The sequence below is a fragment of the Novosphingobium anseongense genome (assembly GCF_037482895.1).
GTDB classification, from domain to species: domain Bacteria; phylum Pseudomonadota; class Alphaproteobacteria; order Sphingomonadales; family Sphingomonadaceae; genus Novosphingobium; species Novosphingobium anseongense.
Genome location: NZ_JBBHJZ010000001.1, coordinates 898,638 through 1,011,404 on the forward strand (window position 1 = coordinate 898,638; position 112,767 = coordinate 1,011,404).

Consider the following 112,767-nt stretch of genomic DNA (forward strand, 5'->3'; position numbering starts at 1 on the left):
GCGTCCACATTCTCGAAAAGGCCTGATCATGAGCGGACTGGCGGAAGGCTGGATCGACCTCTCGGGCCGGATCGCGCTCGTCACCGGCGGCGCTTCGGGCATCGGCCGGGCTTCGGCGCGCGCGCTGGCCGCGGCGGGTGCGACGGTGCTGGTGCTCGACTTCAATGAGGCAGGCGCAGCCGAGACTGCCGACCTGATCCGCGGCGACGGCGGCGCGGCTATGGCCCGCGCGCTCGACGTGATCGACGAAACCGCCTGGACTGCGCTCGGCGACTGGATCGCCGAGACCTGGGACAGGATCGACGTGTTGGTGAACAGCGCCGGTGTCGCGCGCTTCGACCGGGTCGAGGAGGGCATGAGCAAGACCTATCGCGAGGCTTTCGCGGTCAACGTCGACGGCTCGCTGTTCGGCATGGCCATGGCGCTGCGCTTCATGCGGCCCGCCGGCAAGGGCGCGATTGTCAACATCTCGTCGACCGCATCGCTCAAGGGCAATCCGGCGATGGCCTCCTACGGCGCGAGCAAGGCGGCAATCGCGCACTTCACGCGCAGCGCCGCGCTCGAATGCATGCGCGCGGGCGGCGACATCCGCGTCAACGCCGTGCTGCCGGGCTTCACCGACACGGCGATGGCCCAGGCCGTCTACGACCAGTTCGACGACAAGCTGGGCGGCCGCGACAAGACGCTGGCCGTCTTCGCCGCCGGCCGTCCTGCACAACCCGAGGAGATCGCCAACATGGTGCTGTTCCTCGCTTCCGACCGGGCCGGCTTCGTCTCGGGCTCCATCATCTCCGTAGACCGCGCTCAAGGTGCATAACCCGCGCGTAAGAGGACCTTTCGTGACCGCCACAGATCCCCTGCTGCAGCCATTCCAGACCCGCGGCCTGACCTTCAAGAACCGCATCGTCCACGCGCCGACAACGATGAACATGTCCGACGACCGGGGCTACGTTACCCGCCAGGCCGTAGGCGCCTATGAGGCCCTGGCGGCGGGCGGCTACGGCGCGGTCTGCGTCGGCGCGACCTGCGTGCGTTGGGACGGGCTGATCAACGAGCGCATGCTCGGCTTCTACGACGACACCTACATCATCGGTCAGCGCGAGCTGGTCGAGGTGATCCACCACAACAACGCGCTCGCGGGCATCCAGCTGTTCTACGGCGGCCTGATCCCCGGCGTCGGCGCGACCTTCCCGCTCGAGCCGGGCAAGGGCTGGATCCCCGGCACGGTCGCCTGGGGGCCGACGGGCAAGTACCCGATCGGCAACCAGCAGCCCGGCGTCGTCCCGACCGAGGTCTATCGTGACCTGGTCGAGGACTATGCCCAGGCCGCGCGGCGCTCGAAGGAGGCGGGTTACGACTACGTCTCGTTCCACTTCTGCCACGGCTCGCTGCCGCACGTAACCCTGTCGCTGCTCGAGAACACCGGCCGCAACGACGAATATGCCGACCGCTTCCTGTTCTGCGAGCAGATCATCCAGCGCACGCAGGAGCTCTGCGGCAAGGACTTCCCGCTGATCCCGCGGCTGGTCTGCGACGAGAACTTCGTCGGCGGTTACGATCTCGACTACTTCCTCGACGAATATGCGCCGCGCCTCCACGCGCTGGGCATCGACGCGCTCGACTGTACCTTCGGCTCGATGCTGCCCGCCAAGAGCCGCGACCCCGAGGTCAATTCGGGCGAGATCATCGGCGGTGGCTTCTACGTGCCCAACCTCGTGGCGCTGCCCTATATCCAGCGCACGCGCGAGGGCCTCAAGGCGCGCGGCATCGACATGCCGCTGATGGGCTCTTGCAACGTCAACACGCCCGACCAGATGCGCGAGATGGTCGCCGAGGACGCCGCCGACTTCTACGCCTCGTGCCGCCAGTCGCTCGACGATCCTGACTTCCCGCGCAAGATCGCCGAAGGCCGCGAGGACGAGATCCGCAAGTCGACCCGTACCGGCGCCTCGCTGCTCCAGGGCAACATCTTCGGCAAAGGCGTCGCCGGTTCGGCGCAAAACGCCGCCTTCGGCCGCGACCGCGAGTACCGCCTGGTGCCGACCAACCGGCCCAAGCGGGTATTGATCGCCGGCGGCGGCTCGGGCGGGCTCGAATATGCGCTGACCGCGCACGAGATCGGCCACAAGGTCACCGTCTACGAGAAGTCCGACCGGCTCGGCGGTGTGATGAACTGGGCCGGCAATTACCGCACGCTGCGCAACGTCGAGCAGATCGCCTACCAGCCCGACTGGCACCGCACGATGATCGCCAAGCGCGGCGTCGACGTGCGGCTCGGCGAAAAACTGACGGTCGAGCGCGTGCTTGCCGAGAAACCCGACGTGGTCGTCGTCGCGACAGGCGCCAGGGCGGCGCTGCCCGAGGTCTCGGGCCTCGGCTCGGCGCTCGACAGCGGTTTCGCGCGTACGATCGATCGCGTGCTGAGCGAAGGCATCGACACCCTGCAAGACGGGCCGATCGTGGTCTGGGGCGGGGCCGAGGGCATCGAGCTCGCGCTCGACCTCGCGCGCTCTGGGCGGCAGGTTCGTTTGCTCGATCCGCGCGCCAAGTTCGCGCCCGCCGCCTATATCGGTTCGCGCGCGCGCTACGTCATGCTCTGGGCCGCGCAGGCGGGCCTTGCGCCCGAGACCGAGGTCGAACTGGCCGAAGTCGGTGACGGCTCGGTCGCGGTTCGCCACGGCGACGGCCGCAGCGAGACGATCGCGGCCGCGCACCTGATCGTCGCGCCGGGACGCGTGGCGTACGATCCGCTGTCGCGCGCACTGCTCGGTTCGGGGATCGAAGTTCAGGTGGTCGGCGATGCGCGGACCCCGCGTTCCTACGGCAATGCGATACACGAAAGCGCATATCTCGCCCGGCGGATATGATCGACTGAGGGAATGCAATGCAATCGGTGAAAAGATGCGGAAAGAGGGCTTGTCTCGCGGACGAAAATTGACCATTTGCGCGCCCTCGCGTTGCATTATTCCGTGCGCGAGCCCGTTTTTCCGCCGTTAGCGAGGTAGAATGTTGGACAAGGTCGCCCCGACTTCGAAGAAGGCTTCTGCCGTTTCCGCGCGCGCCAAGGCGCCGCCCAAGCGCAAGCGTAACCGCGCGGGACGCCCGACCGCCGACGAACTCGAGCGGCGCAAGCTCAAGGTCATGGAAGTCGCGACCGACATGTTCGTCAACCGCGGCTATGCGGCGACGACGCTGCTCGACATCGCCAAGGTGGCCGGTGTCGCCACGCGCACGCTCTACCAGCACTTCGGTGACAAGGAGGCCATCTTCCAGGAGGTGATCTTCGCGCGCGACACGGCCAAGATCGACAAGCCCGAGTTCGAGACGGGCGATGATCTCGTCTCGGCGCTGCGCAAGGCGGCGCAGTATTCGTCGCAGGTCGCGCTGCGCGAGCGCTCGATCGAGCTGATGCGCCTGATGATCGCCGAGTCCGCGCGCTTCCCCGAGCTGATGAGCTCGGTCGCCACCGCGATCTTCTCGCGCTTCACGCGCAACGTCGCGCAGCTGTTCCGCCAGCTCGCCGAGAATGGCCTGATCCCCGAGGGCGATCACGACCAGTCGGCCGAGCTGTTCATCGACCTGATGCTCGGCCAGCGCACGGTCATGATCTACTTCGGTTGGGCCAATGCCACGCCGACCGAGGCCGATATCGAGGCCAAGATCGAACTGTTCATCAAGGGCCGCTTCGGCGGCGCCGAGGGCAAGAAGCCCGCCAAGGACGCGGACAAGAAGGCGGCCAAGAAGAAGGCGTGACCGTCTTGATCGTGACCACGATATAACCGGTCGGGGGCGTTTGAACTGCCCTCGACCGGCCATCCCGGCTAGAACGCGTCGAAAGACCAAGCATCGAACCGGGACGAGGAATGACCACGCTGGAATCGCGCATTGCCGACTATCTCGGGCACCGCATGCCCGAGGCAAGCGATGTCCGCATCGACGATCTCGCACGCATTCACGGCGGCTCCAGCCAGGAAACCTTCCGCTTTCGCGCTCGCTGGCAGGCCGGCGGCCGTGCCGAGGACCGCCGTCTGATCCTTCGCCGCGCGCCCGCGGCCGGACTGGTCAACGCCGAGCGCGATATCGAATTCAATGTCTATTCGGCGCTCGCCGGGCGTGGCGTGCCGGTCCCGACCGCCCACTGGCTCGAGCTCGGGTCCGAATGGCTCGATCGACCGTTCTTCGTCATGGACATGATGCCCGGCAAGCCCGGCCATTTCTTCCATTCGAGCGATCCCTACGAGGGCCAGGGCGAGACCGTTGGCCGCAATTTCTGGCGGCATCTCGGCACCTTGGCCGCTCAGGACCATCGCGCGCTCGGGCTGACCGACCTGCGCAATGGCGAGGCCGACGGCGCCTACTGGCAGCGCGAGCTCGATCATTGGGAAGCGACGCTCGACGCCGGCGAGGCCGCGGTCGAACCGATCGTGCGCGGTGTTATCCGCTGGCTACGGCGGAATCCGCCACCCGCGGCCGCCAAGCCCGCCATCGTCCACGGCGACTACCGCTGCGGCAACTTCCTGTTCGTGCCCGACGGCTCGATCAGCGCGGTGCTCGACTGGGAGATGTGCCACGTCGGCGATCCGCTTGAGGACGTCGCCTGGGCGCTCAATCCGATGTGGTCGGTCGAGAAGCACCTGCCACTCGACGAGGGATTCGCGCTCTGGGAGGAGGAGAGCGGCCTGACGCTCGACCGCGCGGCGCTCGACTGGTGGCGGCTCTTCGCCACGGTCAAGGCCTGCGGGCTCTGGACCACGGCTGAGGCAAGCTTCCAGGACGGCACGAGCCGCGAGATGATCGTCGCGCTGACCGCGCTGCGCGCCAACCATTTCCACCGCAAGGAAATGCTCGAACGGATGGAACGCCTGGGAGTCATGGGATGAAGCTCACCGGTGAGATCGTGCTCGAAGGCGTGATCGATGCATTGCGCGATCAGGTCGCGCCACAGTTGACCGACGCTTTCGCCGCCGATGCCGCGCGCATGGCGCAGTCGCTGATCGCGATCGTTGGTCGCGCCGGCGACGATGCCGCGGCGATCCGTGTCGCCGAGAATGCGCGAATCCGTGAGCTGCTGGGGCAGGGTGGGCTAAGCGAGGCCGCGGCCTCGCAGGATCCGGGGCTGAAGATCAGCGAATTGGATGCCGAGAACGGCCGCCTGCGGGCGCTGCTGGTCGAGCTTCACGCCAGGGTCGAGGCCGAGGACGGAGCCGAAGCGCGCGCGCTCGACCAGGCGATCTGGCGCGCCCTACGCGACTTCGAAATGGCGCGCGCGCCGCGGGGCTAGGACGTTTCGGGCGGAAGCTGAAAAGACATGGTTTTTCGGGCGAAGTTGATACAGTTGACACGGTCCAGAGGATTTCAGCTTGCGGCAAACGTGTCACTTTGTACCGCAGATAGGCGCGCAGGATGGTGCAGCCATCCGTAAAACACCGCGATGCCGACAATGGGACAGAGCCAGCGCAGACTGCGCTTAAAGCGTTGTTGTAGGAAAGCACCCGCAGGCCCGCAGGCTGTCCCAAGCACCGCGGAGCGAACGATCGTTCGGTCGCTCTGAAGGCCCCTTTGAACCTCGAAAACTCCCCTGCTCCGGGATCGTGCTGGTCTCGGGCTTCGTCAGCGGCCTGATCGGAATTCCCTGACGAAAGCGCGAAGCTCATCGACGAAGGCCGTCGGCTGCTCGAAGGCGGCAAAATGTCCGCCCTTGGGCATCTCGGTCCAGCGCACGATGTTGGTGTAGATCTGGTTCGCCCAGGCGCGCGGGGTAGGACGGATCTCTGCCGGAAAGAAGGCATAACCGGTGGGCACATTCACCTTGGCGAGCTGACTAGGCGCCCGCCCGGGACCGTTGCCTTCGTAATAGAGGCGCATCGCCGAGTTGATCGTTCCCGTCACCCAGTAGAGCATGATGTTCTCGAGGAGCTGGTCCTTGGAGAACGAGGTTTCGACATTGCCCCCGCAATCGCTCCAGGTCTTGAACTTCTCCACCACCCAGGCGGCCAGACCCACCGGCGAGTCCGTCAGGCCATAGGCCAGCGATTGCGGCTTGGTGGACTGAATGATGCGGTAGCCGTGCTCGTGGAGATCGTAGTTCTCCTTCCAGGCGACCGCGGCCTTCTCTTTCTCGGTCAGACCTTCAAGCGGGTTGGCGGGATCCGCGGGGAAGCCGACGATGAAATTGAGGTGCAAGGCGATCAGCCGTTCGGGCTGCATCGCCGCCATTGCGGTCGAGATTCCCGAGCCCCAATCGCCGCCCTGGGCGATATAACGGTCATAGCCGAGGCGCTCCATCAGCCGCAGGTTGACCTTCGCGGCCCTGGCGATGTTGAAGCCGCGCTGACGGGTCGGGCCGGAGAAGCCGTAGCCCGGAATGGACGGTGCGACCACATGGAAGGCGTCGCGCCGATTGCCGCCGTACGCCACCGGATCGGTCAAGGGCCCCAGGATGTCGAGGAACTCGGCGACGGACCCCGGATAGCCATGTGTGATGATGAGCGGCACCGCGTCGGGCTCGGGAGAGCGAATGTGGTAGAAGTGGACTTGCTCCCCGTCGATCTCGGTCATGAACTGCGGGAAGGCGTTGAACCGCGCTTCTGCCGCGCGCCAATCGAAGTCGTGTCGCCAGTGATCGCAGAGCGCGCGGAGGAAGCTGAGTTCGGTTCCATAGTCCCAGTCGGCATCGGGAAGCTGGTCGGGCCAACGGGTGCGATCGAGGCGGTCATGAAGGTCGGCGATGACCTCGTCCGGCACGTCGCAGCGGAACGGTTGGACAGCTTCCTCGGCCAAGGCTCTTCTCCATTTTATTCTATATATAGAAAATATATCTTCAAATACGAAACCTACGATAGCTGCTGCGGGCCTGGGGTCAATCCCATGACGACGGCCGCGATGGGATGTCTGGCTAGCCAAATGAGGCACGCTTCCAAGCCACTAACCCGACATTGCAGCCAGCTGAAAAGGCAGACATCCGTCACCCCCGCTTTCGAGGATGACAAGCGACGGAGCCGCGCCAGGGACCTTCGACAAGCTCAGGTCGATCGGGTTTGGGGCAATAGGCGAGGCCTTAAATCGGCTGGCCACGACCAAATTCCGGCAGCCCGGTTTCCGCGACGCCCCCGCCGGCCTTACCCCCGCGCTGGCAGCTTCAACAGCTTGGCCGCATTGTCGTAGAGAAACTTCCCCCAGACCTCGTCCTTGAACGGCACCGCGTCCATCTCGGCGAAGATGCGCGAGAGTTCGAGCCCCATCGGGAAGTAGCCGCCGTAGAGCACCTTATCGGCGCCACGCGAGTTGGCGAACTTGATGATCGCCTCGGGCCAGTATTTCGGCGCGAAAGCGCTGGTCGAGTAATAGAGGTTCGGCCATTTCAGCAAAAGCTTTACCGCCAGGTCCTCCTCGGGCTCGGCACCGTGGCGCATGACGACCTTGAGCTCGGGCAGGTCGTAGGCGACTTCGTCGAGGTGGCCGACCCATTGCGGCATCATCGGCACGCGCGGGCCGGGCACGCCGACGTTGATGAAGATCGGCAGGTCCAGCTCGATGCACTTGGCGTAGATCGGATAGGCCTTCTTGTCGTTGATCGGCACCGGCGGGTTCTGGCCCGAGGGGAAGAACGAGACGCCGCGCAGCAGGCCGGCGTCGTATTCGCGCTGGATCAGGCGGACCGCGTCCATGCCCTTGTTGGGATCGACCGGGCGGATCGCGACGAAGCGGTCGGCGTGGCGGCGCAGCGCTTCCTCGGCACGATCGTCGGACATGTGGATGACTCCGACGCGGACGTTGTGCTCGTCCATCTGCGCGAGGGTCTCGGCGATCGAGGCGAGGCGGTCATCACCCTGGCCGATCTCGTCGGGAATGACCTTGAACATGTATTCGGCGGGGTGGGTCTTCCATTCCGTGCGCAGCGATGCGACGTCCATCTGGTGCGTGTCGCGGAAGCCGATCAGCGTGTCGATCACGGGAATATCGCGGGGACGTGGCACAGTTCGGGCTTCCTCTGGTATCTTCGGGGTCGTAGTTTCTCGAGCGGTATTGCAACAGGCGTGGAGTATTGTAAAGCCGAGGTGCCGCCGGGAGAATGGACGCGTGAATTTCGACTATACCGACGATCAGAAAGCTTTGAAGGACGAAGCGCGCCGCTTCCTGTCTGCCGTCTCGCCGCTGAGCGTGGTGCGCGCGGCGCTGGAGAACCCCCATGCGGGTTACGATCACGCGCTGTGGCAGCGGATCGGCGAGCAGGGCTGGTGCGGCGCGGCTATTCCCGAGGAATTCGGCGGCATCGGCATGGGCTATGTCGAGCTCTGTGCGCTGGCCGAGGAACTGGGCCGCGCGGTGGCGCCGGTGCCTTTCGCCTCGACCGTCTACCTCTTCGCCGAGGCCCTGCTGCTCGGAGGTTCGGGCACGCAGAAGGCAGAACTGCTGCCGCAGGTCGCCAGAGGCGCGCTGATCGGCACCCTCGCGGTGTCCGAAGGGCCGGGCGTGCTCGTGCCCGAGCGGATCGCCACGCGCTTTGCCAATGGCGTGCTGACCGGGACCAAGCTGCCTGTTACCGACGGTCTCGCGGCCGATCGCGCCGTGGTCCTCGCCACGTCGGACGACGGCCCGGGCCTTTACCTCGTCGACCTGACCGGCGCCGGCGTCGAACGCCGCCTGGTCTCGACGATCGACCCCACGCGCGGTGCGGCCGAGATCGTATTCCGCGAGGCGCCGGCAGAGCCGCTTACCGGTGGTCTCGATCTGCTGGCACAGGTCCAGGATCGCGCTGCCGTGCTCCTCGCCTTCGAGCAGCTCGGCGGGGCCGACCGCTGCCTCGAGATGGCGCGCGACTATGCGCTCGAACGCTATGCCTTCGGCCGGCCGATCGGCTCGTACCAGGCGATCAAGCATAAGCTGGCCGACGTCTTCGTGCGCAACGAGGTCGCGCGGGCCAATGCCTATTACGGCGCCTGGGCGCTCTCGACCGATGCGCCCGAACTGCCGCTGGCCGCGGCCGCGGCGCGCGTTGCAGGCTCGGCCGCCTATCTGTTGGCCGCGCGCGAGAACATCCAGACCCATGGCGGCATCGGCTTCACCTGGGAGGCCGACTGCCACTTCTTCTACCGCCGCGCGCGACACCTCGGGTTGATCCTCGGCGCACCGCGCGACTGGAAGCGCCGTGTCGCCGACCGGCTCGAACACAAGCTGGCCCTGGAGTCCGCGGCATGAACTTCGACGACACCCCTGAAGAGGCGGCTTACCGTGCCACGGTCCGCACCTGGATCGCCGCCAATGCGCCCGACCTGAGCCGGCTCTCGCCCGAGGAACGCCGCAACTGGCACCCCGCGCACAAGGAAGTCGCGCGCCAGTGGCAGGCGACCAAGGCCCAGGCCGGCTATGCCTGCCTGTCCTGGCCCAAGGAACAGGGCGGCGCGGGCGGCAGCGCGATCGAGGAGGCGATCTTCAACCAGGAAGAGAACCGCGCCGGCCTGCAGTTCACCTATTTCATGACCGGGCTGCACATGCTGCTGCCCGCGCTGATGGAGCACAACAAGGACGAGGCCTCGCGCGCGCGCATTCCCCCGGCGGTGCGCGGCGAGGAGATCTGGTGCCAGCTGTTCTCCGAACCGGCGAGCGGATCGGATTCAGCCGGCGTGCGCTGTGCCGCCGTCCGCGACGGCGACGAATGGGTGATCAACGGCCAGAAGGTGTGGAACAGCGGCGCGCAGATCGCCGACTACGGCATGCTCGTCGCGCGCACCGATCCCGACGTGCCCAAGCACAAAGGCCTCACCGTGTTCTGGCTCGACATGAAGACGCCGGGCGTCGAGGTCCGGCCGATCCGCATGATGTCGGGCGACAACGAGCTCAACGAGGTCTTCCTCACCGACGTGCGCCTGCCCGACAGCCAGCGGGTCGGCGAGCTCGGCGGCGGGTGGAAGGTCATCATCTCGACCCTGATGAACGAGCGCGCCGCGCTGGGCTCGGGCACGGGCCTCAACTGGCGCGACGTGATGAAGCTCGCGGGGCAGGTCGCCTCGTGGGACGGCACGGCGCTGGAGGACCCGGCCTTCCGCGAATGGCTGGCCGATGTCTACGTCGATGCCGAGGCGATCCGCTTGCTGTCCTTCCGCACGTTGACCTCGCTGTCGAAGGGCACGGCGCCGGGCCCTGAGGGCTCGGCCGGCAAGCTGCTCTGGTCGAACCTCGCGCAGACCCTGACCGACAAGGCGCTCGACATTCTCGACCACGCCGGGCTGATGGACGACCCCGACGAGGCGCTGCTGAACGGCGCGTTCCAGCATCGTTTCCTCTGGGCACCGGGCCTGCGCCTGGGCGGCGGCACCGACGAGATCATGAAGAACATCATCGCCGAACGCGTGCTCGGCCTGCCGGGCGACGTGCGCGTCGACAAGAACGTACCGTTCCGCGAGATTCCCAACGGGCGGTGACCCGAGCCTCGGCATCGTCGCCACGTTTTGACCTCGCGGGATGCTCAGGATAGAATGACATTTGCCCGATTCATTATGAGTCGGAGCCACGGAGTTGATGATGGACGCAGCCACCTCTCCCCTCGATCGCGGTTTCCACAAGCTGCCGATCCCGTTCGGCTGGTTCGCCGTGGCGACCTCGGGCGAGATCGCGCCGGGCGAGATCAGGACGCTGCGCTATTTCGGCACTGAATTCGTCCTGTGGCGCGGGCATGACGGCAAAGCCAACGTCGTCGATCCGTTCTGTCCGCACCTCGGCGCCCATCTGGGCGTCGCCAGCGAAGTGGTCGGCAACGATTTGCGCTGCGGCTTCCACCACTGGTCGTTCGACGGCAAGGGGCGCGTCACCGACATTCCCTATACCGACACGATCCCGCCCCAGGCGAAGCGCGGCTGCCTGCCGACCTGGCCGGTCAGCGAGAGCGACGGGGTGATCTACGTCTGGTATCACCCCAAGAAGGTGGCGCCCAAGTGGGACGTCGTGCGCCTGCCCGAATGCCCCGACGGCGACTGGGTGCTTCATTCGACCTACGACTGGGTGATCGACATCCACGTCCAGGAAATCACCGAGAACGGCCAGGACCACGCGCACTTCAACGCGGTCCATGGGGTGCCTTTCGCGCCCAAGGGCGAATTCAAGATCGAGGGCTGGACGCGGCGCAACACCGTCGTCGCCGAGATGAACACGCCGCGCGGGCCGATGACCGGCAAGATCGACACGACCGCGGTCGGCCCCGGCCAGTCGATGGTCGAGTACATCGACGTCTGCCACGTCGTCCAGGCGCAGCAGGTCACCCCGATCGACGCCGAGCACACGCACCTGCGCTGGCAGATGTTCACCCCGCCGAACATTTCCGAGGGCAAGGCCCGCGTCACCGCCGCGCGCATCCGCGATCTCGTCAAGCAGGTGACCCAGGACATTCCGATCTGGAACGCCAAGCGCTTCCAGGAACAGCCGATGCTGGTCAAGGGCGACGGTCCGCTGCTCGCCTATCGCCGCCAGTACGCGCGGTTCTACCAGTTCGACGATCCCGCGCCCGAGAGCGTGGCGGCCTGACGGCATGACCAAGGCCATGCCGAGCGATATCCGCGAGACTGCTTCGCCGCGCGGCAAGGACACGCGTTTCGTCATTATCGGCTCGGGCATTTCCGGCGTACTCATGGCGATCAAGCTGCTCGAGCGCGGCTACCGCGACATCGTGATCCTCGAGAAAGCCGGGAGGATGGGCGGGACCTGGCGCGACAACGTCTATCCAGGCGTAGCCTGCGACGTCGCCGCGCATCTCTATTCCTATTCGTTCGCGCGCAATCCGTGGTGGAATTCGCGCTACGCCAAAGGCGCGGACATCTGGGCCTACTATCACGGCGTCGCGCGGCACTACGGCGTGCTGCCGCTGATCCGCTACTACGCCGAAGTGCTGTCGGCCGAGTTTGGCGAGGGGCTGTGGCAAGTGACCACGCGCGACGGCGATGTCTTCACCGCCGACGTGGTGATCGCGGCGGCGGGCCGGCTCCACCGGCCGGTCATGCCGGAGATCGAGGGGCTCGATAGCTTTGCCGGCGCGCTGTTCCACACCGCGCGCTGGGACCAGACGATCGAGCTTGCCGACAAGCGCGTGGGCGTGATCGGCACGGGATCGAGCGCGACGCAGATCGTCACCGCGCTAGCTGGCAAGGTCGAGCGGCTCTCGCTGTTCCAGCGCACCGCGCAGTGGGTGTTCCCGGTCAAGGACACTCCCAATTCGTGGTGGACCAAGCTGCGCTTCTGGCTCTCGAAGCGGCGCTGGGACGACTACTATCGCCAGCTCCGCGGCGAGACCGAAGCGCGCGGCAAGGCGGCGACGAGCACGGTCGAGGGCCGCGCGGCGCGCGACCAAGTCTGCCACGACGCGCTCGCCGGAATCCGCGACCCCGAACTGCGCGCCAAGCTCACCCCGGACTACGATGTGGGTTGCAAGCGGCTCGTCTTCTCCGACGGGTACTACGAGGCAGTCCAGCACCCTAGCGTCGACGTCGTGGTCGATCCGATCGCACGCGTGGTGCGCGAGGGCGTGGTAACCGAGAGCGGCAAGCTGCACGAGCTCGACGTGCTGGCGCTCGCCACGGGCTTCGACGCCCACGCCTATATCCGGCCGATGCAGGTCACGGGCGAGGGCGGGGTGACGCTCGACGAGGTCTGGCGCGACCTGCCGCTGTCCTATCGTTCGATCGCGATCCCGCACATGCCCAATTTCCTGATGATCAACGGGCCCTATTCGCCCGGCGGCACCTCGTCGGTGGTGGGCATCGCCGAAGCGCAGGTCGACTATATCCTCCAGTTGATCGACCGTATCGTCGAACAGCAGGTCCAGATCGTCCCGCGCGAAGAGCCGGCGCGCGCCTGGCTCGACGGCATCCGCGCCAAGGCGCGGGACTCGGTCTGGGGCAATGGCGGCTGTCAGTCGTGGTATCTCGACAAGACGGGCACGCCGACGCTCGACACTTCGACGCTGTCCGAACTGCAGGAGCAGCTTGCCGAGGTGCAGTGGGATCACTTCGTCGAACGACCGAGGTAAGATGGCACGAGTTCAGACGAACGGCATCGCGATCGAATACGAGATCTCGGGCCCCGCCGATGGCCCAGTCCTCCTCATGATCCACGGCGTCGGCGCACAGCTGATCCGCTGGCCACCGGCGCTGATCGAGCGGTTCGAGCAAGCCGGTTTCCGCACCTTGCGCTTCGACAATCGCGACATCGGCCTGTCGAGCCACATGGACCACCTGGGCCTGCCCGACATCGCCGCCGCAGTCGCCGCGCGGCAGGCGGGCGAGGAGCCGGTGCTCCCGTATACGCTCTCCGACATGGCGGCCGACACCATCGGCCTGCTCGATGCGCATGGAATCGGACAAGTGCATGTCCTCGGGGTCTCGCTCGGCGGCATGGTCGCGCAGGTCCTGGCCATCGAGTACGCCGCGCGCGTGCGCTCGCTGGCGCTGTTTACGACCCAGAGCGGCAATATCGACCTGCCGCCCTCGCAGCCCGAGGCGCTGGCGATCCTCTCGCAACCCGCGCCCGATCCCGCGCACGATCGCGAGACCTTCCTCGCGCACCAGGTAAAGCTCAACCGCGCGCTCGGCAGTCCGCTCTATCGCGCGCCCGAGGAAGACCTGCGCCGCTTCGCCGGCCTTGCCGCCGACCGTGCCTACAACCCCGCGGGCGCGGCCCGCCAGCTTGCCGCCGCGCGCGGCGCGGCCGATCGGCGTCCTGCCTTGCGCACGCTTTCGGTGCCGACGCTCGTGGTCCACGGCGCCGACGATCCGCTGATCCGGCGCGAAGCCGGGCACGATCTAGCCCGGAGCATTCCCGGCGCCTGGCTGCTCGAGGCAAGCGGCATGGGCCACGACCTGCCGGGCGAACTGCTCGACCTCTTCGCTGCCAACGTGCTCGCGAACTGCGCTCGCGCCGCCTGAGCGCCCCACTCTAAACCAGAAAACGTCATCCCCGCGAAGGCGGGCACCCATCTCATGCGATCTTCACAGATGACGGAGACAGTAGGCGAGGCCTTCCCTCCGCCCCGCAAAAAACAACGCCCGGACCTTTCGGCCCGGGCGCGCTTCCTTCTGCGGAGGGAAGCTCAGAAATTGGCGATGAAATCCACGCCCCAGGTGCGTGCCTGCTGGTAGCTAGCGTTCGATTCGAAGTCGCCGAACTGCAGGAAATACTGCGCAGAACGGTTGTTCGTCAGGTTGCGCCCCCATAGGCCGATCTCACCCTTTGCAGGGCCCAGGTTGAAGTCGCGCAGAGCAACGCGCCCGTTGAGGATCCAGCGCGCTTCGGTGAATTCATAAGGCGCGAAAGCCGGAGTCACGGTCGCCACGTCGGTGAACGGGATCGTCCGGTACTTGCCCTGGTAGGTGGCATCGAGGCGGAAGAACATCGTCGCTTCATCGAACAGCGGCTGCGTGACGTACTGGCCGTTGAGCGAGGCGATCCAAGGCGCCACGCCGGTCAGCTTGTAGGGCCGCCCCTGCGCCACCAGCGGGCTCGGGTTCTTGAGGTTGGCATCGGTGTAGCCGACGGAACCGCCGAAGGTCAGGCCATCGGTCGGCGCCGCGTTGACTTCGAGTTCGAAGCCCTTGGCATTGACCTCGCCGTTGCTGATCACGACCACGCCCAGCGCCGCCTGGTTGACGCCGTTGAAGGTCACCACCGAGCCGCTCTGCGCCGACTGCACGTTCTTGTACTTGGCGTGCCACAGCGCGAGGTTCACGCGCAGGCGACGGTCGAGCCATTCGGACTTGAGGCCGACTTCCTCCGACAGCACGGTTTCGGGTTCGAACGAGATCGCGCCGACCGCGCCGCCCGACAGGAAGGCCGACGAGACCTTGGCATAGGCCAGGATGTCGTCGTTCGGCTTGTAGTTCAGGCCCACCGAGAAGGTCGGCTTGGTCTTCTCGAAGTTGAACGGGAAGGAGGTGAGGGCGCCCGTGCCGGTGCCGCTGACGATCTGGCCGGTGCCCGTGCGGCTGCCGGTGAACACGCCGCCGCGGATCAGATCGCCGCGCTTCTTGTCGCGCGTGATGCGACCGCCAGCGACGATCTCGAACTGATCGGACAGGTGGAATTCACCCTGGATATAGGCCGCGAGCGACGTCGCGATCGACGTGCCGTCCTGGACATTGCCCAGCGGCAGCAGCTGCGGCGTGATCGCGAAGGCGAAGTTCGGGGCCATGCCGGGCAGGCCGCTGTTCAGTTCCTTCGAGTGATACCAGAGCGCGCCAACCGTCAGGTCCACGAAGTCCGAACGATAGTTGAGCTGGGCTTCGTTGCTCCACTGGTGACCCTTGCCGTAGGAATTGCCCTCGTAACCGGCGAAGTAGGGGCGTCCGGCCACGGCGGGCCCGAGCTGCCCGGCGATGTTGGCGATGGTCGCCTGGACCAGCGCGGCATTGGCCGGATTGGCGACATTGACGCCCGCGCCCGACAACGCGCTGATGCCCGCGAAGGTCGCATAGGGCACGACCGATCCGGCCGTGAACTCGAGCCCGCTGAGGCCCGCGATCGTCGAGGGGCCCCAGACTTCCGACTTGCGGTAGGCGGTGATGTTCTTGAACGAGAGATCGTCCGAAAGCTGCAGGTTGATCGTCAGGTTGTGTCCCGACGACTTCTGGAAACCGACCTGGGTCCAGGCGTTGTTGGTCGCGTCGGGGCGCTTGTTGCCGGGGTTGAGCACGACCGGGCCGAAGCGTCCGCCACCTGCAGGCTGGGCCGCCAGGATCTGCGCGAGCATGTTGCCGGTGAACGAGGCCCCGTTGATCGCGACGGGCGCGCGCGCTTCGGGATAGACGTCGCCGCTGGTCGAATCGAACTTGTAGGTGGCCGAGAAGGTATCGCTCGGCTCGAACTTCACCGCCGCGAAGAAGTTCTCGAAATTGCGGCCGCCGAGCCATTCGGGCGAGCGCTTGAGCTGCTGATTGGTGAAGGGGCTGGTGAAGTCGAAGGCCGTGCCCGCGCCGAGGTTGCGCACGTCGCCGCGGCGCTCGTCGTGGACATAGGTGAAGAAGGCCGAGAACGGACCGATCTGCGGCGTGTCGATCGTCGTGCGCACGCGCAGCTGGCTGTAGTTGCCGACGGTCACATCCTGGCGCCAGGCCAGTTCGCCCTTGGGATCGCGCGTCACGACGCTGATCGCGCCGGCCGTGGCGTTGCGGCCGAACAGCGTGCCCTGCGGGCCGCGCAGCACTTCGATGCGCTGGGTATCGGGCAGGTCGAACACCGAACCGCGCGTGCCGCCGATATAGACGCCGTCGAGATAGACCGAGATCTGGCGATCCTGGCTAGGCGCCGAGGCACTGGCAAAGACACCGCGCATGGCGAAGGAGGGCGAACCGAGCGCGCCGGCGTTCTGGCGCGAGAGCAGACCGGGGGCAAGGCCGGTGAGGTCGTTGACCGAAACCACACGGTTGGCCTGGATCGTGTCGGCACTGAGCGCGGTGAGGGCGATCGGCACGTCCTGCGCGACCTGCTCGCGCTTCTGCGCGGTGACCACGATGTCCTCGAGCCCGGTCGTTTCGCTCTGCGCCCAGGCCTGCGCCGGGATGGCGGCGATCGCGACCAGAGTGGTGGAAAGCAGCAATCGGCTGCGCGTCATCTTCTGGCTCTTCATCTCGTTCTCTCCCTGTCTTCCGGCCATCGGCGCGGCACCGGCAGGCGACCTGGAGCCGCACGCCGAAATCCCGTGGAACCGACGAGCGGAAGCATTCGCCGAACCGCCAGGCTCAACGTCGATCCGCACTCGGATTATTGAAATACACCAATGTCAAAACGCTTTTTATGCATCGCCGAAACTGAGTCAATTGCAATGCGCCGTCCATGATGCATTTTTATATTTTCCCGTTGATTTCCGTGTATAGCCCTATGGAAGAGCGCTGCAGGGCGTGAGGATGAACAGACGGGAGACGGCGGGTGAGCGCCAGACTGAAGGGCCGCAAAATCCTGGTGACCGGGGCGGCAAGCGGCATGGGGCGCGAGATCGCTCGGCTCTTCGCCGCCGAGGGCGCGGCTTTGGCGCTGCTCGATCGCGATGCTGCGGGGGCCGCCGCGGTCGCAGCCGAACTCGACGCCGCCGCCCATGGCTGCGACGTGTCCGATCGCGCCGAGGTGGGCCTTGTCGTCACGGCGGCGGGCGAAGCGCTGGGCGGCATCGACGGTATAATCAACGCTGCGGGCATTCTCGACATCGTGCCCTTCGCCGATCTCGCGCCCGAAAGCTGGGACCGCATGCTCGCGGTGAACCTCACCGGCCCGTTCAACGTCGTGAAGGCGGCGCTGCCCTTCCTTCAGGCGGCCGAGCGCGCGACGATCGTCAACATCGCCTCGGTCTCGGCACTGATGCCGATGGCGGGAACCACGGGCTATTCGGCGAGCAAGGCCAGACTCGCGATGTTCACCAAGGCGATCGCCTTCGACCTCGGGCCGAACATCCGCGCGAATTCGATCTGTCCGGGCGTGATCAAGACCGAGATGACGCGCTACCTCTGGGAAAATGCCGAACACACCGCCCGAGCCGCAGATCGCGTCGCGCTCAAGCGCCTGGGCGAGCCCGGTGACGTCGCGCGCGCGGCGCTGTTCTTCTCGACCGAGGATTCGGGCTTCACCACGGGAACGGAACTGCCGGTGGACGGCGGGTTTTCCTGGCGGTGAGAAGCATCCTCCCCTTGCCGGGGAGGATTATTGGGCAGCGGCCTCGATCTCCTTCGCCCGCGCTCGCAGCACGTCCTTCTTGACCTTGCCCGAGGGCACGCGCGGCAGTTCGTCGACCAGCACGACGTGTTCGGGGAACTTCTGCCGGGCGAGGCCGGCACCGTCGAGGAACCGCTTGATCTCGGCAAGATCGATCACCTGACCCGCGCGAGCGATGATGAAGGCGCAGCCTTTCTCGCCGGTGGTCGCGCTCGGCATCGCGACGATCGCCACCTCGGCCACGGCGGGGTGCTCGGACAGCAAGTCCTCGACCTCCTTGGGGCTGATATTCTCGCCGGAGCGGATGATGATGTCCTTCTTGCGCCCGGTGATGACGATGTAGCGCTCCTCAACGATCCGGCCGAGGTCGCCCATACGGAAGAAGCCGTCGTCGAGGAAGGCGCCCTCGTTGTCCGAAGGGTGCAGATAGCCGACGAAAAGCCCGGGCCCGCGCGCCAGGATCTCGCCTTCCTCACCGTCGGGCAGAGGCGCATCGGTGACGGCGTCGACGATGCGCATCTCGACCGGCTCGACGATCTCGCCGTCGGTCTCGGCGCCAAGCCGGGCCTGGGCACGGTCGCGGATGCCGAGCGTGGCGGTCAACATCTCGGTCGAGCCGTAGCAACGGAAGAACAGGCAATCGGGAAAGGCGCTGCTCGCGCGGCGGATCAGTTCGGGCGAGACCGTCGTGCCGCCACAGAAGAACAGCCGCAGCGACGCCAGCGCCTGGGGCTTGTCCTGCGCCACGTCGAGCATCTGCTGAAGGAACGGCGTCGCGCCGCCGGTGACGGTGCAGCCGTTGCGGGCGATGCAGTCGATTCCGTCCTCGGCCGCCCAGACGTCGATCAGCACCGAAGCGTTGCCGAACAGCCAGGGCATGTCGAAAGCCCAGAGCGCACCGGTGATGTGGGTGACGGGTGAGGGCATGAACACGACGTCGGCGGGGCCGATGCCCCAGGCCTCGCCCATGGCGCGCGCGCGGTGGCCATAGGAATAATGCGTGTGCAGCACGCCCTTGGGCCGGCCCGTGGTGCCCGAGGTGTACATGACGATGAGCACCGAGGCCGGATCGACCGCGGGCAGGGCCGCGGGATCGAGCGGATCGGCGGCCAGCGCCTGCTCCCAGGTCAGCGCCCCGTCTTCACGCACGACCACGACGTCGCGCAGCGCCGGCAGCGAGGCGCGGAGCGCCTCGACCGCGGCCCGGTGATCGTACTTGCGGAAGGTGCCAGGCACGAAGATCAGCTTCGCACCGCAATCGGCGAGGATATAGGCGAGCTCGCTCTCGCGGTAGATCGGCGGGATCGGGTTGATAATCAGGCCGCAGATCCGCGCGGCGAGCGCGATCGCCGCGGTCTCGGCCCAGTTGGGGAGCTGGAACGAGACGACGTCGCCAGGCTCGAGCCCGCGATCGCGGAAGAAGCCGGCAAGGCGCAGCGCCTGGTCCCAAGCCTCGGCGCGGGTGACCCGCCGCTCGCCCTCGATCAGCAGGACGTGCTCGGGATCCTCGGCCACGGCGGCGCGCGCCACATCGGCGAGCGTTTCGTCCCGCCAATGCCCGGCCTCGCGCCAGGCCTGAGCGGCCGCTTCCGACCAGCGCATCTGGATGCCGCTCGCGTCGGTCCGCAAGGTCCAGGTCATGCTTCGCCTCGTCCTCTCTCGGCGAGGGCGATCGTGCGCCTTTCTGCCGACGCCATGTCGATCGCATCGAGCAGCCGCGTCAAGCGCACCGCGACGTCGAAGTCGGGAACCGTGCGCGTGCCGCGGCGGATGTCCTCCGCGAAGTCCGCGTGAAGCTGGCCGACGTTGATCGCTGCGCCGTCGAGGCCTGCCAGCGCGGAACTGGGCTGAGGCTCGGCGACCGCCGAAGTCGTTACGGTCAGCGCGCCGCACTGGTAGCCGCCGGGATGCTGGCCGCGGATCTCGAGCGTCCCCTCGCTGCCGCGCAGCTCGAACCGCAGCGGAAGGTTCTCGCCCGCGGTAATCTCGACGCTGGAAACGCAGCCGTTAGCGTGGCGGCCGTGGATCAGCATGTGATCGGCGCAGGTCCGCACGACCTCTTCGCCGGTGCCTGCTATCGTGACCCGGTCACGCAGGATCGAATTGCGCGCCGAGACTTCGGCATAGGCGCCGACCACGGCCTCGACCATGGCCAGCGTGTGCCCGCCAGCGATCGTCGCCAGGGTCGCGCCGTTGCTGCGATCCTGGAGATAGGCGTAGTGTGGCGGCGCCACGGCGCCCCAGCCTGCCGTCGAAGACACCACGCGCAGGCTCAGCGGCCGGCCGATCGCGCCTTCGCGCACCAGCCTGGCGGCGTGGCGCACGGCGAGGGCATTGGCGCCCTGAAGCCCGATCGCGACATGAGCGCCGGCCTGGCGTGCGGCTTCGGCGAGTTCCTCGGCCTCGGCCAGATCACGCGCAAGCGGCCATTCGCAGTAGACGTGCTTGCCGGCCTCGAGCGCGGCCAGGACGATCGCGCGGTGCTCGGGCACCTTGACCGTCACAGCGACGACGTCGACCTCGAGATCGCGGGCCATCGCGCAGGAATCGGCATAGGCCCGGTCGGCGCCGAAGGTTTCGGCCGCGACATCGGCGATTGCCTGCGTGCGCGCCGAAACCGCGGCGATCGCGATGTCGGGCACGGCCTCGAGCGCCGGGAAATGCGCGTCGCGCGCCCAACCGCGCTCGGCGTTGGCTCCGGCGAATCCGAATTTCAGCATCAGCGCGCCTTCGGCAGGCCGAGCACGCGATCGGCGGTGATCTCGCGCTGGATTTCGTTGGTTCCGCCCGAAATCGAGAAGACCCAGGACCACAGGTAGTCGTAGGTCCACGGATAGGCGGCGCGATCGCCGTCGAACTCGAGGAAGGACCAGCCCAGGATCTCGCCGACGACTTCGCTCAAGGCCTTGTGCGTCGTCGTGACCATCAGCTTCATCATCGAGCCCTTGGGGCCGGGCTCGCCGGTGCGGTCGGTCTCGGCAATATCGGCCAGGGTCATCGCGCGGATGGCAATGCAGTCGGCCTTGATCGCGGCGAGGCGCTGGGCCACGCCGTCGTCCTCGATCGCCAGGCGGCCATCCTCGATGCGGGTCTTGCCGGCCAGATCGATCGCGCGATTGACGCGCTCGTAGAGTTCGAGCTGGTCACCGATGAAGCCCAGGCCGCGCTCGAACGAGAGCGTCGCCAGCGCGGTCGACCAGCCTTTGCCGACTTCGCCGACGACGTTGCTCAGCGGGATGCGAACCTCGTCGTAGAACACCATGGAGACGTGATCGTCCTGCAGCATGGTACGGATCGGCTTGATGTCGATGCCTGGCGTCTTCATGTCGCAGATCACCCAGGTGAGCCCCTTGTGGCGCTCGCTCGCGGGATCGGTGCGGATCAACAGTTCCTGATAGTCGCCATATTGCGCGTCGGTGGTCCACATCTTGGCGCCATCGACGACGATGTGGTCCCCCTCGATGCGCCCGCGGGTCTTGATCGAGGCGAGGTCCGAGCCGGCATTGGGCTCTGAGAAGCCCTGGCACCACAACGCCTCGCCCGAAAGGATACGCGGCAGGTGGAACGCCTTCTGCTCGGGCGTACCGCGCGCGATCAGCGTCGGCCCGGCGTGCATCAGCGCGACGTAGGTCGTGTTGATGTGGTGCGGCGCGTGGGCACGCGCGAGTTCTTCGTACCAGATCACCTGACGCAGGCCCGACAGGCCGAGGCCGCCGTATTCCTGCGGCCAGGCGACGCCGGCCCAGCCATGGTCGTGGAGCTTGCGCTGCCAGTCGCGATCGAACTGCGCGCCGGCCGTCCCATGTGCCGGACGAGGCGCCTGGGGCACGTTGGCCTTCAGCCATTCGCGAGCGCGGATGCGGAAGTCGCGGTCGGCTTCGGTGTAGTGGAGGTCCATGTCAGTCCTCCAGCCCGGCGTGGAGCACGCGGCCGAGCAGCGCACGCTTCGCGCCAAACAGCCGCGACAGCAGCAGCGCGTGCTTGAGCAGAAGGTGTGCGTCGTGCTCGTCGGTGACTCCGATGCCACCGTGAAGCTGGATCGTCGTGTCGGTCGCGGCGAGTGCCGCGCAATTGGCGAGGTGCTTGGCCACGTCGAGATGGGTGGCAGCGTCGGCGCGAGCTTCCTTGGTCGCCGCCGCGGCATACCAGAGTTGCGCGCGCGCCGCCTCGATCCGCACGGCGAGATCGGCGCAGGGATGGCGCACGGCCTGCCACGAACCGATCTTGCGACCGAAGGTCTCGCGGATCTTGGCATAGTCGACGATCAGATCGAGCGCCGCTTCGGCCACGCCGAGCAGCATGGCCGCAGTCCCTAGCTGGCCGAGCTGCCAGACATGATCGCCGGCGAGGCGCTCGACGGAATCGGGCAGGGTGCTCACCACGCCGAGCGAATTGGCCGGATCGAGCGCGGGGCGCGCCGTGGTAGTGACCCCCGCCAGCGGATAGAGCACCGCCTCGTCGCGCGTCACCTGCAGCGCCAGGGCACTGTCGGCTGCGCCGATAAGCCGCCAGGCCGCACCGTCGGCGACCAGCAGCGCCACACCCTGCTTACCCGAAACGATATCGGCATCCCCGGTGAGGTTGGCGGCAAGACACTGTGCGAGCAGGTCCACCGGCGCGCACTGGCGCCCCGCCTCGCGGAAGAACAGCGCGTGCTCGACCGCCGAAAGGCCGCTGCCGCCGCCGCTCTCGGGCACGGCCAGCGCGAACCAGCCCATTTCACCGAAACGGGCGCGTGCGTTGGCCGCGAGATCGGCCGAGCCCGGCGTATGCAAGCGCGCGATCGGCAGAGCCTGGGCGACGAAGGCGGCAGCCGCCTCGGCGATCTCGACCTCGTGTCCGTCAGGCGCGAGATACATTTGAAATCCCCCCGCGTCCCGAGCCCCAATTCATCATCGTAAAAATGATCCACATGCCATGCATTAATCCCGAAACCCCTCCTAAGGCGGCGGGAATAAATTGCAACAGTCGAAGGTTATTTTATCCCGATCGCATCGGCAGGACGATGAAGGCCCGAAGCGATCAGCCGGCGAAGGACACTTCGGGAAGACCGCGTTCGCCGGGCTCGAGTGCGAAGACCGAACCATTGTCGACGCTGGGCGGGGTCACGGGCGGCATCGCGATTTGAGTGCTGGTGACATAGAGCGTCGTCAGATCGGGCCCACCGAATGCCAGCTTGGTCGGGTTCGAGAAGGGCAGCCGCACGATCCGGTCGAGCGTGCCGTCGGGCCGATAGCGCCGCAGGGCGCCCGCCGCGACGTTGGCGAACCAGTAGCCGCCTTCGGCGTCGACCGTCGCACCGTCGGCGAAGCCCTCGTTTTCACCGAGCGTGACGAAAGGGCGGCGATTGGCGAGTTCGCCGGTTGCGGGATCGAGATCGAAGGCCTCGACCAGGCGAGTCGGCGAGGTCACCGCGTACATCGTCCGGCCGTCGGGGGCGAAGGCGAGGCCATTGGCGACGTGAATGCCCGCCACGACAGGGGTCAGCCGATCGCCATCGAGGCGACACCAGGCAGCGTCGGCCGAACTCTTGCCGGAAATGTAGCGCGTATCGTAGCCGCCGATCCAGAAACGCCCCTGACGATCGCAGGCGCAATCGTGGAGATGGACATGCTCGGGGAAGGGCGAGGGCGCGCGCAGCGACAGATCACCGCTCTCGGGATCGAAATCGTAGAGACCGTCGGCGAGGGCGACCAGCAGCCCACCGCTCGCCTTGAACACGAAACCGCCGACTCGCCGCGGCATCGGCCAGATGCGATGCGCGCCCGATCCCGGATGCCAGCGGTGCAGCTCGGGCTCGTGCTCGCAATTCACCCACCACAGCGTCTGCTCGGCCACGGACCAGAGCGGCGTCTCGCCGAGGTGGTTGTTCGCGTCGAAAGCCACGCGGATCTCGGTCATCGTACGGTCTCCAGAAGCGGGGCCAGATAGGCAGCGGCGCGGGCCAGTCCGGCCTCGATACCCTCGGCGGCCAAGCGTGGGCCGATCACCTCGAGGTCGTACCATCCCGAAAAGCCGGTGTGGGCGATGGCCGGGATCACCCGGTCGAGCGGCACGGCACCGTCGCCAGGCACTGCGCGGCAGGGCAGGCCTCGGTCGCCGTAGATGTAGTCGCTGACCTGGACGAGCGCGATGTCGGCGCCGGCCTCGGCGATCGCTACCTCGAGATCGGCGTCGGCCCAGCAGGCGAAGAGGTCGATCATCACCGCGATTCCCGCGCGCCGGGCCAGGGCGACGGTGTCGGCGAGGCGATGGACGATCGAGACGTCGGCATAGAGGTGCGAGGTCGGCTCGATGCCGAGCCGCATGCCCGCCGCGCGGGCGGCCTCGGCACAGGGCGTCACGGCTTCGACGAAGCGCTCGGCCGCATCGGGCCAGGACAGTTCGCCGCGACCGCCGGTCGTCATGATCACGCTGTCCGCGCCAGTCTGCGCGGCGACATCCAGCGTGCGCAGCAAGCGCTCGCGGGCGGCTTCGGTCTCGGCGGAGGTAGCAAAGCCGAACGCGCGGTGGGTCAGCGTCGCGACCGCGAGTCCGGCATCCCGGATCACCCTTGCGCTTTCGTCCGTTCCGAAAGCCAGCACCTGGTCGAGTTCGGGACTGATCCCCCGCGCGCCGATCCGCGCCACCTGGTCGACCTGCGCGCCGAGCGATGCCGGTGGCAGGCATAGGGTGTTGATCGAGATCGCCCGATGCAAGGCGGCTCAGCCGGCGAGCGGGGTCGACTGGAAGGCCACGAGGCGCCAGTCGCCATCCTTGGCCCAGACCGTCGTCACACGATTGTTCAGGCGCTTGTCGACACCCTCGACGCGCACGTCGGTGGTCATCCGGCCGGTGAGCAGCGCGGCTTCGGGCGCGAGCATATTCACGCGTTCCTCGTCCCAGGCGATGCCGACATAGACAATCCTCCCCGCCGCCATCTTGGCGAGATAGGCCTCGCGATCGTCGACTGCGCCGGTGGCATGGGCGAAGTTCAGCCGCGGATCGAGCAGATCGGCCAAAGCCGCATTGTCATTTGCCAGCATAGCCTCGCAGCGGCGCCTTTCGGCCGCCAGCACCGCCATGGTCGGGTCTTGGTTCAAGCTCGGCTCCTCCGCCCGGACATCGGGCGATCGCATCGAATCGTCGGCCCAGGAAGTATCGGGATTATCAGATTGCATAAAGCCTATTCCATTTATTCAGCGCGACGGGCAAAGGCGGGGCGAGGGAGAGATCGGCATGAGCGATCAGGGTTCGGTGATCGATCGCATGTTCGCTGCTTTGGCGGCGGGCGAAGTCGAGGCCGCGCTCGCCTGCCTGTCCGACGAGGCCAAGGTCTGGCACGGCTTCGACCGGCTGGCGCACGACAAGGAGGCGATGCGCGCGCAATACCGGGGGCTGGTCGATAGCTTCCCCGAGCGCGATTTCGTCGACGCGCGCCGCCAGGCCACGCCTACGGGCTTCGTCCAGCAGCATGTGATGACCGCGACCACATCGTCGGGCCAGCGCAAGGCCTGGCCGGTCTGCATCGTCGTCCGCATCGAGAACGGGCTGATCACGCGGCTCGACGAATACATCGATCGTGCCGGCGCTTTCGAGCCGCCGGCGAACGGCGCGTTTGTGACGCCGGGGCTCGACGACTGACCGGCTGACTTCAGGCCCGCGGCCTGCGGGCACCGATTGGGAAAGGAATGCAATGACGCGGTTCGAAGGCAAGGTTGCGATCGTCACCGGCGGGGCTCGCGGCATCGGCGCGGCGATCGTCGCGCGACTCGTTGCGGAAGGCGCGAACGTGCTGGTCGCCGACCTCGATCCGCCCGCCCAGCAGAGCGAGCGGATCGTCTACCGCCGCACCGACGCGACGCAGGCCGCCGAAGTCGAAGCAGCCGTCGCCGCGACTATCGAGCGATGGGGCCGGCTCGACGTGCTCGTCAACAACGCCGGCATCGGCGCACTCGCCGAAACACCCGACATGAGCGAGGATGCCTGGGACAAGGTCTTCGCGATCAACACCAAGGCGGTGTTCCTGTTCTGCAAGGCAGCAATCCCCGCAATGCGGGAAACCGGCGGCGGTGCGATCGTCAATATCGCCTCGATTTCGGGCCTCGTCGGCGACTATGCGATGGGCGCCTACAACGCGTCGAAGGGCGCGGTGGTGAACTACACCCGATCGCTGGCGCTCGATTGCGGGCGCGACGGCATCCGCGTCAACGCGCTGTGCCCGGGCCTGATCGAAACCGAGATGGCCGCTGCGGCGATCGCCGATCCGATCGACCGTGCCTTCTGGTTAGATCGCATCGCGCTTAGTCGCGCGGGCCGGCCCGACGAGATGGCGGCAGTGGCCGCATTCCTCGCTTCGGACGACGCGTCCTACATGACCGGCGCGATCGTCGCGGCCGACGGCGGCATGACCGCACACACCGGCCAGCCCAACGCGCCCGATCGAATCCGGCAGCGGAAACTGCGCTGATGCGCCGCTGGCTCAAGCGGCCCGAAGGCGCGAACTGGGGGCTGTTCGGCGAAGACGACCAGATCGGCCGGATGAACCTGGTCACCCCCGCGCGCCGCCTCGCCGCGGTCGCGAGCGTGACCGAGGGCTTGGCCTTTCCGCTGAGCCTGCCGCTCGACCACCCTAAAAAGCAGGTCTTTGCCGGACGCAATCCGCCGGTGCTCTCGCCGACGATCAGCGCCGACGGCCGGACGATGTACGACTGGATGCCCGCGGGCGGGCCGATCGACGTGGTAAACGACGACCAAGTGCTGCTCGGACTGCAATATTCGACGCAGTGGGACGGGCTCAGCCATTACGGCACCTGCTTCGATGCCGACGACGACGGCGTGGCCGAGCACGTGTTCTACAACGGCTATCGCATCGACCGCGATTTCGTCCTGCCGGGCGAAGGGCGGGCCCCCGCGGCGCTGGCGCTCGGCATCGAGAAGTTGGCCGAGACCGGAGTCCAGGGGCGCGGCGTGCTCGTCGACCTGCGGCGCTCGGACGAGAAGGTCGGCTACGACGCACTGATGCGCGCGATGGCGGAGCAGGGCGCCGAGGTGGGCGAGGGGGACCTCCTCTGCCTCTACACCGGATACGCGGATATCCTGCTGCGTGATGGCGCGGACGTTTCCGATGCCGAACTCGCAGCCTGTCCAGGGCTTGACGGCAAGGACAGCGCCTTGCTCGACTGGATCGACCGATCCGGGATCGCGGCAATCTGCGCGGACAATTCGATGGTCGAGAAGATCGACGGAGTGAACCGCTGCGCGGGCACGGCGATGATGCCGCTGCACGAGCATTGCCTCGTGCGGCTCGGCATCCATCTCGGCGAATTTTGGTGGTTCGGTGCGCTCGCACCGGCGTTGGCAGAGCGCGGCCGCAGCCACTTCCTGCTGACCGCTCCGCCGCTCAACCTACCCGGCGCCGTCGGCTCTCCGGTCACGCCTATCGCCACAATATGACCCGAAAAAAGAAATCGAATTAATTTTTTCATTGACGACTCGCGCTCACTTGCGAATTAATGCAACACGCGTGAGGAGATACATATGACCGTCGCCCTCGATTCCAATAAGACCAAGATCGCGCGACGCGTGATCGAGGTGTTCGAATTCTTCGCCTCCGAGAATCGGCGGGCGACGGTGATGGACATCGTCCGTCGCTACGACCGGCCGCAGTCGAGCACGTCCGAACTGCTGGGCGCGCTGGTCGAGATGGGACTGCTCTACAAGGACCCGGCCTCGCGCTCCTATGCGCCGACGCCGCGGCTCGCCGCCTTCGGCTTCGCGGCGCAGCCCGAGCCGATCGCGAGTGGCCGGCTGTTCGACTACATGGACCGCCTCGCGCAGACCTCGCGCGCGGGCGTGGGCCTGTTCGGCATGGTCGGCACCCACGTCCAGGTGTTCCGCTGGGTACAGGGCGCGGACCTGCCGAGCGGCGGGGTCGACTGCGGCGCCAGCGTGCCGCTTTCGGCCAGCCCCGTGGGCCTGCTGCTGCTGTCTTCACTCGGGCTCGAACAGGCAAGCCGCATGCTGTGGCGGCTCAATGCCGAAGCCGCGCAGGCCGATCGCTTCAACCTGGCGGACTTCAACGAGATCGTCGCGCGCTGCGGCGAGTTCGGCCACGTCACCGGCGATTCGGGCTTCACCAAGGACAGCCGCATCACGGCCATGCTGCTGCCCGAAACGCTGGGCGAACGTCGCCTCGCGCTCGGCGTGGTCTATCCGACCTCGGCCGCGGTCAATCCCGACGCGCTGCTCGCCACGCTCGAGCACGGCGTGAGCAATTGCCTCGGGACCGATTGTGACATGGAAGCGCCGTTCGTGCGCTCCATGGTGAACTGAGCCTGCGATGGCCACTGCCGCACAGCGTCCGATCAGCCACAACCAGATCGGCCAGAAGCTCGGCCGTAAGGGACAGGAGACGCGCGAGCGGATCATCTCGGCAATGCTCCATCTGCTTGCCGATCCCGATGGGCCGCCGGTCACCGTCAGCGGCGTCGCCAAGGAAGCGCAGGTTCGGCCGCCCAACGTCTACCTCTACTTTCCCGACATGGCCGAACTGCTGCTCGCCGCGCTCGCGCGCGTGATGGACACGGCCGAGGAAGCCTATCTCGCACGGCTGCGCCAGCGCTGGCCCGACGCGGAACTGCACGCCTCCTGCCTGACATTCCTGCGCGCGCACTATGCCTTCTGGCAGAAGCATGCGCGGCTGCTGCACATGCGCAACGCCATGGCCGACGACGGTGACCTGCGCGTGCTGCGCTATCGCAACGATGTGACCAAGCCGCTGATCGACCTGCTCGCCACGCAGTTCTGCTCGGGCGGCGAACTGGCAGAGACCAACGTGGCCTGTGTCCTGCTCACCGGGCTCGAGCGCATGGCCACGGTGGTGACCAATCCGCAGTTCCGGATCATCACGGGCGGCGCGGCCGAGGCCGACCAGCGCGCTTATGTCCGCGGCCTGGTCGAGGCCGAGGCCGAAGTCCTCGCGGCAGTGATCGCCAGCAGACGCGCCGCGGCGCGATAGGGAGAATTCACGTGTACATCGGCACCCATGCCCGGACCCAGCCTGACAAGCTGGCGGTCCTGCGCCCCGCGACAGGCGAGAGCCTGACCTACAAGGCGCTCGACGACCGTTCGAACCAGCTTGCGCAGCTGCTGTACGCGCAGGGCCTGCGCCGCGGCGACCATATCGCGCTCTATCTCGAGAACCACCTGGCCTTCTTCGAGGTGATCTGGGCGGGCATGCGCTCGGGGCTCTACATCACGCCGATCAACCGCTTCCTGCCCGCGGCCGAGGCCGCCTATATCGTCGACGACTGCGATGCGCGCGTGTTGATCGCTTCGGCCGCGCTCGACCAGTCCGAAGAGCTCGGCCGGCTCGCCGCGCGATGCGAGGTCAAGCTGTCGGTCGGCGGCGCGCTGCCGGGCTTCGACGATTACGAAACCGCGATCGCGCAGCATCCGGCCGAACCCTTGGCCGAAGAGCCGCTGGGCACCTTCATGCTCTATTCGTCGGGCACCACCGGCAAGCCCAAGGGCATCAAGCGGCCGCTCGCCGATCTTTCGGCCAGGGACGGCAATCCGGGCATGAAGGCGACTGTCGGCATGTTCGGTATCGACGGCGACAGCGTCTACCTCTCGCCTGCGCCGCTCTATCACTCGGCGCCCGCGGGCTACGTCACCGGCGTCACCCAGGCCGGCGGCACCGTCGTGATGATGGACAAGTTCGACGCCGAGGCAGCGCTCGACCTGATCGATCGTCACAAGGTCACGCACTCGCTGTGGGTGCCGACGATGTTCGTGCGCATGCTCAAGCTCGATCCCGAGATTCGCGCGCGTTACGACCTGTCGAGCCAGCGCAGCGCGATCCACGCCGCGGCGCCGTGTCCGGTCGAGGTCAAGCGCCAGATGATCGCCTGGTGGGGACCGATCATCGAGGAGTTCTATTCCTCGACCGAAATGGCGGGCTTCGCCAAGATCGGCAGCCGGGACTGGCTCGACCATCCGGGCTCGGTCGGCCGGTCGCAGGGCAAGCCCTTCCACATCTGCGACGAAGAAGGCCGCGAACTGCAGCCGGGCGAGCCGGGGATCATCTATGGCGAGGCGCAGACCGGCACACGCTTTTCCTACCACAAGGACGATGGCAAGACCGTCGGTGCCTCGCATCCCGAACACGCCGAGTGGGCGACCGTCGGCGACGTCGGCTACCTCGACGAAGAGGGCTACCTCTACCTGACCGACCGCAAGGCCTTCATGATCATCTCGGGCGGGGTCAACATCTACCCGCAGCAGATCGAAGATGCGCTGGCGCTGCACCCCAAGATCGCCGACGTCGCGGTGATCGGCGTGCCCAACGAGGAACTCGGCGAAGAGGTCAAGGCCGTAGTGGAGCCGGCCGCAGGCATCTTGCCGTCGGCCGAGCTCGCCGAAGAGATCCGCGATTTCGTCCGCGAAAGACTCGGCCGCCAGCTCACGCCGCGGACGGTCGACTTCACCGAGGCGCTGCCGCGGCTGCCCACGGGCAAGCTCTACAAGAAAGCGCTGCGCGACCAGTATTGGACGTGATCAGCCCTTGCGGAATATGATCACCCCATCTCCTCAACCGTCACCCTGAACTTGTTTCAGGGTCCATTCCTCCGCCGTAACCGACGCTCCGATCAGCAGCACGACCGCGCCACCGATCGTCTTCGCAGACACGCGCTTCCGGCTCGATGGCCCCTGAAACAAGTTCAGGCTGACTGGGTTGGTTGGAAAAGGGTGACGAGATCGCTTGTGGAGCGGGCCCGTGTTCACCCCGCCCGCAAGGGACCGAAGTCAGCCCCCCAGCAGCGGCCAGAGCACCATCGCCAGCCCGACGACGCTGACGAGGAACACCAGCGAACGCACCACGGGCACGCCCACCGCATAGAGCGGCAGATAGGCCACGCGCGCGCCCAGCCAGATCCAACCGCCAAGCGCGGTCGTGTCACCGGTCCGTCCAGCGACAACCACGCCGAGCAGGGCCGCGATCGCGATCGGGAAGGTCTCCTGGTAGTTCGCCTGGGCGCGGACGAGCCGGCCGACGATCGGGTCCATCGGCGGCAGCGCCTCGTCACGCGCGCCGGTGTTCCATTTGGTGCCGTACTGGCGCGTCTTGACGTGCCCCGCGGCGAAGATGTGGACGAAGAGCAGCACCGCGCCCCAGGCCAGGATCAGAATCTCGGTATGCATTGTGCCCCCTCCGTTGCTCAAACCAGCGTCACCCCGGGATAGTCGCCGATGATGATGCTCTCCATGTCGCCATAGCCGCTGTTGGCACCTTCGCGAATACGGACAGGCCGGTCGCGGATCTGCCAGCGGTAGTTCTCGGCGGTCTTCTCGGGCGCGTTGACGTCTTCCACGCATTCGCCGTCGAGGAAATCCTCGCCCTTGAAGCTGCCGTGGATCTGGTCCTTCCACGGGCCGTACATGCCCGGCAGCAGGCGGAAGCCCATCTCGGGGTCGAGCGCCTCGATCTCGAACACGCGCTCCTCGACCGACTTTCCCTTGCCCGCGAGCACGGCGGTGATCCGCCCGTGCATCGCCGCCTTGTCGCCCTGACGATAGGCGATCTCGGGATAGAGATGGAGGATCGGGATCTGCGTGCCGTCGCTCTCGTTGATGTAGCCGCTGAAGAATTCGGGCGGACCTTCGCCGCCGAAGTCGCGGAAGTAGTAGGCGAGGTCGTAGGAGGTGCCGTCGGGCCGATCGATCTGCGAGACCAGCCAGTTGAAGTGGTAGGCCTGCCCCGCCTTGCTGCCGCCGGTCGCGCCGACATTGCCGGGCACGAGGTCGCTCGGATCCTTGCCGACGTGTTCGCGGACACCCCACGAATGATCGCGGAAGCCGAACCAGTCCTCGGGCTCCACGGACTGTCGCTCGCCCTCTATCTCGATCCATCCCGTAATCGTGCCGGCCTGGTGATAGCGGATGACGTCGGAGGCAGCGCGACCCGCGGCGAAGACCGTGTCGCGCTTTTCGAAGAAGGCCGGCATCGTCGATGTGAAGACCAGGTCGAAGGCGATCGGCTGTGCTGCGTTGGGCGCGAGCGAGATGCGCACCGCCTTGAACGGCTCGATCACCTCGTAGGACAGCGGCCCGACCGCGGTTTCCTCTAGCCGCGGCCGCAGCACCCGGCTCGCGCGCACGGTCCGCTGTTGCGTGCCCTTCTGGATTCCGGCGAAACCGTCGAGCACGTTGCGGTTGGTGTACTTGCCCAGGCCGAAGCTCGCGGCGAGCGAGCCATCCTTGCGCGCCAGCATGAACCAGACCTTCTCGGTCCAGGCGCGGTCGGCCGTTCCTACCGTGGCGTGAGTGTTGACGATCTGGTGATTCAGGAATTCGTCCGCAGGCGTCAGCGGCGCGATGGTCGGGATCATGGGAATTCCTCTTAGAAGTCGCCGCCGTCGAGCATCGTCGTCATGACGCCGAGATAGTAATCGAGATTCTTCGCGAAGTAGGCGAGCTTGGGGTCCTGGCTGCGGCCGGTCAGCCACATCGCGGTGCCTTCGGCGATGATCGCGGTGATCTTTCCGATCTGCGCAATCTCGTGCCAGAACACGCCTTCGGCCGAGCGGCCCGAGGCTTCTTCCCACCAGGCGATGACCTGCGCGCGATCGGGCATGCCGGGCTGTTTCTGCGGCGTCGTCGCGCCGTGATAATCGCTGGCGAAACCGTAGAGCATGTAGCCGAGATCGGCGAGCGGCTCGCCGTTCAGCGCCATTTCCCAGTCAAGCACGGCGCTGACCTGACCGGCCTGCCACATCAGGTTCGACAGCTTGGTATCGCCGTGAACCACGGCCGGCACGCCGCTGCGCGGGGCGGGGCGGGCCAGCAGGCGATCGTACTGCGCGACGAGGGCGGGGCTATTCGCCGACGCGGCAAAGGCACGCCACATGCGCGCGTCGTCTTCCGGCGAAACCGGCGCACCGAGCACGTCGAGCGGCCGCAATTTCGCCAGCGAGCCGAAGGCCGAGACCCAGCGCTGCGCGACATCGCGACGGAAGGCTTCGCTGCCATCGACGAACCAGGGCTGGAGATCGAGGTCGTGGATCGATTCTCCCGCGACGCGCTCCATCACGAAGAACGGCACGCCGAGCGCATCCATATCCTCGCTCGCCAGGACGATCCGCGGGACGGGGGGCGCGCCGGGGGCATGGCCGAGTTCGCTGTAGATCGCCGCCTGGGCGATGACGTCGTGACCGTCGAGCATAGCCCCGGCCGAAGGCGGCAACCGCAAGATCAGGTCGGCGCCTTCGATCAGGTAGGTCTCGTTGGAAAAGCCGGTGGTCAGTGGCTTCACACCGGTTATCGTCGCACCCTCGGGCAGCATCGCTTGCAGTACGCGGGTCGTCTGGTCGAGGTCGGCGATCATGGTCATTTCTATGCGGGCGATCAGAAGGGCTGTCCACACGCAATGAATTGCACTTGCCATGATTCATTTTATACCGTGGCAACGATACGACAATCGAAGGACGGGATTCGATGGACTGGCTTAACGACGACCAGCGCGCCCTGCGCGACATGGCGGAGACCTTTGCGCGCAAGGAGGTCGAGCCCGTGGCCAACCGCATCGACATGGAGGAACGGACGCCTGACGAACTCGTCGCCAAGGCGGCCGAACTCGGTCTCTACGGACTCTATACCAGCGAGGCTTACGGCGGCGTGGGCGCAGACCTGGTCTCGGTCTGCCTGGTCAGCGAGGAGATCGCCAAGGCCAGCCCGGCCTTCGCCGGCATGCTGACCGTGCAGATGGTGCTCTGTCCGAAGACGGTCGAGATCCTCGGCACCGAAGAGCAGAAGCAGCGCATCCTGCCACGCGCGGTCACGGGCGAACGGCTGATGGCCTATTCGCAGAGCGAGCCGGGCGGGGCGGCGAACGTCGCCGCGCACCTGACGCGGGCCGTGCCCGACGCCGACGGCACGGGCTGGCGGCTCGACGGCGCCAAGCTGTTCTGCACCCAGGGCTCAGCCCAGACCTATCTCGTCATGTGCAAGACCCGCGACCGCGACGGCAACGAAGGCTACGGCTGCGTGATCGTCGAGGCCGAAGACGCGGGCTTCCAGGTCGCCCCCTACGAGCACAAGCTCGGCTGGCGCGGCACCAACACCGGCCCGATCTCGTTCGACAACGTCCATCTCGCCTCCGACGATATCCTCGGCGACCTGCTCAGCGGCGGCTTCTCGCACCGCGCCGCGAACACCGCCAACCTGCTCGCGCATTGCGCAGTCTCGGTCGGCTGCGCGCAGGGGCTGTTCGACAAGACACTCGACTATGTGAAGCAGCGCCGGCTCTATGGCCGCGACATGTCCGAACTGCAGCCCGTCGCCTATTGGCTGGCCGAGAGCCACGCCAAGATCGCCGCCTGCCGCGCACTGCTTTACGATACGGTCCGCGCCTTCGAGGCAGGGGCCATGGCGCCGGCCCAGTCGAACGTCTGCAAGACCTTCATCTGCGAGACCGCTTTCGACGTCTGCGTGAAGCTGCTCCAGCTCTGGGGCGGCAGCGGCATTATGGATTCGACCGGGGTCAACCGCTACATGCGCGACGCCCGCGCCCAATGCGTCGCCGAGGGTGCGAGCGAGATCCACTATGCGATCATCGCCAACCAGTTGCTGCACGGGCAGCCGACCCTGGTGCCGAGCAATATCGTCAAGAAGGCCTGAGTCAGCCTATCCGTTGGTAGGCCTATCTTTCGGCAGGGATGCGAGTCATCCTCCGGCGCGACGATCCGTCCGGAGGACCTCGCGTGACCACGCCCAAACAGCCTGACAAGCAGCCCGGCCCACTTACTCCCGCCGCCGAACAGGCCGAACGCGAACGCAAGCAACATCTGGACGAGGCGCTCGACGAAGCGCTCGAAGAAAGCTTCCCCGCAAGCGATCCACCTGCGGTCCACTGACCGTCTTTGCCATCGATTTCAGAGGAAGGTGGTGGACGCACTTGGGCTCGAACCAAGGACCCGCTGATTAAGAGTCAGCTGCTCTACCAACTGAGCTATGCGTCCACACTGCCGTTTCCGACACTCGATCGATCAGGCCGATTGCTCGGGCCCGATCGCTCGGGAGCGCTCCTAATAGCGATTGTTCGGCGGCTGGGAAGGGGGTGTTTCGATTATTTTTCAAATATTTGAAATATATAGGAAATATTGAATTTCTTCGTCGAATTTCGGCCGAATCGGTCGATCGTGTTCGGAATCATGCCCTCACGAGAGCCCCGCAGGTCGCACGCGCCAGCGATCGATCGCCATCAGCGTGCCGATGCAGATCATGTTGGTCATCATCGACGAACCGCCATGACTCATGAAGGGCAGCGGAATTCCGACGACGGGCGCCAGGCCCATGACCATCATCGTGTTGATCATCGCGTAGAAGAATATCGTTGCGACCATGCCGGCGGCGAGGAGCTGCGAAAAGCGATCGGGCGCGCGGCGCGCAATGCCGATCCCCCAGCGCAGCACCAGCGCGAAGACCAGCAGCACGAAGAGGCCGCCGACCAGCCCCCATTCCTCGGCCATCGTCGCGAAGACGAAGTCGGTGTGCGATTCGGGCAGGTATTCGAGATGGCTCTGCGAACCGTTGCCGAAGCCTTTGCCGAAGATGCCGCCCGAACCGATCGCGATCTTCGACTGGGTGATGTGATAGCCCGAACCGAGCGGGTCGCTCTCGGGGTCCATGAAGATCAGCACGCGCTTGCGCTGATAGTCGTGCAGCCCGAAGAAATAGGCCAGCGGCGCGATGATCATGCCGGCGAGGCCGCCCGCCACGAACCAGCGCAGCGGCAGCCCCGCGAGGAACATCACGACGACACCGCCGAAGCAGATCGCCAGCGCCGTACCGAGATCGGGCTGGATGATGACGAAGGCCGCCGGCACGGCGATCAGACCGCCGGCGGGTACGAGCCCGCGCCAGCTTGCCGTCATCGGCGCGGGCAAGGCATCGAAGAACCGCGCGAGCACCAGCACGATCGCCGGTTTCATCAGTTCGGACGGCTGCAGGGTCATGAAGCCGAGATTGAGCCATCGCTGACTGCCGCCGCCGATCGCGCCGAGCATTTCCACCAGGATCAGCAGAATCAGGACCGCGAAGTAGATCGGATAGGAACCGAGCTTGAACAGCTCGCGCGAGAAGCGCGACATGACCACGGCCATGCCGAGGAACACCGCAAAGCGGATGACATGCGTCACCGCCCAAGGCTGGAGGTGTCCGCCCGCGGCGGAATAGAGCACGGCCGATCCGAACAGGACCAGCGCGGTGAGCGGCAGGATCATCTGCCACGGCTGCCGCGCGACCTGAACGGGGACGATCGACCGGCTCATTGCGGCAGCACGATCGTGGGCGCCGGTGCCGGGGAGGGGCGTGCGGCAGGAGCAGGGGTCGGAGCCTCGATCACGGGTTCGGGTGGCGGCGTCTGAGCGTCACGCACCTCGGGCTGCGATCGCGGCGCCACGGGCTCGTCCGCCGCCGCTGCCGCGCTTTCCTGCGCCTGGGGCGATACCACCGGCGCGCGCGCGCCGTACTGCGCCGAGTAGGACGCATATTTGGCGGCCATGCGCTCCTGCGGCGTACCACCCCAGCCCTTTTCCATCTCGAGCAGCACGTCCATCGCCTTACCGGGATCGAACAGATAGGTCATGACGTCGCGCGCCACCGGATAGGCCGCGCCCGAACCGCCGCCGTGTTGGATCACCACGGCGCAGGCATAACGCGGCTTGTCGAAAGGCGCGAAGCAGATGAAGTGGCCGTGATCGCGGTGCTTCCACAGGCCGCCCTTGCCGCTCGATATGTTGAGGCCGACGACCTGCGCCGTGCCGGTCTTGCCCGCCAGCAGGACGTTTTCGATCGGCAGCCGCGCGCGACCGGCGGTGCCCGGACCGTTGACCACGTCGCTCATCGCCTGGTGGATGTAGTCGAGGTGTTCCTGCGGAATGCCCAGCGACTTGGGCTGCGGCGGGTTCTTGTCGTAGAGCAGCCTCGGCATCAGCTCCATGCCGCTCGCGAGCCGCGCGGCCATGACTGCCTGCTGCAGTGGGTTCACGAGCATGTAGCCCTGACCGATCGTCGCGTTGACCGTATCGAAGACGGCCCATTCCTTGCCGTACTTCTTCATCTTCCAGGCGGGATCGGGAACCGTGCCATAGGACTGGCCGACCACGGGCAGCTCGAACTGCTGGCCCAGGCCCAGGCGCTTGGCCATGGCCGCGATCTTCTCCATGCCGATCTGCTGGGCGAAATGATAGAAGTAGACGTCGCAGGACTGATAGATGCCCTTGGCCATGTTGACCGTGCCGTGACCGCGGCGGTTCCAGCAGTGGAACACGCGGTTGCCGACACGCAGACCGCCACCGCAGCCGACCGAGGCATCGGGCGAGAGGCCCGCCTCGAGGAAGGCGAGCGCCACCATCGGCTTGACCGTCGAGCCCGGCGGAAACAGGCCGCGCAGCACCTTGTTGCGCAACGGCACGTGATCGTCGTCGGACAGCATCTTCCATTCGATGCGGCCGATGCCGTCGGCAAAGCTGTTGGGATCGAAGCTGGGCATCGATACCATCGTCAGCAGATCGCCGGTCAGGCAGTCCATAACCACCACGGCCCCCGATTCGAGACCCAGGCGCCGCGCCGCATAGTCCTGGAGCGGGCCGTTGATCGTCAGATGCAAAGGCTTGCCGGGAACGTCCTCGCGCGTGTCGAGATCGCGGACGACGCGGCCCGAGGCGGTCACCTCGACACGCCGCGCGCCGGGCGTGCCGCGCAGCAGTTCCTCGAACTGCTTCTCCATGCCGTCCTTGCCGACCTTGTAGCCGGGCGTGACGAGCAGCGGATTGCGATCCTTCTCGTATTCCTCGGCCGAGGCCGGGCCGACATAGCCGATCAGGTGACCGACCGAAGGACCCGTCGGATAATAGCGCGAGAAGCCGCGCTGCGGCACCACGCCGGGCAGGTCGGGCAGACGGACGGAAACCGCCGCGAAGCGCTCCCAGTCGAGCCCCGACTTGACCTCGACCGGCTGGAAGCCGTGCGCCTTGTCGAGCTTGTCCTTGAGGTCCTGAACTTCGATCGCGGTGAGCTGGAGCAGCTGACCGAGCTGGTTCACCGTCTTGTCGGCGTCGATCAGCCGCTCGGGAATGACGTCCACGCGGAAATCCGCGCGGTTCGAGGCGAGCGGCGCGCCGTTGCGATCGAGCACCCAACCGCGCCGCGGGGGGATCAGGGTCAGGTTGACGCGGTTGCTCTCGGCCTCGAGCTGATACTTCTCGTTCTGTGCGACCGACAGGTAGGCGAGACGGCTAGCCAGCAGCACGCCGAGCCCGCCCTGGATCGCGCCGAGCACGACGACGCGGCGCTCGAAGCTTTGTCGCAGCAGGGCAGGGCTGGTGGTCGGCATCCGCCAGATCGCCTTCCAGTTCATCGGCTCATGTCCATGAAGGGTATGAGCCGGAACTTGTCGAAGGCGGCCACCACCCGGCCGACGAAGGGATAGACGAGCACCGCGAGGATTACCTGCGGCGCGAGCACGCCGACATGGGCGCCGCCGCCGGCGGCATTGGCCGCGCCGAGTGCCGCGACGATGTAGACCAGGATCAGCGCCGTCGCGAGCGCCCATTCGAGCGCAAAATTGCGCCAGGGGAAGCGCAGCTCGATGACTTCGAGCACGATCATCGCCAGCGACCACAGCAGGATCGCACTGCCCAGCGGCTGGCCGCTGTAGAGATCGTCGAAGAAGCCCAGCGGAAACCCGGCCCAGACCGGCAGAAGCCCAGGGCGAAGCTGGCGCCAGGCGAGCAGCGTCAGGAAGCCGAAGGGAGGCACATAGGGCGCCGAGGCGACGAACAGCCAGGCGGGCAGTACCGAGGCGAACATGATCGACAGCCAGGGTACGCTGCGAGCAACGAAGGGCGAGGGCGCCCGGTTGATGCGCCGGCGAAAGCGGCTCTGTACGGCGTTGACCAGGCGCGACGGCATCAGCGCGGGCCGGGGGCTGCCGGGGGCGGCGCGGCCGGTCCCGAGGCGACGGGCGTCGGCTCGGGCTGGGGCGCCCAGACGCGGTCGACGGTGACGAACTCGGTTGCCGCCGGATCGGCGAGCACGCGGGCGATGGCGCCGTCGCGCGTGATGCTCGTCACCGCGGCAAGCGCGATGCCGGGCCGATAGAGCCCGCCCGAACCCGAGGTGACGAATACGTCGCCGGGCTTGAGCGGATTGATCCCGAGGTTGATCAGGCGCAGTTGAAGCCGGCCATCGCCGAGCCCCTGGGCGAAAGCGGCGACACCGTCCTGCGCGCGGCGTACCGGCACGACGCTTTCGGTATCGGTGACCAGGAGCACGCGCGCGGTCGAACTGCCGACCTCGAGCACGCGCCCGACCAGGCCGAGCGGCGAACGCACCGGCATGCCGATCATGACGCCGCGACCCGAACCCGCGCCGAGCGTGGCAAAGCGGCGCGTCGAACCACCCGTCGCGGCGACGAGTTGGGTCGTCACCACGGGAGCCGGGTCCTGCTGGACCAGGCCGAGCAGCCCCTTGAGCCGCGCGTTCTCTTCGGCGATCGCCTGCGCCTCGACCAGGCGGATCTTCGCTTCGGCCAGTTCGCGTTCGAGCTTGGCGTTGCGCACGCCCGCAACGGCATAGCCGCGCACGACGTCGAAGAAGCTCTGGCTCGCGGCGCGGCTCTCGGCCACGACCTTGCCGCCGGGTTCTGCGGCATCGGCCGCGACACCGCGCAGGCCGGCGAAACTGCCGGAATCGAAAATCGAGACGATCAGGAATCCGCCGCCGACGAGCGCACCGACGATCCCGGCGATGTAGCCGAAGAACGTGCCGTACTGCGCCCTGCGCGAATATCCGGAGCGCCGGTTAGGTGGCGGCGCCATGGAGCCTTCTCCTCCTGGCGATTACGCGGTCATCAGGACGCCGCGATAGACCGGGTCTTCCATCGCGCGGCCGGTGCCGAGCGCGACGCAGGACAGCGGGTCCTCGGCGATCGAGACGGGCAGGCCGGTCTCTTCGCGCAGGTACTCGTCGAGGCCCTGGATCAGCGCGCCGCCGCCGGTCAGGACGATGCCCTGGTCGACGATGTCGGCTGCAAGTTCGGGCGCGGTGTTTTCCAGAGCGATGCGCACGCCCTCGATGATCGCGCCGATCGGCTCGGACAGGGCTTCGGCGATGTTCGCCTGGGTGATCGTGATTTCCTTGGGCACGCCGTTGACGAGGTCGCGGCCCTTGATGTGGATCGTCTCGCCCACGCCGTCGGCGGGGACCATGGCGATCGCATAGTCCTTCTTGATCCGCTCGGCGGTCGATTCGCCGATCAGCAGGTTGTGGTGGCGGCGGACATAGGAGACGATTGCCTCGTCCATCTTGTCGCCGCCGACGCGGACCGAGGTCGTGTAGGCGAGGCCGCGCAGCGAGAGCACTGCGACTTCGGTGGTGCCGCCGCCGATGTCGACGACCATCGAGCCGACGGGCTCGGTCACGGGCATGTCGGCGCCGATCGCCGCGGCCATCGGCTCGAGGATCAGGTAGACCTGGCTGGCGCCGGCGTTCGAGGCGGCGTCGCGAATCGCGCGGCGCTCGACCGAGGTCGACCCTGAGGGCACGCAGATCACGATCTCGGGATAGCGGAACAGGCTCTTCTTGCCGTGCACCTTGCGGATGAAATGCTTGATCATCTCTTCGGCGATTTCGATGTCGGCGATGACGCCGTCGCGCAGCGGGCGGATCGCTTCGATGTTGTCGGGGGTCTTGCCCATCATCATCTTGGCGTCGTCGCCGACGGCCTTGACCTTCTTGATGCCGTTGATCGTCTCGATCGCAACGACCGAAGGCTCGTCGAGCACGATGCCGCGATCCTGGACGTAGACCAGGGTATTCGCCGTCCCCAAGTCGATGGCCATGTTCTGCGAACCGAACTTGAAGAATCGCGACATCAACGAAGCCATCGAAAAATCCGTAACTTGCCGGGCACTTAACCGCGTGGCTCGCGGCGGCGTGCAGGCCGGCTGGTGAGCGTGGAAGGCGGCTTCCTAGCGCAGCATTTGGCGAAAGGCCAAAATTTTGTGGCGCAATCCGGGGATAGCTTTCGCGCCCCAGTCTCGAATTTCCGGCACTTCGTCGCTATGCAGTGGAAGTGCCCGAAAGCTCACCAAGAATCCCCCCGGTCATCCGGCGCCTGCCCGAGGAACTCGTCAACCGAATCGCCGCGGGCGAGGTGGTCGAGCGTCCGGCCTCGGCACTCAAGGAACTGGTCGAAAACGCGATAGATGCGGGGTCGAGCAACATCACCGTGCGGCTCGCCGCCGGCGGGCTCGACCTGATCGAGGTGACCGACGACGGCTGTGGCATGGGCCCGGCCGAGATCGCGCTCGCGCTCGAACGCCATGCCACCTCGAAGCTACCCGACGAGCACATCGAACTGGTCGGCACGCTCGGCTTTCGCGGTGAGGCCTTGCCCTCGATCGCCAGCGTCGCGCGTCTCTCGATCGAGTCGCGGCCGCGCGGGCAGGAGGGCTGGAAGCGCGTGGTCGATCACGGCCAGGTCGCCGACGACGGCCCCGCCGCGTTGCCACCGGGCACCCGCATCCGGGTCGAGGACCTGTTCGGCAAGGTTCCTGTGCGACGCAAGTTCCTGCGCACCCCGCGCGCCGAATATGCGGCCTGCCTCGACGTGGTGCGGCGACTCGCTATGGCACGGCCCGAACTCGGCTTCACGCTCGAGCACGACGGCCGCCGCGTGCTCCAGGTTCAGCCCGAAGAGGCACTGGCCGCGCGCGTCTCCCGCCTCGTCGCGCGCGAGCTTGCCGACGATGGCGTGGTCATCGATGCAGAACGCGGGTCCGCACGGCTCACGGGGGTGGCGGGCCTACCCACCTACAATCGCGGCGTCGCCGATCACCAGTACCTGTTTGTCAACGGCCGCCCCGTGAAGGACCGGCTGCTGATCGGCGCGGTGCGCGGCGCCTATGCCGACATGCTCGCGCGCGACCGTCACGCCGTGCTCGCGCTGTTCCTCGAGCTTTCGCCCGAAGAGGTCGACGTCAACGTCCATCCGGCCAAGACCGAGGTGCGCTTCCGCGATCCGGCCTTCGTTCGCGGCTTCATCGTCGGTGCGCTGCGCCACGCGCTCGACAGTTCGGGCCAGCGTTCGGCGCAGAGCCCGGCCGCCGGCGCCATGGCCAACTGGCAGGTAGAGCCCGTCACCGCGTCCGCGCCCTATACGCCTCCGGCGCCGACACCGCTGGGCAGCCTGTTCACCAGTTTCGACCGCCCGGCGCCGCGCCTCAGCGAGTCGGGACAGAGCTGGCGCGGCTACGAACAGGCGCTGATGGCACCACCGGCGGCGCGCGCCGAGGTGGCCGAGGAGATCGGAGAGGAAGCGGTTCAATTCCCGCTCGGCGTCGCACGCGGGCAGGTGGCAGGCACTTACATCGTCGCCGAGGCCGAGGACGGACTGGTCATCGTCGACCAGCACGCTGCGCACGAACGGCTCGTGCTCGAGCGCCTGCGCGCGGCGGGTGCCCAGGGCGCGGTCGCTGCGAGCCAGGCGCTGCTGCTGCCCGAAGTCGTCGATCTCGAGGAACCCGCCTGCGACCGGCTCGAGGAAAAGGCGGAAGAACTTGCGGGGCTGGGCCTCGCGATCGAGCGCTTCGGCCCGGCGGCCATGCTCGTGCGCGCGGTGCCGACCGCGCTGGGCAAGAGCGACGTCCAGGCGCTGGTGCGCGACATCGCCGACGACCTCGCGCAGAACGGCGATGCCCTGTTGCTTGGTGAGCGGCTCGAACACGTGCTTGCGACCATGGCCTGTCATGGCTCGGTCCGGGCCGGACGCGTGCTGGCGGTGGCGGAAATGAATGCGCTGCTGCGGGAGATGGAGCGCACGCCGCGCTCGGGCCAGTGCAACCACGGCCGTCCGACTTGGGTGAAGCTGGCCCACGGCGACATCGAGAAGCTGTTCGGCCGCAAGTAACCGCGCGGGAACCACGCCTCGGCGTCGCGCATTGTCCACTCGTGAACAAAACCCGGCTCGCTTTATCGATCATCATGCCGTGCGCGCTGCTGAGCGCCTGCGGTGGCCAGACCCCCGCCGAGAAGGCCGCAGCCGATGCGCGTGCGGTTGCCGAGGTCGAAGCGGCGCAAAAGCGCAAGCCGCCGATCCAACCGCTCGAACTGGGTGTGATCGATCCGACCGTGCGGCGTGTTTTCAACCTTTCGGACAACGGCTGCGGCTTTTTCACCGATCCCAACCCCGGGGCTTTCCCACTTGCCGTCATCGGCAGTGACAAGGCCGTATTCCAGCTCAACGGCGAACCGGCGATTCTCGCTTCGGACAGCGGCAGCCCGCTCATCGCCGCAGGAATCCGCGCGAAATACGTCGGCCGGCAGCAATCGGCGCAGATCGCGCGGGGCCCCGATCGCCTGACCATCCGGGACAGCTTCGAGCGAATCGTCTATCAGGCGACCGGAATCCTGCGCTGCACCGAACCCGCGCGATAGGCTTCGGCCCAGGCGATCACGTCCCGCCGCGCCCAGGCCAGCATGTAGAAGCAGGGGCGATACTTGCCCAGCCTGTGCAGTGCAGTACGCTGGGGCGCGAAGCGCAGCGCATCGCTGGTCGTACGGTCATCCTCACCGACCCGGATCAGGAAGGCGCCGCCGTTTTCAGGGATGGTGCCGATGAACGACAGCTCGGGGCTAATCTCGAGGACCCGCGGATCGTGCCACCATGACCCACTGCTGATGCCGTGGATCTCTGGATTGGCCTCGAGCAGATCCGCTACGCGCAGATAGAGATCGGCATAGCCTTTGGCGGTGAAATTCTGGATCTGCCGGCGGTCGAAATGGAGCCCCCACACCGCCTTCGTCCCACCGAGCCGCCAGGCCATACGCGCCATGGTCACCGCCTGCCGCAAGTGGTCCGCACCCTGGCGGCCCTTGAACACGAGACGGCGCGGAATGCCGCCCAGCGGATCGAGCACCTCGACCCCACAGGGCAGCAGGCGGCCGCGGCAGACCGCAAAGTCCTTGGCGAATTGATCGTTGCCGTGGCGGAAGAAGCCTTTGCGGGGCTTCGCCACGTCGGCCACCACGCGCGCTAGATAGACGTCTAGCAGGGCCAGGGCTTCGGGCGTCAGATGCATCGGCGCCGACGGACCACGGGCGATCACGCCCATGATCAGGTGAAGCAGGACAAGGCGGTGATAGGCCTCCACCGCCTCGGCGCCGCCCGCGGCCTCGATCGCCCTGCAGGTCGCCCGGGCTGCGGGCGGAATCGCATGATACTGCGAGCCGGCAGGAAGCTCCGCGAATGAGGCCAGATAGGCTTCGATCGGATGCTCGCCGAGCGAGAGAGGCGCGCAGGCTGCCAGGCCGGACTCGATCTCGCGCGCGAGCGCGGCGATCGCGTCCGGCGGCGGCAGAGCCCGCCGCGACGAGCCTGCGCCATCAGGGCGCGCTGCCAGAGGGGCAAGGTCGGCTATGGTCTCATCCCGCTTCAAGGCTCGCAACGCGCTCTATCCGCGGGATTATCGCCCCCCTTTTGCTCCCGTATGGTTGGAATATATCTTAGTGTTGCGCCTCAACGCCCCAGGATGAAGCGCGCGAACACCGTATAGCCCCAGGGGGTGTCGCCATAGGCGGCGTCGAGCGCCGCGGGTTTCGCATAGAGCGCGGCCGAGCCGCCGAGCGCGAGTTCGAACGGCCCAAGCGGCAGGCGCCGCGCATAGCCGAGCTGAAACTTGCTGACGCGGAAGACCTGATCGTGCAGCGGATCGGCGTGATCGGGGAAGAACTCGTCGTTGGCGACGTTCTCGAAGCGGCCGAACAGCGTGTTGCGATCGTCGATGTCCCAGTTGGCTTCGGCCTGCCAGGCGCTCAGCGAACCACCGGGCACGCGATCCTTGTTGCTGAAGGCCAGCATCGCCGCGAAACCCTTGCCATCATTGTAATGCGCCGAGGCCGTTACGCGATGCTCGTCCTCGCCCGGGTGCAGTTCCTCGGGCTGCTCAATCTGCCCGTAGCTCGCCTGCAAGGTCCAGGCAGGCGAGGGGCTCAGGGTCGCGCGGACGGACCAGGAGTCGAGCTTGGGAGTCTCGATCCCCCAGCGGTGCTCGTCGGGTTCGGCGCCCCGGAAGGCCGAGGCTTCGAGCTGGAACAGCGGCGAGGAATAGCCCGCGGTGACGACGCCATAGGTGATGTGCGTAGAATCGAACCAGTGATGCGTGATCGGCGGTTCGGGATTGTAGCGTGCGGAACCGCGCATCATGAAAGCGCTGGGGCCGAGCGCCGGCTCGCCGACGGGGCCGCCGTAAAGGAACAGCTTGTCGTCGCCGCCCAGATCGAAATCGACGCGCGCGGCCAGTTCCATGAACAGGTCATGCGGATGCTGGCGATCGATCAGCGGAGCGCCGCGCGCAGTCTCGCCCGTGGCGAACAGGTTGGGATAGCCGCGCGCGTCCATCGCCGGCTCGAGGCTGAGCATCGACTTGAGCAGGACGCGGCCGAAACTCGTCTCACGCTCGCCAGTGACCATCAGCATCGAAGTGACGTAGGCCTTGTCGTCGCCGCGTGGGCCCGAGTGGTCGGTATATTGGCCCGAGACGAAGCCGTGCGCCATGACCATCCAGTCGCCCGTGGGCAGGTGCAGGCCGCGCATCGACTCGTTGGCGGGCAGCAGCGCCGTGCCCGAACCCGTGCTGGCGCCGGCAGGGACCGCCTCGGCGATCTCTTCCCCTGCTTCGGCTGGCATCTCGTGCCCCATGGCGGCATGATCCATCGCGCCGTGATCGTGGTCCTGGGCCTCGGCGGATGCAGCGAAGCCCATCGCCAGCGCGCAGGCGGTGAGCCGCAGAGCGGTTTTCATCACATTCTCCATCATGTCAAAGGTACTTGCCGAGCATCCAGGCGGCCATGGCCACCATGCCCAGGTTCTCGCTGAGCGAGACGAAACCCAGCGGTACGCGGCTCGATCCGCCGACGCACGCGCATTTGATGTCGCGCTTCTGGACATAGACCGCGCGAAAAACCGACACCGCACCCACCGTGCCGATGAACAGGGCGATCGGGATCGAAACGACATCGAGCCAATGCGCCGCCATCAGCGCCCCTGCAGTCCATTCGAGGAAGGGATAAAGCCAGGCATAGGGCAGCCAGCGCTTCGCCAGCAGATCGTAGCCGAGGAACATCGTCGCGAAGCTGTCGACGTCCTGCAGCTTGAGCATGGCGAGGATCATCATCGCGAAGGCGCCGAACCATTCGCCGGCTCGGACGGTCAGCGGCGTGCCGAATGCTGCCGTGGAGGCGGCGAGAGCGAGACCGGCGGCCGTGGCGAAGACTGCGATCACCGGCACGTAGCTGGTCGCATGCGGATCGCGGACCGCGAGCCCGAGATGGCGGCGCAGATCGTCGTGACCGCCGATCCGCTGTCCGTCGATGAAGACCTGCGGCGTCGTCTTGACGCCATGCTCGGCCTTGAAGACCTCGGTCGCCTCGCGCGTGGTCAGCCAGCGGTCCTCGACGGCGAAACCGCTACGGCGCAGCAGATGCAAGGCCCTGATCCCCCAGGGGCAGACATGCTTGTCCATGACCATGCGATGGAGCGTGGCGGTGGGCGGGGCGGCTTGGCGTTCCATGACGAATCGGCCTATAGCTTCCGTACCACGGTACGGAGTCAAGCGAGTGGCGCTCACGATCTCGGAATTGGCGCGCAGCGCCCGGGTGGGAGTGGAGACCGTCCGCTTCTATCAGCGCAAGGGCCTGCTGTTCGATCCGCGGCCGGGCTCGGTTCCCACGTCCTCGGGCCGCAAGCACTACGGCGACGACGAGATGCGCCGGCTTCGCTTCATCCGCGGCGCCCAGCGCGCCGGCTTCGCGCTCGAGGAAATCCGCGAACTGCTGGAACTCGATCGCAGCAACGACCGGGCGCGGGCGCGCGAAATGGCGAGGCTGCGGATCGTCGAACTCGATGCCCGCATAGCCGAACTCGAAGCCGCGCGGCGCTCGCTCGAAAGCCTGGCGCGCGAATGCGCGAAATCCGATGAAGGGCCATGCCCGATCATCGAGGCCTTCGAGCGCTGAAACATCGCAACCGAAATGGAGCTGTCCGGAACCCGCGAGTGATCGACGGGTTATCCGATTGCTTGCCGAAGTCCTGACTTGCACCCCGTACCCCGCCCCCGCTCAAGAGGCAGGTCTTCGGCAAGCTCCCCAGATCAGCCGCTCAACTCAGACGTTGAACTTGAAGTGCAGGCAGTCGCCGTCCTGGACGACGTATTCCTTGCCTTCCTGACGCAACTTGCCGGCATCCTTGGCGCCAGCCTCGCCGTTCAGCGCGACATAGTCGTCATAGGCGATGGTCTCGGCGCGGATGAAGCCGCGCTGCATGTCCGAGTGGATCTCGCCCGCGGCCTCGGGCGCCTTGGCGCCGCGATGGACGGTCCAGGCGCGCGCTTCCTTGGGGCCGACGGTGAAGAAAGTGATCAGGTGGAGCAGGTCGTAGCCCGAGCGGATGATGCGGGCGAGGCCGGTTTCGGCCAGACCCATTTCCTCGAGGAAGACCATGCGCTCCTCGGGATCCATGCCGACGAGCTCGGCCTCGATCGCCGCCGAGACGATCACGGCATTGGCGCCTTCGGCCTTGGCCTTCTCGAACACCTTGGCCGAGAAGGCGTTGCCTTCGGCGGCGCTCTCTTCTTCGACATTGCAGACGTAGAGCACGGGCTTGGCCGTGAGCAGCTGCGCCTGGGCGAAGACGCGCGCCTCGTCCTCGTCCTTGGGCTGGGTCAAGCGCGCGGGCTTGCCCTCGCGTAGCAGTTCGAGCGCCTGGCCGAGCACCGAGGCCATGACCTTGGCTTCCTTGTCGCCCTGCGTCGCCTTCTTCTGCGCTGCGGGAACGCGCTTCTCGAGGCTTTCGAGGTCCGACAGCATCAGTTCGGTCTCGACCGTCTCTGCGTCGGAAATCGGGTCGACCTTGTTGTCGACGTGCTGGATGTCGTCGTTCTCGAAGCAGCGCAGCACATGGATGACCGCATCCACCTCGCGGATGTTGCCGAGGAACTGGTTGCCCAGGCCTTCACCCTTCGAGGCGCCACGCACGAGGCCGGCAATGTCGACGAAGCCGAGCTGGGTCGGGATGATCTTGGCCGAGCCGGCGATCTCCGCCAGCTTGTCGAGCCGCGGATCGGGAACGCCGACCTGGCCGACGTTGGGCTCGATCGTGCAGAAGGGATAGTTCGCCGCCTGTGCTGCCTGCGTCTCGGTCAGCGCGTTGAACAGCGTGGACTTGCCGACATTGGGCAGGCCGACGATCCCGCAACGAAAACCCATGGTATGCTCCGAATTGCCTTGAAGCGCGGGCCCATAGCCGGGGCGGCGCGGTTTGGCCAGTTCTCCGGAGCACGATCGGACCTGCCACACGCAGAAAGGCCGTCGCCAGACATTCCGGCGACGGCCTTCAACGCAGCGGGTGACGGCCCGCGCGCTTGATCAGTCCTGGCGCTTGCGGCGACGACGCGCGACGACGAGACCGACCACGCCCGCGCCCATCAGGCCGAGCATGCCCGGCTCGGGGACCGAATGGCTGCCGCCCGACGAAGATGTGGTGCCAACCGAAGACGAGTGACCGCCCGAGGTCGAGGAACCCGGCTTCCAGCCACTCCAGCCTCCTGCCATCGCGGGGCTGGCAATGGCGAAACTGGCGACGAGTGCGCTCAGCATTAAGATCTTCTTCATCCTGGCCTCCACTGGTTGATTTACCTCTTACCTGGCAAATCCCGTACCAATGGCGGTTTCGCGGGTATTGTAATGGTTAACGCTCTGGCCGCGCTAACCAAACTGTCAACGATTCCGACATTTCGCGCGCCGCGATCAGTCGAGTACCGCCTTGCCCCATGCGGCATAGGGGCTCTTCTCCAGCAACCCGCGCTGGGTCTCGACCGAGACGCGGTTGATCTCGAGCTGCGGCTTGTTGCCGGGATGGACCGGGCGTCGCAGCGGCCGCGTTCCGGCGGGCAGCGCGGCGATCTCGGCGATGGCCTTGGGCACCTCTATCGGATCGGGCAGGCCGGGCGGCAGCACCGCCGGCGCCGCGCCACCACCGGGCATTCGGCTCATCTGCGCGACCAGTTCGGGATAGCCGGCCTTGTGCTTCTCGTCCGCCCGCGCTGCGAGCGCCGCCGTGTAGCGCGCACGGTTGCGGCCGATGCCCGTGGGGAAACCACCGGGCTCGATGATCACGACCTCGATCCCGTGCGGCGCGAGCTCGTAGGCGATCTGCTCGCTCATCGCCTCGACCGCGAACTTGGTCGACGAATAGAGCCCGCCCGCAGGCATGATGATCCGGCCCTGCTGCGAGGAAACGTTGAAGATCAGCCCGGCCTTGCGGCGCCGCATGCCCGGCAGAACCGCGCGCATCGTGCGCTGGAGGCCGAAGACGTTGGTGTCGAAGGTGAGCCTGGTCGCCTCGAGGTCCTGCACCTCGACCGGCCCGGCGATGTTGATGCCGGCATTGTTGACCAACACGTCGAGCGGACCGCCGTTGCGCTTCTCTGCCTCGGCGATTGCGGCGTTCACCGAATCCTCCGACAGGACGTCGAGCGGCAGGACATGGAGATCGAGCTTCTCGTCGCGCGCGATCTTGAGCAGCGCTTCGCCCTCGGGCCGCGGCAGGTTGCGCATCGTCGCGAAGACCCGTGCGCCGAGCCGAGCGTAATGCAAAGCACCGACATTGCCGAAGCCCGACGAGGTGCCGGTGACGAGGAAGCTCCTGCCTGCGAGCGGCTTGGCCGCTTGGGCAGCGCCGGGAACCGCGGCCGTTGCGGCGAGGGCGCCGCTTGCCGCGAGAAGGGAGCGACGGGTGATCTCGGGCATGGCCTGAACCTCCTGCTATGACGCGCGGAAGATATACCGATGCCGAGGATAGTCGAGGCAGGCGACTGTAACGAAGTGTGGGATTCAGTCCTGCAGCCGCAGCGCGATGTCGTTTATGAAGCGCGTGTCTTCGCCCTTGGCGAGCCATTCGCTCTCGGCCGAGATCGCGCCGAGCATGTCGGCGAGATCGTCCATCTCGCTCTTGGCATAGTTGCCGAGGACGTGACCGGTGACGCGGTCCTTGTGACCGGGGTGGCCTATGCCGATGCGCACGCGGCGGAAGTCGGCGCCCAGATGCTGGTCGATCGAGCGCAGGCCGTTGTGCCCGGCCGTGCCGCCGCCCTGCTTGATCTTGACCTTGAACGGCGCGAGGTCGAGCTCATCGTGGAACACGGTCAGAGCATCGGTGCCGAGCTTGTAGAAGCGCAGCGCCTCGCCGACCGCACGGCCGCTCTCGTTCATGAAGGTGGCGGGTTTGAGCAGGAGGATCTTGCTGCCGCCGATGCGGCCTTCCTGCAGCCAGCCCAGGAACTTCTTCTGGACCGGACCGAAATCGTGGACTTCGGCGATCGTGTCGAGCGCCATGAAGCCGATGTTGTGCCGGTTCATCGCATATTGCGGACCGGGATTGCCGAGGCCGACCCAGAGCTGCATCGGACCTCCTGAACGCCGCCGTCCCGACACATGCCGGGACGGCGCGCGGCCATATTACTCGCTCGCGGCGGTCTCGTTGTCGCCTTCTTCGCTCTTCAGCGCAGAGGGGGCAACGATCGTCGCGATCGTGAGATCGGCCTCGTGGCTGCCGTCGACGGCACCCGCGGGCAGCTTGATGCTGCCGATGTGGATCGAATCGCCCACGTCCAGGCCGGTGACGTCGACCTGGATGTCATCAGGGATCTTGTCGGCTTCGACCACCAGGTCGAGGCTGTGGTGCACGATGTTGAGCACGCCGCCCTTCTTGAGGCTGGGCGACTTCTCTTCGTTGATGAAGACGACGGGCACGTTGACGTGGACCTTGGCGTTCTTCGAAACGCGCAGGAAGTCCGCGTGCAGCGGGCGATCGCTGACGGGGTGGAAAGCGACGTCCTTGGGCAGCGTCCGCACCTTCTTGCCGCCGACTTCGATCTCGACGATCGAGTTGAAGAAGTGACCGGTGCCGAGCTGACGGCGCAGTTCCTTCTCCTCGACGTGGATCGAGAGGGGCTCTTCATTGTTGCCATAGACAACGGCGGGGACACGGCCAGAACGACGCAGTTCACGGGAGGCTCCCTTGCCAGCCCGTTCGCGCGTCTCTGCCGGCAGGTTAAGCGTATCGCTCATGGTACTTGCCTTTCGAAAACACTGGATTGCACATACTTCGCCGTCACGCCTCCAGGGATGACCATGACGGGAAGCCGGCGCGGTTAGCGGCAAAGCCACGGAAATGCAAGGTCGGAGCGGCTATTGCACGCGCGTGACCTTGTAGCCCCGCGCCGCCAGCAGCGCCGGCAGGCCTTCAGGCCCCGCCATATGTGCGGCTCCGACCGCAACGAAGGGGGTTTCGCGCTTGCCGAGCATCGTGGCGAGCCGCCCGCTCCAGGTCTCGTTGCGCGCGGTGAACAGCGCTGCGCGCAGTTCGGGATCGGCGAGTAGACCCTTACCGGTCTCGCGCTCGATCAGCGCCATGTCGCCCTGACGCCAGGCCTTGGCGAGGTCGGCGCTCTCGTAGTCGATCGCGCCTTCATCACGCAGCACCGCATTCAGGAGATCGCGCTGTTCGGCCTCGGGCAGCGCGTCGAACAGGCCGAGCTGCGCGGCGGCGCCTTCGAGTTCGACCACCGGGCGGCCTTCGGCAGCGGCGAGAACCGCGCGGTCGATGCCGTTGCCGGCATCGTCGCGCCCCTGACTGGCCCGCGCGAGCGACAGCGCCACGGCCCAGGTCTCGACCCCCGCGAAACTCGCCTCGCGCGCGCCAACCTTGCTCATCAGCGCCGCGAGACGCGAGCGCAGCACCGGATCGATCCGCGCCGAAACCGGCGGCAAGCCAGGGCTCTTGGACATGGCGGCGAAGGTCTTTTGCAAGGCAGCCTGATCGGCAAGGCCGGCGACCTCGACGACGATCCGGTCGCTCGCGCGCAAGGCCGCGTCGACCTTCCCCGAGCGCCAGAGCGCGGGGCGGTCGAGAGAGTGGATCGTGCCGAACAGATAGCCGCGTTCGCCCCGCGCGCCGTCCACGCGCCACAGCGCCGGATTGGCCGGCTCGGGTTCGGGCGCACAGGCCGCGAGCAGCGTCGCCAAGGCCAGCGCGAACAGGCGCGGCGCGGCCGTCACTGCACGCGCGTCGTCTTGAACCCCTGCGCCGCAAGCTGCTCCTGCAGGCTGCCCGGGCCGGCGAGGTGCCCGGCGCCGACCGCGACGAAGACCGTGCCCGGTTGGTCGAGCCGCTGCTTGACCCATTGCGCCCAGGCCTTGTTGCGGTTGACCAGCAGCATCTCGATCAGCGCCGGATCGTCCTCCTCGTCGTTCATCAGGTGCGCCAGCGTATCGGCATCGCCGCGGCGCCAGGCTGCGACCATCTGGCCGAGCTGCTCGGCCACGGTCGGCAACTGCTCGACGACGTCGGCGAAATAGCGCTTCTGCGCTTCCATCGGCAGCGAATCGAACAGGCCGATCTGGAAGGCGGGGGTCTCGAGCCCCGAGTGCTTGCGCCCTAGCTCCTTGGCCCGCGCATCGAGCACCTGCTCGACGCCGAACTTGGGATCATAGCCTGTGCGCATCAGCGGCAGGGTCGAAAGCGCCACGGCCGCGTACCAGGGCTCGTAGCCGTCGAAGGCCTGGAGCGGCAGACCGAGGCCACCGAGCTGCTTCTCGTAGGCTGCCTTCTGCGCTGGTGTCAGCATGCCGCGCAGCGACTGGCCTTGCGGCAGCACTGCATGTTTGAGCACCAGCTGCTGCATCTCGGTGGGATCGGCATCGGTGATCTCGGTAACCAGCTCCTGCGAGCCGTCGAAGGCCTCGCGTATCGGGCCGTGGAACCAGTCGACGCCCTCGGGCAGCGCGTGGATCGTGCCGAACAGCCAGATCGTCGTGTCCTCGTCGGACAGTTTCCACAGCGCCGGAGCGATCACCTCGGCCGTCACCGTGGCCGCCGGAGGTGGCGCCTGGGGGACAGGGGCGGGGCTGGTCCGCGCCGAAGCGGTGATCGAAAGGCTCGATATCAGCGCGAGGACAAGACAGGCGATACGGCGGAAGAGCTGCTGCATGGCCCGTCTATAGGCAGGGCTTGGTCTCCAGTCGATGAACGGGCACCAGAAAACCAACGCCTGTTGACCCCAAACCGGCCCTGCGCCAAAGGCCCGAGCCATGTCAGAGAGCCCGAAACCGCTTTCCTTCCAGGAGATGATCCTGCGCCTCCACTCGTTCTGGAGCGCGCAAGGCTGCCTGATCCTTCAGCCTTACGACATGCGCATGGGCGCGGGGACCTTCCACCCCGCGACGACCCTGCGCGCGCTCGGCCCCGAACCGTGGAAGGCCGCCTACGTCCAGCCTTCGCGCCGGCCGACCGACGGCCGCTATGGCGAGAACCCGAACCGGCTGCAGCACTATTACCAGTACCAGGTGATCCTCAAGCCGAACCCCGAGAACCTGCAGGAGCTCTACCTGCAGAGCCTCGCGGCGATCGGCGTCGATCCGCTGGCGCACGACATCCGCTTCGTCGAGGACGACTGGGAAAGCCCGACCCTGGGCGCCTGGGGCCTCGGCTGGGAGGTCTGGTGCGACGGCATGGAGGTGACCCAGTTCACCTATTTCCAGCAGGTCGGCGGCTTCGACTGCAAGCCCGTCGCGGGCGAGCTGACCTACGGTCTCGAGCGCCTGGCTATGTACATCCAGGGCGTCGACAACGTCTACGACCTGGCCTTCAACGATCACGGCGTCAGCTACGGCGACGTGTTCCTCAAGAACGAGCAGGAACTTTCGAAGTACAACTTCGAAGTCGCTGATACCGAACAGCTTTTCAAGGGCTTCCAGCACGCCGAGGCCGAGGCCAGGCGCTGCCTCGAAGCCGAAATCCCGCTGGCCGCCTACGACCAGGCGATCGAGGCCAGCCACCTGTTCAACCTGCTCCAGGCGCGCGGCGTGATCTCGGTCCAGGAGCGCGCCAGCTATATCGGCCGCGTCCGCGACCTCGCCAAGGGCGCCTGCGAAGGCTGGATCCGCAAGAACGAAGCCCGCTGGGCACAGGAATTCCCGGGGTGGACGGTATGAGCGATTTCCTCCTCGAACTGCGTTCGGAAGAAATTCCCGCGCGCATGCAGGCTGGCGCGCGCGCCAGCCTCGAGAAGCTGTTCCGCGAGCAGCTCGCCGCCGCCGGGCTCAAGCCCGGTGCGATCACGGTCTGGTCGACCCCGCGCCGGCTCGCGCTGATCGCGCGCGACCTGCCGCTCGCGACCGAAGCCGTCAGCGAAGAGCTCAAGGGGCCCAAGACCTCGGCGCCGCCGCAGGCGCTCGAAGGCTTCCTGCGCAAGACCGGCCTGACCCAGGACCAGCTCACCGAGCGTGACGGCATCTATTTCGCCGTCACCGAGAAGCCCGGCCGCGCGACCCGCGACGTGCTGGCCGAGGCGATCCCGGCGATCGTCCGCGCCTTCCCCTGGCCCAAGTCGCAGCGCTGGGGCGCCCAGTCGATCAGCACCGAGAGCCTGCGCTGGGTGCGCCCGCTTTCGGGCATCGTCGCGATCCTCGGCGAAGACCTGGTCGAGACCGCGGTCGGCGACATCCAGTCGGGCTATGCCACCAAGGGTCACCGCTTCCACCACCCCGGCGAGATCACGATCGGCGGCGCGCACGACTATGCCGACAAGCTGCGCGCCTGCCACGTCCTCGTCGATCACGCGGAGCGCCAGGACATCGTGCGGTCGAAGGCCGCCGAGGCGGCGAGCGCCGCGGGCCTGACCCTCGTGGCCGACGAAGGCCTGGTGATCGAGAACGCCGGCCTGACCGAATGGCCGGTGCCACTGCTCGGCCGCTTCGACGAGACCTTTCTTGAGGTTCCACCCGAGGTCATTCAGCTAACCGCCCGTACCAACCAGAAATATTTCGTCTGCGAGGCGGGCGGCAAGCTCGCCAACGCCTTCGTTTGCACGGCCAATATCGAGGCCAGCGACGGCGGCACCGCGATCGTCGACGGCAACCGCAAGGTCCTCGCCGCACGCCTCTCCGACGCGCGCTTCTTCTGGCAGCAGGACCGCAAGATCGCGCTGGCCGACCAGGCGAGGAAGCTCGAGCGGATCACCTTCCACGAGAAGCTGGGCACGGTCGCCGACAAGGTCGAGCGTGTCGCCAAGCTCGCGCGCTGGCTGGTCGAGGAGGGCGTGGTCAAAGGCGCCGACGCCGACCAGGCCGAACAGGCCGCGCGTCTGGCCAAGGCCGATCTCGTCACCGAAATGGTGGGAGAGTTCCCCGAACTTCAAGGCCTTATGGGTGGTTATTACGCCCGTGCCGAAGGCCTGTCCGACGCCGTCGCCGATGCGATCCGCGATCACTACAAGCCGGTCGGGCAGAGTGATGATGCTCCGACGGCACCAGTCACGGTCGCGGTCAGCCTCGCCGACAAGCTCGACACGTTGCAGAGCTTCTTCGCGATCGACGAAAAGCCGACCGGCTCAAAAGATCCCTTCGCGCTGCGCAGAGCCGCGCTCGGCATCATCCGTTTGATCACCGAGAACGGTTTGCGGATGAGCGCAGGCGAGGGCGATCTCCTCGACTTCTTCGCTGACCGCCTCAAGGTCCAGCAGAAGGAAGCGGGCGTCCGCCACGACCTGATCGACGCGGTCTTCGCGCCCAGAAACGGAGATGGCGGCGGCGAGGACGATCTCGTCCGGCTGCTCGCGCGCGTTCACGCGCTCCAGGCCTTCGTCGGCACCGAGGACGGCACCAACCTGCTCGCCGGCTACAAGCGCGCCGCCAACATCCTCAAGAAGGAGGACTGGCACGGCAGCGAGGGCGAGATCGCGCGCACCGGCGAGGAAGATCCGCTGGCCCAGGTCGACGATCCCGATCTCGCGCCGGTGATCGCCGCCAAGATGGCGGACCGCCACGCGCAGGACCTGTCCTATACCCCCGAACCGGCCGAAAAGGCGCTGACCGACGCGCTCGACGCGGCCGGTCCGCAGGCCGCCGCTGCGGTGGAAGCCGAGGCGTTTGCGACGGCCATGGCCGCGCTCGCGACTTTGCGCGCGCCGATCGACGCGTTCTTTGATAGCGTGACGGTCAACGACGCCGACGAGATCAAGCGTCGGTCGCGGCTCGACCTGCTCGCACGGTTCCGCCAGGCGGTGCACGGCGTGGCCGATTTCTCGAAGATCGAGGGGTGACGGCCAGAACGTCACCCTATCGCAGTTGAGAGATTACCGGGAGATTTTCAGCCTTTAGAGGCTGCCCCTCAGGATGGGGTGTCACACGGCACCTGCGTCCCCCAAGCGCCAATCGGCCCAAGTGCCAGTGAGGAAAGCGACGATGAGCAAGCAGGTCTACACCTTCGGTGGCGGTGCCAACCACGACGATCCGCGAACCCGCGACAAGACGATCGTCGGCGGCAAGGGCGCCAACCTCGCCGAGATGGCCGGGATCGGCCTGCCGGTGCCTCCGGGCTTCACCATCACCACCGAGGAATGCGTCGCCTATCTCGCAAGCGGAGCCGACTTCTCGGCCGAACTGCGCGGTGAAGTCGCCACGGCGCTGACGCACATCGAGGCTGCGGTCGGCAAGCGCTTCGGCAACGCCGCCGATCCGCTGCTCGTCTCGGTCCGCTCGGGCGCGCGCGTGTCGATGCCGGGCATGATGGACACCGTGCTCAACCTCGGGCTCAACGACGCCACGGTCGAGGGCCTGGCCAAGACCTCGGGCGACGATCGCTTCGCCTGGGATTCGTACCGCCGCTTCATCCAGATGTATTCGGACGTGGTGCTCGGCATCGCCCATCATCTGTTCGAGGACGCGCTCGAAACCGTCAAGGAAGACAACGGCTTCTACACCGATGTTGAGATGGAAGCCGATCACTGGCGCGCGCTCGTCGCCGAATACAAGGACATCGTCGCCAAGGAACTGGGCCGGCCGTTCCCGCAGGACGTGAACGAGCAGCTCTGGGGGGCGATCCAGGCCGTGTTCGATTCGTGGGATTCGGACCGCGCCAAGGTCTATCGCCGCCTCAACGACATTCCCGGCGACTGGGGCACCGCGGTCAACGTCCAGGCCATGGTCTTCGGCAACATGGGCGACACCTCGGCGACGGGCGTCGCCTTCACGCGCGATCCGGCGACGGGCGAGCGCGCCTATTACGGCGAATGGCTGGTCAACGCCCAGGGCGAGGACGTCGTCGCCGGCATCCGCACGCCGCAGTACCTGACCAGGGACGCGCGCGAGAAGGCCAATGCCAAGCCGCTGTCGATGGAAGAGGCGATGCCCGAGGCCTATGGCGAGCTGGCGCGCGTGTTCGACCTGCTCGAGCTCCACTACAAGGACATGCAGGACATCGAGTTCACCGTCGAGCGCGGCAAGCTGTGGATGCTGCAGACGCGTTCGGGCAAGCGCACAGCCAAGGCCGCGCTGCGCATGGCGGTCGAGATGGTCGGCGAGGGCCTGATCGACGAGGCCACCGCGGTGCGCCGGATCGATCCGATGGCGCTCGACCAGCTGCTCCACCCGACGCTCGACCCGCAGGCACCGCGCGACGTGCTGGGCAAAGGCCTGCCGGCCTCGCCGGGCGCGGCTTCGGGCGCGATCGTGCTCGACGCCGACACCGCCGAACACCGCGCCGAGCTCGGTGAGGCGGTGATCCTCGTCCGCGTCGAGACCAGCCCCGAGGACATCCACGGCATGCATGCCGCCAAGGGCGTGCTGACCGCGCGCGGCGGCATGACCAGCCACGCCGCTGTCGTGGCGCGCGGCATGGGCCGTCCCTGTGTCTCGGGCGCCTCGTCGATCTCGATCGACATGGCGAGCCGCACGCTCAAGATCGGCCAGCGCAGCCTCAAGGAGGGCGACGTTATCACGCTCGACGGCGCCACCGGCGACATCATGGCCGGGCAGGTACCGACGATCGAGCCCGAACTCGTCGGCGATTTCGGCACCCTGATGGCCTGGGCCGACCAGCACCGCCGCATGAAGGTGCGCGCCAATGCCGAGACGCCGAACGACTGCCGCATGGCGCGCCAGTTCGGCGCCGAGGGCGTCGGCCTCTGCCGCACCGAGCACATGTTCTTCGACGCGGGCCGCATCTCGGCCGTGCGCCAGATGATCCTCGCCGAGGACGAGGCCGGCCGCCGCGCCGCGCTCGACAAGCTGCTGCCCGAGCAGCGCGCCGATTTCCGCGCGATCTTCGAGGTGATGGCCGGGCTGCCCGTGACCATCCGCCTGCTCGACCCGCCGCTGCACGAGTTCCTGCCGCACGGCGACGCCGAATTCGCCGAGCTGTCCGAGACGATCGGCATCGGCGTCGAGACGCTCAAGCGCCGCGCGGGCGAGCTCCATGAGTTCAACCCGATGCTCGGCCACCGCGGCTGCCGCCTCGGCATCACCTTCCCCGAGATCTACGAGATGCAGGCCCGCGCGATCTTCGAGGCCGCCTGTGACGTCGCCGCGGCGTCTGGCGAGGCCGTGGTGCCCGAGGTCATGATCCCGCTGGTCGCGACCAAGCGCGAGCTCGAGATCCTGCGCGCGCTGGTCGATCGCACCGCCGCCAAGGTGTTCGAAGAGAAGGGCGCCACGCTCGAATACCTCGTCGGCACGATGATCGAACTGCCGCGCGCCGCGCTGATGGCCGGCGAGATCGCCGAGGAGGCGCGGTTCTTCTCGTTCGGGACCAATGACTTGACACAGACTACTCTGGGCGTTTCTCGCGACGATGCGGCGCGCTTCCTGAGCCCCTACGTCGAGCAGGGTATCTATCCGCGTGATCCTTTCGTCAGCCTCGACATCGAGGGCGTCGGCCAGCTCGTCAGCCTCGCCGCCGAACGCGGCCGCGCGACGCGCCCCGACATCAAGCTCGGCATCTGCGGCGAACATGGCGGCGATCCCGCCTCGATCGCCTTCTGCGAAGCCCAGAAGCTCGACTATGTCAGCGCCTCGCCCTACCGCGTGCCGATCGCCCGCCTGGCGGCGGCGCAGGCAGCCCTGGGCTAACGCTTCCAGCCACTTAGCGTCAGAATCTCGAAGCGCTCCGTAGTGCGACCGTCTTCGCCGGCCTCGGCGAAGACGGTCCGCGCCCGGGCCAGCGCGGCCTTGCCCAGCGGCGGACCGGCGCGGTCGAGCAGGTTCGACAGCCCCTGCGCGCGCAGGTCGTCGACCAGGCGTTCGAGCGACGAGAACCGCACGTCGAGCGAGCGGCTGTCGATCACCGGATCGGCGAAGCCCGTGCGCTGAAGCAATTGGCCGCCCGCGCGCACGTCGACCTGCGGATGGATCCGCGGGGCGGGGCGGTCGCCATCGGCCGCGAGCATCGCGCCGCGCAGCACGGGGAGGCTGCCTGCGGCCAGGAAACTCGCGATCATCAGCCCGCCGGGTGCCAGCGCGCCGCGCAAGTGGATCAGCGCGCCGGGCAGGTCGTTGACCGTGTCGAGCGTGCCGAGGCTGGCGATCAGGTCGTAGCCGCCCGCCGGAAACGGCTGCTCCTCGTCGAAACCGTGCGCGGGCTCGACCTCGACCGTGCCGGGACCGAGCCCGACGCCAAGCATGCCGGTGAAATCGCCGATCACCAGTGGCTTGCGCGGCTCGACCCGCAGGAACGACAGGCGATCGAGCACGTCGTCGACCATATCGGCCATAAGGTAGCGCGGCGCGTCGGGTTGCCCCTGGAGCGCGAGCATGCGGCGGCGCGCGGCGAGGCGGCGGGCGGGGGCGAAGATCCGGGGCGGGGAGGCCATGAGGCCCCCCATGGCGCGGTGACGCCGGCTTGGCTAGTCTATGACGCCATGCAGTTCGCCCCGTCTCTCGGCCAGATCCTGGCCCCGGTGATCGATCTGGTCTTCCCGCCGCGCTGCCCGCTCTGCGGCGAAGGAATCGGCGCACAGACCGGCCTCTGCGCCGCCTGCTGGGGCGAACTGGTGATACCGGGCGAGCCCGCCTGCAGCCTCTGCCAGCGCCCTCTCGGCGAGGCCGTCGCCGCCGGCGCGGTCTGCGCGCCGTGCCTCGCGCAGCCGCCCCGCCACGACGGCGTCGCTGCGGGCACGCTCTACAACGCGGCCTCGCGGCGACTCGTCCTCGCCTTCAAGCACGGCCAGCGCATCGCGCTCGCGCCGATGATGGCGCGGCTGATGACGGCCAAGCTCGCCACGGTCGAGCCCGACTGGCTGGTCGTGCCCGTGCCGCTGCACCGTTGGCGGCTGTGGCGACGCGGCTTCAACCAGGCCGCGCTGCTCGCCGGCGAGATCGCCAAGGCCCGTGGCGCAAGGCTGGCCGTGGACATGCTCGAACGGCGCAAGGCGACGCCCACGCTCGGCGGCCTCGGCGCCAAGGCCCGCGGCCGCGCGCTCGCCGGGGCGATCGCGGTCAACCCCAAGCGCAGAGCGGCGCTAACCGGCCGGAAAATCGTGCTCGTCGACGACGTACTCACCAGCGGCGCGACGAGCGAAGCCTGCGTCTCGGCGCTCAAGCGCGCCGGCGCCGAACGCGTGGTGATCGCCTGCTTTGCGCGAGTGATGGACGAGGCGCTGCCTGCGGGCTGAGCACACAAACGAAAACGCCCGGAGCCGAAGCTCCGGGCGTCCTCGTGACGAAACTAGTGGACGCTGCTTTCGCAGTTCGACCGCCACCCCCTATGGCTGTCTCGACCGATCCCTCATTCGGCTCGCCCATGCTTGCGCGGGCGTTAGCCTATCCCCGAACCATGGCGCTTCTTGTTCCGCACCGCGTATTCCGGTTTGCAGCCCTTGCGGCCTGCCTGAGCTTTTTCCTCGGAACCGCTCGGAAATGAAAGCCCTTCGACCTTGGTTGATGGATTTTGGTCTCCATCTGTGGTTATCGTGCAACAAGTTTGCGCGAGCGCTGCTTTGGCCTAGGATCATCACCAATATGACAACCGTTTCCGCCATCGACAGAGAGAAGGGCACTGCCTTCCTGCCGCGCTTCGATGCCCAGGGCCTGCTGATCGCGATCGCGGTCGATTCGATCACGCGCGAGATCCTGATGGTCGCCTATATGGACGAAGAGGCGCTGGCCAAGACCCGCGAAACCGGGCTCGCGCACTTCCACTCGCGCTCGCGCGGCAAGCTCTGGCTCAAGGGCGAGACGTCGGGGCACTTCCTGCGCGTGCAGGAAACCCGTGTCGACTGCGACCAGGATGCGCTGGTGATGCTGGTCAAGCCCGAGGGCCCGGCCTGCCACACCGGCGCCACGAGCTGTTTCTATCGCAAACTCGAAGGCGAAGAACTCGCCCCGATCGCAGGCTGAGGAGAGGCCCAGAATGTCGAGCTACAAGGCGCCGACGCGCGACACCCGGTTCATCATCAACGACGTGCTCAAGCTCGAAGGCTATGGCCATCTTCCCGGTTTCGCCAATGCCTCGCCCGACATCGTCGACGCGGTGATCGAGGAAGCGGGCAGGTTCGCCGCCGAAGTGATCGCGCCGCTCAACGCCAGCGGCGACGCCGAAGGTTGCACGCGTGCCGCCGATGGATCGGTGACGACGCCGCAGGGCTTCAAGGCCGCTCATGCCGCGTTCCGCGAGGCGGGCTGGGGCACGCTCTCGGCACCCGAAGAGTTCGGCGGGCAGGGCATGCCCCACGTGCTGGGCTTCGTGATCGAGGAATACATGTCGGCCGCCAACCAGGCCTTCGCGATGTATCCGGGGCTGACCAACGGCGCGGTCTCGGCGCTGCTGGCCAAGGGCTCGCCCGAGCTTCAGGCGAAGTACCTGCCCAGGATGGTGTCGAACGAATGGCTCGGCACGATGAACCTGACCGAACCGCAGTGCGGTACCGACCTGGGCCTGATTCGCACCAAGGCCGAGCCGCAGGCCGATGGCAGCTTCGCCGTCACCGGCACCAAGATCTTCATCTCGGCGGGCGAGCACGACCTGACCGACAACATCATCCACCTCGTGCTCGCGCGGCTGCCCGATGCGCCCGCGGGGACCAAGGGCATCTCGCTGTTCGTCGTGCCCAAGTTCCTCGTCGGTGACGACGGGTCGCTCGGCGCGCGCAACGCGGTGTCGTGCGGCGCGATCGAGCACAAGATGGGTATCCACGGCAACGCGACTTGCGTGATGAACTACGACGGGGCGACGGGCTGGCTCGTCGGCGAGGAGAACAAGGGCCTCGCCGCGATGTTCATCATGATGAACGCGGCCCGGCTCGGCGTCGGCATCCAGGGCCTGGCCCAGGCCGAAGCCGCCTATCAGAACGGCGCCGCTTATGCGCGCGACCGCCGCCAGGGACGCGCTCTGACGGGCCCCGCGGAGCCGCAGCAGAGCGCCGACCCGCTGATCGTCCACCCCGACGTGCGGCGCATGCTGATGGACGCCAAGGCCTTCACCGAAGGCATGCGCGCGCTGGCACTGTGGTGCGGCCTGCTCGTCGATGTCGCCCACCAGGCGGCCGAGGAGAGCGAGCGCGACGCGGCCGATGACCTCGTCGGGCTGCTGACCCCGGTGATCAAGGGCTATGGCACCGATCGCGGCTTCGCCACGGCGGTCGACATGCAGCAGATCTGGGGCGGCCACGGCTATATCGTCGAGAACGGCATGGAGCAGTTCGTCCGCGATGCCCGCATCGCGATGATTTACGAAGGCGCCAACGGCGTCCAGGCGATGGATCTCGTCGGCCGCAAGCTCGCGCTCAAGGGCGGCCGCGCGATCCAGGCCTTCTTCGCGCTGGTCGATGCCGAATGCGCTGCCGCCAAGGGCAACGAGACGCTGGTCGACGTGGCCACGCGGATCGAGAAGGCCAATGGCGAGCTCAAGGCGGCAACGATGTGGTTCCTGCAGAACGCCATGGCCAATCCGAACAACGCCGGCGCCGGCGCGACGCCCTACATGCACCTGACCGGCGTGGTCGCGCTCGGCCTGATGTGGCTGCGCATGGCCAAGGCCGCGAGCGAGGCCCTGGCTTCCGGCGCGTCGGACACCGCCTTCTACGAGGCCAAGCTCACCACCGCGCGCTACTTCGCGGAGCGCTACACGCCCGATGCCGGTGCCCTGCGCCGCAAGATCGAGGCCGGCGCCGAAGCGCTGATGGCCTTGCCGGCCGAGGCCTTCGAGACCGCGTGAGCCCGACGTTGCGCCGGTGATGATTGCGAGCGAGGTCAAGCTCGTCGTCTGGGATCTCGACGACACGTTCTGGCAGGGCACGCTCTCCGAAGAGACGATCGTGCCCATCGCCGGAAACACCGATCTCGTGCGCCTGCTCGCAGCGCGCGGAATCGTGTCGTCGATCTGCTCGAAGAACGAGCGCCATGCTGTAGAAGTCCAGCTCAAGACACTGGAAATGTGGGACTATTTTGTCCTACCCAGCGTCAGTTTCGCGAGCAAGGGTCGCGCGATCGCCGAGGTGATCGAAGCGCTGCAACTGCGCCCCGAAAACGTCGTTTTCCTCGATGACAATCCTTCGGTGCGCGCCGAGGCCGCCTATACCTGCCCGGGGCTGCAATGCCTGGCCAGCCCTGACGAGCTGCGCGCCGTGCTCGATGACCCGCAACTTCAGGGCAAGCCCGATCCCGAGCTCAGCCGCCTCGCGCAATACCGCCAGCTCGCCGAGCGCTTCGATCGCCGCCAGAACCATGCCGCGAGCGATGCGGACTTCCTGCGGCAGAGCGAGATCCGCATCGAGATCGACTATGCGGTCGAGAACCACATCGATCGTATCGTCGAGCTGATCAACCGCTCGAACCAGCTCAACTTCACCAAGCGCCGCCTCCTCGACGCGGCGGCGAAGGCCCGCTTCGTCGAGGAGTTGAGCCTGTTCGGCTTCAAGGCCGGCGTGGTCCGCGCCTGGGACAAATACGGCGACTATGGCGTCGTCGGCTTCTTCATGACCCTCGCGACCCTGCGCGAATACAGGCTCGAACATTTCGTGTTCTCATGTCGCATAATGAACATGGGAATCGAGCAATATGTCTATGAATATCTGAAGAAACCGGCGATCGACGTGGCCCAACCTGTCGCCAATGGCCTGGCCGATCACCCGCGCATCGCCTGGATCCATTTCGGCACCGGCGCGGAGGTGGTCGATCGGTTGCACGATCGTCAGCTGGTGCTGATCGGTGGTTGCGACATGCTCCAGCTCTCGACCTATTGCGGCGGGCGATCGAGCGAGTTCACAAACCGTACTCACCGCGGCATCATCAAGCGGCTCGACGATCCGTTCATCTTGCTCGACGACAGCGAAGCGGTCGCTGCGAGCCCGCTGCGCGGCGAGATCCCGGCCTTCGATTTCGAGGATCTGATCGAACTGCGCGATGCCCTGGCCCAGGCCGACGCGGTCGTCGTCTCGCTCTATCGCATGATGGAGATCAACTACTTCCGCGGCCGCGACGGACTGACCGTGCGGTTCGACGAGGATGCCGTGACCCAGATTCTCGCCTCCGATAGGGGGCTCTGGTTCGTGCGCAACTTCGGCTTTCTCGAGTTCAGCCACGAACAGCGGCAGGAGCTGGTACGGCTGTCGCTCGTGCGTCTGGCAGAGCTGACGCAGCCAGGCTGCCCGGTGATCGTGCTGCTGGAAAACACGCGCAAACTCGAAGCCAATCCCAACGAAAAGGCCCTGCGCGAAATCTACAACCAGTTCCTCGTCGATCAGTCGCGAACCATCGATCGCGTGGAATGCATCGACGTCAACGCCGTCACCAAGGTCGACTGGCTGTTCGATGACGGCTTCCACATGAGCCGCCAAGGTTACTTCGAACTCGCGCAGGCCGTGCGGACCAGGCTTCCCTAGCTTCCGATTCGCCGCGCCGCCGATGAAGCGGGTACGCGTCGGGGCGAGCCGAGCCCGGTTTCCGACGCGCCCTGTCTGTCCCACGCACCGTCGCATGCCACGTGGCAAGGCGATCGGGCTGCGCGACAAGCGTGGCGCGGGGATAGAAGGGAACATCCGATGCCATCGTTCACCAAGCTTTTCGCCATGGCGCTCGCTCTGCCGCTGACCGTCGGCGTCGCCCAGGCGGTTGAACCCGCCAGCGCCGCGGTCGGACCCGACCACACCCATAGCGCGACGTCGCAACCGGCGGCGACGCTCGACACCAATGCCGACGGCAAGCCCGACGCCTGGGATCGTGATTCCAACGGAACGCCGGACGCTTGGGATACCAATGCAGACGGCAAGCCCGATCGCTACGACACCAACAGCGACGGCAAGCCGGACTCGTCCACACCCACGCGCTGATCAGCGCGTGGACAACCTCGCGGGCTGATCCATCGCTCCAGGGATCAGTCCGCGAACACTTCCTCGAATAGCGCAGTCATCGCCGCCCAGGACTGGCGATCGGCGCTCGCGTCATAGGCGATCGCCGGAATGCCGCGGGCGTCGCTTCCCGGATCGGTAAAGCCGTGCCGGACGCCGCTATAGGCATGGAAGTGCCAATCGGCACCGACCGCATCCATCTCTTCCCAGAATTCCAGGACCTGCGAACGCGGGACCATCGGATCGGCATCGCCGTGGCAGATCAGTAGCCGCGGCTTGATGGCGCCGGATTCGGCACGGCGGCCGGTGGCGAGAAGGCCGTGGAAGCTCGCGACCACGCGCAGGTCCTGACCGTCGCGCGCCATTTCGAGCGCGGCTTGGCCGCCCATGCAATAGCCGATCGCGCCGAGCGGCAATCCCGCCGCTTCGGGCCGCGAACGCAAGGTCGCCACCGCCGTGGCGAGACGCGCGCGATAGTGATCGGTATCAGCACGCAGGTCCTTGGCGAGCGCCTGCCAGTCGCCCTCGGCCACCCCGTAGAAGTCGGCGATCAGCACGAGGTAGCCAAGGTCCGCCAGCATCCCCGCGCGGCGTTCGGCGGCGGGCGTGACATTGGCGATCGTGGGAAAGAGGACGATTGCCGCGCGCGCGACACCAACGGGCCGCGCCAACCATCCGGTCAGCGCGGTTTCGCCATGGGCATAGTCTACGCATTCGAGCGAAGTCATGCCACCAAGCCCTTATTCAGGAAGGAAATCCGGCACGGAGAGATAGCGCTCGCCGGTATCGTAGTTGAAGCCGAGCACGCGGCTGCCCTTGGGCAGTTCCTCGAGCTTCTGCTTGATCGCCTGCAGGGTCGCGCCCGAGCTGATGCCGACCAGCATGCCTTCCTCGCGTGCGCAGCGGCGCGCCATTTCCTTGGCTTCGGCCGGATCGACCTGGATCGCGCCGTCGATCGACTGGGTGTGCAGGTTCGACGGGATGAAGCCCGCACCGATACCCTGGATCGGGTGCGGGCCGGGCTGGCCGCCCGAGATCACGGGCGAGAGCGTCGGCTCGACCGCATAGGCCTTGAGATCGGACCACTTGGCCTTGAGCACTTCGGCGCAGGCCGTCAGGTGACCGCCGGTGCCGACGCCGGTGATCAGGACGTCGATCGGGCTGTCCGCGAAATCGGCGAGAATTTCCTGAGCCGTCGTGCGGACATGGACCTCGATGTTCGCGGGATTGTCGAACTGCTGCGGCATCCAGGCGCCGGGGGTCTGCTCGACGATTTCCTTGGCGCGCTCGATCGAGCCCTTCATGCCCTTTTCGCGCGGGGTCAGGTCGAAGCTCGCACCATAGGCGAGCATCAGCCGCCGGCGCTCGACCGACATCGATTCGGGCATGACGAGGATCAGCTTGTAGCCCTTGACCGCCGCCGCCATCGCGAGACCGATGCCGGTATTGCCCGAAGTCGGCTCGACGATCGTGCCGCCGGGCTTGAGGTGGCCGTCCTTTTCCGCCGCCTCGATCATCGCGAGGCCGATGCGGTCCTTGATCGAACCGCCGGGATTGGCGCGTTCGGCCTTCACCCAGACCTCGTGGTCGGGGAACAGGCGCGAAAGCCGCACGTGCGGGGTGTTGCCGATCGTGGCGAGGATGGAGTCTGCCTTCATGGTGCGGGGTCCCTTTGGCGATAGTGGGGAGCGAATGTGCGCGCCCGGGCCAGCTCGGGAAAGAGGAAGGCCCATGCGATCGTGATCACTATCGCACCGACTCCACCGAAGACAACCGCTCCCGTTGCGCCGAGCAGCGCCGCGGCCAGGCCCGACTGCATTTCGCCGAGTTCGTTCGAGGCCGAGATGGCGAGGCCCGAGATCGCCGAAACGCGACCGCGCACATCATCGGGCGTGTTGAGCTGGACCAGGCTCGAACGCACGAAGACCGAGACCATGTCGGCCGCGCCGTAAGCGGCGAGGCACAGCAGCGACAGCGGGAACCAGCGCGACAGACCGAAAGCCACGGTCGCCGCGCCATAGGCGGCCACGGCCCAGAGCATCTTGGCGCCGACATTGTGCGACAGCGGCTTCCACGACAGCCACAGAGCCACCAGCGCGGCGCCCGCGGCAGGCGCAGCGCGCATCTGGCCGAGGCCCTCGGGCCCGACCTGGAGAATGTCGCGCGCGAAGACCGGCAGCAGCGCCGTGGCGCCACCGAGCAGCACGGCGAAGAGGTCGAGCGTGACGCAGCCGAGCAGGAAGCGCTCGTTCCAGACGAAGCGGAAACCGTCGAGGATCTGGCGAAACGGATTGACCCCGCGGTTGCTTGCGGCGGGCGGCAGGCGACGGATCATCGACAGCAACAGGCAGGCGCAGGCGAGGAGCACCGCCGACACGCAATAGGGCGCGGCGGGATGCGAGGCGAAGAGGAAGCCGCCCATCGCCGGGCCGACGATCGAGCCTGACTGCATGGCAATCGAATTGAACGCGATTGCGCGCGGAATCAGCTCGGGCGGGACGATGTTCGGCGCGATCGAGCTGATCGCCGGGCCGACGAAGACGCGTGCCGATCCGTGCATCGCGGCCATGACGAAGAGCAACGGCAGGCTCAGCAGGTCGAAGGCGCTGGTGAGTGCGAGCAGCACGGCGATGACCAGGTCGATGCCGATGGCGATTCCGCCGACATAGCGACGATCGAAACGATCGGCAGCGACACCCGCGATGGGCGTGAGCAGGGCAAGCGGGACGAATTGCGCCAGGCCCAGCGCGCCGAGCAGGAAAGCCGCCTCGGCAATCGTCATGCCATAGGCGCCACGCGCGAGGTCGTAGAGCTGGTAGCCGATGACGACGACCATCGACGAGGTCGCGAGCACGGAAGCGAAGCGCGTCAGCCAGAAGAAGCGATAGTCGCGGATCTGTAGCGGGGAGGTGGGTGCGGTCACCGCGCCCGCATGGCAGCGGGCGGGGGGTCTTGCCAATAAGAAGAACTCATCAACGCTAGAAGCAATGCTTGCGAAACGCCGGTCGGACCGGCGCCTCGCGATATCCTCAGCGCGCGGCGCGCAGACGCGGATTCGGCTGCAGCGCGTCGATCAGCTTGGTGAAATCGTCGAGACGGATGATCCGCTCGAACTGATAGCCCGCACGCTCCTCGGTCAGCCAGATCAGATGGGCCTCGATGCGACCGATGACGGGCAGACGGATGACCACGCGATCCCCGCGCGTCAGCGGGCTCTGGCCCGTCGCCATGAAACCATGCGCCGAAATGTTGGCGATGTGCAGATGCACGTCGCCGAGTTGGCGATGTTCACCGATGACCGGCTGTTCGACCGGATGCCGCATGGCGCGGCGCATGTCGGTGACGGAAAGCTGAGCTCCTGCGCCCATCTCGTACAAATCCCTTTAAGTGACCGAGGGCCTCTATGCAGGGGAAAGGCAAAGATTGGGTAAACCGGCAAAACCGTGCCGGCAGAAACTTGCCGCCTTTTGCCGCTATGCCGAGCGCAACACGCCGTGCTTTTTCTTGCCGGACGACAGCCGAACTTCACCACAATTCCCTGGAATCACGTGATTTTCATCGGAAATCGCCATGCCATCGAGCCGGGCACCACCACCCGCGACCAGGCGCTTGGCCTCGCCACGGCTCGCCGCAAACCCGATACCAACCAACGCATCCAGAATGGTCAGACCTTCGGCCGGAACGCTGAATTCAGGGAGATTTTCGCCGATGCCGCCGCCGGCGAAGGTCGCCGAGGCCGTCGCTTCGGCAGTTTTGGCCGCATCCTCGCCGCGGCAGAGCCGGGTGATCTCGTTGGCGAGCACGACCTTGGCCGCGTTGATCTCGTTGCCCTGCAGCGATTCGAGCCGGACGACTTCGTCGATCGGCAGATCGGTGAACAGGCGCAGGAACTTGCCGACATCGCGATCGTCGCAATTGCGCCAGTATTGCCAGAAGTCCCAGGCCGGCAGAGAATCCTCGTTGAGCCAGACCGCACCCGCGGCGGTCTTGCCCATCTTGGTGCCGTCGGCGGTCGTCAGCAGCGGCGTGGTAAGGCCGAACAGCTCGGCCTGGTCCATGCGACGCCCAAGTTCGACGCCGTTGACGATGTTGCCCCACTGGTCCGAACCGCCCATCTGCAACCGCGCACCCGCGGTCTTCGCAAGGTGGCGGAAATCGTAGCCCTGGAGGATCATGTAGTTGAATTCGAGGAAGGTCATCGGCTGCTCGCGCTCGAGCCGCAGCTTCACCGAATCGAAGGTCAACATGCGGTTGACCGTGAAATGCGTGCCGACTTCCTGGAGCAGCTCGATGTAGCCGAGCTTGCCCAGCCAATCGTGGTTGTTGACCATCACCGCGTCGGTCGGGCCGTCGCCGAAGGTCAACAGGCGCGAGAAGATCGAGAAGATCGAAGCGATGTTGCTTTCGATCGTCTCGTCGCTCAGCATCTTGCGGCTCTCGTCGCGTCCGGTCGGATCGCCGATCCGGGTGGTGCCGCCGCCCATCAGGACGATCGGCTTGTGCCCCGTCTGCTGGAGACGCCGCAACATCATGATCTGCACGAGGCTGCCGATATGCAGCGACGGTGCCGTCGCATCGAAGCCGATATAGCCTGGTACGATCTGCTTGGCCGCCAGCGCGTCGAGGCCCGCGGCATCGGTCTGCTGGTGGATGTAGCCGCGCTCGTCGAGCAGGCGGAGCAGGTCGGACTGGTATTGCGTCATGATGGCCTCGTTTTCGGAAGCGCGCGCCTAGCACGGCGACACGCGCTTGGAAACGCGGTGGTTGCCGCACTCAAGAGCGTGGATGATCGTCTATTGACCCGCGAAGAGGCCAAATCTGCGGAAAAGCGGGTCAAGGGATGGTCTCGCGCGAAGGAAATCGCGTTAATCCGAAGCGATTGAGCGCGAATCTCGATTTCGGCGAAAGCGAGGGAAAGCGCGCACTCAGGTTAGGGCAGACGGAATAGCGTGCGCATGTTGTCCCATAAGACGGTTTCCCTGGTCCCCCACCCCGATTCCCCGCCACGCGGCATCCACGGCGTCGACGTGCGCTGGCTCGAGACGCGCCAGGGCCTCTTCGTGCTACGCTGGGTGATCAAGGGCGTCGACGCCATCGCCGTGCCCGCTTTCGCCGGCAAGGGCCGTGGCGAAGCGCTCTGGCAGACGACTTGCGGCGAGCTGTTTCTCAAGGACCGTGACGGCGCGGGCTATCGCGAGTTCAACTTCTCGCCGTCCGAACGCTGGGCCGCCTATCGCTTTACCGGTTACCGCGATGGCATGGCAGACGAAGATATACCGCCGCCCGAAGTCAGCAGCGAGGGCGGACAGCATCTTTTCGTGCTGACCGCGCTGCTCGACGCTTCGGTGCTTCAGGGTAGTGAGTTGGCCGGGCTGTCGGCGGTGATCGAAGAGAAGGACGGAACCAGGTCCTATTGGGCGATAGCTCACGCGCCGGGCAAGCCGGACTTCCACAACCCCGCTTGCTTCGCGCTGCCGCTTCCGGCACCCGAGGTGGCATGAAATTCGGTATCGATCGACTGCTGGCGGACTCGGAACTGCGCAGGCCGCTCGCCGGCAAGCGCGTGGCACTGATCGCCCATCCCGCCTCGCTGACCGAGGGACTGGTCCACTCGCTCGACGCGCTGGCGGCCTGTCCTGGCATCGAACTTGCCGCCGCCTTCGGCCCGCAGCACGGGCTCAAGGGCGACAAGCAGGACAACATGGTCGAAACCGGCGACGAGATCGATCCGATCTACGGCATTCCGGTGTTCAGCCTCTACGGCGAGGTCCGCCGCCCGAGCGCGGCGATGATGGAGACGGCCGACGTCTTCCTGTTCGACCTGCAGGATCTCGGCTGCCGCATCTACACCTTCGTGACGACCCTGCTCTACCTGCTCGAAGCCGCGGCGGGCACCGGCAAGGCGGTCTGGGTGCTCGACCGGCCCAATCCGGCGGGCCGACCGATCGAGGGCACGATCCTGCTGCCGGGGCAGGAAAGCTTCGTCGGTGCCGGGCCGATGCCAATGCGCCACGGGCTGACCCTGGGCGAGATGGGCCAGTGGTTCGTCGATCACTTCAAGCTCGAGGTCGACTATCGCGTGATTGCGATGGAAGGCTGGCAGCCCGAAGTCGCACCAGGCTTCGGCTGGCCCGAGGATCGACTGTGGATCAACCCGAGCCCCAACGCCGCCAATCTCAACATGGCGCGTGCCTATGCCGGCACGGTCATGCTCGAGGGCACGACCCTGAGCGAAGGCCGCGGCACGACGCGCCCGCTCGAGGTCCTGTTCGGTGCGCCCGATGTCGACGCCAAGGCGGTGCTCGCCGAGATGCAGCGGTTCGCGCCCGACTGGCTCGCCGGCGCGGCGATCCGCGAGTGCTGGTTCGAACCGACTTTCCACAAGCACGCCAAGGCCTTGTGCAATGGGCTTATGATCCATGCCGAACTCGGCTTCTATGACCACCACGCCTTTCGCCCCTGGCGGCTGCAGGCGCTGGCCTTCAAGGCGATCCGCAACCTCCAGCCCGACTATCCGATCTGGCGCGACTTCCCCTACGAGTACGAGTTCGAGCGGCTGGCGATCGACGTGATCAACGGCGGCCCGGCTCTGCGCGAGTGGGTGGACGACAGCGCAGCGCTGCCGGGTGATCTCGATGCGCTCGCCGGGGCGGACGAGGTGCGGTGGGCCGAGGAGATCCGACCGCTGCTGCTGTACTGAGCGTCGCGATCAAACGTGATAGGCGATCCAGGCGATGGCCTGGGCCGACGGCACGAAGAACACCTGCGCCAAGAGCGTGCCCGCCAGGCGGCTGAACGAGATCCACACGATCGTCCGGCGGAACAGCGGCTCGCTGACGCGGCCCTCGACGACATCGTCGGTCATCACCGAGAGCTGCGGATCGATCAGCGCGAACAGCAGGATCGTCGCGAAGCCGTTGATCACCGCCGAGAGCTGCGAGGCGGTGACGCGGAATTCGGGGTTGAGATAGCCGGCATAGAGCGAGGCGAGCACGCCGACGGTGATCAGGGCCTGGGCCATGCAGTTCGCCACCAGCACGCCCCAGCCCACGCCGCGCGGCTTGGCGAGTTCGCGCAATTGCGCCGTCGTCGGTACGCGGATCGCCTGGCGGATCGCGCGCAGGCCCGCGGGCGAGGCGGTGCGCAGGATCATCTTGCCGGTCGACCGGTGGTTCTGGAAGTAGCCGATCGCGCGCGCGAACATGCGCTGGCCGGTGGGCACCAGCATGATCCCAATGGCCACGGCGATCGTCGCCGAGAACAGGATCAGGCGGAAATCCCACAGCAGCGCGTCGCCGCCGCCGTCGGACAGCCGCGTCTCGATCCGCTTGGCGAGGAAGGGGCCGAGGAACGAGTTCGAGGTGCGCGAGACGAGCACGAGGATGTTGAACAGCGCGAAGCTCATCGCGATGCGCCGCGTCCGCACGCCGGCGATGCGCGCGGCATAGGCGAGGGTGCCGATCAGGTTGATGCCCGCGGTGAGCAGGCAGATGATGAGCAGCTGGACGTCCATGCGCGCGGGCTTACCCGCCCGCGCGGCGCTCCGCCAGCGGCAAGCTTAGGCTGCCAACAACGACGTGTCGCCGACCAGCAGCGAGGTCATCGACAGTGCGCCGTCGAGCGTGTCGTTGAACAGTGCCGCGCCGTCACCTTCGCGCCTGGCGCCGAGCGCGTAGAGCAAAGGCAGGTAATGCTCGCCGCTGTTGATCGCGCGAGCGGCGTTACGGTCGTCGGGCGCGAAGTCGGTCAGCGCGGCATTGTCACCGGCGAGGATCGCGGCATTGGTGCGATTGCGGAACTCGACCGCCCAGTCGGGCTGGGTCCCTGCCGCCTGGCGCCAGAGCGCGAGATTGTGGATCACGTTGCCGCTGGCGACGATCAGCACGCCCTCGTCGCGCAGCGGCGCGAGCTTGCCGCCGAGCGCGAGGTGCTCGGCCGGGGACAGGCCGCGGTCGAGGCTCATCGCCACCATCGGAATGTCGGCTGCGGGGAACATCGGCTGGACCACGCCCCAGGCGCCGTGGTCGAAACCCCAGCTGGTGTCGGGCGCGACGCGGTCGGAGCCGAGCAGCTGCGTCACCCGCGCGACCAGTTCGGGCGAGCCCGGCGCCGGATAGCGGATGTCGTAGAGCGCCTGCGGAAAGCCGCCGAAGTCGTGGATCGTGCGCGGCTGCGCCTCGGCCGTGACATGGGTTCGGCCCTGCGTCTCCCAGTGCGCGGTGACGGCCAGGATTGCGCGCGGACGCGGCAGGGCCCTGAGAATCGTTGCGCCCAGGGCCTGCCAGGCGCGGCGCTCGGGGCCATCGGTGATCGCGGTCATCGGCGAGCCGTGGCCGAGGAAGAGAACGGGTAGGGGGCTGGTCATGCCGGCGAGATGGGCACCGCCGGTCGGCCGCACAATGCAAGGAAATCTATCGCGCGGCCAAGTGCCTACGCACGGGCGCGGTCTCGGGCGCCAGGATCATCGCAACGAGCCCGATCAGCGCGGCGCCGGTCAGATACCAGGCCAGCGCCATCGGCGTGCCGGTGGCCTTGATCAGCCAGGTGACGATCAGCTGCGTCGCCCCGCCGATCAGCGAGACCGGCAGGGCATAGACCAAGGCGAAGCCGCGCGCGCGAATCCGCGTGGGCAGACCCTCGCTGATCGTCGCGTAGATCGACGCCTGGGTGAGGAAGCTCAGCGAGGCGAGCAGGACCATCGCCGTGATGAAGACCCCGGCATCGCGCGTCGCGTCGATCCAGGCGAAGCACGGCACCACCGCGCAGACGAAGGCGAGCGCCGGCCAGACCATCATCGGCCGCCGACCGAGCCGGTCGCTGAGCCATCCGCCGAGCAGGGTGGCAACGACCTGCATCGCGCCGATCAGCGCCTGCGCGGTCAGCGCGACGCTCGCCGGAAAGTGCAGCGTGTTCTGGCCGAAGGTTGCCATGTAGGTGAAGATGTAGGTCCCCGTCGTGCCCGCACCGATCATCGCCAGGCCGCAGAGCACCGTGCGCCGATAGGACGCGGAAATCTCGGACGGGGCGACTGGCGCCTGCGGCAGCGTCTCGGGCAGGGCGCGGCGGATGACCAGCGCGAAAGGCACGATCGCGGTGCCGAGCAGCAGCGCGATCCGCCAGCCGTAGGCGGCGAGCGCCGCCTCGCTCAGCGCCAGGCTCAGCCCGAGCCCGACGAGCGCCGCGGTCAGCGCCGCGACCGCCTGGCTTGCGCCCTGGAGGCTGATCACCAGGCCGCGCCGGTGCTCCTCTGCGGCCTCGATCAGATAGGTCGTCGCCGAGCCGATCTCGCCGCCGAGCGCGAAGCCCTGGATCAACCGCGCGATCACCGCCAGCACGGGCGCGGCCAGACCGATCGACGCGTAAGAGGGAGTCAGCGCGAGCAGGGCGATGCCCAGGCCCATCAGCAGCATCGAGACCAGCATCGCCGGCTTGCGCCCGTAGCGGTCGGCATAGCCGCCGAGCACCCAGGCGCCGAGCGGCCGGCTGACGAAGCCCGCGCCGAAGGTCGCCAGCGAGCCCATCAGGCTGACGAAGGGATCGCCCGAGGGGAAGAAGGCCCGGCCGATCTGCACGGCGAAGAAGGCGAAGGCGACGAAGTCGTAGAACTCGAGGGCATTGCCCACGGTCGCGGCCGCGACGGCGCGCCGCATCGACGGCGCGCCCGTGCTCAATGCTTCTTGCGCGTCAGCTCGCGCATGGCGTCGTCGAGCCCGTCGAGCGTCAGCGGATACATCGAATCGCCCATGACCTGGCGGATCAGCTTGGTCGATTGCGAGTATTCCCACTGCCGCTCGGGCACCGGGTTCAGCCAGACCGTCGCCGGGTAGATGTGCATCACGCGCTGGAGCCAGGTCGCGCCGGCCTCCTCGTTGAAATGCTCGACCGAACCGCCGGGATGGCTGATCTCATAGGGGCTCATCGCCGCGTCGCCGACGAAGATGACCTTGTAGTCGTGGCCGTATTTGTGGAGCACGTCCCAGGTCGGCGTGCGCTCGGAATAGCGGCGGCGGTTGTCCTTCCACACGCTCTCGTAGAGGCAGTTGTGGAAGTAGAAGAACTCGAGGTTCTTGAACTCGGTGTTGGCCGCGCTGAACAGCTCCTCGACCAGCTTGATATGCGGGTCCATCGAGCCGCCGACATCGAGGAACAGCAGCACCTTGACCGCATTGTGCCGCTCGGGCCGCATGCGGATGTCGAGCCAGCCCTGCTTGGCCGTGCCCTCGATCGTCGCATCGAGATCGAGCTCCTCGGCCGAACCCTCGCGCGCGAAACGGCGCAGGCGGCGCAGCGCGACCTTGATGTTGCGCGTGCCCAGCTCGACCGTGTTGTCGAGGTTCTTGAAATCGCGCTTTTCCCAGACCTTGATCGCGCGGCCGTGCTTGCCTTCGCCACCGATGCGCACGCCTTCGGGGTTGTAGCCGGCATGGCCGAAGGGCGAAGTGCCGTTGGTGCCGACCCACTTGTTGCCGCCCGAGTGGCGCTTTTCCTGTTCCTCGATCCGCTTCTTGAGCGTCTCCATGATCTCGTCCCAGTCGCCCAGGGCCTTGATCGCCTCCATCTCCTCCTCGGAGAAATAGCGTTCGGCCACCTGCTTGAGCCAGTCCTCGGGGATCTCGACCGGCTGCTGGCCATAGTCGGTCATCACGCCCTTGAAGACCTTGGCGAAGACCTGGTCGAAACGGTCGAGCAGGCCTTCGTCCTTCACGAAAGTGGCGCGGGACAGATAGTAGAACGCCTCGGGCGTCTGCTCGATCACGTCCTTCTGCAGCGCTTCGAGCAGGGTCAGGTGCTCCTTGAAGCTCGCCTTGATGCCGGCAGCGCGTAGCTCGTCGATGAAGTTGAAGAACATGGGCTCAGCTCGGCTCGGGGATGGAGGGCGGCGGCGGTTGCCGGGGGAACTGCTCGAGCGCGGGATCGATCGCGGCCCAGGCGGGCGCGTCCTCGGTCCAGATCGCCATCAGCGGCCTGATGTCGTGCGGCGCGTCGAGCGTGCCGAGGCGGATCACGCGGAACTGCGGGCGCGCGTCGCTCTGGCCCATCACAGGCGTCCCGCAGGCGGTGCAGAACGACTGGGTGATCGTGTTGCCGCTGGCCGCGACATAGTGGTGGCCGGTAAGATCGCCGTGGATCGTCACGTCCTGGGTCGCGAACATCGCGTTGTGCGTCGGCCCGCCCGCGGCGATCTGCTGGCACTGGCGGCACCAGCATTGGCGCGCGGTGATCGGCGCGCCGGCGATGGCGAGGGTGACCGCACCGCAGGCGCAGCGTCCGGTATAGCTCATGACACCTCCGCAGCCGGGATCGGCGGCGACTTGGGAAACTGGGGCAGGGCGGGATCGATCACCGCCCAGGCGGGCGCCTCGCTGGTCCACATGACCATGCCCGGCCGCAGGTCGTGCGGCTGCTCGATGATGCCGAGCTTCACCGCGACGACGTGCGGCATCGCCGAGCTGCCGCCGAACACCGGCGTGCCGCAGGCCGCGCAGAACGACTGGATCGAATCGTTGCCGCTCTCGGCCGGATAGGTGTGAACCGCGAGGTCGCCCGTGGTCGTCACTTGGCTGGCCTGGAAGATCGCGTTGTTCGACGCGCTGCCCGCGGCGATGCGCTGGCACTGGCGGCACCAGCACTGGCCGACGCCGAAGGGCTCGCCCTCCAGCGTCACAGTCACCGCCCCGCAGGCGCAATGGCCGGTGTAGCTCACTGCCCTTGCTCCTTCTTGAGCGCGGCATTGAAGGCCGTCTCGGCCTCGCCAACCAGGCGCGGCAACAGCGCGGGATCGACGAAGGCGTTCGTCTCGCCGGCATCGCGGCGGCGGGCGCGGCCGATCACGTCGGTCGTATCCGAATGACCGGGCAGGACGACGTCGGCATGGACGCGGCGCAATTTCGCGAAAGTCCGGCGATAGTCGCCGACAATCCCCGGATAGCCTTTGTTGCCGACGAGCTTGTTGCCCGCGACGGTGATCGAGCAGAGCACCAGCACGTCGAGCGGCTTTTCGACCTCGGTCACGCGCAGCGACCAGCTCGTGCAGCCCGGCGTGTGGCCGTAGGTAAACACCGGGGTCAGGCTGACCCCACCCAAGGTCACCGGCCGGCCGTCGGCGAGCACGCGATCGACCTTCGCCGCGGGGAAGCGGATCACGCCGTAGTTGGTCTGGCTCGGCGGCGTGCCGGTCTCGTAGGCGCGACGGTCGCCGGGGCTCGAAGCGAAGGCCGCGCCCGTATCGCGCTTGAGCCCAGCGATGGCTGCAACGTGATCGTAATGCGCGTGGGTCGCCAGGATCAGCTTCACGTCCTTGAGCCGGAATCCGAGCTCGGCGATCGAACGCTCGACCAGCGGCACGGCCTCCTCGATCCCGCCGTCGATCAGCACCAGACCCGCGCGGGTCTGGACGAGATAGGCGGCGATGCCTTCGGTGCCGACGTAGTAGATCGGCCCGACGACATGGAACGGCCGCGTCGGCCGCCCCCATTCGGCGGGGATGTCCGACGGCGAGGCGCCGATCCCCAGGAACGCCGCAGCGCAGAGCAGCAGGCACCGCACGGCCTCAGTTGCCCTGGCGGCGCGCCATGAAGGCGAGGCGCTCGAACAGCATGATGTCCTGCTCGTTCTTGAGCAGCGCGCCGTGGAGCGGCGGGATCGCCTTGGTCGGATCGCGGTTCTGCAGCACGTCGAGCGGCATGTCCTCGTTGAGCAGCAGCTTGAGCCAGTCGAGCAGCTCGCTGGTCGAGGGCTTCTTCTTGAGGCCGGGGACGTCGCGCACTTCGTAGAACACGTCCATCGCCTTGGCGACGAGCGTCTTCTGGATACCGGGGAAGTGGACGTCGATGATCGACTGCATCACGTCGCGATCGGGGAACTTGATGTAGTGGAAGAAGCAGCGGCGCAGGAAGGCGTCGGGCAGTTCCTTCTCGTTGTTCGAGGTGATGACCACGATCGGGCGCTCCTTGGCGGCCACGCGCTCGCCCGTCTCGTAGACGTCGAAGCTCATGCGATCGAGCTCCTGGAGCAGGTCGTTCGGAAACTCGATGTCGGCCTTGTCGATCTCGTCGATCAGCAGAACGGGCAGCTGGGGCGAGGTGAAGGCGTCCCAGAGCTTGCCCTTCTTGATGTAGTTCGCGATGTCGTGGACGCGCTCGTCGCCGAGCTGGCCGTCGCGCAGGCGGGCGACCGCGTCGTATTCGTAGAGCCCCTGCTGCGCCTTCGTCGTCGACTTGACGTTCCACTCGATCAGCGGCGCATTCGCGGCCTTGGCGATCTCGATCGCCAGCACGGTCTTGCCCGTGCCCGGCTCGCCCTTGACCAGCAGCGGCCGGCGCAGCGTCACCGCGGCATTGACCGCGACCTTGAGGTCGTCGGTGGCGACATAGGAGCTGGTGCCTTCGAAACGCTGCATTTCGGTGTCCTGTGGAATTTCGGTTGCTGAGGCGGGTTAGGTTGTGCGGCGCAGCAAGGTCAAGCGCGATTGTCGCGATCGGCAGGTCCTGCGAGGTCCCCAAAAAGCAATCCCCGCGCCGGCCGAGTGGGGCCGACGCGGGGAGCGACGCCTATCGCGCAATCGCAAGGATTACTGCGGCGGCGTCGGATCGGCCGCACCGCCGGTCGCCTCGGCGAGCCGCTGCTTCATAGCCCGGAAGCGGAACAGCAGCACGACCAACGCCCCCAGCAGCAACCAGGGCAGCAGCAGCCCCGCGGCCGTGAGCAGGAAGGCCAGGAAGCCCTGCAGACTGCCGAACGAGCTGACCGCCGCCTTGCCGAAGGGATCGCTGGTAGCGGAGAACAGACCTTCGCTGGCATAGGTCAGGCTCATCGGCGTCGTGGCGAGCGAGGCCTCGCTGTCCTGACGGCCGCGCTGCTCCTCGCCGAGTTGGCTGCGCAGCTCTTCGGCGCGCTGGGCGAGTTGGCGTCTTTCCTCCTTCGAGGTACTGGGCGCCTTCAACCGCGCCTCGATCCGCCCTAGCTGGGCTTCGAGCGCGCCGCTGCGGCGCTGCGACTGCGCGATGGCGCCGCCGGCATCGTCGCCGGCGACCGAGGCCCGGCCGATGCTGCCATCGGCCTTCTCGACTGCGGCGATCGCCTCGCTGCCGAAGCCGTGAGCGATCTCGGGCGCCAGCATCAGGTCGAGATGGGCAGAGACTTTGCCTTCCTCGGGCTGGTCGTAACTCATGCCGACCACCTGGCAGCGCTTGGCGCCCAGCCGCTCGCAGGCCGCAGCATGCTGCTGCTGGACACCGGCGATCGCCTTGACCGGCAAGGTGAAGGCATAGCGGTAGGTGAAGGCTACTCCCGGCGCGACCGCCTGGCCTATGTCGGGTATCCGCGCCTCGTCGCGCCGGGCTTCGGACGCGACGCTGCTATCGACCGCAGCGACGTTCTCCGTCGCCTCGGTCGCTTCGCTTGCGGCCTCTTCCGATGGGTGTTTCGAACAGCCTGCCACGAGAAGCAGGACGGCTGATGCAAGCACGAGATGTGGGGGATTCAGGGAACGCATGAACGCCTCTCCCAAGAAAAGCGATCGGGGTGATCGCGACTCGCTTTCTACCGATATGATAGACTTTACTCAACGACGAAGCGTTCATTACGCACGATAAAGTGTTTAGCTAGGTTACTATGTGGCAAAAATAAGGCAAATCCGGCCCAGCCTTTGGGCTGTTCAATGGACTGTTTGCCGGCGGTTTTGCGCGATAGGGTAGGCGCTCCGCGGGTTGGGAAAGCGCTATGTACGAAACGATCGTAACGGTCCTGGTCTGGGTCTCGGCGCTGGCCTGCGGTTTGATGGCGGGGCTCTATTTCGCTTTCTCCAGCTTCATCATGCGCGCGCTCGGCGGGATCGAACCGACGGCGGGGATCACCGCGATGAACGCGATCAATCTGACCATCGTGCGCTCGGCCTTCCTGCCGCTGTTCCTCGGATCGACATTGGTCGCCGCGGTGCTCGCCGTGATCGGCATCGTCGATCGCGAAACGCCTCACGCCCTGCCCATGCTGGCCGGCGGCGCGATCTACGTCGTGGGCATGTTCGGCGTGACGATGGCCCGCAACGTGTCGCTCAACGATGCGCTGACGAAGGTCGATCCGGCGAGCGGCGAGGGGAGCGCGCTATGGCGTCGCTACCTTGGCCAATGGACGCGCTGGAATCACCTGCGGACGCTGGCCTCGCTCGCCGCCTGCGCGCTGCACGTCCCGACGATCTCGCTAGTCTGAAGCCGCGAGGCGCAGGAGGCGTTCGGCAAGGCCGGCGAACCGCTGCGGATCGACCGCCGCCGCGGGATCGTTCCAGCTTGCGGTGACCGCCATCCATCCGCCCGACTTGCGCCGCATCAGCCAGGCCAGCGAGATCACCCCGACTTCCGAACCGCCCTTGTAGCCGACATAGGCGAAGCGCTCGCGCAGGTCGCGGGCCATGGTCGGAGCGACGCCGAGGATCGCCAGAACGCGCGGATCACGGCTCTGGCGCAGGCCGTCTACCACGCGCGCGACGTCGGCGGGCGAAGCGAACCATTCGATGGTTTCGATCGCCGTCGGCGCTCCGTCGAGCGCGGTGAGGTCGGCATCGGCGAGGATTTTCTCCGTATCGAGCCCGGCGAGAATGCGCGCCTGGCCGGCCTCGTCGGCCCGCGCATAGGCTTCGCGGGTCGACGAGGGCGACAGTTTGAGCGCGAAGCTCTCCGCCGTCGTCAGCAAGGGCAGCATCCGCGCGGGATCGGAATGGCCCGTGGCGCGCACCCGCGCGGCCACGCGCTCGCGCCCGACGAGCCCGATCAGCACATCGGTGGCGGTGTTGTCGCTCATAGAGATCATCAAGGTCGCCAAGGTCTCGACCGTGACGGGCGCGTCGGCGGGCCAGTCTTGCGTGACGCCGCTCGGCAGGCTGCGCGGGCCGAGGCGGACGACCTCGTCCCAGCGATGGCGGCCCGCGGCCACGTCCTCGGCCAGGGCGTCGAGCACCCAGAGCTTGAACACCGAGCCTATCGCGAACTGGCTGTCTGCATGCGCCGCCGCGATCGGACTGGCCTGACCGAGCCGAACGAGAGCGAAGCCGCTGCGCCCCGGCAGCGCGGCGAAGTCGGCGGCGATCGTCCTGGCATCGTCCGCGAGAGGCACGGCCGAGCCGATCCGGAGCCCGGTGACACGTCCCGGCGCACGCGGCTCGATCGAGAAGCTGGCCACGGCCGTGGCCTTTTCGAAGCGAAGCGTAAACCGGCCGCTCGTCGGCGTGACCGGCACCAGCCCCTCGGCCGACCGCAGCGCGCCGTTGGCAGCCTCAAGCCGACCGACCAGGTCTGCGAGCTGGGCAGGAGGCACCGCGATCAGGAACGGCGGGGCGAAGACCCGCTCGGGCGCCTCACGCGCTAGCAGCACCGAGACGATGTCGGTCACGCGTTGATCGAGCGTCGATGCGGGCTGCTGCGCCGCGGCCATCGACGACATCGCCAAACACCATAGGGCAACGAGATATCGCAACATCGCCAGCGCCTCGGCGCGCGCCCGATTGCGCGCGCACCAGACATCGCGGCCCCAGACATGGCTGTCAACTTGCTCGACATGCGATGGATAGACGCAACGGCCCGACCACACCCGACCAATATATCCATCCAGATCAGGAAGATGTCGCACGGCGATTTCGGAGATTTCGTCAACTTGAGGCTTGCCGACCATCATGATCTGATCCCCGGACACCAACCGCGAAGGGGGATAATCATGGCCATTACTTTCAATCAGGAAGAGCAGGACGCCGATGTAGAGGCATTCTTTGACGAACCGGCGTTCGAGGAACGCGCGCTCAGCTGCTGGGGCATCGGCCCGCTCGAAGTCTGCGCGACCAAGGTCGCGGCCGATCGCGTCGATGTCGACATCAAGCTTGCGGGCGTCCGCATCGGCAGCGGCACCCTGACTGCCGCCAACTCCAGCATCTGCGCCTCGGCATCGGTCGCCATCGTCAAGGCGAAGGTCTGCGTCACGGCGGACTTCCCCGGGCAGGTCGTATGGGTCGAAGGCAAAGTCTGCACGCGCAAATTCCCGAGCGGCTGGAGCTGCCGGGGCTTCAAGAGCAAGATCCTGGCCTGGTGACCCCACGAAGACCGGTCGCCCAGGCGGCCGGTCTTCGAACCCCGGCCGTCAGGCGTCGATCAGCTCAGGATCGATCTCGCTCGCGCGGTTCTGGATGAACTGGAAGCGGTGCTCGGGATTGCGGCCCATCAGGCGATCGACCAGGTCCTTCACTTGGGCACGGTCCTCGTATTCGGGGGGCAGGGTGATGCGGATCAGGCCGCGGCTGGCCGGGCTCATCGTCGTTTCGCGGAGCTGGCCCGGGTTCATTTCGCCAAGGCCCTTGAACCGCGAGACCTCGACCTTCTTGCCCTTGAACAGTTTCGACGCCTCGAGCTCGGCACGGTGCGCGTCGTCGCGCGCATAGGCCGAGGTCGAGCCCGCGGTCAGGCGATAGAGCGGCGGCTGCGCCAGGTAGAGGTGACCGCGGCGGACGACATCGGGCATTTCCTGGAAGAAGAAGGTCATCAGCAGCGTCGCGATATGCGCGCCGTCGACATCGGCATCGGTCATGATGATGATGCGGTCATAGCGCAGCAGGTCGGCGTTGCAGTCCTTGCGCATGCCGCAGCCCATGGCGAGCGCGAGGTCGGCGATCTCGCTGTTGGCGCGGATCTTGTCGGCCGTGGCGCTGGCGACGTTGAGGATCTTGCCGCGGATCGGCAGGATCGCCTGGGTCTTGCGGTCACGCGCCTGCTTGGCCGAGCCACCGGCCGAGTCACCCTCGACGATGAACAGCTCGGTCTCGGCATCGGTCTCGCCCGAGCAGTCGGTCAGCTTGCCGGGCAAGCGCAGCTTCTTGGCATTGGTCGCGGTCTTGCGCTTGACGTCGCGCTCCGCTTTCCGACGAAGCCGCTCGTCCATCCGTTCCATGACATGGCCGAGCAACGCCTTGCCGCGATCGAGGTTGTCCGAGAGGAAATGGTCGAAGTGATCGCGGACCGCGTTCTCGACGAGGCGCGCGGCCTCCGGGCTGGTCAGTCGATCCTTGGTCTGGCTCTGGAACTGCGGGTCGCGGATGAAGACCGAGAGCATGATCTCGCTGCCCGTGACCACGTCCTCGGGCGCGATGTCCTTGGCCTTCTTCTGGCCGATCAGATCGCCGAAGGCACGGATGCCCTTGGTCAGCGCCGCGCGCAGGCCCTGCTCGTGGGTGCCTCCGTCGGGTGTGGGGATCGTGTTGCAGTACCAGGAATAGGAACCGTCGGACCACAGCGGCCAGGCGATCGCCCATTCGACGCGGCCCTGCTCGTCGCCGGGAAAGTCCTGGCTGCCCGAGAAGAACTTGGCGGTAACGCATTCGCGATCGCCGACCTGCTCGGTCAGGTGATCTGCCAAGCCGCCGGGGAACTGGAACACGGCCTCGGCCGGCACATCTTCGCTGGTCAGCGAGGGCGCGCATTTCCAGCGGATCTCGACGCCGGCGAAGAGGTAGGCTTTCGAGCGGACCAGCTTGAACAGCCGCGCGGGCTTGAACCTGGCGTCCTCGCCGAAGATTTCGGGATCGGGGGTGAAGGACACCGAAGTGCCGCGACGGTTGGGCGCGCCGCCGAGCTTCTGGAGCGGCCCCGTGGGCAGGCCGCGCGAGAACTCCTGCGCGAAGAGCTCCTTGTTCTTGGCCACCTCGATCCGCGTGTTGACCGACAGCGCGTTGACCACCGAGACGCCGACGCCGTGGAGGCCGCCCGAGGTCGCATAGGCCTTGCCCGAGAACTTGCCGCCCGAGTGGAGCGTGGTGAGGATGACCTCGAGCGCCGACTTGCCGGGAAACTTGGGATGCTCGTCGACCGGGATGCCGCGGCCGTTGTCGACGATCGTCAGCCGTCCGGCGGCGCCCGGCGCTTCCTCGAGCAGAAATTCGATGCGGTTGGCATGACCGGCGACGGCCTCGTCCATCGCATTGTCGAGCACTTCGGCGGCGAGGTGGTGCAGCGCGCGCTCGTCGGTGCCGCCGATATACATGCCGGGACGGCGGCGGACGGGTTCGAGCCCTTCGAGCACCTCGATCGCGGAACCGTCGTAGGTGTCACCGCCGACGGCGGTGGGCAGCTTCTCGAAGAGATCGTCGGACATGCGAACGCCTATAGAACACGCGCGATTCCGGGCGCAAGGCGGCGCGTCGATTCCTCCCCAGAATGGGGAGGGCTATCGTATGTTCCCGCTCCTATCAGTCCCGTCACCCTGAACTTGTTTCAGAGGCCATTTCTCCGCCGCAACCGAAGCTCTGTCCGGCAGCGAAACCGCGCCGCCGCAGTCTCCCCGCGTGGCATGTGCATTCGGCGCGATGGCCCTGAAACAAGCTCAGGGTGACGGGACTGATAGGTAAGCGCCTACGCGATAGGCCTGCCTAAACGGCCGGTTCTCTATCCCGTCACTCCCCGAAGCGCGCCGGGGCGGGGCTCACGGGCACCACGCCGGCCGCCTGGACCTCGCGCACTTCGAGCGCCCGCTCGACCACGCCGCTGGGACGGAAGCGGAAGGCGCCGTCGAGGCCGATGAAGCCGCCGGCGTCGGTCAGCCGGGTCATCGGGAAGGGACTGCCCGTACGCCAGTCGCGCGCGATGCGCAGGGTCAGCAGCACGGCGTCGTAGCCCAGCGTGGCGATGCGATAGGGCTGGGCGCCGAACCGAGTCTTGTAGCTGGCCGAAAACTGGCGGAAGCGCGCGTCGGAAACCGATGCGAACCAGGCGCCGCGCAAAGACGGTGTGGTCGCGACCACGGTCTCGCCGCTCCACAGGTCGGTGCCGAGGAGGCGCGGGCTGGCGGCGCCGGCGGTCTTGAGCTGGGCCGCGGCCTGGCTGGCGAAGCGGCCGCCGTCCGCGATGAGGACCGCGTCGTAGCCGCCCTTGGTCTTCAAGCGTCGCGCGGCACTGACCACCGAAGTGTTCGATCGATCGTAGCTCTCGGTCGCGGCGACGCTGCCGCCGGCGGCGCGGACCGAGGCGAAGAGCGCGGCCGAAGCGCGCTCGCCATATTCGCCCGAGGGCACGAGCGCGGCATAGCGGTTGACGCCGCGGCTCTTGGCGAACTCGACCGTGCGCGCGATCGAGGCGCTGGGCACGCTGCCCATGATGAAGACGTCGCGGCCGGCCGCACCCTCGTCGTTCGAGAACGAGATCACCGGAACGCGCGCGGCGCGCGCCGTGGCGGCGACGGCGGGAATGTCGTCCGACAGCAGCGGGCCGAGGATCAGTCTGTTGCCGTCGGCGACGGCCTGGGCAGTCACGCTCGCGACGCCGGCCGAGGTATCGTAGGTCGTGATGCGCAGGTTCTGCGCATTGGTATCGAGCAACGCCATCGTCGCGGCATTGGCGATCGACTGGCCGACGCCGCCGTTGGGCCCGGCCAGCGGCACGAGCAGCGCGACGCGATGACGCGCCGAATCGGTGGGCAAGCTGGAGGTCGGCCCCTGCTCGGGCGGCGGCGGCGTGTCGATCGGCGCCTTGGGAATGACCTTGCAGCCCGCGAGCAGGATTGCCCCGAGCGCAGGCGCCGCCAGGGTGATGAACCGGCGCCGGTTCGATACGCTCTTCAACATTGCTTGCCGCTCCCCGCTCGCATGCTCCATGAGGGCCGATATGGAACATCCGCTGTTGCCCGGTCTCTATATTGTCGCGACGCCGATTGGCAATCTCGGCGACATAACGCTCCGGGGGGTGGAGATACTCCGAGGCGTAGCTGCGATAGCCTGTGAGGACACACGGGTGACCGGCAAGTTGCTGAATCACCTCGGGATCAAGAAGCGAATGATCCGTTACGACGATCACGCGAGCGAGGGCGATCGCGAGCGTCTGCTGGCCATGCTCGCCGAAGAACCCCTCGCGCTGGTCAGCGATGCGGGCACACCGCTGATCTCCGATCCCGGCTATCGCCTGGTCAAGACCGCGCGCGAGCGCGGCATTGCGGTGACGAGCCTGCCCGGACCGAGCGCGGTCATCGTCGCGCTGACCCTGTCGGGCCTGCCCAGCGACCGCTTTCTCTTCGCAGGCTTCCTGCCCAACAAGGACAAGGCGCGGCGCGATGTCCTCGGCGAGCTCGCCGCCGTGCCCGCGACCCTGGCCTTCTACGACACCGCGCCGCGGCTCGAGGATACGCTGCAAGCGATCGCTGCGGTGCTGCCGGGGCGCGAAGTCGCGGTGGCGCGTGAGCTGACCAAGAAGTTCGAGGAATGCCGTTCGGGCACGCCCGAAGAACTGATAGCCCACTACGCCGCGCATCCGCCCAAGGGCGAGATCGTGCTACTGATCGGACCACCGCTGCCGGCCGCGGCCAAGGATTTCGACATCGATGCGCTGCTGCGCGCCGAACTTGAAACCGAGAAGGCCTCGCAGGCCGCGGGCAAGGTCGCGAAGCTCACCGGGCTCGACCGCAAGGTGCTCTACGCCCGCGCGCTGGAACTCAAATGAAGCGCGCCGAGGCGGAGCGCCGCGGCCGGAGGAGCGAAACGCTCGCCGCCTGGTACCTCCGTCTCAAGGGCTGGCGTATCCTCGCCCGCCGGGTGAAGACGCCACGCGGTGAAGTGGACCTGGTTGCGCGGCGCGGCCGGATCGTCGCCTTCGTCGAAGTAAAATGGCGCCGTACCGCTGCCGAACTCGACCTAGCGATCGACCACTACCGCTTGCGCCGCGTCGCCGCGGCCGCCGAGGCGATCGCCCCGCGCCATGTGCGTGCGGGCGACGACATGCGGATCGACGTCCTCCTGCTTGCGCCGGGCCGCTTCCCGCGCCACATCGTCAATGCTTGGATGGGCTAGGGCCTGGATAGGCTTAGCCCTACGAACCGTTAGAGAAGGATATTCGATGACCCTGCGCGTGGCGGTCCAGATGGACCCGCTGGAAACGATCAACATCGCCGGCGATTCGAGCTTCCACCTGATGCTCGGCGCTCAGGCGCGCGGCTATCCGCTCTGGCACTACGACGTGCGAACCCTGGCCTACGACACCGACGGGAACAGGCTGACCGCCTGGGCTGCGCCGGTCACGGTCCAGCGCGTCGAAGGCGATCACTTCCAGCGCGGCGAATACCAGTTGATCGACCTCGCCGAGGACATCGACGTGATCCTCATGCGCCAGGATCCGCCCTTCGATCTCGGCTATATCACCGGCACGCACCTGCTCGAACGGCTCGCGGGCCGCACCCTGGTGGTCAATGATCCGGTCTCGGTGCGCAATGCGCCCGAAAAGGTCATGGTGCTCGACTTCGCTGAATTCATGCCGCCGACGCTCGTCGCGCGCCGGATCGAGGACGTGAAGATCTTCCACGCCAAGCATCCGGGCGATCTCGTGGTCAAGCCGCTCCACGGCAACGGCGGCAAGGCCGTGTTCCGCGTGCCCGCCGACGGCAGCAACCTCGGCGCGCTGACCGAACTGTTCGGCACGGTCTGGCCCGAGCCGTTCATGGTGCAGCCTTTCCTTCCCGAAGTGTCCGAAGGCGACAAGCGCATCGTCCTGGTCGACGGCGTTGTCGCGGGCGCGATCAACCGCAAGCCAGGCCAGGGCGAGTTCCGCTCGAACCTCGCGGTCGGCGGCTATGCCGAGGCGACGACGCTGACCGCGCGCGAGGAAGAGATCTGCGCCGCGCTCGGACCGGTACTCAGGGACAAGGGCCTGGTCTTCGTCGGCATCGACGTGATCGGCGGCAAGTACCTGACCGAGATCAACGTCACCTCGCCCACGGGCATCGTCGCGATCGACCGGTTCAACGGCTCGGATGTCGCGGGCATGATCTGGGACGCGATCGAGACACGCCACGCCGCAATGCTGCGCGGCTGAGGTGAACCCGCCGCGCCGCCGAGCGTTGCCCAAACCATGACCGCGTGGATTCTCAACCTGATCGAGCAAGGCGGCTATTGGGGCATCGCCTTCCTGATGTTCATCGAGAACGTGTTCCCGCCGATCCCCTCCGAAGTGATCATGGGGCTGGGCGGCATCGCCGTCGCGCGCGGCTCGATGGAATTCTGGCCACTGCTGGCGATCGGCACGGCGGGCTCGACCCTGGGCAACTACGTCTGGTTCCTCGTTGGCGACAGGTTCGGCTACCAGCGTCTCCAGCCGATAGTCGATCGTTGGGGCCGCTGGCTGACGCTCGAATGGGAAGACGTCGAGCGCGCGAGCCGCTTCTTCCGCAGCCACGGGCAGTGGGTGGTCTTCGCCATGCGCTTCTCGCCATTCCTGCGCACGATGATCTCGCTGCCCGCGGGCCTGTCGCACATGAAGCACGGCAAGTTCCTGGCCTTCACTTTCGCAGGCGCCGCCGTGTGGAACGCCGGCCTGATCCAGGGCGGCCGCTGGCTCTCGTGCTATCTGGCCGAAGCCGAGGTCTGGCTCAACGTGCTCATCATCGGCTCGGTGCTGGTCGCCCTGATCGCCTATGCCTGGCGCGTGGTGACCTGGAAGCCGCGCAGCTAGCCGCCTTTACTTTCCCTCCACTTGCGATACAGAGTGGCTCATAGTTGTGGAGGGTAATCGGTATGCGGCTCTGGTCCACGCTCGGTGCGATCGCGCTTTGTGTCCTGGCGTCTTCGGCCCAGGCGGAGGCCAACGGCGCCTGGCGAGTCAACGGCGCGATAGCCGGCCGCACTTTCGTGCTCGACTGCCAGTTCAACGGCGCGAGTGGGGCCTGCGTCGATGTTGAGGGTAGAAAGTCGCACCCGCTGACCAGCCTGTCGTCGACCGGCGATCAGGTGGCCTGGAGCTTCAAGACCAAGGTCGCCATCATGAGCGTGACATTGAGCTTCGCGGGGCGGGTCGCGGGCAATCGGATCACCGGAACCATGCGCGCCGCCGGACGCAGCGGAACGTTCAACGCCGTTCGGCGCTAGGCTTGCTCGCGCGGGTGGGCGTTGCGGTAGACGTCGAGCAGCATCGCCGCGTCGACCTTGGTATAGATTTGCGTCGACCCCAGGCTGGCATGGCCGAGCAGTTCCTGCAGCGAGCGCAGGTCGGCGCCGGCGCCGAGCAGGTGCGTCGCGAAGCTGTGGCGCAAAGCATGCGGCGTCGCGGTCGGCGGCAGGCCGAGCGAGATCCGCGCGCGCGCCACGGCCTTCTGCACCATGCCCTGCGACAGCGGCCCGCCCTTGGCGCCGCGGAACAGCGGCTCGTCACGAACGATCGGCCAGGGCGCCTTGGCGACGTAGTCGGCCACGGCCTCACGCACGATCGGCAGCAGCGGCACAACACGCTGCTTGCCGCCCTTGCCGGTGACCTGGAGCACCTCTCCCAGCGGCAGCGCGCCGCCCTTGAGCGACAGCGCCTCGGCAATGCGCAGGCCGGCGCCGTAAAGCAGCAGTAGCACGGCGCGGTCGCGCGCGCCGATCCAGGGCTCGGCGGCATCCTCGTCGACCGCGACCGCGAGATTGACCGCCTCGTCGGGGGTGATGGGGCGGGGGAGGCCTTTCTTGATGCGCGGACCGCGCATGCGGGGCGGGGCGGCGTCGGCTTCGCCGGCTTGCGATCGGGCAAAGGCGATGAAGCCCTTGAGCGCCGAAAGCTCTCGGGCGGCCGAAACGTTGGAAATGCCCTCGGCGCGGCGCGCGGCCAGCTGTGTACGCAAGACCGCGGTATCGAGGCGCGCGAGGGTCTGCCACGCGAACTCCATCTGCCCATCGAGCAGCCGCGCCGCGGTTGCGACATAGGCCCGCACCGTATGCGGCGAACGCCGGCGGCTCTCCGCGAGGTACGAACCCCAGGCCTCGAGTACGTCGGCGCGGGTCAGGCTCACGCCGCCACCAGTTCGGCCGGCACCAGCTCGCCGAGCAGCGCGTCGAGCAGCGGCATGCCCTGCGGCGTCACACCCAGGCGTGGACCCGCGCGCCAGGTCAGGCCCTGGCCGGCATAGAAGGTGAGCTTGGCCGGATCGCAGAGCTGATGCTGGCTCAGCCCGAAGCGCGCGGCGAGCCTGGCGATGTCGACACCCTCGGCCAGACGCAACCCCATCAGCATCGCCTCGCTCGCTTGCTCGCGGATGCCAAGCACGCGGGCTTCGGCCAGGCCGTCGCCCTGCTTCTCGATCGCGGCGAGCCAGTTCTCGGGCTTGCGGTGGCGGACCGTCGCCTGGCCCGCGCGGCGACCGTGCGCGCCGGGGCCGATCCCGCAATAGTCCTGGTAGCGCCAGTAGACGAGGTTGTGGCGACTCTCCTCGCCGGCGCGCGCGTGGTTGCTGATCTCGTAGGCGGGGAGGCCGGCCGCCTCGGTCATCGTCCGCGTGAGCTCGAACAGGTCGGCCGCGGCATCGTCGTCGAGCGGATCAAACTTGCCCTCGCGCACCAAGGTCGCGAAGCGCGTGCCCGGCTCGATCGTCAGCTGGTAGAGCGAGAGATGGCCGGTGCCGAAGGCCAGCGCCCGCGCCAGTTCGGCCTGCCACATCTCGGGCGTCTGGCCGGGGCGTGCGTAGATCAAGTCGAAGCTGACGCGGTCGAACTGCTTTTGCGCGACGTCGAGCGCGGCAAGCCCTTCTTCGACGCCATGCAGCCGGCCGAGAAAATGCAACGTCTCGTCGTCGAGCGCCTGCAGCCCGAGCGAGACGCGGTTGATCCCGGCGCTCGCCAGCACGGCATAGTTCGCCGCCTCGACCGACGAGGGATTGCCCTCGAGCGTGATCTCGATACCCTCGGCGAAACCCCAAAGCCGCTCGGCCTCGGCCAGCAGCCTTTCGACCAGCGCAGGCGGCATGAGCGACGGCGTTCCGCCGCCGAAGAAGATCGAGGTCAATTTCTCGCCACCGGCGATCTGCGCCTCCCGCGCCATGTCGGCGAGCAGGCCGCGCTCCCACAGGCCATGGTCGACGCGGTCGCGGACGTGGCTGTTGAAGTCGCAATAGGGGCACTTCGAAAGGCAGAAGGGCCAGTGGATATAGAGCGCGCGCGCCATTGGGTTAACACTCGTTAAACTTGGAATTTGAACCGGGCTTTACCGCAGTTCGGCAGAATCCGCGGCATGAAACGTCTGCTCAATGCCCTGGTCCTCGCCGCCGCCGGTGCCGCGCTGACCGCCACCTTCGTACCATCAACCGTCGCCGCTGGCGAAGCCGCCGATTACGCGCCGCGCTATGCGGGCTATGCTTCGCGGTACTCGGCGCCGCCGTCGGGCGATTTCGCCAGCCGCGTGCTCAACACCCACAACGGCGAGCGCTCGCGCATGGGACTGCGCCCGCTGCGCTGGAACGCGCGCCTCTCGGCCCAGGCGCAGCAATGGGCGAGCTCGCTCGCGCGCCGGGGCGCTTTCGAGCATTCGAACGGCGACGACGGCGAGAACCTGTGGATGGGCACGGCCAACGACTATAGCCCCGAACAGATGGTCGCCTCGTTCCTCTCCGAACGCCGCGCCTTCCGCCCTGGTCGTTTCCCCAACGTTTCGCGCACAGGCAACTGGGCCGATGTCGGCCACTATACGCAGATCATCTGGCCCGAGACCCAGGAAGTCGGCTGCGCCGTCGTCCGCGGCGGGCGCGACGAGGTCATGGTCTGCCGCTATTGGCCCGCGGGGAACGTCTACGGCGAGAGCGTGGGTTAAGCGCCGAACTGTTCGGCCACCAGCTTGGCGAAAGCATCCGCGCGGTGGCTGATCTTCTGCTTTTCCGCAGGGTCTAGCTCGGCAAAGCTGCAATCGCGGCCGTGGGGCACGAAGACCGGATCGTAGCCGAAGCCCATGGTCCCGCGTGGCGGCCAGGTATAGGTGCCGTCGACGCGGCCTTCGTAGACCGCAGTCTCGCCGTCGGGCCAGGCGAGGGCCAGCACGCAGGAAAACCAGCACGAACGATCGGCCGCAGGGCCCTGTTCGGCGAGCAGACCTTCGACCTTGCCCATCGCCATGTACCAGTCGCGGCCGGGCTCACCCTCGAAGGACTGCCGCTCCGCCCAGTCGGCCGTATAGACGCCCGGACGTCCGCCGAGCGCGGCGACGCTCATGCCGCTGTCATCGGCCAGCGCGGGCAGGCCCGCCGCCTGCGCCGCCGCGCGCGCCTTGATCAGCGCGTTCTCGACGAAGGTCGTGCCGTCCTCGACCGGCTCGGCCAGCCCGAGCGCGCCCGCCGACACGCACTGCACGCCGTAAGGGGCGAGCAGCGCGGAGATCTCCTTGAGCTTCCCCGCGTTGTGCGTGGCGATGACGAGCGTCTCGGAACCCAACTTTCTCATAGAGAATTTGCCCGACGGGTCACTTGGCGACAGCCTCCGCCTGGGCCGCGAAGATGCGTTCGCAGCCGATGCGCGCAAGACGCAGCAGGCGCAGCAGGCTTTCCTCGTCGTAGGTCGCGCCTTCGGCCGTGGCCTGGACCTCGGCGATGTGGCCGCCCTCGATCAGCACGAAGTTGGCGTCGGCATCGGCCGCGCTATCCTCGGGGTAGTCGAGGTCGAGCACCGGCGTGCCTTCGAAGATGCCGCAGGAAACTGCGGCGACCTTGCGCGGCAGCGGGTCCTCGGTGATCAGCTTCTTGGCGAGCAGACCGTCGACCGCGAGGCGCAGCGCCACCCAGGCGCCCGAGATCGCCGCGGTGCGCGTGCCGCCGTCGGCCTGGATCACGTCGCAGTCGAGCACGATCTGACGCTCGCCGAGCTTCTTGAAATCGACGACCGAGCGCAGCGCGCGACCGATCAGGCGCTGGATTTCCTGCGTGCGGCCCGACTGCTTGCCCTTGGCCGCCTCACGGCTGCCGCGCGTGTGCGTGGCGCGGGGCAGCATCGAATATTCGGCCGTGACCCAGCCTTCGCCCTTGCCGCGCATGAACGGCGGGACCTTTTCCTCGACCGAGGCGGTCACCAGCACCTTGGTGTTGCCGAACGAGACCAGCACCGAGCCTTCGGCATGGATGGTGAAATTCGTCTCGAAAGACAGGGCGCGCATTTCGTCAGGCGCGCGGCCGGAGGGTCGCATGGGAATCCTTTCACTTGAGTTGGCGGCGCCCTATCCCCTAGCCATGAGAGTGGCAATCCGTGGAGAAGCCCGTTGAGACGAAGCCTGCTGCCGCTGTTGACTGCGATGGTCCTGTCTGCCTGCGCCGCGGGCGAGCGCACTGGCACGTCGTCCGCTGCGGCGACGCTGCCCGGTCCGGTCACCTATGAAGTGTCGAGCTGGGGCCGACTGCTGACGCATTGGCAGGTCAACCCCGACGGCAGCGGTGAGTTCTGGCGCGGTTCGGGGCTGGGGAAGGGCGAGGGCGACGTCAGCAAGTATCGCATGACCTTGCCTCCCGAAGCCCTGCGCGCCTTCGCTGCCGCGGTCGAGCCGATCCGCACGCGCACCGCCAAGGACGTAAAGTGCCGCGACGAGATCACCGACATGCCCTATGGCGCGATCACCTGGGACTATCCGGGCGCTCGGCAGAATTACGCCTTCAACGGCGGGTGCCTCTCGCCAGAGGCAGATGCCGTGCGCGAACAGCTGCGTGCCGCGCACGATCTCGTCGAGAAACGGGCGGCAATCGAGCCAAAGCCTTATATCGTCGAGCGTCCCTCGAACCGCTGACGCCCGAAAAGCCCTCATCATGCCCACACCTCCCATCTCCGAACTGACCGATCGCGCTCGCGAGATCTTCCGCCTAGCGGTGGAAGGCTACCTGTCGTCGGGACAGCCGGTCGGCTCGAAGACCTTGGCGGGCGCGGGCGGGCTCAACCTCTCGCCGGCCTCGATTCGCTCGGTGCTCGCCGATCTCGAACAGCTCGGCCTGCTCGCCGCGCCGCACACCAGCGCCGGGCGCATGCCCACCGAGGTCGGCTTGCGGCTCTTCGTCGACGGCATGATGCAGGCGGCCGAGCCCACCGCCGACGAGCGCGCCGCGATCGAGCGGCGGATGCAGGAACCCGGGCCGATCGAGCACGCGCTCGCCGCGACCAGCGCGGTTTTGTCCGACCTCTCGGCCTGCGCCGGCGTCGTCATGGTGCCGCGCCGCGAGCCACAGCTCGCCCAGTTCAGCCTCGTGCCACTCGGTATCGATCGTGCGCTCGCGGTGCTCGTCGGCGAGGACGGCGGGATCGAGAACCGCGTCGTGCCCTTGCCCGGCTTGGTGCCGCCGGGCGCGCTCGAGCAGGTTTCGAACTATGTCACCGCGCGGCTTAGTGGACGCACCTTGGCCGAAGCCGCCGGGCTCATGCGCGCCGAGATCGCCTCGGGCCGTTCGGCGCTCGATGCGGCGAGCCGCGACCTGGTCGAACGCGGGCTCGCGGTCTGGAGCGAGGATGCCACGCGCCGGCCCGTGCTGATCGTGCGCGGCCAGGCCAACCTGCTCGACGAGGCCATGCTCAGCGATCTCGAGCGCGTGCGCATGCTCCTCGACGATCTCGAGAACAAGCAGTCGGTCGCCGAGATGCTCGACCTCGCGCGCGAGGCCGATTCGACGCGGATCTTCATCGGTTCGGAGAACCGGCTCTTCGCGCTTTCGGGCTCTTCGGTTATCGCCTCGCCCTATCGCGACCGCGATGGCCGGGTCATCGGCGTGGTGGGGGTTATCGGGCCGACGCGGTTGAACTATGCGCGCGTCGTCCCCATGGTGGACTTCACCGCCCAGAGCCTGGGCAAGCTTATCGGATAGCGGAACTACATTATAATGAACGACGACAAGACGCAGCACGACGACGCGGCGGTGGCCGAAGAATTGAACGGCGTGCCCGAGGAACTGCTCGGTGGCGCCACACTGGGCGGCGAGCTCAAGGACCTGCAGGACCAGCTCGAGGCGCAGAAGCAGGAAGTGCTCTACGCCCGCGCCGAGACGCAGAACGTCCGCCGCCGGCTCGAGAAGGACATTGCCGACACCCGCGCCTATGCCGCCACCGGTTTCGCGCGCGATATCCTGTCGGTCGCCGACAATCTTTCGCGGGCGCTCGAATCGGTTCCGGCCGACCTGCGCGAGGACGAGAAGCTCAAGGGCCTGGTCGCGGGCATCGAAGCCACCGCGCGCGAGATCGACAAGGTCTTCGGCCTGCACGGCATCAGCCGGATCGCCGCCAAGGGCCTGCCGCTCGATCCCAACCAGCACCAGGCCATGCTCGAGGTTCCGTCAAACGAGGCCGAGCCAGGCACCGTCGTGCAGGAACTGCAGGCCGGCTACATGATCAAGGATCGCCTGCTGCGCCCGGCTATGGTCGCCGTGGCCAAGAAGCCTGATTGATCCAGCGGCCACGCCCGGCCGGTCGACAAAACGTCGACTGGCCGGGCACGGTCAGCGGTTAAGTACAAAACCTTACGGAACTCGCGCGAGAATCAGCCGTTTGCCTTTCACAGCGACAGGCAATCGGAGACATATCATGCGTTCCCTCATCCTCCCCATCATGGCCGCCGGCGCGCTCGCGCTCGGGGGCTGTGCTTCCAACTACGCCGGTGAAGGCGCCCTCGCGGGCGGCGCGCTCGGCGCGGGCGTCGGTGCGCTCGCGGGCGACGTCGGTGCCGGTGCCGCGATCGGCGCGGCTGCTGGCGCGGTAGCCGGCTCTACGGCCTCGAAGCGCGATCGCGACGGCTGCTATCGCCGCGACCGCAACGGCGATCGTTACTACGACCGCGACTGCTGATCGTTCGCTGGAGCGGGCTGGATTTGCTCAGCCCGCTCCGGGAAAATCGACAAGTCGATCATAGATGGCCGGGTCCGAAACCCCGGCCATTTTCACGCCCCGACGCAGCAGGAAAGCATGGCGGACGATCTCGGCCTGCTGCTCGATGCCATAGCGCGTCAACGGCCAGCCCGGCTTGAGGCTGTAGTCATAGCGACAGAACGGATGGCGGTGCAGCGGCAGGTACAGCGCGCCGCGCCGCTGCGACTGCCAGACATGCGTCATCTCGTGAATGAACAGCCCCTGCCGTTCGAGTCCCGCCTGGGCGAAGTCGTCGCAATAGAATGGCGAGTTCGGCGGAAAATGGATGTGCCCGCACGGCGCCATGGTCACGTTGCGCGGCTGCAGCGGATGCCAGCGCCGACGCCGGATCCGCACCGGCCCGCAATCGATCGCCGTCCCGAACACCGAGCGCACCAATGCGCGTTCGCCCGTGGTCAGGCCGCGCTCGCCGCCGACGGGGCAGGTGCCTGCGGTCAGTTGCCGTGGCCTTCCATGTCCATTGCACCGGCGATGCTTTCGACCTTGAGCGGCACCGAGACCTTGTCGCCGCCCGCGAAGGTCAGCGTCATTTCGGCGGAGCCGCCGGCCTTCACCGTCTCGGCGAGATCGAAGACCATGACGTGCTTGCCGCCGCGCTCGAACTTCACGGTTTCGCCGGGTTTCACTTCGAGCGCGTCGAGCGGTGCCATGGCGCCGCCCCTGGTTTCGTGCATCTCGGCCTTGCCGGCACCGTCGATCGAAACCGCGGCGAGCGAAGCCGTGGCGGCAGATCCGTTGGTCACGGTGAAATAGGCCGCCCCCGGCCGCCCTTTCACCACGGGCAGCGACAGCGCCCCGTCGGCGACCGTTATGCCCGGCTTGGCATCGGGCGCTGCGGCGGTCTCGCTCGGCTGCGCATCCGCCGGCTTCTTCGCCTCACCGCAAGCGGTCAGCGCGAGCACGGCGAGGGGGGCGAGAAAAAGCAGCGATTTCATCGGCGGAATCCTTTCGAGCGCGACGGCGCGAACCGGGTACCTCGCTAATGCTGCAACGCTCTTGTGCCAATAAAAACCGCTCTTATATCGCGCAGCAACGATGGCGGTTCCCGCGTCCCGGTGCGGAACCCAAGTCGAGAGCCGCCGAGCCGCCTCGCCTTCGGGGAGGCGCACCGTGCGGTGTCACACACGATGCTAGGAATGGGGTAAGAATGGCTAAAGTAATCGGTATCGACCTTGGCACCACGAACAGCTGCGTCGCCGTGATGGACGGCGGCAAGCCCAAGGTCATTGAAAACGCGGAAGGTGCGCGCACGACGCCTTCGATCGTCGCCTTCACCAAGGACGGCGAACGTCTGATCGGTCAGCCGGCCAAGCGCCAGGCTGTCACGAACGGCGACAACACGATTTTCGCGGTGAAGCGCCTCATCGGCCGCCGCTTCGACGACCCGGTGACCAAGAAGGACACCGAGCTCGTCCCCTACACGATCGTCAAGGGCAAGAACGGCGACGCCTGGGTCAATGCCGGCGGCGAAGACTATTCGCCCTCGCAGATCTCGGCCTTCATTCTGCAGAAGATGAAGGAAACCGCCGAATCGTACCTCGGCGAGACCGTCACCCAGGCCGTCATCACGGTCCCGGCCTACTTCAACGACGCGCAGCGCCAGGCGACCAAGGACGCCGGCCAGATCGCGGGCCTCGAAGTGCTGCGCATCATCAACGAGCCGACCGCGGCCGCTCTGGCCTATGGCCTCGAGAAGAACGACGGCAAGACGATCGCGGTCTATGACCTCGGCGGCGGCACCTTCGACGTCTCGATCCTCGAGATCGGCGACGGCGTGTTCGAGGTGAAGTCGACCAACGGCGACACCTTCCTGGGCGGCGAGGACTTCGACTCGAAGCTGGTCGAATGGCTGGCGGACAAGTTCAAGGCCAAGGAGAACATGGACCTGAAGACCGACAAGCTCGCTCTTCAGCGCCTGAAGGAAGCGGCCGAGAAGGCCAAGATCGAGCTGTCGAGCACCGCCTCGACCGAGATCAACCTGCCCTTCATCACCGCGCGCATGGAAGGCGGCAGCACCACGCCGCTCCACCTGGTCGAGACGATCACGCGTTCGGACCTCGAGAAGATGGTCGCCGACCTGATCGAGCGCACCAAGGAGCCGATGCGCAAGGCGCTCGCCGACGCCGGCCTCAAGACCGGTGACATCGACGAGGTCGTTCTCGTCGGCGGCATGACGCGCATGCCGCGCGTGCGCGAAGTCGTGAAGGAGTTCTTCGGCAAGGAACCCCACACCGGGGTGAACCCCGACGAAGTCGTCGCCATGGGTGCGGCGATCCAGGCGGGCGTGCTCCAGGGCGACGTCAAGGACGTGCTGCTGCTCGACGTGACCCCGCTGTCGCTGGGCATCGAGACGCTGGGCGGCATCATGACCAAGATGATCGACCGCAACACGACGATCCCGACCAAGAAGAGCCAGGTCTACTCGACCGCCGAGGACAACCAGCAGGCGGTGACGATCCGCGTATTCCAGGGCGAGCGCGAGATGGCGCAGGACAACAAGATTCTCGGCCAGTTCGACCTGCTCGGCATTCCGCCGGCACGTCGCGGCGTGCCGCAGATCGAGGTCACCTTCGACATCGACGCCAACGGCATCGTCAACGTGTCCGCCAAGGACAAGGGCACGGGCAAGGAACAGCAGATCCGCATCCAGGCCTCGGGCGGCCTTTCGGACGGCGACATCGACCAGATGGTCCGTGACGCCGAGAAGTTCGCCGAAGAGGACAAGAAGCGTCGCGAGGCGGCCGAGGCGCGCAACAACGCCGACAGCCTGGTCCACGCGACCGAGCAGCAGATCGCCGAACACGGCGACAAGATCGACGCCGGCCTCAAGGGCGAAGTCGAGGCCGCGATCGCCGCGACCAAGACCGCGCTCGAAGGCAACGATGCCGCCGAGATGACCGCCAAGGCCCAGGCGCTAACCGAAGTCGCCATGAAGATGGGTCAGGCGATCTACGAGAAGGACCAGGCCGCGGGTGCTGCTCCCGGTGGTGAGGGCGGCAACGCCCAGGCTGGTGACGACGATGTCGTGGACGCCGAGTTCTCGGAAGTCGACGACAACAAGGCTTGATGGTAGCGAACTAGCGAGTTTCCGCCGCTTCCGTTTCGACGGGAGCGGCGGGGATTTGATCGGGGTCGGGTAATGGCGTCAGCCGAAATTGATTATTACGAACTGCTCGAAGTCGAGCGGACCGCGGACGATGCGACGATCAAGTCGTCCTATCGCAAGCTCGCGATGCGCTGGCATCCGGACAAGAATCCGGGGTGCTCGGACTCCGAGGCCCGCTTCAAGGCAATCAGTCAGGCCTACGACTGCCTGAAGGATCCGCAGAAACGCGCGGCCTACGATCGCTATGGTCACGAGGCCTTCCAGAACGGCGGCGGCGGTGGTGCCGGCGGCGGGCAGGGCTTTGGCGGCGATTTCGGCGATATCTTCGAATCGATCTTCGGCAGCGCCTTCGGCGGCGGCGGCGGTCGCCAGCAGGCGCGCCGCGGCGCCGACCTGCGATATGACATGGAAATCAGCCTCGACGAGGCGTTCCACGGCAAGACCGCGCAGATCGACATCGAGGTGTCGCAGATCTGCGAACCCTGCGAAGGTCAAGGCGCCGAGCCGGGCACCGGCACGCGTCGTTGCACGCTGTGTGGCGGTCATGGCAAGGTGCGCTCGCAGCAGGGCTTCTTCATGGTCGAGCGCACCTGCCCGACCTGCCACGGCCGCGGCGAGGTGATCGAGAAGCCCTGCCGATCGTGCGGCGGTGAGGGCCGCGTCGACAAACCGCAGACGCTCGAGGTCAACGTGCCGCCGGGCGTCGATTCAGGCACGCGCATCCGCGTTGCCGGCAAGGGCGAAGCGGGTCCGTTCGGTGCGCCTCCGGGCGATCTCTACATCTTCCTTCACGTCAAACGCCATTCGGTGTTCGAGCGCGAAGGCACGACATTGATCACGCGCGTGCCGATCACCTTCACGACCGCCGCGCTCGGTGGTGACATAGAGATCCCCGGTCTCGACGGCGAACGTCACAAGATCGAAATTCCCGCGGGCATCCAGTCGGGCAAGCAACTGCGCAAGCGCGGAGTCGGCATGCCCGTGCTTCAGGGCCGCGGCCGCGGCGACCTGGTCGTCGAAATTTCGGTCGAAACCCCGACCAAACTGTCGGTCCGCCAGAAGGAACTGCTGCGCGAGTTGCAGGCCACCGAGACCGGTGACGAATGCCCGGGCTCGAAAGGCTTCTTCGATCGGATCAAGGAAGCCTGGAACGACCTGACCGACTAGGTCGGGTCGCTTTCCCATCACGCCGCGTCAGTTGTTCCTTCAGGTACATCTGACGCGCAGCGTGGCGCAGAGATCGCTCACCGAGGCGCGACTTCCGCTCTGATCCCGCGCACCAATCCAGGATCGGCGCAGAGCCGGCCTTCCTCCTCGTCAAGGATCGCGAGGAAGGCCTCACGCTTGAAGGCCTGCATCTCCTCGGCCGAGAACGTCGCGTTGTCGGGTAGCGACGAGACCATCAGGTCGATCATCCGTTCCGCACCGTGGAGGCGCCCCCAGAGGTAATCGTTCTCACGATAGGCGCGGCTGAAAAACGCGCCGAAGTTGTAGAACTCGACCCCGCGCAGGGTCGCCTGGGTGCCGCCGGCGCGGATCGAGCGGGCATCGTCGGGAGAGATGCGATCGACCTTGACCGGATCGAATTCGGTCAGGCCTTCGCCCCGCAGCAGCGGCAGGGTCACCGTGTCGTAGAACGGATAGCCGAGATAGGCGAGCAACATGCGCCGGCGCAGTGCAGCGGGCATGTCGGCCATGGCCGCAGCGAGCATGGCGTCGACGAGTTGGTCGGTCTCGGCCAGGCGCCGGCGCTCGGCGATCCCGGCGAGCACGGCCGCGGGATCGTGGAAGACCTGCTCGGCGAGCTTGGGAAAATCGGCGCCGAGGCAGTTCGAGCTCTCGCGGTCGAAATACAGCGACAGCGCATTGTAGACCGCCTCGCGCGCCTTCTCGCGCGCCTCTTCGGCGACATCGCCGCCTTCGCCATCCCAGTCCTGAGTCAACCTTCGCGCGAGCAGGCGCAGACGGCGGATGCGGAAGGGAAGGTCGTGCTCGCTGAAGAACGCGATCGCCTCCTTGGTCGCGCCACCCTTGAGATCGGAGATGTGATCGAGCCCATGCGCGGCGAAATAGCCGAACAGGTGGTTGGCGATCGGCTCGCGCGAGGGCAGCGACAGGCCCCGCGCTGCCTCGCAGATGATCTCGGCGAGCATGTCGACGACGCCGGCGAACTTGACCTGGGCATAGCCGTGGTAGGCGAAGCCCGCCTGTTCGGCCGCCGCCTGCTGCGCCTTGGCGCGCCAGGAGGACAGCCGCTTCACCGTCGGCCGATCGAGAAACAGGGTGCGGCCGAACAGCTTCTCGACCGTCGCCTCGACCTCGGGCCGCAGCGCCGCGACGATCGAGCCGAGATGTGCACGCTCGTGCGACTGCGCGGCGATGGCGTCGAGGTTGTCGCGCACCGGCTGTTCGCGCGGAATCGAGGACAGCGAGCCGAAGATCACCGAGAACCAACCCGGCGGCTTGGGATCGCCGCGTTCGAGCCCACCGATGCGATCGGGCCGCGGATCGATGTAGACGAAGCGCCGGTCGACCTCGCGCTGCGCCGGGCGATCGCGCAGCACGCCCATGGCATCGGCGAAAGGCGCATTGACCAGCACCGATCCGTCGATCAGCGATACCCCATCGGCAACGCCACGCCGCGCGTGTTCGGGCATGATCCGCTCGACGAAGGCATCGCGCGTCGGCCAGGCGATGTCCCGCTCCTTGGCCAGGGTATCGATCTCGGACAGCTGCAGCGCGGGGAAGGCGCCGGGGAAGCTTGCGGTCGCGCGCGCGGCGAAGACCAGTTCGGGCACCGGCGCGAGTTGGCCGCCAGACTGGACAGGGGTTGCTGCGCGGAAGCCGATCGACAGGCGGTGCTCGCTCTCCTGCACCAGCGGCGGGCTGTTGAGGCGAAGCACTTCCATGTGCCCCTTGAAGTCGGTGGCGGTGACGAAGAGGTCGAGCGGATGGCCGGCGGGCAGCAGCGGCGGCCCGGTCTCGCTTTCCTTCATCGCCTCAAGCGCCTCGGCGATCAGCCGCGCGAAACCGAGCCCGCCGAAGGGCGGCTCGAACCAGCGCGATCGGATCAGCCGCGAGAGCTTGCCGCGCACTTCGGCGCGCGTCTCGGGCGCGACGCTTTCGGACACGACGTTGCCCGGCCGGCGCAGCATCCAGCCGACCAAGGGCAACGCCCACATCTTGGCGAAGCGCCAGCCGGGCCGCGCATCGGGATCGAGCAACACGTCGACGTCGGCACGATCGAGCCAGAGCCGCGTCAGCGGCTCGAGCGACTGGCCCGAATGGATCGCCTGGGCGAGGAACACGCCGTTGAGCCCGCCCGCGCTGGCGCCAGCGATGACGTCGTTCATCACCCGCAGCCGCACGCCGTGCTGCGTCTCCATCTGCTGGAGCAGACGGCGATAGACATGCTCGACACCTGCAAGCCGACCCGTGCCCTCGCAGAACGCCTGGCTGGCGCGCGTGACCTTCCACAGCTCCTTGGTGACGCCGTGCATATAGACCGCAAGGCTGACGCCGCCGTAGCAGACCAGCGCGATGCGGAGTTCCTTCTGGCGCATGGGCCTCCCCGTTCTCGTGCAAGGGATGGCATGGGTAAGAGGGGCTGCCAAGCCCACCCCTTGCGTTCCCCATACGTTCCCGATAAGCCGCGCCCATGGCCAAACCGAAACGCCGTTACGTCTGTCAGGCTTGTGGAAGCGTCGCGCAACGCTGGCAGGGCCAGTGCGCCGACTGTTCCGAATGGAACACGCTCGTCGAGGACACGCCGGCGACCGTGTTCTCGGCCAAGCACGACCTGTCCTCGGGCGGCCGCGCGATCCGCTTCGAGCCGCTCGACGCGCCGGGGGAGACGCTGCAGCGCCGCACGACCGGGCTTGCCGAATTCGACCGCGCGCTCGGCGGCGGGCTCGTGCCGGGTTCGGCGATCCTGATGGGCGGCGATCCGGGCATCGGCAAGTCGACCCTGCTGATGCAGGCCGCGGCCAAGGTCGCCCAGGCTGGCGGAGCAGTGGTCTATATCAGCGGCGAGGAAGCTGCGGGCCAGGTGCGCATGCGCGCCGAGCGCATGGGGCTGGCCAAGGCGCCGGTCCAACTCGCGGCGGCGACTTCGGTGCGCGATATCCTGACGACGCTCGGGAACATGGAACCGCCGGCACTGCTCGTAATCGATTCGATCCAGACGATGCATTCGGACCAGATCGAGGGCGCGCCGGGAACGGTCAGCCAGGTCCGCGGCTGCGCCTTCGAGCTGATCCGCTATGCCAAGGAGAACGGCACCGCGCTGGTCCTCGTCGGCCACGTCACCAAGGACGGCAACATCGCCGGGCCGCGCGTGCTCGAGCACATGGTAGACGTGGTGATGAGCTTCGAGGGCGAGCGCAGCCACCAGTACCGCATCCTGCGCAGCCTCAAGAACCGCTTCGGTCCGGTCGACGAGATCGGGGTCTTCGCCATGCAGGGGCAGGGGCTCGAAGAGGTCGGCAACCCGTCGATGCTGTTCCTCTCGGGCCGCGAGACCAAGGTGCCGGGCTCGGCCGTATTCCCGGCGATGGAGGGCACGCGGCCGGTGCTGGTCGAGATCCAGGCGCTGATCGTCCGACTGCAGAGCGGCGCGACGCCGCGGCGCGCGGTGGTCGGCTGGGATTCGGGGCGTCTGGCGATGCTGCTCGCCGTGCTCGAGGCACGCTGCGGGCTCAATTTTTCCTCGGCCGAAGTCTATCTCAACGTCGCGGGCGGCTATCGCTTGTCCGATCCCGGCGCTGACCTTGCGGTGGCGGCGGCGCTGATCTCGGCGCTCGGCGACCGCGCCTTGCCGAGCCGCGCGGTCTGGTTCGGCGAGGTCTCGCTCGCGGGCGAAGTCCGTCCCGTCGCCCATTCAGGCATCCGTCAGCGCGAAGCGGCCAAGCTCGGTTTCGATCGCGCCTTCGGACCGCCGGGCGGCGCGCAGCCGGAGGTCGACACGCGCTATGCCGAGATCGCGCTGCTCCCGAATGTCGTTGACCGGATTCTGTCCGAGGCCTAGGTACCGGCGCGCATGACGGGCTTCGATATAGCGGTACTTTTGCTTGTCGGCGTAGGGGCGGTGACCGGTTTTCTGCGCGGTTTCGTGCAGGAAATGCTCGCGCTCTTCGCCTGGATCTTTGCGCTCTTCGCGATCCACTTCCTGCACACGCCGCTGAGCCACGCGCTGACACCGATGATCGGCACAGAGTCCGGCGCCACCGTGCTGGGCTTCGCGCTGCTGCTGCTGGTGCCCTATGCCGTGGTCAAGCTCGTCGCCAACTGGCTCGGCGCCAAGAGCCGCAATTCGGTGCTCGGGCCGATCGACCGCGTGCTCGGTTTCGGCTTCGGCGGACTGAAAGGGCTGATCATCGTCGTGCTCGGCTTCTCGGTGCTGGTGCTCGGCTACGACACCGTCTGGGGCGTGGGCGGCCGGCCCGACTGGATCACCCAGGCGCGCTCCTATCGCTTCATCAACGCGAGCAGCGAGGCGCTGGTCAAGATGATCGCCGAACGCCGCAACGCCGCGGCCGAGGCTGCCGCCAAGGAAGACGCCGAGAAGAGCTGATGGCCACCGCCGCGCTCTACACCCCCGAAGTGCTCGGCCTGGCGACGGGCCTCGCCGCCTATGCCTGGGACGACGACCTCCCACTCAAGGCCGATGCCCGCTCGAAGAGCTGCGGCAGCACGATCGCCCTGGCGCTCGGGCTCGATGGCCAAGGGCGGATCGACAGGATCGCGCTGCGCTCGCAGGCCTGCGCCATCGGCCAGGCGGCCGCAGCGATATTCGCGGGAGCCGCGATGGGCCGTGACGCGCGCGCCATTGCCGCAGCCGACGACGCAATCGCCGCCTGGCTGGCGGGCGAGGGCGACTTGCCCGACTGGCCCGGCCTTGCCGCGATCGCCGCCGCGCGCGACTATCCTGGGCGCCACGGCGCGATCCGCCTCGCCTGGCAGGCCGCGCGGCAACTGCTTCCCACGGACTGATTGCCTCGCTAGAGGTTCGCGCGAGGGAATGCGGGAGATTTGAATGTCGGGGGGAAGTGCAACCGTGAACGCCAGTCAGACACATGCGGAGCCGAGCGCTTCCGACATTCGCCTGGTCATCGCCGCCAGCTCGGCAGGCACGGTGTTCGAATGGTACGACTTCTTCATCTACGGCACGCTCGCCGCGATCATCGGCAAGACCTTCTTCCCTTCGGGCAACGCCACGCTCGAGACCCTGCTCGTCTGGGCGGGTTTCGCCGTCGGCTTCGGCTTCCGTCCCTTGGGCGCGGTGCTGTTCGGCTTCCTCGGTGACCGGCTCGGCCGCAAGTACACCTTCCTCGTGACCGTGACCCTGATGGGCGTGGCCACCGCCGGCGTCGGTCTGATCCCCTCGGCGGCGAGCATCGGCATTGCCGCGCCGATCATCATCATCTTCCTGCGCGTGCTCCAGGGCCTAGCGCTTGGCGGCGAATACGGCGGCGCGGCGATCTACGTCGCCGAACATTCGCCGCCCGAGCGGCGCGGCTATTTCACCAGCTATATCCAGGCCTCGGTCGTCGGCGGCTTCGTGCTCAGCCTGATCGTCGTGCTCGGCTGCAAGGCGCTGATGAGCGCTGAAACCTGGGCGGAATGGGGCTGGCGCCTGCCGTTCCTGCTGTCGATCGCGCTGCTCGCGATTTCGCTGTGGATGCGCATGAAGCTGTCCGAAAGCCCGGTGTTCAAGGCGATGCAGGAGCAGGGCGAGCTCGCCGGCAATCCCTTCGTCGAGAGCTTCACCTATCCGGGCAACAAGAAGCGCATCTTCATCGCGCTGTTCGGCATCGCCGCGGGCCTGACCGTGATCTGGTACACCGCGATGTTCTCCGCACTGAGCTTCCTCAAGGGTCCGATGCGCGTCGAGGAACTGACCGCCGAGATCATCATCGGCGCCGGCGCCGCGATCGGCATGGTGTTCTTCGTGATCTTCGGCAAACTGTCCGACCGGATCGGCCGCAAGAAACCGATCGTCATCGGCTATCTGCTGACCCTGCTGGCGCTGTTCCCCGCCTATTGGATCATGGGCAACGCCGCCAACCCCAGCCTGGCCGCGGCGGCCGAGCGAAGCCCGGTCGTGATCCAGGGCCCCGACTGCCACTATGCACTGTTCGATGCCGAACAGAAGAGCGACTGCGGCAAGCTGCTGTCGGACCTGACCGGCCTCGGCGTCAGCTATGAGCGCGCCGACGCCGCCCAGCTTTCGGCGACGGTCGGCGGCACGCCGCTGGCGCTCGACAGCTACGCCTGGACCGACAAGACCGCGCGCAGCAAGCAGCTCCAGGCTTGGCTTGGCGGGGCCGGCTACGACTTCACAAAGGTCCAGCCCTCGGCCAGCCAGATCGCGACGATCCTTGCTGCGCTGCTGCTGCTGATGGCGCTTTCGGGCGCGACCTATGGCCCGGTCGCGGCGCTGCTCTCGGAAATGTTCCCGCCGCGCATCCGCTATTCGTCGATGTCGATCCCCTACCACATCGGCACCGGCTACTTCGGCGGCTTCCTGCCCCTGATCGCCACCTCGATCTCGGCGCTCGCCGGCAATGCCTATGCCGGGCTCTGGTACACCTGGGGTGTGGTCGCGGTGGCTTTCGTGGTGGCGCTCTGGGGCCTGCCGAGCGGTCCTCCGCGTGATTTTGGTGACGATGTCCCTGCCTGAACTGCCGCCGGCGGCGCTCCGCCTCGACGTCGATCGTGATGCGCTCGCCGCCAACTGGCGGACGCTGGATGCGCTGTCCGGCCAGGCCGCGGCGGGCGCTGCGGTCAAGGCCAACGCCTATGGCCTCGGCGTGCCCGTGGTCGTACCCGTGCTGCGCGATGCCGGCTGCCGCAGCTTCTTCGTCGCGCACTGGCGCGAGGTGGCGGCAGTGGCCGAACATGTCCCCGCCAGCGCGATCTCGGTGCTGCACGGCCCGCTGACCGCCGCCGACGCAGCCTATGCCAAAGCGCTTGGCGTCAAGCCGGTGATCAATTCGGTCCCACAGGCACGCCTTTGGCTCGACGCCGGCGGCGGGCGCTGCCACCTGATGGTCGATACCGGCATGAACCGGCTGGGCCTGCCGATGGCCGAACTCGGCGACGATACCATCGCCCGGCTCGAGATCGACGTGCTGCTCTCGCATTTGGCCTCGGCGGACGAGGACGTTGCGCTCAACGAAGTGCAGCGCGGTCGCTGGGAAGAAGCGCGGCGCGCCGTGGCCCATCGCCGCGCCAGCCTTGCCAACAGCGCCGGCATCGCCCTGGGCGCGGCCTATCACGGAGACCTGACGCGCCCCGGCCTGGCGCTCTACGGCGGCATTCCCCGCGCCGAGTTGTCGGACCGGCTGGCGCAGGTCGCGCGGCCGATGGCGGCGATCTTGCAGGTGCGCGAGGTCGCGGCCGGGGATACGCTCGGCTACAACGCCACCTTCACCGCACCGGCACCGATGCGCGTGGGCACGATCGCACTCGGTTACGCCGACGGTTACCTGCGCTGCTGGTCGGGCAAGGGCATCATGCTGTCGCAGGGCCGGCGCCTGCCGGTTCTCGGCCGAGTCTCCATGGACATGACGATCATCGACCTGTCCGCCGCGCCGGATCTGCGCGAGGGCGACTGGGTCGAGGCCGAATACGAGCCCGTTGCCGCAGCGGCACAGAGCGGGCTCTCGCAGTACGAGCTGTTCACCCTGCTGGGCGCGCGTTTCGGCCGCTAAACTTTTCTCGTTTCTGAACTTTGCTGCGCAGCAAGACATGTTGCATTGCCGTTGCTGCAAATGCTAACATGGCTAACGAACTATAAGCGGGATCAGGCAATGGCTGAAGCGGCAGAGAAGTCCGGCGATACCGTAATCATCAAGAAATATGCGAACCGGCGTCTCTACAACACCCGTTCGTCGAGCTACATCACGCTCGACCATCTGGCCAAGATGACCCGCGAAAACGTCGACTACAAGGTGCTCGACGCCAAGACCGGCACCGACATCACGCATCAGATCCTGACCCAGATCATCATGGAAGAGGAAAGCTCGGGCGAACAGATGCTGCCCGTCAGCTTCCTGCGCCAGCTGATCTCGATGTACGGCAATTCGATGCAGTCGCTGATTCCGCACTATCTCGAAGCCTCGATGGAAAACTTCCGCGCCAACCAGACGAAGCTCCACAAGGCTTTCGAGGACAGCCTCGGCAACAACCCGCTCGCGCGGCTCGCCGAGCAGAACATGGCGATGTTCAAGGCAGCTGCGGCCGCCTTCATGCCCGGCGCGGAAAAGGGCGACCAACCCGCACCGCCGCCTGCGCCGCCCGCCACCAACGACGAACTCGCCGCGCTGCGCGAGCAGATGGCCGAGATCCAGAAGAAGCTCGACGGTCTGGGGCGGTAAGCCCTTCCATCATAATCTCGGCCTCTGCCCGTCATACCCGCGAAAGCGGGGACGGCTGGTGGTTTACTCGGAGATGGCAGTGCTGAACGGCTAGCGGTCCCCGCTTTCGCGGGGATGACGGTCTGGTATGGTGCCTTGCCACCGATCCCGCTAACAGGCGCGCATGAATCAGCCCGCCAAGATCAAGCACGCGCTCACCACCACCCGCGAGGGCGATTTCGCCCAGTGGTACCAGGAAGTCATCGCCGAGGCCGAAATGGCCGAGGAGAGCGGCGTCCGCGGTTGCATGGTCATCAAGCCGTGGGGCTACGGCATCTGGGAACGCATCCAGAAGCTGATGGACGAGCAGATCAAGGCCGCCGGGGTCGAGAACTGCTATTTCCCGCTGTTCATTCCCCTGAGCTACTTCGCCAAGGAGGCCGAGCACGTCGAGGGCTTCGCCAAGGAAATGGCGGTCGTCACGCATCACCGCCTGATCGGTGACGGCAAGGGCGGGCTCGTGCCCGATCCCGAAGCCAAGCTCGAAGAACCGCTGATCGTCCGCCCGACCTCGGAGACGGTGATCGGCGCGGCCATGGCGCGCTGGGTGCAGTCGTGGCGCGACCTGCCGCTGCTGACCAACCAGTGGGCCAACGTCGTGCGCTGGGAAATGCGCACGCGCATGTTCCTGCGCACGAGCGAATTCCTCTGGCAGGAGGGCCACACCGCCCACGCGAACCGCGACGACGCGATGGAAGAGACGCTGCGCGCGCTCGAGATGTACCGCGCCTTCGCCGAAGGCCCGCTGGCCATGCCCGTGATCGCCGGCGAGAAGCCCGAGAACGAGCGCTTCCCCGGCGCCGTCGCGACCTATTCGATCGAAGCCATGATGCAGGACGGCAAGGCGCTCCAGGCGGGCACTTCGCACTACCTCGGCACGGGCTTCGCTTCGGCCGCCGGCATCCAGTACCAGAACAAGGAAGGCCAGCAGGCGCTGTGCCACACGACGTCGTGGGGCGTCTCGACGCGCATGATCGGCGGCGTCATCATGACCCACGGCGACGACGACGGCCTGCGCGTACCGCCGCAGATCGCGCCGCAGCAGATCGTCATCCTGCCGATGCTGCGCGACACCGACGAGGACGAGGCGCTGCTCGCCTATTGCGAGGAGCTGCGCAAGGCGCTGGTCAAGCAGTCGGCGCTCGGCGAGCCCGTCCGCGTGCTGCTCGACAAGCGTCCGGGCAAGGCCACGCAGAAGCGCTGGGCCTGGGTCAAGAAGGGCGTGCCGCTGATCCTCGAGATCGGCGGGCGCGACGCCGCCGGCGGCCAGGTCTCGGTGCTGCGCCGCGACCGGCTGTGGCGCGAGGACGCCAAGCCCAACTTCGTCGGCCAGGACAAGGACGCGTTCCTCGGCCAGGCTACGGCCGAGCTCGAGGACATCCAGCGCTCGCTCCACGCCGAAGCCACGGTGCGGCGCGACGCACAGATCGTGCGCGGGGTCGACAGTCTCGATGCCTTGGCCAAGGTCTATGCCGACGATCAGAAGTTCCCCGGCTGGGTCGAACTCGGCTGGTCGCGCCCGACCGGCGCCGCGCTCGACGCGGTGGTGGCCAAGCTCAAGGCGCTCAAGCTGACGATCCGCAACACGCCGATGAACGCGGCCAAGCCCACCGGCACATGCCCGTTCACCGGCGAGCCCGCGGTCGAGACGATCTACGTCGCGCGAGCTTATTGATCGCTCCTAGATTCTCCCCCTTAGGGGGAGGGGGACCGCCGCTGTAGGCGGTGGTGGAGGGCTGTCCCCGCCAGCGGTTACACCCCTCCGTCAGTCGCTACGCGACTGCCACCTCCCCTTGCAGGGGAGGAACGATGAACGATCCGATCACTTGTTCTTCGCCATCGACGCGCGATAGGCGTCGAGGCTGATCGGCCGCTCCAGGAAGCCCTGGACCAGGTCCGCCGCCGGCCTGGTGCCGCCGGGCTCGAGCACCATCTTGCGATAGCGCTGTGCCGTCGCCGCATCGCGCAGGCCCTTGGCATGGAACCGCGTGAACATGTCGTCGGCGATCACCTTGGACCAGCGATAGGTATAGTAGAACGCCGAATAGCCGTTGAGATGGCCGAAGGCGTCCTGCATCTGGTACCAGTCGGGGAAGGGATTGAGGTCGTAAGCCGCGTCCAGTTCGCGCGTGCGCGCGCCGACATCGGCCGGGGCCGCACCCTGATGCAACCGCAGCGAGATGTTCGACAGGCCGAGCTGGCGCAGATCGCCCATGCCCTGGTCGAAATAGCGCGCCTTGTTCATCTTCTCGACCAGCGCCTGCGGGATCGTCTCGCCCTTGGCATTGACCGCGAAGCCCTTGAGCGTGTCGTAGTCGTAGACCCATTCCTCGAGCATCTGCGAGGGCGCCTCGACGAAGTCCCATTCTGTCGCAACGCCGCTCTGGCCCGCCCAGCGCGCGGTCTGGCCGCCGAAGATGTGATGGATCAGGTGGCCGAACTCGTGGAGAAAGGTCTCGACGTCGCGGTGCTCCATCAAGCCGGTGCTGTGATCGCCCGCAGGCATGTTCATCACCAGCGCCGCGACGGGTACGGTTCGCCCGGCCAGACCATTGCGCAGCGGCACGGCGTTGGCGTGGTTGTACTTGCCCGGATGCGGGTGGCTGTCGAAATAGAAGCGGCCGATGACCTTGCCCCCATTCGCCGGGCTCTCGAGCATTTCGTAGGGTTCGACCTGCGGATCCCAGACCGCGGTCTTCCACGGCCGGATCTGAACGCCGAACAGGTCCTGCGTCAGCTTGAGGATGCCATCGCGGACGTTGTCATAGGCGAAATACTGGCGCGCTTCCTGTCGGTCATAGGCATAGTCTCGCTTCTGCACCTGCTGGGCGAGGATCGAATTGTCCCAGAACGCGAAGGTCTTCGCGCCCGGATGCTCGCCCTGATGGAACGCCAGCTTGCGCGCATAGTCGCGCTCGCCCGCGGGCCGCGCCGCGGTGTTCATCTCGGTCAGCAGGGTCTCGATCTTCGCCGGGGTATCGAGCATCTTGTTCTCGACCGCGAGCGTCGCATAGTCCTTGCGGCCCAGCAGCGTCGCCAGTTCCTGGCGGGTATTGAGCAGATCCCTGAGGACGGCATCGTTCGCCGGATAGGCCCGCGTGCCATAGGCGCGCGCCAGGCGTTCACGCAACGCGGCGCTCTTCGCATAGGTCATCACCGGCGTGTAGTCGGGCGTATCGGTCGAAATCACGACCTTGCCGTCGGCGCCGGGCTTGTGCCGCGCGATGTAGTCTGCGGGCAGGCCGTCAAGCTCCGCCGGATCGGCGGTCACGGTCTTGCGGCCGTCGGCGATGTTCTTGTCGAACTGGGTGCCGAGCGTGGCGATCCGGTCCTGCAGCGCCTGGGCCTTGGCGCGCTGGGCATCGGGCAGGCCGACGCCGGCGCGTTCGAAATCGCCGAGCGTGCGCTTGAGGTAATATTGCGTGGCGGCATCGACACCGGCCGCGGGGATCGCCTTGAGCCGTTCGTAGATCGGCCGCGACAGAGACAGCTTGCTCGCTTCGGAAGCCAGCCGCACTTCGCAGGCACCGCCCGCGGCGCGGCGCGCGTCATCGGCCATGACTTCGCGGTAGAGCGTGAATTCGCCGCCGGCCGAGGCGAGAATGTTGCCGATGTCGTCGAAGCGGCGCAGCGTGCCGTCGACCGTCGCCGCGCCCTTTTCGGCGGCGAGTTCGGCCTGGCGGCGCTGGAGTTCGGCGATCGTGTCGTCGCAGCGCTTGGTGATCGCGGCAGCATCGGCTGGCGTGGCAAAGATGTCGGCGCCGAGGAAGGCATCGACGTTCGCGGCCGGTGCCGCGGCTTGCGCGGTTCCGGCCAAGGCCGTTGCCGCCAGCAGGCCGGCGGTGACGAGGGTTTTCATAAAGGCTTGCCTCCAGGGACTTTTGTTCTGGCAACTGCTTACGGAGATGTCAGCAGGCGTGCAATCGACGCTCGTCGATCCCAGCAAGCGTTCGTCGATCGCATCTTGCCCATTCCCGCATTGCCCCATTCTTGCGTTGTCCCATTCTTGCGTTGTCATTGCCGCGCGAAATCGCCACATCCGCGCGATGCCCGCAAAACCCAAGCAACAGCCTGGCCTTCCCAGCCGCCAGCAGATCCTCGATTTCATCGCCCAGTCCGAAGAACCGGCGGGCAAGCGCGAGATCGGGCGCTATTTCGGACTCAAGGGGCAGGAGAAGATTCAGCTCAAGGCGCTGCTCAAGGACATGGCCGAAGAGGGCCTGATCGACGGCAAGCGCACCGCCTTCCACCGCCTGGGCGGGCTGCCGCGCGTCACCGTGCTGCGCGTGGTCGATACCGAGGACGGCCAGCCGATCGCGATCCCCGATAGCTGGCAGCCCGACGATGCCACCCCGCCGCCGCGGCTGCGCGTGATCGAACCCAAGGGCAAGCTGCGCGCCCACGGCCCGGCGCTGCGCAAGGGCGATCGCGTGCTCGCGCGCACCGAGGAGGTCGGTAACGGCTGGCTCGCCCATCCGATGAAGAAGCTGCCCGCGTCCGAGGAACAGGTGCTCGGCGTCGTCGAGTTCGACGGCGCGGGCAAGCCCTGGCTGGCGCCGGTGGACAAGCGCGTGCGCAACGCCGTGCAGATATCCGACATCGGTGGCGCCGAGGCGGGGCAACTGGTGCTCGCCGAGCCCGCCGGCCGCTCTCCGCGCGCCGGGGTAAAGGTCACGGAAGTGCTCGGCGATCCGCTGGCGCCTCGCTCGT

General features: G+C 67.0%; 109 protein-coding genes and 1 tRNA gene (2 of these 110 running past the window's edge). 55 read left to right on the forward strand and 55 right to left on the reverse strand.

Annotated elements, in window-relative coordinates; all coding sequences use genetic code 11:
* The 6 genes from WG901_RS04335 to WG901_RS04360 all read left to right on the forward strand — a co-directional run.
* Window positions 1-26, forward strand: partial view of a thiolase family protein gene (locus WG901_RS04335; RefSeq protein ID WP_339585778.1) — the 3' end only. Its footprint begins 1,111 nt before the window's first position; only the last 26 of its 1,137 coding nucleotides appear in the window; its start codon lies off the left edge, out of view; the stop codon is at window positions 24-26.
* A 2-nt stretch (window positions 27-28) separates the two neighbouring features.
* Window positions 29-817 carry an SDR family NAD(P)-dependent oxidoreductase gene (locus WG901_RS04340; protein WP_339585779.1) on the forward strand — a complete coding sequence of 263 codons (789 nt, stop codon included), beginning with the start codon at window positions 29-31 and terminating at the stop codon, window positions 815-817.
* 22 nt (window positions 818-839) lie between these two features.
* Entirely contained in the window at window positions 840-2,867 is a 2,028-nt protein-coding gene (locus WG901_RS04345; protein ID WP_339585780.1) for an oxidoreductase, read from the forward strand.
* A gap of 139 nt (window positions 2,868-3,006) precedes the next feature.
* On the forward strand, window positions 3,007-3,753 hold the full coding sequence (locus WG901_RS04350) for a TetR/AcrR family transcriptional regulator (RefSeq protein ID WP_339585781.1): 747 nt from the start codon (window positions 3,007-3,009) through the stop codon (window positions 3,751-3,753).
* Window positions 3,754-3,863: 110 nt separating this feature from the next.
* Window positions 3,864-4,880 carry a phosphotransferase family protein gene (locus WG901_RS04355; RefSeq protein ID WP_339585782.1) on the forward strand — a complete coding sequence of 339 codons (1,017 nt, stop codon included), beginning with the start codon at window positions 3,864-3,866 and terminating at the stop codon, window positions 4,878-4,880.
* Window positions 4,877-5,281 carry a hypothetical protein gene (locus tag WG901_RS04360; RefSeq protein ID WP_339585783.1) on the forward strand — a complete coding sequence of 135 codons (405 nt, stop codon included), beginning with the start codon at window positions 4,877-4,879 and terminating at the stop codon, window positions 5,279-5,281. The genes WG901_RS04355 and WG901_RS04360 overlap by 4 nt, the downstream gene beginning before the upstream one ends.
* A gap of 329 nt (window positions 5,282-5,610) precedes the next feature.
* On the opposite strand, the gene WG901_RS04365 is transcribed toward WG901_RS04360, so the two are convergent.
* Both WG901_RS04365 and WG901_RS04370 read right to left on the reverse strand, forming a co-directional pair.
* Window positions 5,611-6,780 carry an epoxide hydrolase family protein gene (locus WG901_RS04365; RefSeq protein WP_339585784.1) on the reverse strand — a complete coding sequence of 390 codons (1,170 nt, stop codon included), beginning with the start codon at window positions 6,778-6,780 and terminating at the stop codon, window positions 5,611-5,613.
* 338 nt (window positions 6,781-7,118) lie between these two features.
* The gene (locus WG901_RS04370) at window positions 7,119-7,976 is read right to left on the reverse strand and encodes an amidohydrolase family protein (RefSeq protein WP_339585785.1); all 858 of its coding nucleotides are present in this window, start codon (window positions 7,974-7,976) and stop codon (window positions 7,119-7,121) included.
* 103 nt (window positions 7,977-8,079) lie between these two features.
* Between WG901_RS04370 and WG901_RS04375 the strand changes: the two genes are divergently transcribed.
* The 5 genes from WG901_RS04375 to WG901_RS04395 all read left to right on the forward strand — a co-directional run bounded on the left by WG901_RS04375 (window position 8,080) and on the right by WG901_RS04395 (window position 13,910).
* Window positions 8,080-9,198 (forward strand): acyl-CoA dehydrogenase family protein, encoded by a 1,119-nt coding sequence (locus WG901_RS04375; RefSeq protein ID WP_339585786.1) that lies wholly within the window; start codon window positions 8,080-8,082, stop codon window positions 9,196-9,198.
* The gene (locus WG901_RS04380; protein ID WP_339585787.1) at window positions 9,195-10,421 is read left to right on the forward strand and encodes an acyl-CoA dehydrogenase family protein; all 1,227 of its coding nucleotides are present in this window, start codon (window positions 9,195-9,197) and stop codon (window positions 10,419-10,421) included. The genes WG901_RS04375 and WG901_RS04380 overlap by 4 nt, the downstream gene beginning before the upstream one ends.
* Window positions 10,422-10,521: 100 nt before the next feature.
* Complete coding sequence (locus WG901_RS04385) at window positions 10,522-11,517, forward strand: Rieske 2Fe-2S domain-containing protein (RefSeq protein WP_339585788.1); 996 nt, start codon at window positions 10,522-10,524, stop codon at window positions 11,515-11,517.
* Window positions 11,518-11,521: 4 nt separating this feature from the next.
* A complete protein-coding gene (locus WG901_RS04390; RefSeq protein ID WP_339585789.1) occupies window positions 11,522-13,015 on the forward strand; it encodes a flavin-containing monooxygenase in 1,494 nt (497 codons plus the stop codon).
* Window position 13,016: 1 nt separating this feature from the next.
* Window positions 13,017-13,910 carry an alpha/beta fold hydrolase gene (locus tag WG901_RS04395; protein WP_339585790.1) on the forward strand — a complete coding sequence of 298 codons (894 nt, stop codon included), beginning with the start codon at window positions 13,017-13,019 and terminating at the stop codon, window positions 13,908-13,910.
* Window positions 13,911-14,074: 164 nt separating this feature from the next.
* Here the strand turns inward: WG901_RS04395 and WG901_RS04400 are convergent, their stop codons facing one another.
* The gene (locus WG901_RS04400) at window positions 14,075-16,606 is read right to left on the reverse strand and encodes a TonB-dependent receptor (RefSeq protein WP_339585791.1); all 2,532 of its coding nucleotides are present in this window, start codon (window positions 16,604-16,606) and stop codon (window positions 14,075-14,077) included.
* A 299-nt stretch (window positions 16,607-16,905) separates the two neighbouring features.
* On the opposite strand from WG901_RS04400, the gene WG901_RS04405 reads away from it, so the two are divergent.
* Window positions 16,906-17,643 (forward strand): SDR family NAD(P)-dependent oxidoreductase, encoded by a 738-nt coding sequence (locus WG901_RS04405; RefSeq protein WP_339585792.1) that lies wholly within the window; start codon window positions 16,906-16,908, stop codon window positions 17,641-17,643.
* 27 nt (window positions 17,644-17,670) lie between these two features.
* Here WG901_RS04405 and WG901_RS04410 read toward each other — a convergent pair whose 3' ends face one another.
* The 7 genes from WG901_RS04410 to WG901_RS04440 all read right to left on the reverse strand — a co-directional run bounded on the left by WG901_RS04410 (window position 17,671) and on the right by WG901_RS04440 (window position 24,764).
* Complete coding sequence (locus WG901_RS04410) at window positions 17,671-19,323, reverse strand: AMP-binding protein (protein WP_339585793.1); 1,653 nt, start codon at window positions 19,321-19,323, stop codon at window positions 17,671-17,673.
* A complete protein-coding gene (locus tag WG901_RS04415) occupies window positions 19,320-20,402 on the reverse strand; it encodes a Gfo/Idh/MocA family protein (protein WP_339585794.1) in 1,083 nt (360 codons plus the stop codon). Before WG901_RS04415 ends, WG901_RS04410 begins: the two co-directional genes overlap by 4 nt.
* Entirely contained in the window at window positions 20,402-21,580 is a 1,179-nt protein-coding gene (locus WG901_RS04420) for an acyl-CoA dehydrogenase family protein (RefSeq protein WP_339585795.1), read from the reverse strand. The genes WG901_RS04415 and WG901_RS04420 overlap by 1 nt, the downstream gene beginning before the upstream one ends.
* Window position 21,581: 1 nt before the next feature.
* On the reverse strand, window positions 21,582-22,541 hold the full coding sequence (locus WG901_RS04425; protein ID WP_339585796.1) for an acyl-CoA dehydrogenase family protein: 960 nt from the start codon (window positions 22,539-22,541) through the stop codon (window positions 21,582-21,584).
* 163 nt (window positions 22,542-22,704) lie between these two features.
* Window positions 22,705-23,583 carry an SMP-30/gluconolactonase/LRE family protein gene (locus WG901_RS04430; RefSeq protein WP_339585797.1) on the reverse strand — a complete coding sequence of 293 codons (879 nt, stop codon included), beginning with the start codon at window positions 23,581-23,583 and terminating at the stop codon, window positions 22,705-22,707.
* Window positions 23,580-24,380: a sugar phosphate isomerase/epimerase family protein gene (locus WG901_RS04435; protein WP_339585798.1), complete on the reverse strand. Its 801-nt coding sequence runs from the start codon at window positions 24,378-24,380 to the stop codon at window positions 23,580-23,582. The genes WG901_RS04430 and WG901_RS04435 overlap by 4 nt, the downstream gene beginning before the upstream one ends.
* Window positions 24,381-24,386: 6 nt before the next feature.
* Window positions 24,387-24,764 carry a nuclear transport factor 2 family protein gene (locus WG901_RS04440; RefSeq protein WP_339585799.1) on the reverse strand — a complete coding sequence of 126 codons (378 nt, stop codon included), beginning with the start codon at window positions 24,762-24,764 and terminating at the stop codon, window positions 24,387-24,389.
* A gap of 136 nt (window positions 24,765-24,900) precedes the next feature.
* Here WG901_RS04440 and WG901_RS04445 point away from each other — a divergent pair, with 136 nt between their 5' ends.
* From WG901_RS04445 to WG901_RS04470, 6 genes are all read left to right on the forward strand, one after another.
* Complete coding sequence (locus tag WG901_RS04445) at window positions 24,901-25,305, forward strand: nuclear transport factor 2 family protein (RefSeq protein WP_339585800.1); 405 nt, start codon at window positions 24,901-24,903, stop codon at window positions 25,303-25,305.
* Window positions 25,306-25,357: 52 nt separating this feature from the next.
* Entirely contained in the window at window positions 25,358-26,131 is a 774-nt protein-coding gene (budC, locus tag WG901_RS04450; protein ID WP_339585801.1) for a meso-2,3-butanediol dehydrogenase, read from the forward strand.
* Window positions 26,131-27,117 carry a cyclase family protein gene (locus WG901_RS04455; protein ID WP_339585802.1) on the forward strand — a complete coding sequence of 329 codons (987 nt, stop codon included), beginning with the start codon at window positions 26,131-26,133 and terminating at the stop codon, window positions 27,115-27,117. Before budC ends, WG901_RS04455 begins: the two co-directional genes overlap by 1 nt.
* Window positions 27,118-27,201: 84 nt before the next feature.
* On the forward strand, window positions 27,202-27,996 hold the full coding sequence (locus WG901_RS04460; protein WP_339585803.1) for a helix-turn-helix domain-containing protein: 795 nt from the start codon (window positions 27,202-27,204) through the stop codon (window positions 27,994-27,996).
* Between the two features lie 7 nt (window positions 27,997-28,003).
* Window positions 28,004-28,681 (forward strand): TetR/AcrR family transcriptional regulator, encoded by a 678-nt coding sequence (locus tag WG901_RS04465; protein ID WP_339585804.1) that lies wholly within the window; start codon window positions 28,004-28,006, stop codon window positions 28,679-28,681.
* An 11-nt stretch (window positions 28,682-28,692) separates the two neighbouring features.
* Window positions 28,693-30,222 (forward strand): AMP-binding protein, encoded by a 1,530-nt coding sequence (locus WG901_RS04470; RefSeq protein WP_339585805.1) that lies wholly within the window; start codon window positions 28,693-28,695, stop codon window positions 30,220-30,222.
* 249 nt (window positions 30,223-30,471) lie between these two features.
* On the opposite strand, the gene WG901_RS04475 is transcribed toward WG901_RS04470, so the two are convergent.
* From WG901_RS04475 to WG901_RS04485, 3 genes are read right to left on the reverse strand one after another with little or no spacing between them, the layout of a single operon-like run.
* Window positions 30,472-30,867: an MAPEG family protein gene (locus WG901_RS04475; protein WP_339585806.1), complete on the reverse strand. Its 396-nt coding sequence runs from the start codon at window positions 30,865-30,867 to the stop codon at window positions 30,472-30,474.
* Between the two features lie 17 nt (window positions 30,868-30,884).
* Window positions 30,885-32,054 (reverse strand): Rv3169 family protein, encoded by a 1,170-nt coding sequence (locus WG901_RS04480; protein ID WP_339585807.1) that lies wholly within the window; start codon window positions 32,052-32,054, stop codon window positions 30,885-30,887.
* An 11-nt stretch (window positions 32,055-32,065) separates the two neighbouring features.
* Window positions 32,066-33,055, reverse strand: coding sequence for a phosphotransferase family protein (locus WG901_RS04485; protein WP_339585808.1), 990 nt, complete (start codon window positions 33,053-33,055; stop codon window positions 32,066-32,068).
* Window positions 33,056-33,159: 104 nt separating this feature from the next.
* On the opposite strand from WG901_RS04485, the gene WG901_RS04490 reads away from it, so the two are divergent.
* Both WG901_RS04490 and WG901_RS04495 read left to right on the forward strand, forming a co-directional pair.
* A complete protein-coding gene (locus WG901_RS04490; protein WP_339585809.1) occupies window positions 33,160-34,341 on the forward strand; it encodes an acyl-CoA dehydrogenase family protein in 1,182 nt (393 codons plus the stop codon).
* An 83-nt stretch (window positions 34,342-34,424) separates the two neighbouring features.
* Complete coding sequence (locus tag WG901_RS04495) at window positions 34,425-34,577, forward strand: hypothetical protein (RefSeq protein ID WP_339585810.1); 153 nt, start codon at window positions 34,425-34,427, stop codon at window positions 34,575-34,577.
* 29 nt (window positions 34,578-34,606) lie between these two features.
* Here WG901_RS04495 and WG901_RS04500 read toward each other — a convergent pair.
* From WG901_RS04500 to WG901_RS04525, 6 genes are all read right to left on the reverse strand, one after another.
* Window positions 34,607-34,682 (reverse strand) — tRNA-Lys (locus tag WG901_RS04500).
* 198 nt (window positions 34,683-34,880) lie between these two features.
* Entirely contained in the window at window positions 34,881-35,993 is a 1,113-nt protein-coding gene (gene rodA, locus WG901_RS04505) for a rod shape-determining protein RodA (RefSeq protein WP_339585811.1), read from the reverse strand.
* Window positions 35,990-38,083, reverse strand: coding sequence for a penicillin-binding protein 2 (gene mrdA / locus WG901_RS04510; protein ID WP_339585812.1), 2,094 nt, complete (start codon window positions 38,081-38,083; stop codon window positions 35,990-35,992). The genes rodA and mrdA overlap by 4 nt, the downstream gene beginning before the upstream one ends.
* A complete protein-coding gene (mreD, locus tag WG901_RS04515; protein ID WP_339585813.1) occupies window positions 38,080-38,637 on the reverse strand; it encodes a rod shape-determining protein MreD in 558 nt (185 codons plus the stop codon). The genes mrdA and mreD overlap by 4 nt, the downstream gene beginning before the upstream one ends.
* Complete coding sequence (gene mreC / locus WG901_RS04520) at window positions 38,637-39,545, reverse strand: rod shape-determining protein MreC (RefSeq protein WP_339585814.1); 909 nt, start codon at window positions 39,543-39,545, stop codon at window positions 38,637-38,639. The genes mreD and mreC overlap by 1 nt, the downstream gene beginning before the upstream one ends.
* 21 nt (window positions 39,546-39,566) lie before the next feature.
* A complete protein-coding gene (locus WG901_RS04525) occupies window positions 39,567-40,613 on the reverse strand; it encodes a rod shape-determining protein (RefSeq protein ID WP_339585815.1) in 1,047 nt (348 codons plus the stop codon).
* Window positions 40,614-40,801: 188 nt separating this feature from the next.
* Between WG901_RS04525 and mutL the strand changes: the two genes are divergently transcribed.
* Both mutL and WG901_RS04535 read left to right on the forward strand, forming a co-directional pair.
* Complete coding sequence (gene mutL / locus WG901_RS04530; RefSeq protein WP_339585816.1) at window positions 40,802-42,637, forward strand: DNA mismatch repair endonuclease MutL; 1,836 nt, start codon at window positions 40,802-40,804, stop codon at window positions 42,635-42,637.
* 74 nt (window positions 42,638-42,711) lie between these two features.
* The gene (locus WG901_RS04535; RefSeq protein WP_339585817.1) at window positions 42,712-43,164 is read left to right on the forward strand and encodes a hypothetical protein; all 453 of its coding nucleotides are present in this window, start codon (window positions 42,712-42,714) and stop codon (window positions 43,162-43,164) included.
* On the opposite strand, the gene WG901_RS04540 is transcribed toward WG901_RS04535, so the two are convergent.
* The 3 genes from WG901_RS04540 to WG901_RS04550 form a co-directional block, all read right to left on the reverse strand.
* Entirely contained in the window at window positions 43,122-44,165 is a 1,044-nt protein-coding gene (locus WG901_RS04540) for a hypothetical protein (protein ID WP_339585818.1), read from the reverse strand. The two genes, WG901_RS04535 and WG901_RS04540, sit on opposite strands and share 43 nt — an antisense overlap.
* 80 nt (window positions 44,166-44,245) lie before the next feature.
* Entirely contained in the window at window positions 44,246-45,529 is a 1,284-nt protein-coding gene (locus tag WG901_RS04545; protein WP_339585819.1) for a hypothetical protein, read from the reverse strand.
* Window positions 45,530-45,545: 16 nt separating this feature from the next.
* Window positions 45,546-46,298, reverse strand: coding sequence for a glutaredoxin family protein (locus WG901_RS04550; RefSeq protein ID WP_339585820.1), 753 nt, complete (start codon window positions 46,296-46,298; stop codon window positions 45,546-45,548).
* A 46-nt stretch (window positions 46,299-46,344) separates the two neighbouring features.
* Between WG901_RS04550 and WG901_RS04555 the strand changes: the two genes are divergently transcribed.
* Window positions 46,345-46,743 carry a MerR family transcriptional regulator gene (locus WG901_RS04555; RefSeq protein WP_339585821.1) on the forward strand — a complete coding sequence of 133 codons (399 nt, stop codon included), beginning with the start codon at window positions 46,345-46,347 and terminating at the stop codon, window positions 46,741-46,743.
* Window positions 46,744-46,890: 147 nt separating this feature from the next.
* Here the strand turns inward: WG901_RS04555 and ychF are convergent, their stop codons facing one another.
* The 7 genes from ychF to WG901_RS04590 form a co-directional block, all read right to left on the reverse strand.
* A complete protein-coding gene (gene ychF / locus WG901_RS04560; protein WP_339585822.1) occupies window positions 46,891-47,991 on the reverse strand; it encodes a redox-regulated ATPase YchF in 1,101 nt (366 codons plus the stop codon).
* A gap of 159 nt (window positions 47,992-48,150) precedes the next feature.
* Window positions 48,151-48,396 (reverse strand): PEP-CTERM sorting domain-containing protein, encoded by a 246-nt coding sequence (locus tag WG901_RS04565; RefSeq protein ID WP_339585823.1) that lies wholly within the window; start codon window positions 48,394-48,396, stop codon window positions 48,151-48,153.
* Window positions 48,397-48,531: 135 nt separating this feature from the next.
* Window positions 48,532-49,533 (reverse strand): SDR family oxidoreductase, encoded by a 1,002-nt coding sequence (locus tag WG901_RS04570; RefSeq protein ID WP_339585824.1) that lies wholly within the window; start codon window positions 49,531-49,533, stop codon window positions 48,532-48,534.
* A gap of 84 nt (window positions 49,534-49,617) precedes the next feature.
* Entirely contained in the window at window positions 49,618-50,187 is a 570-nt protein-coding gene (pth, locus tag WG901_RS04575) for an aminoacyl-tRNA hydrolase (RefSeq protein WP_339585825.1), read from the reverse strand.
* Between the two features lie 54 nt (window positions 50,188-50,241).
* On the reverse strand, window positions 50,242-50,853 hold the full coding sequence (locus WG901_RS04580; protein WP_339585826.1) for a 50S ribosomal protein L25/general stress protein Ctc: 612 nt from the start codon (window positions 50,851-50,853) through the stop codon (window positions 50,242-50,244).
* A gap of 120 nt (window positions 50,854-50,973) precedes the next feature.
* A complete protein-coding gene (locus tag WG901_RS04585; protein ID WP_339585827.1) occupies window positions 50,974-51,843 on the reverse strand; it encodes a TraB/GumN family protein in 870 nt (289 codons plus the stop codon).
* On the reverse strand, window positions 51,840-52,775 hold the full coding sequence (locus tag WG901_RS04590; RefSeq protein ID WP_339585828.1) for a TraB/GumN family protein: 936 nt from the start codon (window positions 52,773-52,775) through the stop codon (window positions 51,840-51,842). The genes WG901_RS04585 and WG901_RS04590 overlap by 4 nt, the downstream gene beginning before the upstream one ends.
* 100 nt (window positions 52,776-52,875) lie before the next feature.
* Here WG901_RS04590 and WG901_RS04595 point away from each other — a divergent pair, with 100 nt between their 5' ends.
* The 3 genes from WG901_RS04595 (at window position 52,876) to ppdK (ending at window position 58,692) form a co-directional block, all read left to right on the forward strand.
* Complete coding sequence (locus WG901_RS04595) at window positions 52,876-53,778, forward strand: glycine--tRNA ligase subunit alpha (protein WP_339585829.1); 903 nt, start codon at window positions 52,876-52,878, stop codon at window positions 53,776-53,778.
* Window positions 53,775-55,886 (forward strand): glycine--tRNA ligase subunit beta, encoded by a 2,112-nt coding sequence (gene glyS / locus WG901_RS04600; protein WP_339585830.1) that lies wholly within the window; start codon window positions 53,775-53,777, stop codon window positions 55,884-55,886. Before WG901_RS04595 ends, glyS begins: the two co-directional genes overlap by 4 nt.
* A gap of 142 nt (window positions 55,887-56,028) precedes the next feature.
* Window positions 56,029-58,692, forward strand: coding sequence for a pyruvate, phosphate dikinase (gene ppdK, locus WG901_RS04605; protein ID WP_339585831.1), 2,664 nt, complete (start codon window positions 56,029-56,031; stop codon window positions 58,690-58,692).
* On the opposite strand, the gene WG901_RS04610 is transcribed toward ppdK, so the two are convergent.
* A complete protein-coding gene (locus tag WG901_RS04610) occupies window positions 58,689-59,432 on the reverse strand; it encodes a methyltransferase domain-containing protein (protein ID WP_339585832.1) in 744 nt (247 codons plus the stop codon). The genes ppdK and WG901_RS04610 overlap by 4 nt on opposite strands.
* Before the next feature lie 48 nt (window positions 59,433-59,480).
* On the opposite strand from WG901_RS04610, the gene WG901_RS04615 reads away from it, so the two are divergent.
* The 5 genes from WG901_RS04615 (at window position 59,481) to WG901_RS04635 (ending at window position 64,886) form a co-directional block, all read left to right on the forward strand.
* Complete coding sequence (locus WG901_RS04615; RefSeq protein ID WP_339585833.1) at window positions 59,481-60,233, forward strand: ComF family protein; 753 nt, start codon at window positions 59,481-59,483, stop codon at window positions 60,231-60,233.
* A gap of 346 nt (window positions 60,234-60,579) precedes the next feature.
* Window positions 60,580-60,957: a phosphoribosyl-AMP cyclohydrolase gene (gene hisI, locus WG901_RS04620; RefSeq protein WP_339585834.1), complete on the forward strand. Its 378-nt coding sequence runs from the start codon at window positions 60,580-60,582 to the stop codon at window positions 60,955-60,957.
* A 13-nt stretch (window positions 60,958-60,970) separates the two neighbouring features.
* Complete coding sequence (locus WG901_RS04625; protein WP_339585835.1) at window positions 60,971-62,773, forward strand: acyl-CoA dehydrogenase C-terminal domain-containing protein; 1,803 nt, start codon at window positions 60,971-60,973, stop codon at window positions 62,771-62,773.
* A 19-nt stretch (window positions 62,774-62,792) separates the two neighbouring features.
* Entirely contained in the window at window positions 62,793-64,439 is a 1,647-nt protein-coding gene (locus tag WG901_RS04630; protein ID WP_339585836.1) for a hypothetical protein, read from the forward strand.
* A 159-nt stretch (window positions 64,440-64,598) separates the two neighbouring features.
* The gene (locus WG901_RS04635) at window positions 64,599-64,886 is read left to right on the forward strand and encodes a hypothetical protein (protein ID WP_339585837.1); all 288 of its coding nucleotides are present in this window, start codon (window positions 64,599-64,601) and stop codon (window positions 64,884-64,886) included.
* 44 nt (window positions 64,887-64,930) lie between these two features.
* On the opposite strand, the gene WG901_RS04640 is transcribed toward WG901_RS04635, so the two are convergent.
* The 5 genes from WG901_RS04640 to tyrS all read right to left on the reverse strand — a co-directional run bounded on the left by WG901_RS04640 (window position 64,931) and on the right by tyrS (window position 69,607).
* A complete protein-coding gene (locus WG901_RS04640) occupies window positions 64,931-65,632 on the reverse strand; it encodes a dienelactone hydrolase family protein (RefSeq protein ID WP_339585838.1) in 702 nt (233 codons plus the stop codon).
* Window positions 65,633-65,644: 12 nt separating this feature from the next.
* Window positions 65,645-66,562: a cysteine synthase A gene (gene cysK, locus WG901_RS04645; protein WP_339585839.1), complete on the reverse strand. Its 918-nt coding sequence runs from the start codon at window positions 66,560-66,562 to the stop codon at window positions 65,645-65,647.
* Window positions 66,559-67,827 carry an MFS transporter gene (locus tag WG901_RS04650; RefSeq protein WP_339585840.1) on the reverse strand — a complete coding sequence of 423 codons (1,269 nt, stop codon included), beginning with the start codon at window positions 67,825-67,827 and terminating at the stop codon, window positions 66,559-66,561. Before WG901_RS04650 ends, cysK begins: the two co-directional genes overlap by 4 nt.
* 106 nt (window positions 67,828-67,933) lie before the next feature.
* A complete protein-coding gene (locus tag WG901_RS04655; RefSeq protein WP_339585841.1) occupies window positions 67,934-68,272 on the reverse strand; it encodes a PilZ domain-containing protein in 339 nt (112 codons plus the stop codon).
* A gap of 105 nt (window positions 68,273-68,377) precedes the next feature.
* Window positions 68,378-69,607: a tyrosine--tRNA ligase gene (tyrS, locus tag WG901_RS04660; protein ID WP_339585842.1), complete on the reverse strand. Its 1,230-nt coding sequence runs from the start codon at window positions 69,605-69,607 to the stop codon at window positions 68,378-68,380.
* Window positions 69,608-69,859: 252 nt separating this feature from the next.
* On the opposite strand from tyrS, the gene WG901_RS04665 reads away from it, so the two are divergent.
* Both WG901_RS04665 and WG901_RS04670 read left to right on the forward strand, forming a co-directional pair.
* The gene (locus WG901_RS04665) at window positions 69,860-70,405 is read left to right on the forward strand and encodes a DOMON-like domain-containing protein (protein WP_339585843.1); all 546 of its coding nucleotides are present in this window, start codon (window positions 69,860-69,862) and stop codon (window positions 70,403-70,405) included.
* On the forward strand, window positions 70,402-71,604 hold the full coding sequence (locus tag WG901_RS04670; protein ID WP_339585844.1) for an exo-beta-N-acetylmuramidase NamZ family protein: 1,203 nt from the start codon (window positions 70,402-70,404) through the stop codon (window positions 71,602-71,604). The genes WG901_RS04665 and WG901_RS04670 overlap by 4 nt, the downstream gene beginning before the upstream one ends.
* Window positions 71,605-71,613: 9 nt before the next feature.
* On the opposite strand, the gene WG901_RS04675 is transcribed toward WG901_RS04670, so the two are convergent.
* The 9 genes from WG901_RS04675 to WG901_RS04715 all read right to left on the reverse strand — a co-directional run bounded on the left by WG901_RS04675 (window position 71,614) and on the right by WG901_RS04715 (window position 79,398).
* Window positions 71,614-72,417: a lipid II flippase Amj family protein gene (locus WG901_RS04675; protein ID WP_339585845.1), complete on the reverse strand. Its 804-nt coding sequence runs from the start codon at window positions 72,415-72,417 to the stop codon at window positions 71,614-71,616.
* Between the two features lie 45 nt (window positions 72,418-72,462).
* A complete protein-coding gene (gene ygiD, locus WG901_RS04680) occupies window positions 72,463-73,269 on the reverse strand; it encodes a 4,5-DOPA-extradiol-dioxygenase (RefSeq protein ID WP_339585846.1) in 807 nt (268 codons plus the stop codon).
* Window positions 73,270-73,315: 46 nt separating this feature from the next.
* Window positions 73,316-74,554 (reverse strand): MFS transporter, encoded by a 1,239-nt coding sequence (locus WG901_RS04685; protein ID WP_339585847.1) that lies wholly within the window; start codon window positions 74,552-74,554, stop codon window positions 73,316-73,318.
* 17 nt (window positions 74,555-74,571) lie between these two features.
* Complete coding sequence (locus WG901_RS04690) at window positions 74,572-75,753, reverse strand: vWA domain-containing protein (RefSeq protein ID WP_339585848.1); 1,182 nt, start codon at window positions 75,751-75,753, stop codon at window positions 74,572-74,574.
* A gap of 4 nt (window positions 75,754-75,757) precedes the next feature.
* Window positions 75,758-76,186: a GFA family protein gene (locus WG901_RS04695; protein WP_339585849.1), complete on the reverse strand. Its 429-nt coding sequence runs from the start codon at window positions 76,184-76,186 to the stop codon at window positions 75,758-75,760.
* The gene (locus tag WG901_RS04700; RefSeq protein ID WP_339585850.1) at window positions 76,183-76,608 is read right to left on the reverse strand and encodes a GFA family protein; all 426 of its coding nucleotides are present in this window, start codon (window positions 76,606-76,608) and stop codon (window positions 76,183-76,185) included. Before WG901_RS04700 ends, WG901_RS04695 begins: the two co-directional genes overlap by 4 nt.
* On the reverse strand, window positions 76,605-77,450 hold the full coding sequence (bla, locus tag WG901_RS04705) for a subclass B3 metallo-beta-lactamase (RefSeq protein ID WP_339585851.1): 846 nt from the start codon (window positions 77,448-77,450) through the stop codon (window positions 76,605-76,607). The genes WG901_RS04700 and bla overlap by 4 nt, the downstream gene beginning before the upstream one ends.
* A 4-nt stretch (window positions 77,451-77,454) precedes the next feature.
* Window positions 77,455-78,303, reverse strand: a complete 849-nt coding sequence (locus tag WG901_RS04710) for an AAA family ATPase (RefSeq protein WP_339585852.1) — start codon at window positions 78,301-78,303, stop codon at window positions 77,455-77,457.
* A 171-nt stretch (window positions 78,304-78,474) separates the two neighbouring features.
* Window positions 78,475-79,398 (reverse strand): DUF4349 domain-containing protein, encoded by a 924-nt coding sequence (locus WG901_RS04715; protein ID WP_339585853.1) that lies wholly within the window; start codon window positions 79,396-79,398, stop codon window positions 78,475-78,477.
* Window positions 79,399-79,625: 227 nt separating this feature from the next.
* Between WG901_RS04715 and WG901_RS04720 the strand changes: the two genes are divergently transcribed.
* The gene (locus WG901_RS04720; protein WP_339585854.1) at window positions 79,626-80,111 is read left to right on the forward strand and encodes an anthrone oxygenase family protein; all 486 of its coding nucleotides are present in this window, start codon (window positions 79,626-79,628) and stop codon (window positions 80,109-80,111) included.
* Here WG901_RS04720 and WG901_RS04725 read toward each other — a convergent pair.
* On the reverse strand, window positions 80,103-81,338 hold the full coding sequence (locus tag WG901_RS04725) for a serine hydrolase (RefSeq protein WP_339586644.1): 1,236 nt from the start codon (window positions 81,336-81,338) through the stop codon (window positions 80,103-80,105). The two genes, WG901_RS04720 and WG901_RS04725, sit on opposite strands and share 9 nt — an antisense overlap.
* Window positions 81,339-81,431: 93 nt before the next feature.
* Here WG901_RS04725 and WG901_RS04730 point away from each other — a divergent pair, with 93 nt between their 5' ends.
* Complete coding sequence (locus tag WG901_RS04730) at window positions 81,432-81,977, forward strand: hypothetical protein (RefSeq protein WP_339585855.1); 546 nt, start codon at window positions 81,432-81,434, stop codon at window positions 81,975-81,977.
* A 48-nt stretch (window positions 81,978-82,025) separates the two neighbouring features.
* Here the strand turns inward: WG901_RS04730 and parE are convergent, their stop codons facing one another.
* On the reverse strand, window positions 82,026-84,029 hold the full coding sequence (parE, locus tag WG901_RS04735; protein ID WP_339585856.1) for a DNA topoisomerase IV subunit B: 2,004 nt from the start codon (window positions 84,027-84,029) through the stop codon (window positions 82,026-82,028).
* A 298-nt stretch (window positions 84,030-84,327) separates the two neighbouring features.
* Window positions 84,328-85,494, reverse strand: a complete 1,167-nt coding sequence (locus WG901_RS04740) for a penicillin-binding protein activator (protein ID WP_339585857.1) — start codon at window positions 85,492-85,494, stop codon at window positions 84,328-84,330.
* A 40-nt stretch (window positions 85,495-85,534) separates the two neighbouring features.
* Between WG901_RS04740 and rsmI the strand changes: the two genes are divergently transcribed.
* The 5 genes from rsmI (at window position 85,535) to WG901_RS04765 (ending at window position 88,776) form a co-directional block, all read left to right on the forward strand.
* Window positions 85,535-86,362 (forward strand): 16S rRNA (cytidine(1402)-2'-O)-methyltransferase, encoded by an 828-nt coding sequence (rsmI, locus tag WG901_RS04745; protein ID WP_339585858.1) that lies wholly within the window; start codon window positions 85,535-85,537, stop codon window positions 86,360-86,362.
* Window positions 86,359-86,709 (forward strand): YraN family protein, encoded by a 351-nt coding sequence (locus WG901_RS04750; protein WP_339585859.1) that lies wholly within the window; start codon window positions 86,359-86,361, stop codon window positions 86,707-86,709. The genes rsmI and WG901_RS04750 overlap by 4 nt, the downstream gene beginning before the upstream one ends.
* A 46-nt stretch (window positions 86,710-86,755) precedes the next feature.
* On the forward strand, window positions 86,756-87,727 hold the full coding sequence (gshB, locus tag WG901_RS04755) for a glutathione synthase (RefSeq protein ID WP_339585860.1): 972 nt from the start codon (window positions 86,756-86,758) through the stop codon (window positions 87,725-87,727).
* A 36-nt stretch (window positions 87,728-87,763) separates the two neighbouring features.
* Window positions 87,764-88,363, forward strand: a complete 600-nt coding sequence (locus tag WG901_RS04760; RefSeq protein WP_339585861.1) for a DedA family protein — start codon at window positions 87,764-87,766, stop codon at window positions 88,361-88,363.
* A gap of 62 nt (window positions 88,364-88,425) precedes the next feature.
* Window positions 88,426-88,776: a hypothetical protein gene (locus tag WG901_RS04765; protein WP_339585862.1), complete on the forward strand. Its 351-nt coding sequence runs from the start codon at window positions 88,426-88,428 to the stop codon at window positions 88,774-88,776.
* On the opposite strand, the gene WG901_RS04770 is transcribed toward WG901_RS04765, so the two are convergent.
* Both WG901_RS04770 and hemW read right to left on the reverse strand, forming a co-directional pair.
* The gene (locus tag WG901_RS04770; RefSeq protein WP_339586645.1) at window positions 88,773-89,669 is read right to left on the reverse strand and encodes a tyrosine recombinase XerC; all 897 of its coding nucleotides are present in this window, start codon (window positions 89,667-89,669) and stop codon (window positions 88,773-88,775) included. The genes WG901_RS04765 and WG901_RS04770 overlap by 4 nt on opposite strands.
* Before the next feature lie 2 nt (window positions 89,670-89,671).
* On the reverse strand, window positions 89,672-90,823 hold the full coding sequence (gene hemW, locus WG901_RS04775) for a radical SAM family heme chaperone HemW (protein ID WP_339585863.1): 1,152 nt from the start codon (window positions 90,821-90,823) through the stop codon (window positions 89,672-89,674).
* Between the two features lie 66 nt (window positions 90,824-90,889).
* Between hemW and WG901_RS04780 the strand changes: the two genes are divergently transcribed.
* The gene (locus tag WG901_RS04780) at window positions 90,890-91,465 is read left to right on the forward strand and encodes a CAP domain-containing protein (protein ID WP_339585864.1); all 576 of its coding nucleotides are present in this window, start codon (window positions 90,890-90,892) and stop codon (window positions 91,463-91,465) included.
* Here WG901_RS04780 and rdgB read toward each other — a convergent pair.
* Together rdgB and rph are read right to left on the reverse strand one after the other, a co-directional pair.
* Window positions 91,462-92,088, reverse strand: a complete 627-nt coding sequence (rdgB, locus tag WG901_RS04785) for an RdgB/HAM1 family non-canonical purine NTP pyrophosphatase (RefSeq protein ID WP_339585865.1) — start codon at window positions 92,086-92,088, stop codon at window positions 91,462-91,464. The genes WG901_RS04780 and rdgB overlap by 4 nt on opposite strands.
* A gap of 19 nt (window positions 92,089-92,107) precedes the next feature.
* Window positions 92,108-92,824, reverse strand: a complete 717-nt coding sequence (gene rph, locus WG901_RS04790) for a ribonuclease PH (RefSeq protein WP_339585866.1) — start codon at window positions 92,822-92,824, stop codon at window positions 92,108-92,110.
* Window positions 92,825-92,896: 72 nt separating this feature from the next.
* Here rph and WG901_RS04795 point away from each other — a divergent pair, with 72 nt between their 5' ends.
* The 4 genes from WG901_RS04795 to WG901_RS04810 all read left to right on the forward strand — a co-directional run bounded on the left by WG901_RS04795 (window position 92,897) and on the right by WG901_RS04810 (window position 95,451).
* Complete coding sequence (locus tag WG901_RS04795; RefSeq protein ID WP_339585867.1) at window positions 92,897-93,415, forward strand: hypothetical protein; 519 nt, start codon at window positions 92,897-92,899, stop codon at window positions 93,413-93,415.
* Window positions 93,416-93,434: 19 nt separating this feature from the next.
* Entirely contained in the window at window positions 93,435-94,478 is a 1,044-nt protein-coding gene (gene hrcA, locus WG901_RS04800) for a heat-inducible transcriptional repressor HrcA (protein ID WP_339585868.1), read from the forward strand.
* Window positions 94,479-94,493: 15 nt separating this feature from the next.
* On the forward strand, window positions 94,494-95,054 hold the full coding sequence (grpE, locus tag WG901_RS04805) for a nucleotide exchange factor GrpE (protein WP_339585869.1): 561 nt from the start codon (window positions 94,494-94,496) through the stop codon (window positions 95,052-95,054).
* Window positions 95,055-95,190: 136 nt separating this feature from the next.
* Window positions 95,191-95,451: a YgdI/YgdR family lipoprotein gene (locus WG901_RS04810; RefSeq protein ID WP_339585870.1), complete on the forward strand. Its 261-nt coding sequence runs from the start codon at window positions 95,191-95,193 to the stop codon at window positions 95,449-95,451.
* A gap of 27 nt (window positions 95,452-95,478) precedes the next feature.
* Here the strand turns inward: WG901_RS04810 and WG901_RS04815 are convergent, their stop codons facing one another.
* Together WG901_RS04815 and WG901_RS04820 are read right to left on the reverse strand one after the other, a co-directional pair.
* Complete coding sequence (locus WG901_RS04815) at window positions 95,479-95,907, reverse strand: vgr related protein (protein WP_339585871.1); 429 nt, start codon at window positions 95,905-95,907, stop codon at window positions 95,479-95,481.
* 59 nt (window positions 95,908-95,966) lie between these two features.
* Window positions 95,967-96,467, reverse strand: a complete 501-nt coding sequence (locus tag WG901_RS04820; protein ID WP_339585872.1) for a copper chaperone PCu(A)C — start codon at window positions 96,465-96,467, stop codon at window positions 95,967-95,969.
* Window positions 96,468-96,679: 212 nt separating this feature from the next.
* On the opposite strand from WG901_RS04820, the gene dnaK reads away from it, so the two are divergent.
* Together dnaK and dnaJ are read left to right on the forward strand one after the other, a co-directional pair.
* A complete protein-coding gene (dnaK, locus tag WG901_RS04825) occupies window positions 96,680-98,599 on the forward strand; it encodes a molecular chaperone DnaK (protein ID WP_339585873.1) in 1,920 nt (639 codons plus the stop codon).
* Window positions 98,600-98,671: 72 nt separating this feature from the next.
* Window positions 98,672-99,805, forward strand: coding sequence for a molecular chaperone DnaJ (gene dnaJ / locus WG901_RS04830; RefSeq protein ID WP_339585874.1), 1,134 nt, complete (start codon window positions 98,672-98,674; stop codon window positions 99,803-99,805).
* Window positions 99,806-99,882: 77 nt separating this feature from the next.
* On the opposite strand, the gene WG901_RS04835 is transcribed toward dnaJ, so the two are convergent.
* Window positions 99,883-102,201 carry a patatin-like protein gene (locus WG901_RS04835; protein ID WP_339585875.1) on the reverse strand — a complete coding sequence of 773 codons (2,319 nt, stop codon included), beginning with the start codon at window positions 102,199-102,201 and terminating at the stop codon, window positions 99,883-99,885.
* Between the two features lie 95 nt (window positions 102,202-102,296).
* Between WG901_RS04835 and radA the strand changes: the two genes are divergently transcribed.
* The 7 genes from radA to WG901_RS04870 all read left to right on the forward strand — a co-directional run bounded on the left by radA (window position 102,297) and on the right by WG901_RS04870 (window position 109,732).
* Complete coding sequence (radA, locus tag WG901_RS04840; RefSeq protein WP_339585876.1) at window positions 102,297-103,664, forward strand: DNA repair protein RadA; 1,368 nt, start codon at window positions 102,297-102,299, stop codon at window positions 103,662-103,664.
* Between the two features lie 12 nt (window positions 103,665-103,676).
* Window positions 103,677-104,210 carry a CvpA family protein gene (locus tag WG901_RS04845; protein WP_339585877.1) on the forward strand — a complete coding sequence of 178 codons (534 nt, stop codon included), beginning with the start codon at window positions 103,677-103,679 and terminating at the stop codon, window positions 104,208-104,210.
* On the forward strand, window positions 104,210-104,629 hold the full coding sequence (locus WG901_RS04850; protein WP_339585878.1) for an iron-sulfur cluster assembly scaffold protein: 420 nt from the start codon (window positions 104,210-104,212) through the stop codon (window positions 104,627-104,629). Before WG901_RS04845 ends, WG901_RS04850 begins: the two co-directional genes overlap by 1 nt.
* 43 nt (window positions 104,630-104,672) lie before the next feature.
* Window positions 104,673-106,319, forward strand: a complete 1,647-nt coding sequence (locus WG901_RS04855; protein ID WP_339585879.1) for an MFS transporter — start codon at window positions 104,673-104,675, stop codon at window positions 106,317-106,319.
* Window positions 106,306-107,352: an alanine racemase gene (alr, locus tag WG901_RS04860; RefSeq protein WP_339585880.1), complete on the forward strand. Its 1,047-nt coding sequence runs from the start codon at window positions 106,306-106,308 to the stop codon at window positions 107,350-107,352. The genes WG901_RS04855 and alr overlap by 14 nt, the downstream gene beginning before the upstream one ends.
* Before the next feature lie 99 nt (window positions 107,353-107,451).
* A complete protein-coding gene (gene phaR / locus WG901_RS04865; protein WP_339585881.1) occupies window positions 107,452-108,018 on the forward strand; it encodes a polyhydroxyalkanoate synthesis repressor PhaR in 567 nt (188 codons plus the stop codon).
* Between the two features lie 163 nt (window positions 108,019-108,181).
* Complete coding sequence (locus WG901_RS04870) at window positions 108,182-109,732, forward strand: aminoacyl--tRNA ligase-related protein (RefSeq protein WP_339585882.1); 1,551 nt, start codon at window positions 108,182-108,184, stop codon at window positions 109,730-109,732.
* A 147-nt stretch (window positions 109,733-109,879) separates the two neighbouring features.
* Here the strand turns inward: WG901_RS04870 and WG901_RS04875 are convergent, their stop codons facing one another.
* Window positions 109,880-111,916: a M3 family metallopeptidase gene (locus tag WG901_RS04875; protein WP_339585883.1), complete on the reverse strand. Its 2,037-nt coding sequence runs from the start codon at window positions 111,914-111,916 to the stop codon at window positions 109,880-109,882.
* Window positions 111,917-112,103: 187 nt separating this feature from the next.
* Between WG901_RS04875 and WG901_RS04880 the strand changes: the two genes are divergently transcribed.
* A protein-coding gene (locus tag WG901_RS04880; protein ID WP_339585884.1) for a ribonuclease R family protein crosses the window boundary here: on the forward strand, window positions 112,104-112,767 show its beginning. Its footprint extends 1,631 nt past the window's final position; 664 of the gene's 2,295 nt are visible here — the first part of the coding sequence; it begins with the start codon at window positions 112,104-112,106; its stop codon lies off the right edge, out of view.

Coding starts and splice junctions, on each gene's coding strand:
- WG901_RS04720 (WP_339585854.1), top strand. CDS start 79,626: ATGTACGAAACGATCGTAACGGTCCTGGTCTGGGTCTCGGCGCTGGCC.
- WG901_RS04420 (WP_339585795.1), bottom strand. CDS start 21,580: ATGGACCTCCACTACACCGAAGCCGACCGCGACTTCCGCATCCGCGCT.
- WG901_RS04465 (WP_339585804.1), top strand. CDS start 28,004: ATGGCCACTGCCGCACAGCGTCCGATCAGCCACAACCAGATCGGCCAG.
- ychF (WP_339585822.1), bottom strand. CDS start 47,991: ATGGGTTTTCGTTGCGGGATCGTCGGCCTGCCCAATGTCGGCAAGTCC.
- dnaJ (WP_339585874.1), top strand. CDS start 98,672: ATGGCGTCAGCCGAAATTGATTATTACGAACTGCTCGAAGTCGAGCGG.
- WG901_RS04750 (WP_339585859.1), top strand. CDS start 86,359: ATGAAGCGCGCCGAGGCGGAGCGCCGCGGCCGGAGGAGCGAAACGCTC.
- WG901_RS04385 (WP_339585788.1), top strand. CDS start 10,522: ATGGACGCAGCCACCTCTCCCCTCGATCGCGGTTTCCACAAGCTGCCG.
- WG901_RS04490 (WP_339585809.1), top strand. CDS start 33,160: ATGGACTGGCTTAACGACGACCAGCGCGCCCTGCGCGACATGGCGGAG.
- WG901_RS04655 (WP_339585841.1), bottom strand. CDS start 68,272: ATGGGCGCAGGAGCTCAGCTTTCCGTCACCGACATGCGCCGCGCCATG.
- mreC (WP_339585814.1), bottom strand. CDS start 39,545: ATGGCGCCGCCACCTAACCGGCGCTCCGGATATTCGCGCAGGGCGCAG.
- hrcA (WP_339585868.1), top strand. CDS start 93,435: ATGCCCACACCTCCCATCTCCGAACTGACCGATCGCGCTCGCGAGATC.
- WG901_RS04610 (WP_339585832.1), bottom strand. CDS start 59,432: ATGGCCTCCCCGCCCCGGATCTTCGCCCCCGCCCGCCGCCTCGCCGCG.
- WG901_RS04570 (WP_339585824.1), bottom strand. CDS start 49,533: ATGCCCGAGATCACCCGTCGCTCCCTTCTCGCGGCAAGCGGCGCCCTC.
- WG901_RS04340 (WP_339585779.1), top strand. CDS start 29: ATGAGCGGACTGGCGGAAGGCTGGATCGACCTCTCGGGCCGGATCGCG.
- WG901_RS04545 (WP_339585819.1), bottom strand. CDS start 45,529: ATGAAAACCGCTCTGCGGCTCACCGCCTGCGCGCTGGCGATGGGCTTC.
- WG901_RS04350 (WP_339585781.1), top strand. CDS start 3,007: ATGTTGGACAAGGTCGCCCCGACTTCGAAGAAGGCTTCTGCCGTTTCC.
- rdgB (WP_339585865.1), bottom strand. CDS start 92,088: ATGAGAAAGTTGGGTTCCGAGACGCTCGTCATCGCCACGCACAACGCG.
- WG901_RS04685 (WP_339585847.1), bottom strand. CDS start 74,554: ATGCGGCGCGCCGTCGCGGCCGCGACCGTGGGCAATGCCCTCGAGTTC.
- WG901_RS04455 (WP_339585802.1), top strand. CDS start 26,131: ATGCGCCGCTGGCTCAAGCGGCCCGAAGGCGCGAACTGGGGGCTGTTC.
- WG901_RS04580 (WP_339585826.1), bottom strand. CDS start 50,853: ATGAGCGATACGCTTAACCTGCCGGCAGAGACGCGCGAACGGGCTGGC.
- WG901_RS04625 (WP_339585835.1), top strand. CDS start 60,971: ATGTCGAGCTACAAGGCGCCGACGCGCGACACCCGGTTCATCATCAAC.
- WG901_RS04430 (WP_339585797.1), bottom strand. CDS start 23,583: ATGACCGAGATCCGCGTGGCTTTCGACGCGAACAACCACCTCGGCGAG.
- WG901_RS04760 (WP_339585861.1), top strand. CDS start 87,764: ATGACCGCGTGGATTCTCAACCTGATCGAGCAAGGCGGCTATTGGGGC.
- mrdA (WP_339585812.1), bottom strand. CDS start 38,083: ATGAACTGGAAGGCGATCTGGCGGATGCCGACCACCAGCCCTGCCCTG.
- WG901_RS04780 (WP_339585864.1), top strand. CDS start 90,890: ATGAAACGTCTGCTCAATGCCCTGGTCCTCGCCGCCGCCGGTGCCGCG.
- rph (WP_339585866.1), bottom strand. CDS start 92,824: ATGCGACCCTCCGGCCGCGCGCCTGACGAAATGCGCGCCCTGTCTTTC.
- WG901_RS04535 (WP_339585817.1), top strand. CDS start 42,712: ATGCCGTGCGCGCTGCTGAGCGCCTGCGGTGGCCAGACCCCCGCCGAG.
- rsmI (WP_339585858.1), top strand. CDS start 85,535: ATGGAACATCCGCTGTTGCCCGGTCTCTATATTGTCGCGACGCCGATT.
- WG901_RS04690 (WP_339585848.1), bottom strand. CDS start 75,753: ATGTTCTTCAACTTCATCGACGAGCTACGCGCTGCCGGCATCAAGGCG.
- WG901_RS04355 (WP_339585782.1), top strand. CDS start 3,864: ATGACCACGCTGGAATCGCGCATTGCCGACTATCTCGGGCACCGCATG.
- WG901_RS04565 (WP_339585823.1), bottom strand. CDS start 48,396: ATGAAGAAGATCTTAATGCTGAGCGCACTCGTCGCCAGTTTCGCCATT.
- hemW (WP_339585863.1), bottom strand. CDS start 90,823: ATGGCGCGCGCGCTCTATATCCACTGGCCCTTCTGCCTTTCGAAGTGC.
- grpE (WP_339585869.1), top strand. CDS start 94,494: ATGAACGACGACAAGACGCAGCACGACGACGCGGCGGTGGCCGAAGAA.
- WG901_RS04670 (WP_339585844.1), top strand. CDS start 70,402: ATGAAATTCGGTATCGATCGACTGCTGGCGGACTCGGAACTGCGCAGG.
- WG901_RS04390 (WP_339585789.1), top strand. CDS start 11,522: ATGACCAAGGCCATGCCGAGCGATATCCGCGAGACTGCTTCGCCGCGC.
- WG901_RS04525 (WP_339585815.1), bottom strand. CDS start 40,613: ATGGCTTCGTTGATGTCGCGATTCTTCAAGTTCGGTTCGCAGAACATG.
- WG901_RS04730 (WP_339585855.1), top strand. CDS start 81,432: ATGGCTGTCAACTTGCTCGACATGCGATGGATAGACGCAACGGCCCGA.
- cysK (WP_339585839.1), bottom strand. CDS start 66,562: ATGAAGGCAGACTCCATCCTCGCCACGATCGGCAACACCCCGCACGTG.
- radA (WP_339585876.1), top strand. CDS start 102,297: ATGGCCAAACCGAAACGCCGTTACGTCTGTCAGGCTTGTGGAAGCGTC.
- WG901_RS04360 (WP_339585783.1), top strand. CDS start 4,877: ATGAAGCTCACCGGTGAGATCGTGCTCGAAGGCGTGATCGATGCATTG.
- WG901_RS04765 (WP_339585862.1), top strand. CDS start 88,426: ATGCGGCTCTGGTCCACGCTCGGTGCGATCGCGCTTTGTGTCCTGGCG.
- WG901_RS04395 (WP_339585790.1), top strand. CDS start 13,017: ATGGCACGAGTTCAGACGAACGGCATCGCGATCGAATACGAGATCTCG.
- parE (WP_339585856.1), bottom strand. CDS start 84,029: ATGTCCGACGATCTCTTCGAGAAGCTGCCCACCGCCGTCGGCGGTGAC.
- mreD (WP_339585813.1), bottom strand. CDS start 38,637: ATGCCGTCGCGCCTGGTCAACGCCGTACAGAGCCGCTTTCGCCGGCGC.
- WG901_RS04550 (WP_339585820.1), bottom strand. CDS start 46,298: ATGGAACGCCAAGCCGCCCCGCCCACCGCCACGCTCCATCGCATGGTC.
- glyS (WP_339585830.1), top strand. CDS start 53,775: ATGAGCGATTTCCTCCTCGAACTGCGTTCGGAAGAAATTCCCGCGCGC.
- WG901_RS04480 (WP_339585807.1), bottom strand. CDS start 32,054: ATGATCCCGACCATCGCGCCGCTGACGCCTGCGGACGAATTCCTGAAT.
- WG901_RS04425 (WP_339585796.1), bottom strand. CDS start 22,541: ATGTATCTCGCGCCTGACGGACACGAGGTCGAGATCGCCGAGGCGGCT.
- WG901_RS04665 (WP_339585843.1), top strand. CDS start 69,860: ATGTTGTCCCATAAGACGGTTTCCCTGGTCCCCCACCCCGATTCCCCG.
- WG901_RS04855 (WP_339585879.1), top strand. CDS start 104,673: ATGTCGGGGGGAAGTGCAACCGTGAACGCCAGTCAGACACATGCGGAG.
- WG901_RS04485 (WP_339585808.1), bottom strand. CDS start 33,055: ATGACCATGATCGCCGACCTCGACCAGACGACCCGCGTACTGCAAGCG.
- WG901_RS04710 (WP_339585852.1), bottom strand. CDS start 78,303: ATGCAGCGTTTCGAAGGCACCAGCTCCTATGTCGCCACCGACGACCTC.
- WG901_RS04615 (WP_339585833.1), top strand. CDS start 59,481: ATGCAGTTCGCCCCGTCTCTCGGCCAGATCCTGGCCCCGGTGATCGAT.
- WG901_RS04640 (WP_339585838.1), bottom strand. CDS start 65,632: ATGACTTCGCTCGAATGCGTAGACTATGCCCATGGCGAAACCGCGCTG.
- WG901_RS04675 (WP_339585845.1), bottom strand. CDS start 72,417: ATGGACGTCCAGCTGCTCATCATCTGCCTGCTCACCGCGGGCATCAAC.
- rodA (WP_339585811.1), bottom strand. CDS start 35,993: ATGAGCCGGTCGATCGTCCCCGTTCAGGTCGCGCGGCAGCCGTGGCAG.
- WG901_RS04635 (WP_339585837.1), top strand. CDS start 64,599: ATGCCATCGTTCACCAAGCTTTTCGCCATGGCGCTCGCTCTGCCGCTG.
- WG901_RS04475 (WP_339585806.1), bottom strand. CDS start 30,867: ATGCATACCGAGATTCTGATCCTGGCCTGGGGCGCGGTGCTGCTCTTC.
- WG901_RS04630 (WP_339585836.1), top strand. CDS start 62,793: ATGATTGCGAGCGAGGTCAAGCTCGTCGTCTGGGATCTCGACGACACG.
- WG901_RS04820 (WP_339585872.1), bottom strand. CDS start 96,467: ATGAAATCGCTGCTTTTTCTCGCCCCCCTCGCCGTGCTCGCGCTGACC.
- hisI (WP_339585834.1), top strand. CDS start 60,580: ATGACAACCGTTTCCGCCATCGACAGAGAGAAGGGCACTGCCTTCCTG.
- WG901_RS04725 (WP_339586644.1), bottom strand. CDS start 81,338: ATGTCGTCGATGGCCGCGGCGCAGCAGCCCGCATCGACGCTCGATCAA.
- WG901_RS04695 (WP_339585849.1), bottom strand. CDS start 76,186: ATGAGCTATACCGGACGCTGCGCCTGCGGTGCGGTCACCCTCGCCATC.
- WG901_RS04595 (WP_339585829.1), top strand. CDS start 52,876: ATGTCAGAGAGCCCGAAACCGCTTTCCTTCCAGGAGATGATCCTGCGC.
- alr (WP_339585880.1), top strand. CDS start 106,306: ATGTCCCTGCCTGAACTGCCGCCGGCGGCGCTCCGCCTCGACGTCGAT.
- WG901_RS04415 (WP_339585794.1), bottom strand. CDS start 20,402: ATGCTGAAATTCGGATTCGCCGGAGCCAACGCCGAGCGCGGTTGGGCG.
- WG901_RS04845 (WP_339585877.1), top strand. CDS start 103,677: ATGACGGGCTTCGATATAGCGGTACTTTTGCTTGTCGGCGTAGGGGCG.
- WG901_RS04740 (WP_339585857.1), bottom strand. CDS start 85,494: ATGTTGAAGAGCGTATCGAACCGGCGCCGGTTCATCACCCTGGCGGCG.
- WG901_RS04460 (WP_339585803.1), top strand. CDS start 27,202: ATGACCGTCGCCCTCGATTCCAATAAGACCAAGATCGCGCGACGCGTG.
- WG901_RS04810 (WP_339585870.1), top strand. CDS start 95,191: ATGCGTTCCCTCATCCTCCCCATCATGGCCGCCGGCGCGCTCGCGCTC.
- dnaK (WP_339585873.1), top strand. CDS start 96,680: ATGGCTAAAGTAATCGGTATCGACCTTGGCACCACGAACAGCTGCGTC.
- WG901_RS04380 (WP_339585787.1), top strand. CDS start 9,195: ATGAACTTCGACGACACCCCTGAAGAGGCGGCTTACCGTGCCACGGTC.
- ppdK (WP_339585831.1), top strand. CDS start 56,029: ATGAGCAAGCAGGTCTACACCTTCGGTGGCGGTGCCAACCACGACGAT.
- WG901_RS04870 (WP_339585882.1), top strand. CDS start 108,182: ATGAATCAGCCCGCCAAGATCAAGCACGCGCTCACCACCACCCGCGAG.
- WG901_RS04835 (WP_339585875.1), bottom strand. CDS start 102,201: ATGCGCCAGAAGGAACTCCGCATCGCGCTGGTCTGCTACGGCGGCGTC.
- WG901_RS04445 (WP_339585800.1), top strand. CDS start 24,901: ATGAGCGATCAGGGTTCGGTGATCGATCGCATGTTCGCTGCTTTGGCG.
- gshB (WP_339585860.1), top strand. CDS start 86,756: ATGACCCTGCGCGTGGCGGTCCAGATGGACCCGCTGGAAACGATCAAC.
- budC (WP_339585801.1), top strand. CDS start 25,358: ATGACGCGGTTCGAAGGCAAGGTTGCGATCGTCACCGGCGGGGCTCGC.
- WG901_RS04715 (WP_339585853.1), bottom strand. CDS start 79,398: ATGCGTTCCCTGAATCCCCCACATCTCGTGCTTGCATCAGCCGTCCTG.
- WG901_RS04400 (WP_339585791.1), bottom strand. CDS start 16,606: ATGAAGAGCCAGAAGATGACGCGCAGCCGATTGCTGCTTTCCACCACT.
- phaR (WP_339585881.1), top strand. CDS start 107,452: ATGGCTGAAGCGGCAGAGAAGTCCGGCGATACCGTAATCATCAAGAAA.
- WG901_RS04850 (WP_339585878.1), top strand. CDS start 104,210: ATGGCCACCGCCGCGCTCTACACCCCCGAAGTGCTCGGCCTGGCGACG.
- WG901_RS04590 (WP_339585828.1), bottom strand. CDS start 52,775: ATGCAGCAGCTCTTCCGCCGTATCGCCTGTCTTGTCCTCGCGCTGATA.
- WG901_RS04875 (WP_339585883.1), bottom strand. CDS start 111,916: ATGAAAACCCTCGTCACCGCCGGCCTGCTGGCGGCAACGGCCTTGGCC.
- ygiD (WP_339585846.1), bottom strand. CDS start 73,269: ATGACCAGCCCCCTACCCGTTCTCTTCCTCGGCCACGGCTCGCCGATG.
- pth (WP_339585825.1), bottom strand. CDS start 50,187: ATGCAGCTCTGGGTCGGCCTCGGCAATCCCGGTCCGCAATATGCGATG.
- WG901_RS04410 (WP_339585793.1), bottom strand. CDS start 19,323: ATGACCTGGACCTTGCGGACCGACGCGAGCGGCATCCAGATGCGCTGG.
- tyrS (WP_339585842.1), bottom strand. CDS start 69,607: ATGACGCAATACCAGTCCGACCTGCTCCGCCTGCTCGACGAGCGCGGC.